93 protein-coding genes and 2 pseudogenes (1 of these 95 running past the window's edge) are annotated in these 115,343 nt (G+C 65.7%); 57 read left to right on the forward strand and 38 right to left on the reverse strand.

The genetic code is table 11. From position 1 onward, the window contains the following. From AB4Z37_RS16460 to alr, 5 genes are all read right to left on the reverse strand, one after another. A partial coding sequence (locus AB4Z37_RS16460) for a hypothetical protein (RefSeq protein WP_441517820.1) occupies positions 1-829 on the reverse strand: 829 nt, incomplete at its 3' end. Positions 830-1,029: 200 nt separating this feature from the next. Next, positions 1,030-1,959 (reverse strand): DMT family transporter, encoded by a 930-nt coding sequence (locus AB4Z37_RS16465; RefSeq protein WP_441517821.1) that lies wholly within the window; start codon positions 1,957-1,959, stop codon positions 1,030-1,032. A 257-nt stretch (positions 1,960-2,216) separates the two neighbouring features. Beyond that, positions 2,217-3,110, reverse strand: coding sequence for a 3'-5' exonuclease (locus AB4Z37_RS16470; protein WP_441517822.1), 894 nt, complete (start codon positions 3,108-3,110; stop codon positions 2,217-2,219). A gap of 78 nt (positions 3,111-3,188) precedes the next feature. Then, a complete protein-coding gene (locus AB4Z37_RS16475) occupies positions 3,189-4,445 on the reverse strand; it encodes a D-amino acid dehydrogenase (protein ID WP_441517823.1) in 1,257 nt (418 codons plus the stop codon). Further along, positions 4,442-5,593, reverse strand: coding sequence for an alanine racemase (gene alr, locus AB4Z37_RS16480; RefSeq protein WP_441517824.1), 1,152 nt, complete (start codon positions 5,591-5,593; stop codon positions 4,442-4,444). Before alr ends, AB4Z37_RS16475 begins: the two co-directional genes overlap by 4 nt. A gap of 124 nt (positions 5,594-5,717) precedes the next feature. On the opposite strand from alr, the gene AB4Z37_RS16485 reads away from it, so the two are divergent. Beyond that, positions 5,718-6,167: an Lrp/AsnC family transcriptional regulator gene (locus AB4Z37_RS16485; protein ID WP_441517825.1), complete on the forward strand. Its 450-nt coding sequence runs from the start codon at positions 5,718-5,720 to the stop codon at positions 6,165-6,167. Positions 6,168-6,192: 25 nt separating this feature from the next. On the opposite strand, the gene chrA is transcribed toward AB4Z37_RS16485, so the two are convergent. Beyond that, a complete protein-coding gene (gene chrA / locus AB4Z37_RS16490; protein WP_441517826.1) occupies positions 6,193-7,404 on the reverse strand; it encodes a chromate efflux transporter in 1,212 nt (403 codons plus the stop codon). A 459-nt stretch (positions 7,405-7,863) separates the two neighbouring features. Between chrA and AB4Z37_RS16495 the strand changes: the two genes are divergently transcribed. From AB4Z37_RS16495 to AB4Z37_RS16505, 3 genes are all read left to right on the forward strand, one after another. Next, positions 7,864-8,760, forward strand: a complete 897-nt coding sequence (locus tag AB4Z37_RS16495) for a cache domain-containing protein (protein ID WP_441517827.1) — start codon at positions 7,864-7,866, stop codon at positions 8,758-8,760. After that, positions 8,760-9,830, forward strand: coding sequence for a neurotransmitter-gated ion-channel ligand-binding protein (locus AB4Z37_RS16500; RefSeq protein WP_441517828.1), 1,071 nt, complete (start codon positions 8,760-8,762; stop codon positions 9,828-9,830). Before AB4Z37_RS16495 ends, AB4Z37_RS16500 begins: the two co-directional genes overlap by 1 nt. Positions 9,831-9,980: 150 nt before the next feature. Beyond that, on the forward strand, positions 9,981-10,442 hold the full coding sequence (locus AB4Z37_RS16505; protein ID WP_441517829.1) for a winged helix-turn-helix transcriptional regulator: 462 nt from the start codon (positions 9,981-9,983) through the stop codon (positions 10,440-10,442). Positions 10,443-10,481: 39 nt separating this feature from the next. On the opposite strand, the gene AB4Z37_RS16510 is transcribed toward AB4Z37_RS16505, so the two are convergent. The 5 genes from AB4Z37_RS16510 to AB4Z37_RS16530 form a co-directional block, all read right to left on the reverse strand. Continuing rightward, positions 10,482-10,934 carry a nuclear transport factor 2 family protein gene (locus tag AB4Z37_RS16510; protein WP_441517830.1) on the reverse strand — a complete coding sequence of 151 codons (453 nt, stop codon included), beginning with the start codon at positions 10,932-10,934 and terminating at the stop codon, positions 10,482-10,484. Positions 10,935-11,081: 147 nt separating this feature from the next. Next, positions 11,082-12,746, reverse strand: a complete 1,665-nt coding sequence (locus tag AB4Z37_RS16515) for an amidohydrolase (RefSeq protein WP_441517831.1) — start codon at positions 12,744-12,746, stop codon at positions 11,082-11,084. A 5-nt stretch (positions 12,747-12,751) separates the two neighbouring features. Next, entirely contained in the window at positions 12,752-13,618 is an 867-nt protein-coding gene (locus tag AB4Z37_RS16520; protein ID WP_441517832.1) for an ABC transporter permease, read from the reverse strand. Further along, complete coding sequence (locus tag AB4Z37_RS16525; RefSeq protein WP_441517833.1) at positions 13,615-14,394, reverse strand: ABC transporter ATP-binding protein; 780 nt, start codon at positions 14,392-14,394, stop codon at positions 13,615-13,617. The genes AB4Z37_RS16520 and AB4Z37_RS16525 overlap by 4 nt, the downstream gene beginning before the upstream one ends. Further along, positions 14,391-15,440, reverse strand: a complete 1,050-nt coding sequence (locus AB4Z37_RS16530; protein WP_211969143.1) for an ABC transporter substrate-binding protein — start codon at positions 15,438-15,440, stop codon at positions 14,391-14,393. The genes AB4Z37_RS16525 and AB4Z37_RS16530 overlap by 4 nt, the downstream gene beginning before the upstream one ends. Before the next feature lie 319 nt (positions 15,441-15,759). Here AB4Z37_RS16530 and AB4Z37_RS16535 point away from each other — a divergent pair, with 319 nt between their 5' ends. Both AB4Z37_RS16535 and AB4Z37_RS16540 read left to right on the forward strand, forming a co-directional pair. Continuing rightward, positions 15,760-16,260, forward strand: a complete 501-nt coding sequence (locus AB4Z37_RS16535) for a winged helix-turn-helix transcriptional regulator (RefSeq protein WP_441518025.1) — start codon at positions 15,760-15,762, stop codon at positions 16,258-16,260. Further along, the gene (locus AB4Z37_RS16540; protein WP_441517834.1) at positions 16,257-17,663 is read left to right on the forward strand and encodes an MATE family efflux transporter; all 1,407 of its coding nucleotides are present in this window, start codon (positions 16,257-16,259) and stop codon (positions 17,661-17,663) included. Before AB4Z37_RS16535 ends, AB4Z37_RS16540 begins: the two co-directional genes overlap by 4 nt. Before the next feature lie 59 nt (positions 17,664-17,722). Here the strand turns inward: AB4Z37_RS16540 and AB4Z37_RS16545 are convergent, their stop codons facing one another. From AB4Z37_RS16545 to aspT (AB4Z37_RS16560), 4 genes are all read right to left on the reverse strand, one after another. Further along, a complete protein-coding gene (locus AB4Z37_RS16545; RefSeq protein ID WP_441517835.1) occupies positions 17,723-18,832 on the reverse strand; it encodes an asparaginase in 1,110 nt (369 codons plus the stop codon). 93 nt (positions 18,833-18,925) lie between these two features. Then, entirely contained in the window at positions 18,926-20,518 is a 1,593-nt protein-coding gene (locus AB4Z37_RS16550; protein ID WP_441517836.1) for a bifunctional aspartate transaminase/aspartate 4-decarboxylase, read from the reverse strand. 38 nt (positions 20,519-20,556) lie between these two features. Next, a complete protein-coding gene (aspT, locus tag AB4Z37_RS16555; RefSeq protein WP_441517837.1) occupies positions 20,557-22,245 on the reverse strand; it encodes an aspartate-alanine antiporter in 1,689 nt (562 codons plus the stop codon). Positions 22,246-22,291: 46 nt separating this feature from the next. After that, the gene (gene aspT / locus AB4Z37_RS16560; RefSeq protein WP_441517838.1) at positions 22,292-23,974 is read right to left on the reverse strand and encodes an aspartate-alanine antiporter; all 1,683 of its coding nucleotides are present in this window, start codon (positions 23,972-23,974) and stop codon (positions 22,292-22,294) included. Between the two features lie 500 nt (positions 23,975-24,474). On the opposite strand from aspT (AB4Z37_RS16560), the gene AB4Z37_RS16565 reads away from it, so the two are divergent. Both AB4Z37_RS16565 and AB4Z37_RS16570 read left to right on the forward strand, forming a co-directional pair. Further along, the gene (locus AB4Z37_RS16565; RefSeq protein ID WP_441517839.1) at positions 24,475-25,629 is read left to right on the forward strand and encodes an OpgC domain-containing protein; all 1,155 of its coding nucleotides are present in this window, start codon (positions 24,475-24,477) and stop codon (positions 25,627-25,629) included. A gap of 57 nt (positions 25,630-25,686) precedes the next feature. Further along, the gene (locus AB4Z37_RS16570; protein ID WP_441517840.1) at positions 25,687-27,399 is read left to right on the forward strand and encodes a SulP family inorganic anion transporter; all 1,713 of its coding nucleotides are present in this window, start codon (positions 25,687-25,689) and stop codon (positions 27,397-27,399) included. A gap of 121 nt (positions 27,400-27,520) precedes the next feature. On the opposite strand, the pseudogene AB4Z37_RS16575 reads toward AB4Z37_RS16570, so the two are convergent. Next, positions 27,521-27,682, reverse strand: a pseudogene (locus AB4Z37_RS16575) (DUF302 domain-containing protein); the annotation flags it as partial. A gap of 319 nt (positions 27,683-28,001) precedes the next feature. Between AB4Z37_RS16575 and AB4Z37_RS16580 the strand changes: the two are divergent. Both AB4Z37_RS16580 and AB4Z37_RS16585 read left to right on the forward strand, forming a co-directional pair. Continuing rightward, positions 28,002-28,973, forward strand: coding sequence for an aliphatic sulfonate ABC transporter substrate-binding protein (locus tag AB4Z37_RS16580; protein ID WP_441517841.1), 972 nt, complete (start codon positions 28,002-28,004; stop codon positions 28,971-28,973). A gap of 222 nt (positions 28,974-29,195) precedes the next feature. Beyond that, a complete protein-coding gene (locus AB4Z37_RS16585; protein ID WP_441517842.1) occupies positions 29,196-29,492 on the forward strand; it encodes a zinc ribbon domain-containing protein YjdM in 297 nt (98 codons plus the stop codon). 26 nt (positions 29,493-29,518) lie between these two features. Here the strand turns inward: AB4Z37_RS16585 and AB4Z37_RS16590 are convergent, their stop codons facing one another. Then, the gene (locus AB4Z37_RS16590; protein WP_441517843.1) at positions 29,519-30,250 is read right to left on the reverse strand and encodes a haloacid dehalogenase type II; all 732 of its coding nucleotides are present in this window, start codon (positions 30,248-30,250) and stop codon (positions 29,519-29,521) included. Between the two features lie 671 nt (positions 30,251-30,921). Here AB4Z37_RS16590 and AB4Z37_RS16595 point away from each other — a divergent pair. Continuing rightward, positions 30,922-33,792 carry a caspase family protein gene (locus tag AB4Z37_RS16595; RefSeq protein ID WP_441517844.1) on the forward strand — a complete coding sequence of 957 codons (2,871 nt, stop codon included), beginning with the start codon at positions 30,922-30,924 and terminating at the stop codon, positions 33,790-33,792. 169 nt (positions 33,793-33,961) lie between these two features. Here the strand turns inward: AB4Z37_RS16595 and AB4Z37_RS16600 are convergent, their stop codons facing one another. Both AB4Z37_RS16600 and AB4Z37_RS16605 read right to left on the reverse strand, forming a co-directional pair. Beyond that, positions 33,962-34,123 carry a hypothetical protein gene (locus tag AB4Z37_RS16600; protein ID WP_441517845.1) on the reverse strand — a complete coding sequence of 54 codons (162 nt, stop codon included), beginning with the start codon at positions 34,121-34,123 and terminating at the stop codon, positions 33,962-33,964. Between the two features lie 50 nt (positions 34,124-34,173). After that, positions 34,174-35,181 (reverse strand): AraC family transcriptional regulator, encoded by a 1,008-nt coding sequence (locus tag AB4Z37_RS16605; RefSeq protein WP_441517846.1) that lies wholly within the window; start codon positions 35,179-35,181, stop codon positions 34,174-34,176. A 111-nt stretch (positions 35,182-35,292) separates the two neighbouring features. On the opposite strand from AB4Z37_RS16605, the gene AB4Z37_RS16610 reads away from it, so the two are divergent. From AB4Z37_RS16610 to AB4Z37_RS16625, 4 genes are all read left to right on the forward strand, one after another. Continuing rightward, positions 35,293-36,933 carry an AMP-binding protein gene (locus tag AB4Z37_RS16610; RefSeq protein ID WP_441517847.1) on the forward strand — a complete coding sequence of 547 codons (1,641 nt, stop codon included), beginning with the start codon at positions 35,293-35,295 and terminating at the stop codon, positions 36,931-36,933. Between the two features lie 38 nt (positions 36,934-36,971). After that, on the forward strand, positions 36,972-38,147 hold the full coding sequence (locus tag AB4Z37_RS16615) for an isovaleryl-CoA dehydrogenase (protein ID WP_441517848.1): 1,176 nt from the start codon (positions 36,972-36,974) through the stop codon (positions 38,145-38,147). 34 nt (positions 38,148-38,181) lie between these two features. Further along, a complete protein-coding gene (locus tag AB4Z37_RS16620) occupies positions 38,182-39,789 on the forward strand; it encodes a carboxyl transferase domain-containing protein (RefSeq protein WP_441517849.1) in 1,608 nt (535 codons plus the stop codon). Between the two features lie 99 nt (positions 39,790-39,888). Beyond that, positions 39,889-41,889, forward strand: a complete 2,001-nt coding sequence (locus AB4Z37_RS16625; RefSeq protein WP_441517850.1) for an acetyl/propionyl/methylcrotonyl-CoA carboxylase subunit alpha — start codon at positions 39,889-39,891, stop codon at positions 41,887-41,889. A gap of 69 nt (positions 41,890-41,958) precedes the next feature. Here the strand turns inward: AB4Z37_RS16625 and AB4Z37_RS16630 are convergent, their stop codons facing one another. After that, complete coding sequence (locus tag AB4Z37_RS16630) at positions 41,959-43,170, reverse strand: ABC transporter substrate-binding protein (RefSeq protein ID WP_441517851.1); 1,212 nt, start codon at positions 43,168-43,170, stop codon at positions 41,959-41,961. 446 nt (positions 43,171-43,616) lie between these two features. After that, positions 43,617-44,513 carry an IclR family transcriptional regulator gene (locus AB4Z37_RS16635; RefSeq protein ID WP_441517852.1) on the reverse strand — a complete coding sequence of 299 codons (897 nt, stop codon included), beginning with the start codon at positions 44,511-44,513 and terminating at the stop codon, positions 43,617-43,619. Between the two features lie 183 nt (positions 44,514-44,696). Here AB4Z37_RS16635 and AB4Z37_RS16640 point away from each other — a divergent pair, with 183 nt between their 5' ends. The 3 genes from AB4Z37_RS16640 (at position 44,697) to AB4Z37_RS16650 (ending at position 48,000) form a co-directional block, all read left to right on the forward strand. Next, complete coding sequence (locus tag AB4Z37_RS16640; RefSeq protein WP_441517853.1) at positions 44,697-46,331, forward strand: MFS transporter; 1,635 nt, start codon at positions 44,697-44,699, stop codon at positions 46,329-46,331. An 80-nt stretch (positions 46,332-46,411) separates the two neighbouring features. Then, on the forward strand, positions 46,412-47,374 hold the full coding sequence (locus AB4Z37_RS16645) for a carbon-nitrogen hydrolase family protein (protein WP_441517854.1): 963 nt from the start codon (positions 46,412-46,414) through the stop codon (positions 47,372-47,374). A gap of 8 nt (positions 47,375-47,382) precedes the next feature. Beyond that, positions 47,383-48,000 carry a flavin reductase family protein gene (locus AB4Z37_RS16650; protein ID WP_441517855.1) on the forward strand — a complete coding sequence of 206 codons (618 nt, stop codon included), beginning with the start codon at positions 47,383-47,385 and terminating at the stop codon, positions 47,998-48,000. A 59-nt stretch (positions 48,001-48,059) separates the two neighbouring features. On the opposite strand, the gene AB4Z37_RS16655 is transcribed toward AB4Z37_RS16650, so the two are convergent. From AB4Z37_RS16655 to AB4Z37_RS16675, 5 genes are all read right to left on the reverse strand, one after another. After that, complete coding sequence (locus AB4Z37_RS16655) at positions 48,060-49,532, reverse strand: exopolysaccharide biosynthesis polyprenyl glycosylphosphotransferase (protein WP_441517856.1); 1,473 nt, start codon at positions 49,530-49,532, stop codon at positions 48,060-48,062. A 76-nt stretch (positions 49,533-49,608) separates the two neighbouring features. Then, a complete protein-coding gene (locus AB4Z37_RS16660; RefSeq protein WP_441517857.1) occupies positions 49,609-50,601 on the reverse strand; it encodes an NAD-dependent epimerase/dehydratase family protein in 993 nt (330 codons plus the stop codon). A 189-nt stretch (positions 50,602-50,790) separates the two neighbouring features. Continuing rightward, positions 50,791-52,275, reverse strand: a complete 1,485-nt coding sequence (locus AB4Z37_RS16665; RefSeq protein WP_441518026.1) for a right-handed parallel beta-helix repeat-containing protein — start codon at positions 52,273-52,275, stop codon at positions 50,791-50,793. After that, the gene (locus tag AB4Z37_RS16670) at positions 52,209-53,600 is read right to left on the reverse strand and encodes an O-antigen ligase family protein (RefSeq protein WP_441517858.1); all 1,392 of its coding nucleotides are present in this window, start codon (positions 53,598-53,600) and stop codon (positions 52,209-52,211) included. The genes AB4Z37_RS16665 and AB4Z37_RS16670 overlap by 67 nt, the downstream gene beginning before the upstream one ends. Before the next feature lie 54 nt (positions 53,601-53,654). Beyond that, on the reverse strand, positions 53,655-55,007 hold the full coding sequence (locus AB4Z37_RS16675) for a polysaccharide biosynthesis/export family protein (protein WP_441517859.1): 1,353 nt from the start codon (positions 55,005-55,007) through the stop codon (positions 53,655-53,657). Between the two features lie 291 nt (positions 55,008-55,298). On the opposite strand from AB4Z37_RS16675, the gene AB4Z37_RS16680 reads away from it, so the two are divergent. The 7 genes from AB4Z37_RS16680 (at position 55,299) to AB4Z37_RS16710 (ending at position 65,428) form a co-directional block, all read left to right on the forward strand. Next, positions 55,299-56,279 carry a UDP-glucuronic acid decarboxylase family protein gene (locus AB4Z37_RS16680; RefSeq protein ID WP_441517860.1) on the forward strand — a complete coding sequence of 327 codons (981 nt, stop codon included), beginning with the start codon at positions 55,299-55,301 and terminating at the stop codon, positions 56,277-56,279. Next, complete coding sequence (locus AB4Z37_RS16685) at positions 56,276-57,094, forward strand: WecB/TagA/CpsF family glycosyltransferase (protein ID WP_441517861.1); 819 nt, start codon at positions 56,276-56,278, stop codon at positions 57,092-57,094. The genes AB4Z37_RS16680 and AB4Z37_RS16685 overlap by 4 nt, the downstream gene beginning before the upstream one ends. 12 nt (positions 57,095-57,106) lie before the next feature. Beyond that, complete coding sequence (locus tag AB4Z37_RS16690; RefSeq protein WP_441517862.1) at positions 57,107-59,425, forward strand: hypothetical protein; 2,319 nt, start codon at positions 57,107-57,109, stop codon at positions 59,423-59,425. After that, complete coding sequence (locus AB4Z37_RS16695; protein ID WP_441517863.1) at positions 59,422-60,216, forward strand: polysaccharide deacetylase family protein; 795 nt, start codon at positions 59,422-59,424, stop codon at positions 60,214-60,216. Before AB4Z37_RS16690 ends, AB4Z37_RS16695 begins: the two co-directional genes overlap by 4 nt. A 5-nt stretch (positions 60,217-60,221) precedes the next feature. After that, positions 60,222-61,427, forward strand: coding sequence for a glycosyltransferase family 4 protein (locus tag AB4Z37_RS16700; RefSeq protein WP_441518027.1), 1,206 nt, complete (start codon positions 60,222-60,224; stop codon positions 61,425-61,427). A 25-nt stretch (positions 61,428-61,452) separates the two neighbouring features. Further along, positions 61,453-64,365, forward strand: a complete 2,913-nt coding sequence (locus tag AB4Z37_RS16705) for an HAD family hydrolase (RefSeq protein ID WP_441517864.1) — start codon at positions 61,453-61,455, stop codon at positions 64,363-64,365. A gap of 91 nt (positions 64,366-64,456) precedes the next feature. After that, positions 64,457-65,428 carry a hypothetical protein gene (locus tag AB4Z37_RS16710; RefSeq protein ID WP_441517865.1) on the forward strand — a complete coding sequence of 324 codons (972 nt, stop codon included), beginning with the start codon at positions 64,457-64,459 and terminating at the stop codon, positions 65,426-65,428. Between the two features lie 88 nt (positions 65,429-65,516). Here AB4Z37_RS16710 and AB4Z37_RS16715 read toward each other — a convergent pair whose 3' ends face one another. Beyond that, positions 65,517-66,416: a LuxR C-terminal-related transcriptional regulator gene (locus tag AB4Z37_RS16715; protein WP_441517866.1), complete on the reverse strand. Its 900-nt coding sequence runs from the start codon at positions 66,414-66,416 to the stop codon at positions 65,517-65,519. A gap of 583 nt (positions 66,417-66,999) precedes the next feature. Between AB4Z37_RS16715 and AB4Z37_RS16720 the strand changes: the two genes are divergently transcribed. The 4 genes from AB4Z37_RS16720 to AB4Z37_RS16735 all read left to right on the forward strand — a co-directional run bounded on the left by AB4Z37_RS16720 (position 67,000) and on the right by AB4Z37_RS16735 (position 70,664). After that, entirely contained in the window at positions 67,000-67,233 is a 234-nt protein-coding gene (locus tag AB4Z37_RS16720; protein ID WP_441517867.1) for a helix-turn-helix domain-containing protein, read from the forward strand. 433 nt (positions 67,234-67,666) lie between these two features. Then, entirely contained in the window at positions 67,667-68,428 is a 762-nt protein-coding gene (locus AB4Z37_RS16725; RefSeq protein ID WP_441518028.1) for a lytic murein transglycosylase, read from the forward strand. A gap of 98 nt (positions 68,429-68,526) precedes the next feature. Further along, on the forward strand, positions 68,527-69,267 hold the full coding sequence (locus AB4Z37_RS16730) for a metallophosphoesterase family protein (RefSeq protein ID WP_441517868.1): 741 nt from the start codon (positions 68,527-68,529) through the stop codon (positions 69,265-69,267). A 2-nt stretch (positions 69,268-69,269) separates the two neighbouring features. Continuing rightward, positions 69,270-70,664 carry a protein kinase domain-containing protein gene (locus AB4Z37_RS16735; protein ID WP_441517869.1) on the forward strand — a complete coding sequence of 465 codons (1,395 nt, stop codon included), beginning with the start codon at positions 69,270-69,272 and terminating at the stop codon, positions 70,662-70,664. A 169-nt stretch (positions 70,665-70,833) separates the two neighbouring features. On the opposite strand, the gene AB4Z37_RS16740 is transcribed toward AB4Z37_RS16735, so the two are convergent. Together AB4Z37_RS16740 and AB4Z37_RS16745 are read right to left on the reverse strand one after the other, a co-directional pair. Further along, positions 70,834-72,351 (reverse strand): helicase HerA domain-containing protein, encoded by a 1,518-nt coding sequence (locus tag AB4Z37_RS16740; protein ID WP_441517870.1) that lies wholly within the window; start codon positions 72,349-72,351, stop codon positions 70,834-70,836. A 636-nt stretch (positions 72,352-72,987) separates the two neighbouring features. Then, complete coding sequence (locus AB4Z37_RS16745) at positions 72,988-73,416, reverse strand: hypothetical protein (RefSeq protein WP_441517871.1); 429 nt, start codon at positions 73,414-73,416, stop codon at positions 72,988-72,990. Positions 73,417-73,726: 310 nt separating this feature from the next. Here AB4Z37_RS16745 and AB4Z37_RS16750 point away from each other — a divergent pair, with 310 nt between their 5' ends. The 8 genes from AB4Z37_RS16750 (at position 73,727) to AB4Z37_RS16785 (ending at position 82,880) form a co-directional block, all read left to right on the forward strand. Continuing rightward, positions 73,727-75,610 (forward strand): ABC transporter permease subunit, encoded by a 1,884-nt coding sequence (locus AB4Z37_RS16750; protein WP_441517872.1) that lies wholly within the window; start codon positions 73,727-73,729, stop codon positions 75,608-75,610. Positions 75,611-75,612: 2 nt separating this feature from the next. Next, positions 75,613-76,413 (forward strand): ABC transporter ATP-binding protein, encoded by an 801-nt coding sequence (locus AB4Z37_RS16755; protein WP_441517873.1) that lies wholly within the window; start codon positions 75,613-75,615, stop codon positions 76,411-76,413. 269 nt (positions 76,414-76,682) lie between these two features. After that, on the forward strand, positions 76,683-77,651 hold the full coding sequence (locus AB4Z37_RS16760; protein ID WP_441517874.1) for an ABC transporter substrate-binding protein: 969 nt from the start codon (positions 76,683-76,685) through the stop codon (positions 77,649-77,651). Positions 77,652-77,663: 12 nt separating this feature from the next. Next, positions 77,664-78,557, forward strand: a complete 894-nt coding sequence (locus tag AB4Z37_RS16765; protein ID WP_441517875.1) for an ABC transporter permease — start codon at positions 77,664-77,666, stop codon at positions 78,555-78,557. Beyond that, a complete protein-coding gene (locus AB4Z37_RS16770) occupies positions 78,530-79,300 on the forward strand; it encodes an ABC transporter ATP-binding protein (protein WP_441517876.1) in 771 nt (256 codons plus the stop codon). The genes AB4Z37_RS16765 and AB4Z37_RS16770 overlap by 28 nt, the downstream gene beginning before the upstream one ends. Positions 79,301-79,312: 12 nt before the next feature. Then, on the forward strand, positions 79,313-80,920 hold the full coding sequence (locus tag AB4Z37_RS16775) for an FAD-dependent oxidoreductase (RefSeq protein ID WP_441517877.1): 1,608 nt from the start codon (positions 79,313-79,315) through the stop codon (positions 80,918-80,920). Further along, a complete protein-coding gene (locus tag AB4Z37_RS16780; RefSeq protein WP_441517878.1) occupies positions 80,917-81,279 on the forward strand; it encodes a 4Fe-4S binding protein in 363 nt (120 codons plus the stop codon). The genes AB4Z37_RS16775 and AB4Z37_RS16780 overlap by 4 nt, the downstream gene beginning before the upstream one ends. After that, entirely contained in the window at positions 81,276-82,880 is a 1,605-nt protein-coding gene (locus AB4Z37_RS16785) for an ABC transporter substrate-binding protein (RefSeq protein ID WP_441517879.1), read from the forward strand. The genes AB4Z37_RS16780 and AB4Z37_RS16785 overlap by 4 nt, the downstream gene beginning before the upstream one ends. A gap of 181 nt (positions 82,881-83,061) precedes the next feature. On the opposite strand, the gene AB4Z37_RS16790 is transcribed toward AB4Z37_RS16785, so the two are convergent. The 5 genes from AB4Z37_RS16790 to AB4Z37_RS16810 all read right to left on the reverse strand — a co-directional run bounded on the left by AB4Z37_RS16790 (position 83,062) and on the right by AB4Z37_RS16810 (position 90,197). Further along, entirely contained in the window at positions 83,062-84,174 is a 1,113-nt protein-coding gene (locus AB4Z37_RS16790; RefSeq protein WP_441517880.1) for a diguanylate cyclase, read from the reverse strand. Between the two features lie 465 nt (positions 84,175-84,639). Next, positions 84,640-86,250: a DHA2 family efflux MFS transporter permease subunit gene (locus AB4Z37_RS16795; RefSeq protein ID WP_441517881.1), complete on the reverse strand. Its 1,611-nt coding sequence runs from the start codon at positions 86,248-86,250 to the stop codon at positions 84,640-84,642. A 4-nt stretch (positions 86,251-86,254) separates the two neighbouring features. Beyond that, positions 86,255-87,472 (reverse strand): HlyD family secretion protein, encoded by a 1,218-nt coding sequence (locus AB4Z37_RS16800; RefSeq protein WP_441517882.1) that lies wholly within the window; start codon positions 87,470-87,472, stop codon positions 86,255-86,257. Between the two features lie 222 nt (positions 87,473-87,694). Then, complete coding sequence (locus tag AB4Z37_RS16805; protein ID WP_441517883.1) at positions 87,695-88,399, reverse strand: lytic transglycosylase domain-containing protein; 705 nt, start codon at positions 88,397-88,399, stop codon at positions 87,695-87,697. A 331-nt stretch (positions 88,400-88,730) separates the two neighbouring features. Next, positions 88,731-90,197: an AraC family transcriptional regulator gene (locus AB4Z37_RS16810; RefSeq protein ID WP_441517884.1), complete on the reverse strand. Its 1,467-nt coding sequence runs from the start codon at positions 90,195-90,197 to the stop codon at positions 88,731-88,733. On the opposite strand from AB4Z37_RS16810, the gene AB4Z37_RS16815 reads away from it, so the two are divergent. From AB4Z37_RS16815 to AB4Z37_RS16855, 9 genes are all read left to right on the forward strand, one after another. Then, positions 90,178-91,395, forward strand: a complete 1,218-nt coding sequence (locus tag AB4Z37_RS16815) for an acyl-CoA dehydrogenase family protein (RefSeq protein ID WP_441517885.1) — start codon at positions 90,178-90,180, stop codon at positions 91,393-91,395. The genes AB4Z37_RS16810 and AB4Z37_RS16815 overlap by 20 nt on opposite strands. Before the next feature lie 186 nt (positions 91,396-91,581). Further along, the gene (locus AB4Z37_RS16820) at positions 91,582-93,234 is read left to right on the forward strand and encodes a fatty acid--CoA ligase (RefSeq protein ID WP_441517886.1); all 1,653 of its coding nucleotides are present in this window, start codon (positions 91,582-91,584) and stop codon (positions 93,232-93,234) included. 46 nt (positions 93,235-93,280) lie between these two features. Then, the gene (locus tag AB4Z37_RS16825) at positions 93,281-93,745 is read left to right on the forward strand and encodes a MaoC family dehydratase (protein WP_441517887.1); all 465 of its coding nucleotides are present in this window, start codon (positions 93,281-93,283) and stop codon (positions 93,743-93,745) included. A 2-nt stretch (positions 93,746-93,747) separates the two neighbouring features. Further along, positions 93,748-95,451 (forward strand): alpha/beta fold hydrolase, encoded by a 1,704-nt coding sequence (locus AB4Z37_RS16830; RefSeq protein ID WP_441517888.1) that lies wholly within the window; start codon positions 93,748-93,750, stop codon positions 95,449-95,451. Next, positions 95,441-96,298, forward strand: a complete 858-nt coding sequence (gene phaZ, locus AB4Z37_RS16835; RefSeq protein ID WP_441517889.1) for a poly(3-hydroxyalkanoate) depolymerase — start codon at positions 95,441-95,443, stop codon at positions 96,296-96,298. Before AB4Z37_RS16830 ends, phaZ begins: the two co-directional genes overlap by 11 nt. Before the next feature lie 40 nt (positions 96,299-96,338). Further along, positions 96,339-96,764: a phasin family protein gene (locus AB4Z37_RS16840; RefSeq protein WP_441517890.1), complete on the forward strand. Its 426-nt coding sequence runs from the start codon at positions 96,339-96,341 to the stop codon at positions 96,762-96,764. A 144-nt stretch (positions 96,765-96,908) separates the two neighbouring features. Further along, positions 96,909-97,895: an HlyD family secretion protein gene (locus AB4Z37_RS16845; RefSeq protein ID WP_441517891.1), complete on the forward strand. Its 987-nt coding sequence runs from the start codon at positions 96,909-96,911 to the stop codon at positions 97,893-97,895. Position 97,896: 1 nt separating this feature from the next. Then, a complete protein-coding gene (locus AB4Z37_RS16850) occupies positions 97,897-99,114 on the forward strand; it encodes an ABC transporter permease (protein ID WP_288935972.1) in 1,218 nt (405 codons plus the stop codon). Next, positions 99,111-100,265: an ABC transporter permease gene (locus AB4Z37_RS16855; RefSeq protein WP_441517892.1), complete on the forward strand. Its 1,155-nt coding sequence runs from the start codon at positions 99,111-99,113 to the stop codon at positions 100,263-100,265. Before AB4Z37_RS16850 ends, AB4Z37_RS16855 begins: the two co-directional genes overlap by 4 nt. 58 nt (positions 100,266-100,323) lie before the next feature. Here AB4Z37_RS16855 and AB4Z37_RS16860 read toward each other — a convergent pair whose 3' ends face one another. Both AB4Z37_RS16860 and AB4Z37_RS16865 read right to left on the reverse strand, forming a co-directional pair. Beyond that, positions 100,324-100,962 carry a LysR substrate-binding domain-containing protein gene (locus AB4Z37_RS16860; RefSeq protein ID WP_288935975.1) on the reverse strand — a complete coding sequence of 213 codons (639 nt, stop codon included), beginning with the start codon at positions 100,960-100,962 and terminating at the stop codon, positions 100,324-100,326. Positions 100,963-101,052: 90 nt separating this feature from the next. Next, positions 101,053-101,175 (reverse strand): annotated as a pseudogene (locus tag AB4Z37_RS16865) (LysR family transcriptional regulator); the annotation flags it as partial. A gap of 102 nt (positions 101,176-101,277) precedes the next feature. Between AB4Z37_RS16865 and AB4Z37_RS16870 the strand changes: the two are divergent. The 5 genes from AB4Z37_RS16870 (at position 101,278) to AB4Z37_RS16890 (ending at position 105,758) form a co-directional block, all read left to right on the forward strand. Next, positions 101,278-102,063, forward strand: a complete 786-nt coding sequence (locus AB4Z37_RS16870) for an SDR family oxidoreductase (protein ID WP_441517893.1) — start codon at positions 101,278-101,280, stop codon at positions 102,061-102,063. Positions 102,064-102,080: 17 nt separating this feature from the next. Next, positions 102,081-102,797 (forward strand): ribonuclease activity regulator RraA, encoded by a 717-nt coding sequence (locus tag AB4Z37_RS16875; RefSeq protein WP_441517894.1) that lies wholly within the window; start codon positions 102,081-102,083, stop codon positions 102,795-102,797. Positions 102,798-102,919: 122 nt separating this feature from the next. After that, the gene (locus tag AB4Z37_RS16880) at positions 102,920-104,233 is read left to right on the forward strand and encodes an MFS transporter (RefSeq protein ID WP_441517895.1); all 1,314 of its coding nucleotides are present in this window, start codon (positions 102,920-102,922) and stop codon (positions 104,231-104,233) included. Next, positions 104,215-105,381: an enolase C-terminal domain-like protein gene (locus AB4Z37_RS16885; protein WP_441517896.1), complete on the forward strand. Its 1,167-nt coding sequence runs from the start codon at positions 104,215-104,217 to the stop codon at positions 105,379-105,381. Before AB4Z37_RS16880 ends, AB4Z37_RS16885 begins: the two co-directional genes overlap by 19 nt. Before the next feature lie 98 nt (positions 105,382-105,479). Continuing rightward, complete coding sequence (locus AB4Z37_RS16890; protein ID WP_441517897.1) at positions 105,480-105,758, forward strand: hypothetical protein; 279 nt, start codon at positions 105,480-105,482, stop codon at positions 105,756-105,758. A gap of 30 nt (positions 105,759-105,788) precedes the next feature. Here AB4Z37_RS16890 and AB4Z37_RS16895 read toward each other — a convergent pair whose 3' ends face one another. Further along, a complete protein-coding gene (locus tag AB4Z37_RS16895; protein WP_441517898.1) occupies positions 105,789-107,267 on the reverse strand; it encodes an MFS transporter in 1,479 nt (492 codons plus the stop codon). 211 nt (positions 107,268-107,478) lie between these two features. Here AB4Z37_RS16895 and AB4Z37_RS16900 point away from each other — a divergent pair, with 211 nt between their 5' ends. Then, a complete protein-coding gene (locus AB4Z37_RS16900) occupies positions 107,479-108,450 on the forward strand; it encodes a helix-turn-helix domain-containing protein (RefSeq protein WP_441517899.1) in 972 nt (323 codons plus the stop codon). Positions 108,451-108,556: 106 nt separating this feature from the next. On the opposite strand, the gene AB4Z37_RS16905 is transcribed toward AB4Z37_RS16900, so the two are convergent. Then, entirely contained in the window at positions 108,557-109,477 is a 921-nt protein-coding gene (locus tag AB4Z37_RS16905) for an MBL fold metallo-hydrolase (RefSeq protein ID WP_441517900.1), read from the reverse strand. 21 nt (positions 109,478-109,498) lie between these two features. On the opposite strand from AB4Z37_RS16905, the gene AB4Z37_RS16910 reads away from it, so the two are divergent. From AB4Z37_RS16910 to AB4Z37_RS16930, 5 genes are all read left to right on the forward strand, one after another. Next, positions 109,499-109,999, forward strand: a complete 501-nt coding sequence (locus AB4Z37_RS16910; RefSeq protein ID WP_441517901.1) for a hypothetical protein — start codon at positions 109,499-109,501, stop codon at positions 109,997-109,999. A 225-nt stretch (positions 110,000-110,224) separates the two neighbouring features. Further along, positions 110,225-110,860: a TonB family protein gene (locus AB4Z37_RS16915; protein WP_441517902.1), complete on the forward strand. Its 636-nt coding sequence runs from the start codon at positions 110,225-110,227 to the stop codon at positions 110,858-110,860. Then, positions 110,857-111,396: an RNA polymerase sigma factor gene (locus AB4Z37_RS16920; RefSeq protein WP_441517903.1), complete on the forward strand. Its 540-nt coding sequence runs from the start codon at positions 110,857-110,859 to the stop codon at positions 111,394-111,396. Before AB4Z37_RS16915 ends, AB4Z37_RS16920 begins: the two co-directional genes overlap by 4 nt. Beyond that, a complete protein-coding gene (locus tag AB4Z37_RS16925) occupies positions 111,393-112,397 on the forward strand; it encodes a FecR family protein (protein WP_441517904.1) in 1,005 nt (334 codons plus the stop codon). The genes AB4Z37_RS16920 and AB4Z37_RS16925 overlap by 4 nt, the downstream gene beginning before the upstream one ends. A gap of 259 nt (positions 112,398-112,656) precedes the next feature. Continuing rightward, positions 112,657-115,343 carry the 5' portion of a filamentous haemagglutinin family protein gene (locus AB4Z37_RS16930; RefSeq protein WP_441518029.1) on the forward strand. It continues 9,919 nt past the right edge of the window, so the window shows 2,687 of its 12,606 coding nt (coding positions 1-2,687); its start codon is at positions 112,657-112,659; its stop codon lies beyond the right edge, outside the window.

The following is a 115,343-nucleotide window of genomic DNA, read 5'->3' on the forward strand; positions in this document are numbered from 1 at the left end:
GCGCCAAGGGGCGCGGCGGCGCGGCCGCGACGGGCGGTGGCGGCAGCGGCGCCGGCTTGTGCGCGGGCGTTGCGGTTGTCGGCGCCGGGCGCGGCAGCGGGGTGGGCGGCTTGCGCTGGAGATTCTGCGCCGTGAGCTTGGCGAGCTCCCGCGTGAGCTGTTCCTGGCTCGCCTTCAACTGCTCCTGGCCGGCTTTGAGCAGCTCGATATCACGCGCCATGGCCGCGAGCGTCTGGCTAATCGACTGCAAATTCTGTGTCACGTCCGCTGAGGGCGCGGCCGCGGTGGTCGGCGCGACCGGTTGAGCGGAGGGCGCAACTGCCGGTATCGCAGGATTGGGGGCTGCTGCCCCGGTGGTCGCCGCGGACGGTTGCGCCGGTGCATTCGTGACAGGTGTCAGCAGCGGCGCGAGCTGCGGTGCCCAGTGCGCGAGCGCTCGCCGGCCGGCGTCGCCATAGGACTGCCAGGCGAGGGTGGCGACGCCGCCCAGCGCGATGGCGAACAGGAAGCGGCCGGCAGTCCGCAGCGGCCGTGGGCCGTCCGACAGCGGCACACCGACCGGAAGCTGATCGACGGCGACATCATCCGCCCGGCCGTCAACGGCGGCGGCCGCGCGGAAAGTCGTGTCCACCGCGGGCACCGGCCGTCCTGCGGCCGCTTCGGACGCCGGCCGTGCGGGAGTGTCGAGGGTGACGGGCGGCGCTTCAGGCGCGAGCGGCGGCGGCGAGCTGCCCGCCGAGGTCTTGTCACTGCTATCGATGAGAATGATGTCGTGAGGCTCGGTCCGCTTCGGCGGCTCGGATTCCGTCGGCTTCAATATAGAGAGCATCGGCGTGCTTTGTCCCCGCAGGCATGGCGATGGGGCGCACGCGCGACCTGCGCAGCGCCCATGATCTGCCCCCTTTAATTCCACACGCCGGTTTGACCAAAGCAAGGCCCTTCCGTGGAGAGTGTTGGGCCCGTGGCGATCGAAGGGAACACGCCGGCAGAGGGCTGCCGACTATTTTCCTCGATGGTTATGAACTGTGCTCACGGCTGCTCGGCCTGTGGCACCGGCTGCCCGAGCTGAGACGATGCAGGGGTGGATTGGAGCGCGCTCTGATACGGCTTGAACAGGCTGATCGCCATGCCGATGGTCACGATCAGGATGCCGAGCAGGGCGAGCGGGTGCGGCTGCTCGCCGAGCAGCAACGCCGCCTCGATTGTCGCTAGCACCGGCACCAGCGCCGCGAAGGTCGCGCCGACGGCGGGGCCGAGAATGGTCACGGCACGGCTGAAGAAATAGAGCCCCAAGATCGAGACCATGACGCCCTGATAGACGGCCTGCAGCACAATGGCGCCGAGCGGGGCGTGCAGCAGCCCGAGGCCGCGGGTCGCGAGATAGATCGGGCAGTAGATCACCGCCGAGCCGACCGAGACGATCGCGGTCGCGAGCAGGGCATCGATGGCCCATCGTCGCGCCGTGATGTTGTAGATCGCCCACAGCAGGCCGCCGAGCAGGAACAGTGCGACCGCAGCCCAGCCGCCGCTGCCGGACAGCGCGTTGCTGCCGGCCAGCGCCATCCCCAGCAGCACCGTCGCGATGCCGGTGATCTGCATGGGAGAGAGCCGCTCCTTCATGACGATGCGGCTCAGGATCGCGGTCAGTGCGATCATGCTGCCGGGCGTCAGGGCGAAGAAGCCGACCGCCGCAAGACTGAGACCTGCCGCGACCGCCAGGATGTAGGGGGCGCCGATGCCGACGATCAGCAGCACGATCGGAAGCGCTTTCAGGCCACCGAAGCCACGGTGCAGCAGCACCGGCAACAGCACTGTGCCGGAGACGGCGAAACGGATGAAGGTGACGTCGTAGGAATCGAGGGTGGAGTGCGCGACGCCGAGCCGCGTGACCACCGGGAAGCCACCCCAGATCAGTGCGGCGAGGAGGCCGAAGCCCGCACCGGTCCATCTGCTGCTCATGGTGTGCTGTCGTTCCTTGCGAACCGCGGGTGCGGCGTGGTCGTCGTCTCGGAGCGGGCGACGCGACGACATGTGGTTGATGTCAATAACCCGAGCCTGCCGGTGCCGGGAGAGCCGATTGGTCATGCCAGCCCCTCCGTCAGGGCTGGCCCGCTGGGAGCGCGTAGACCGATCGGCCATACGGTTGATTGTTCGGTGTGCTTCGAAGGGCACTTTGCGCGAGCACGGCGTCTCGGCCGCTTGTTGTACGAGGCGCGTCAGGCCCGGACGGAAAACCGGTCGAACGCGGTCAGGTTCTGGGTCGGGAGATCGACTTCGCGCTGATAGATCGTGGTCTGCAGGAAGTCGAGTTCCGCGGCGCGATCTGTGTCGTTGATATCGATGTACCAGGCCTTCGGCCGGCCGTCGGAACCGTCGCTCCAGCGATAGCCGCGCCGCTTCAGTTCGTCCTTGAGGTCGAAGGGTGCGTGCTGGGCCCAGATGCGGATGGTCTTGCGCCGCGCGCGCTCGAGCAGCACGCTCAGCACGCTCTTGTCGGTACCGGGCAGCTGGAACGCGAGGATTTCGAGCAGCGCCTGGCAGTCGTCCACCGCGCGATGCGCCTCATGGAAGAAGCCGGCCTTCATCAGCAGGTACGACAGGCGCGAGCCTTCGAAGCCATGGTCGCGCCAGGCGATCTCGCTGACCGAGCAGGCCCAGGCCTTCCGCGTGAACGTCTGGCAGTAGCGCTCCATGAACTTGCGGTCGAACGCCGCATTGTGGGCGATGACGATGACCGCGTCGGCGGCGAATGCCGCGATCCGATCTTCATCGAGCTTGTGGCCGCGGACCATGTCGTCGGTGATGCCGGTCAGCGCAGTCACTTCCGCTGGAATGGCGGCGGAGGGTTGGTTGAACGCGGAGAAGGTGTCGACAACCCGGATGATCTGTCCATCGGGCCGATAGGTGAACTTGACCATCCCCAGCTCGATGATCTCGTCGCGGGCGGTATCGAGGCCGGTCGTTTCCACATCGAGGAGGAGGCCGGTCCGCGTCGCCTCGCGATCGCCGGGATTGAAGTCTTTCCGAGCCACGAGACGGCGCAGGATCCGATAGTCCGGCGACCGCTCCAGCGTCGCCGCCAGCTCGGCCAGGTTCAGGTGTTCGGTCATGGCTGCGACTTATAGATGAGTCGCGACGTCGATGCGCCTTTTGCCTTGGGGGCTGTGATTCGTGGGGAACAGCGATCGTCAGGTTCCATACCGTGCGAGGCCGAGATCCGAGGCGTCGATCTCGGGCGGGCGGCCACTGATGAGGTCGGCAAGGACACGGGCGGAGCCGCAGGCCATGGTCCATCCGAGGGTGCCGTGGCCGCTGTTGATGAACAGGTTGGCGTAGCGGCTGCGGCCGATCACCGGCGTGCCGTCCGGCGTCATCGGGCGCAGGCCGGACCAGAAGCTGGCGGCACGAACGTCACCGCCGCCGGCGAACAGATCCGTCACCGAATGCTCCAGCGTGGCGCGGCGCGGCTGCGGCAGGTCGTTGGTGTAGCCGGAAATCTCCGCCATGCCGCCGACCCGGATGCGGTCGCCGAGGCGGGTGATCGCGATCTTGAAGGTCTCGTCCATGATCGTCGATTCCGGCGCGCGCGTTGCGTCGACGATCGGGATCGTCAGCGAGTAGCCCTTCACTGGATAGATCGGCAGCCGCAGGTCGATCATGCCGGCGAGCTGCGGTGAGAAGCTGCCGAGCGCCAGCACATAGGCGTCCGCGGTGACGAGGCCGGCGGAGGTCTCGATCCCAGTAATGCCGCCGCGTTCCTTGCGCAGGCCGTGGATCGCATGGCCATACCGGAAGGACACCCCGGCTGCGGCCGCGAGCTGGGCGAGCGCGGTGGTGAACTTGAAGCAGTCACCGGTTTCGTCGTTGGGCAGGCGCAGCCCGCCGACGATCTTGTCGCTGGCATGGGCGAGCGCGGGCTCGGCCGCGACGCAGCCCGCCGGATCGAGCAGCTCGAACGGCACGCCGTCGGTGCGCAGCACCTCGATATCCTTAGCGGTGCCGTCGAGCTGGGCCTGTGTGCGGAACAGCTGCAGCGTGCCCTGCGTGCGCCCGTCATAGGTGATGCCGGTGTCGTTGCGCAGCGCGATCAGGCAGTCGCGGCTGTATTCGGCGAGCCGCACCATGCGGCTCTTGTTCACCGCGTAGCGCGCCGAGGTGCAGTTGCGCAGCATGCTGAACAGCCAGCTCACCATGGCGAGGTCGAGGCGCGGCCGCAGGATCAGCGGCGCGTGCGTCATGAACAGCCACTTCATCGCCTTGACCGGAATGCCGGGCGCGGCCCAGGGCGAGGCGTAGCCCGGCGAGATCTGGCCGGCATTGGCGAAACTGGTTTCGAGGGCGGCGCCGTCCTGGCGATCGATCACCGTGACTTCGTGACCGGCACGCGCCAGATAATAGGCGGTGGTGACGCCGATAACGCCGCCCCCCAGCACTGCGACTCTCATGCGGACCTCGCGACACGGTTGGAGAGAGCGGTTTCATCCTCGGTATAGATCCGCGCGTAGCGCCGGCTCAGCGAGGTGAGAATTTCATAAGGGATGGTGCCGGCATCGCCGGCGACGTCGTCGAGCGTCTGGTTGGGGCCGATCAGCTCGACGAGGTCTCCCGCGCGCAGGGCGTCGTCGGGCAGCGAGCTGATGTCGAGCGTCATGCTGTCCATCGAGATTCGACCGGCGATGGGAGCGCGAACACCCCGCACATAGGCCGCGCCGCGTCCGCTCAGGCCACGCGGCCAGCCGTCGGCATACCCGACGCCGATGGTCGCAAGGCGCGTCGGAGCCGACGCCCGGAAGGTGAGGCCATAGCCGACACCGGTGTTGGCCGTGATGGTGCGGACCTGGATCACCCGCGCGTCGAGTTGCACCACCGGTCGTGGTCGCACGGCACCGGGCACCGGATCGGCGCCGTAGAGTGCGATGCCGGGGCGCACGAGGTCGCCGTGGTAGGTGGTGTCGAGAAATGCGCCGCCGGAGTTGGCGAATGAACGGCGGATCGCCGGAAACTGTGCGGCGAATTGCCGGAAGACGGCGAGCTGGTCGGCGTTGGCGGTGTGCGCCGGCTCGTCGGCGCAGGCGAGGTGGCTCATCAGGAGGACGAGATCGATGCCGTCGAGCATGGCGGGATGCCGCCGCAACTGCTCGACCTCGCCGGCCGACAGGCCAAGTCGTGACATGCCGGTGTCGACCTGCAGCGCCGCCGGCAGGCGGCGCCCCAGCTGCACGGCGGCCGCCGACCATGCCTCGACCTGCGCCAGGGAGTTGAGAACCGGGATGACGCCGAGCGCGATCGCCTCGGCCTCCGCGCCAGGCAACAGTCCGTTGAGGACGTAGAGCTGTGCCGCCGAGGGCAGGTGCGCCCGCAGGTCGCGGGTTTCGCACAGCTGCGCCACGAAGAAATGCCGGCAGCCCTCCTTCAGCAATGCGGAAGCGACCCGCGTTGCGCCGAGGCCATAGGCATCGGCCTTGACCACCGCGGCGGCCTCGGCCGGACGCACGCGATCACGGACCAGCCGATAGTTCGACCGCAGCGCCGACAGGTCGACGGTCAGAACCGCGCCGGCGGAAATGTCGTGGGGGGCGAAGGCAAGCGACATGAAGGGCACCGCAAATCAGTTGCACTGACGCTACAGGAGGATTGTTCGAATGTTGGTTGATTGAGCGAAATATTCCGCCTAATTTCAGGCTATATCGCAATAAAGAGCGAAGTTACGCAATAAAATGCAAGCTATCGATGCCATCGACCGGCAGATCCTGCGCCACCTCAAGGCGGATGGGCGCATCAGCAATGTCAAGCTCGCCACCGCCGTCGGGCTGTCGCCATCGGCCTGCTTGCGGCGCGTCCAGATTCTCGAGGAGCAGGGCACGATCCGCGGCTACACCGCGATCGTGGAAGGTCCCGACACCGGCGCCGGGATCGTCATCATTGTGCAGATCACGCTTGAGCGGCAGACCGAGCAGTTCCTGCACCGCTTCGAGGCGGCGGTGCGCAAGCATCCCGAGATCCGGGAATGCTACCTGATGACCGGCGGCTCGGATTATCTGCTTCATGTCGAGGCCGAGAGCGCAGCCGCCTATGAGACGGTCCACAAGGAGGTGCTGTCGCGCCTACCCGGCGTGGCGCGGATTCACTCCAGCTTCGCGATCCGCCGGGTACTGCCGGCGCGCTAACCGGTGAGTCGCAAGGCGCGCGCGGCTAGACGGCACCCGCCTGCCAGACGCCGAGCACGCCGCCTGCCGCTGCGCTCAGCACCACGATCAGCAGCGGCGGCGCCCGCCAGGCGGTCAGCAGGACAAAGCCGGTGAGGGCGATGCCGAAGTCGCCTTGCGTCTTGACGGTGGTCGACCACACCGGATTGTAGAGCGCAGCTCCCAGGATGCCGACGACAGCGGCATTGACGCCGCGCATGATCGCCTGGGCGAAGCTGCGCCGGCGGAACGTGTCCCAGTAGGGCAGCGCTGCGATCACGACCAGAAGGCCCGGCAGAAAGATGGCCGCGAGCGCCAGCGCCGCGCCGACGAGGCCGTGCGGCGCCGGCTGCATGATCGCGCCGAGATAGGCGGCAAAGGTGAAGAGTGGTCCCGGGACGGCCTGCGCCGCGCCATAGCCGGTGAGGAACGCATCGTCCGTCACCCATCCGGGCGTGACCACGGCTTCGCGCAGCAGCGGCAGCACGACATGGCCGCCGCCGAACACCAGCGCGCCGGACCGGTAGAAGGCGTCAACCAGGGCGACGCCGGCGTTGGGCCAGGCACTGCGCAGGATGGGCAAGCCGACGAGCAGCGCGAAGAAGGCCGCGAGCGCGGCCAGGGCGACGCTGCGGCTGACGCTGGCGCCGATGCGTCCGGGATCGTCAGGGACGGCGCCGCGGCAGAATCGCCAGCCCAGCACGCCGCCGATCAGGATGGCGCCGATCTGCGCGATCGAGGAGGTGCTGGCGAGGATGGTCAGCGCCGCAACCAGAGCAATGGAGGCGCGGGTCCGGTCAGGACAGAGGCTGCGCGCCATGCCCCAGACCGCCTGGGCGACGATGGCCACCGCGACCAGCTTGAGGCCGTGGACCACCCCGAGGCCGAGCGGGCTGTTCAGCGACGCCGCGCCATAGGCGAACAGCACGAGCAGGAGCGCCGAGGGCAGTGTGAAGCCGATCCAGGCGGCGGCGCCGCCGAGATAGCCGGCACGCATCAGGCCGATGGAAAATCCGACCTGGCTGCTGGCCGGACCGGGAAGAAACTGGCACAGCGCGACCAGATCGGCATAAGCCTGTTCTTCCAGCCAGCGGCGGCGGACGACGAACTCCTCACGGAAATAGCCGATATGGGCGATCGGGCCGCCGAACGACGTGATACCGAGGCGCAGGAAAGTCAGCAGGACTTCGCGTGCGGAGCCGGGAGGCGATGGCGTCATGGTCTGTGGTGGGCCTGATTTGATGGGCGGTTCGATCGGCGGCATTTTGACCACGTTATAACACACGCAATGCGGCCCGCTGGGCAATTGCGGGTTTCGAAGCTACGCCGGCTTTGCTTTCGTCTATGGCGCCATGCGTAAGCGCCTGCGGCGTTCCGCCAAGGGGTGAGGCCGGTGGCTCCGGCCGTCGGATCTGAGACGCTCGGACAAATCTGATTTGGCTCGACACTCGGGACATTGCCCCTGCGATGCTTGACTCCCGTCGTTTGGCTCGGGCAGGTGACGCGGAATGTCGCGTCTGCAGGTATGAACTGTCACGCCATGTCTTCTTCCACTGCCGCTCCAGACCTTTCCAGCCCTGCGACCGGGGCTGGTCGCGTCAGGCGCCTTGTCTTTCGCGGGGTGCCGGCCCGCGTCGCCCTGGCGGTGGCCTCAATCATCGCGATCACTCTGGCCGGCATGATCTGGCTGCTCCAGGCGTCGCTGAACGACTCCGACAGCCGCGACCGTGTGGCTCAGATGAAGCTGATCACCGGCATGCTGGACAGCGCCTTCGACCAGGCCGGCAAGTTCGCGCTGGCGCTGGCCGAGACGACGGCGCGGCGCGCCGACGTCGGCGCTGCGCTCGCAACCGGCGACCGCGCCGGTCTGCAGCAGATGTCGGCGAGCACGTACGACTACCTGAAGCGCCAGGCCGGCATCCAGATCTTCGGCTACCACAGCAGGGACATCCGTTACCTGCTGCGCATGCACAAGCTCGATACGTTCAACGACGATATCTCGGCGTTCCGCTCCATGGTGGTGGCCGCGAACCGGACGCGGCGGGCCCAGACCGGTGTCGAGATCGGCGTCGCCGGCATCGGTGTCCGTGGCATCGCCGTGGTCAATTCCGGCGATACGTTCGCCGGGACCATGGAGGTCGGCCTCGATATCCGGCCGATCCTCGATCTCGTGAAGGCGTCGACCAATGCCAACCTTGCGGTGGTGATCGTGCCGTCGCTGAGCGGGGTCGCGATCGATGAGAAAATGCCGCGGTTCGGCGACCTCGCGCTCGCGGTATCGACCGACGACGAGCTGTTCGCCAATCTGCTGAGGACCAGCCGGGTGCCGCCGACCCGTGATCTGCAGATCAGCCAGGCCCGGATCGACGGGCGCGCTTACAACATGGCGATCGAACCGCTGGTCGATTTCAGCGGTCGTCTGGTCGGGATGACCGTCGCGCTCAAGGACGATATGCGCGCTGGTGCGCGCACGCGCACCGAGCTGTGGGTGGTGGCCCTGTGCGGCGCGATCATCGCGTATGTGGTGTTTGCCGTCGTGTTTCAGAACATCATGGCCCGGCGCGGGGACGCGTGATGGCGCGCTTTGTGCTGCTGGTGGCGCTGCTTCTCGCCCTGGTATCGGAGGCATGGGCGGGCGACAAGGCCAGCCCGGATGCCACGATCCCGCTGCCGGACGGTGTCGAGCTGCCGATCCGGGTGAGGGTCGCGTTCCGCGTGCTCAATGTGCTGCGCATCGCCGAAGTCGCGGGACAGGGGCGCTTCTATGTGGAGGTCACCCAGCGCTGGAACGATCCGCGGCTGCGTTTCGACGCGGTAGAGCGCGGCACCGGGCGGATCGATCGCGTCGGTCAGGATGCCGATGGCTACCTGAAGACGATCTGGATTCCGGCGCTGAGCGTCGACAACCAGATCGGCGAGCGGGAGTCGCGCACCGCGGCGGTGTCGACCTATGCCAACGGCGATGTCGTGTTCATCGAGCGCTACGAAAGCAATTTCCGCTTTCGCATGAACATGGATGCGTTTCCGTTCGACACCCAGGACCTGACGCTGGAATTCTCGCTGCCGCGTTACGCCAAGCAGGATGCCATCCTGATCGCGACCGAAACCGACCGCCAGCTGTCCGGCATCGAGCAGGCGCTCGCGGTGGTCGACTGGAAGCCGCTGCGCCTGCGCTTTTCCAACGAGGAGGCGATGGGCTGGAACGCGCGCTCCTATTCAAGGCTCAACGCCACCATCACGCTGACCCGCCAGTCGGAGCGCTACCTGTTGCGCATCTTCATCCCGATCATGGCGGTGCTGGCGGCGTCGATCTTCGTGCTGTGGGCGCCCGGCTTGACCGAAAAGGACAAGGGCACCCAGATCTTTTCCTCGCTGCTGGCGCTGGCGGCGCTCAGCTTCACCTTCGAGGCGAGTTTTCCGGGTGCGATCTCGCTGAATACCCCGGTCGCGCAGATCATCTCGCTTGGCTATCTCTATCTCGTGGTCGTGCTGCTGTTCGATGCCATCATCTCGACGGGATGCCGGCGGCCGCATTCGCGCTATTTCACGCTGTGCATGGCGCTGCGCCATGAATTCCGCTGGGCGCTGCCGGCATTGATGGTGGTCGTGTCGGTCGGCGCCGCGGTGCGGGCGATCCCGGGGTAGGCGATCGGCCACGGCTGGCGTTGATCGGCATGAGGGCCAGCGCCCCCAAGCGACGGCTTGACGTTTCCGCCGGCCGGCCACAAAGTTTCACCTTGAAACTCAAAGAGCGGGGCCGCTCCTGGCATGCCCGGAAAGACCGATCTGTCCCGAATGAACTGTTCGCTGGCGCGCGCTCTCGGCGCCGTGGGCGACTGGTGGACGCTGCTGATCGTGCGCGATGCGATGTTTGGGGTGAAGCGCTTCAGCGACTTTCAGCAAAGCCTGGGGATCGCGCGCAACATCCTGTCTGCCCGGCTGGAGCGGCTGGTCGCGGCCGACATCCTGTCGCGGCAGGGCACCGCGGCGCGCCCGCTCTACGAATTGACAGCCAAGGGGCAGGCGCTGCTGCCGGCGCTGGTCGCCCTGATGCAATGGGGCGATGCCTGGGAGGTGAATGGAGCGCCGCCGGTGCTGGTGACCGATGCGGCCGGCCGCAAGGTCAAGCCGCTGGAGGTGCGGAGCCCGTCAGGAGCGGTGATCAACGGCGCTACCGTTCAGTTTTCACCAGGCCCTGGTGCCGACAGGCGAACGCGGGCTTTCTTCAAGGCGCTGCAGGCGGCCAAAGACGATTGATGCCGAGATTGATGGGGCGGCGGTCGAAAGGCGCCACGGCTAGCCGATGATCGGCGAGGCCGCGGCTTCAACGACACCCTGCGCGGCGAGAATTGAAAGGTTCTTCTCGATTTTCGCGGTGTCGCAGTAGACGTGGAATTCAGTGACCTTGCCCCAGCGGATGGTGATGAAGAACACACCCTCGTTCGGCAGCGGATTGCCTTTCTTGTCATGGAGCTCGTCGACCCACTCCACGGCGGCCAGGCTGTGCCATGGCGGGCCGCTCACGATCAGCTTGCGAACGTCGAATTTGAGGCCGGGAAACACCGCTGCCAGGCGGCGATACCACTCCTCCCTGCGGCCCGAAGTGATCCGGCGGCCGGACATCGCATGGGAGCCGGCGAACCAGTGTTCGGCGTCGGTGTGGAACTGGCTGGTAACGAAGCGATAGTCGCCGGCATTGAGGCGGGAGAAGACGTTCTGCAGTTTGCGCCGAAGGATGAAATGATACATCGGATCCCTGCACGGTTGGGTCCTGAGAGCGTGATGGTCGCAACGATGAAACTCTCAATGGTTGCAGAGTAGTACCATTTTGTTTGAGTTTCAATCTGGGACCAATTGGTGCGTGCGGGGCCAGTCTGCCGGCGCTGGGGCCAAGCTTTATGCTTCGTGAACGATCCGTCCGCCCACAACCGTCAAGAGGCATGACAGGTCCTTGAGCGCATCGACGGCGACCGCCGTTGGATCGTCCGACAGGACAGCAAGGTCGGCGGCAAACCCCGGTCGCAGCGCTCCCTTCCAGTCTTCGTCGAAGGTCAGCGCAGCGCCGGCGACGGTGAACAGCCGCAGCGCGGTCGCCGGATCGAGGCGCTGGTCTGCGCCGATGACCGTTGCCGTGGTGCGCTCCTGCCGTGCACAGGCGGCCCAGAGCGTGAAGAACGGATCATACGGAATGTTGTCCGTCGCGAGCGCCAGCGGAATGCCGGCGTCGAGCAGCCGGCGGTGCGGCACGATATGGCTGCCACCGTCGGCCTCGTCGAGATAACGCCGGCCGCCCTTCCACAGGTAGTAGGTCGGAATGGTGGTGACGAGCACGCCGAGCCGCGCCAGCGCGGTGATATCGGCGTCGCGGGCCCGGGCGATATGCTCGATCACCCAGCGGCGTTGTTTCAGGGGATAGCGTGCGTTGACCGCTTCGAGCAAGGGGACGATCTCGTGCAGCTGATCCCCGACAATGGTGTGCAGGCGCAGGTCGAACTCGGCGGCGAGAAAGCAGGCCTCGCGAAAGTCGGCCGGCGACACCGCCTGCTCGACGAAGCCAGACCAGCCGGTGTCGGGCAGGTGGGCCCGGGCGCAGCACGCCACGGTCGGGTCGCCGCCATAGGCGATGTGCAGGCCCGAGACCCGCAGCCAGCGGTCGCCGAGGCCGGCGCCGCGGGCGGTCGACAGCCAGTCGCGCATGATGCGGCGGGCCTCTGTGAGGTCGCTCCAGCTCGGGCTGACCACGAGGCCGGCGCGCACCGTCAGCTCGTTGCGCTCCCAGAGATGGCGATAGACGGAAATCGTCTCGGCGGCCGAGCCGTGGCCCTCATAGATGCTGGTCGTGCCCTTGGCATTGTAGAGTTGTTGCGACAGCCGCACGCCGTCGAGGCGCTCGGCAAAGCCGAACCGCGGCACCGCCGGCAGGATGTCGAATTCGACGGTCGGACGGTTGTTGCGCTCGATGATGATGCCGTTCAGACGGCCATCGGCGTCCTTCAGGATCTCGACGCCGGCGCAACGCGGCGCGGAGGTCTCGTCGAGCCCATTGAGTGCCAGCGCGCGCGAATTCAGCGCCGAGTGCCCCGGCGGCTTGCCCCAGTTGCCGAACACGCCCTGGATATAGACTGGATGGTTCGGCGCCGCGGCATCGAGCTCACTGCGGTTCGGCAGCCGCCCTTCGGCGAGGCTCTGCGGCCCGTCGAAGAAGAACGGTGGCGTGCCCACCGGCATGGTGACGATCCATGCGCCCGGCGGGGTACGAGCCGCCGCAGCGCGGATGCGGTCGAGGATGTCCGCGATGCTGCGCACGCCGGCGAGGGACGGGCGCTGCTGCTTCAGCCCCTCGCGCTCCATGTGAGCGTGGGTGTCGTTGAAACCGGGAATGACACAGGCGCCGTCGAGATCGATCACCCGGGCATTGGGCGCCGCCGCCAGCGCGGCATCGTCGTCGCCGACCGCGGTGATCACGCCGTCGCGGATAGCGAGCGCCGATGCCCGTGGCCGCGCGTCGTCGAGGGTGATGATGCCTGCATTGCGCAGCACCAGGTCTTGGGACGGGAGCATCGCGCCTACGAACCGCCTTCGTACCAGGGGAACAGTCGCCGCGCGAGCGCGACGAAGATGCGGTCGGCGAGGAAGCCGAAGGTGCCGAGCAGCACGAGGCCGATGAACATGATGTCGACCCGGAACAGCTGGTGTCCCTGCGACATCATGTAGGCGACGCCGGCGGACGCGCCCGACAACTCTGCGGCGACGAGGACGATCAGCGACACCGCGATCGCCTGGCGGATGCCGGACAGGATGAACGGCAGCGCCGCCGGCAGCACGATCAGCAGCAGCGTCGCGAGGCGGCCGGCGCCGAGGCAGGCGGCCGAGCGCAGGTAGACGACATGGACGTCGCGCACGCCGATGAAGGTCGTGATCCAGATCGGAAAGAACGCGCCCCAGGCCACCAGCGCGACTTTCGAGGGCTCGCCGATGCCGAACCACAGGATGCACAGCGGCACGAGCGCAATGGTCGGAATGGCGCGGAAGCCGTGCAGCAACGGCTCGGCGAGATACTGCAGCGTGCGGACGCGCGCCGTGGCGAGGCCAGCGGCAAGGCCGAGGACCAGCGCGACGGCAAATCCCGAGGCCGCACGCGCGAGACTGATGGCGATGTTGCGGGCGATCTCGCCGGACCACAGCATCGGGACGAAGGTCTGGATCACCTGGGAGGGCGGCGGAAACAGCACCTCGTTGATCCAGCTGGAATAGCGCGGGACCGCCTCCCAGACTGCGAGGAAGATCACGACACCGAGAATGTTCAGCCCCACACGCCGCAACACCGCGATCCGCTGCGACCGCAGGTGGGCGGCCTTGAAACTGTCCTCGAACGATAGAGCGCGGTCGCGCACGAGATCCGAGACAGGAGCTTCTGATGAAATCAGGGTCATGCCGCTCTCCGCTCGGTGTCGGCGAGGCGGCCGGAGATGGCGGCGTAGAGCGCGCCGAACTCCGACGAGCCGCGGTCGCGCGGGTAGGGCGCAGCGATCGTGAGATCGGCCTTGATGGTGCCGGGATGGGCGCCCATCACCACCACGCGCTGGGCGAGGAAGGCGGCCTCGTCGATGTTGTGGGTGACGAAGACGATGGACACGCCTGTCTCGCGCCACAGCCGCAGCAAATCCTCCTGCAGCGTCTGCCGGGTCATGGCGTCGACGGCGGCGAACGGCTCGTCCATCAGCAGCACTTCCGGCTCGACCACCAGCGCCCGCGCCACCGCAACGCGCTGACGCATGCCGCCGGACAGTTCGTGAGGATACTTGTCGGCGGCGTGCGCAAGGCCGACGCGCGTGAGCGCATCGAGTGCACGTTTGCGGCGCAGGGAGCGCGGCTGGCCGCGCATGCGCAGGCCGAACTCGACATTCTGCCGCGCCGTCATCCAGGCGAACAGCGCGTAGTCCTGGAACACGACGCCGCGCTCCGGGCCCGGCCCCTGGATCGGCCGGCCGTGGAACGTGACGGCGCCGCGCGTCGGCGGCAGGAAGCCGGCGATCAGCTGCAGCAGCGTGGTCTTGCCGCAACCGGACGGGTCGATCAGGCAGACGAACTCGCCCCTGGCGATCTGCAGCGACACGTCGCGCAGCGCCCAGGTCGGCGAGCCGTCGCGGCCGGCATAGATCTGCGAGACGGTGGCGATGTCGATCAGCGAGGACGATGCCGGGGTCATGCCAGCGTCACGCGGTCGGGCCGGGCGGCCTTTGTCGGCCCTTCGGCGACGAGGCCACGGAGCAGCGTGCGGAGATCGCCCTTGGGCGCCTTGCCGAGGCCAGCGGTGATGGCCCATTCCGCCTGCGCCACGAGATCGTCGATAAAACGGTCGTCGAAGCCGATCTTGAAGGTAAAGGTCGATGTCGATTCCGCGATGTCGGCGGCAGGCGTCTTGATCCGGTCGGCAATCAGCTGCGGCCACGCCTTGTCGGAGGCGATGCGCTGTTCCGCGGCGAACAGTGCCTGGATCGCAGCCTTCACGAGGTCCGGCTTGTCCTTGAGCACCTTCTCGGTGGTGAGCAGCAACTGGTGGCTCTGGAAGTACTTCTCGATGCCGTCGAAGCTCATCTCGGCAACCTTGCCGCCGGACTGGCGCTGCGCCACCGCCACGGTCTGGCTGCTCCAGGCAAAGCCATCGATGTCACCGCGCACCAGGGCCGTGGTCATGTTGGCTGGCGGCAGGTCGACGACGGTGATGTCGCCGCTCTTGAGGCCGGCGAGCTCGAGATATTTGGCGAGCAGATACTGTCCGGATGTGCCGACGCGGGTCGCGATCCGGCGCCCCCTGAGGCTTGCCGGCACCTTCGGATCGATGCCGCTGTCGCTGCGCACGGCGATCTTCATATCGCGCGAGTAGCGGCTGTAGTTGGCGACGGCCACCGGCCGCAGGCCGGTGAGCGCGGCGAATACCAGCGGGGTGTCGGTCGAGGCGGAGAAGTCGGCCGAACCGGACAGCAGCGCCTGCATCGCGTCGCGGCCGGATTCGAACGAGGACGTCGACAGTTCGACGTTCGCCTGCTTCCAGTAACCAGCCTCTTCGGCGACGTACGGCAGGGCCCAGGTGTAGCCGACGCTGCCATAGGCGAGCGAGCCTTTGAGCGCCTGCTGGGCGATAGCCGGAGACTTGATGAGGCCCGTGGCCGTGATGGCGCCGGCGGCGGCGATGAACTGGCGGCGCGACAGCGCCGGCGAGCGGCCCTCGCGTGCGGGGGAACGGAATGTCATGAACGTCGGAATCGCATGCTGGAGGTGAAGAGGGGTGAATGCCGGCCTTCTGCGAAGGACACTGGCGTTCCCTCTATTTGCTTGCATCCACGTGCACGTGGCAATTGCGGAGAATCCGCGTTTTCGAGCCGTGCATGCCAACGGGCGCGCGATCACGGAAAAATTCTTTCCCGCCCTGCATGCCAGATGGCGCGATGCGCGACCGATGGCCGCGACGGCCGCCATCAGGCCGTGGAGCAGCCATGCGAAAAGTGACTTGCATGATAATAGCTACCAAAGCATGATCGCCATCATTCATTCTCCACCATCGGACCTGTCCATGCGGCGAACGAGTTTCCGGTCGATGACCTGTCCGATTGCCCGCGGGCTCGATCGCGTCGGGGAATGGTGGAGCATCCTGATCCTGCGCGATGCCTTCAACGGGTTGACGCGGTTCGATCAGTTCGAGGACAGCCTTGGCATCGCCCCCAACATGCTGGCGCGTCGCCTCAAGGCGCTGGTCGCAGCCGGCCTGCTGGAGAAGCGCCGCTACAGCATCCATCCGCCCCGGTTCGAGTATGCGCTGACCGAACGCGGGCGCGACTTTCGCCCCGTGCTGGTGATGCTGCAGACATGGGGCAACACCCATTTCGCACCGGAGGGCAGAAGCGTGATCACCATCGACAGCCGTACAGGCCGCGAGGCCCGCCCGGTGGTGATCGATGCCGAGAGCGGCCTGCCGATCACCGATGCTGCCTTTCGTTCGGCCCCCGGGCCGGCCGCGAGCGAACGCACCCGGCGTCGCTATGCTCCGAGGGCTGTCAAGGAAACTGCAATATGACCGATCTGGCGGCCGAGGCCGACGACATTACTACTGCGGCTGTGCGGCCATCGCCGGCTCCCGTCATCGATGCGCGGACACGTCGACTGCTCGAGGCGCCGGTCGTGCCGTTGCTGCTGCGCATGGCCTGGCCGAATGTGCTGATCATGGTCGCGCAGGCCGCGACCGGTCTGATCGAGACGTGGTGGGTCGCCAAGCTCGGCACCGATGCGCTTGCCGGCATGGCCCTGGTGTTTCCGACCGTGATGCTGATGACCATGATCTCCGCCGGCGCCATGGGCGGCGGCATTTCCTCGGCGGTGGCGCGCGCGCTCGGCGCCGGGCGTCGGCCCGATGCCGACGCTCTGGTTCTGCATGCCGCCTTGATCAGCATCGCGCTCGGCCTGATCTTTTCGCTGGTGTTTCTGGTGTTCGGCGCGCCGATCTACCGCGCGCTCGGCGGCGATGGCGGGGAACTCGAAGCCGCACTGATCTATTCCGACACGGTGTTCGCCGGCAGCGTCTTTATCTGGCTGATGAACGGCTTCGCCAGCGTCATTCGCGGCACCGGCAACATGATATTTCCAGCGCTGGTGACATCCGTCGGTGTCGTGTTTCTGATTCCGGTTTCGCCGCTGCTGATCTTCGGCGCGGGCCCGATTCCGCCGCTCGGTGTCGCGGGGGGCGGCATCGCGATGGTGCTGTTCTATGCCGCCGGCACGATCGCGATGGCCTGGCATATCCTCGCGGGTCGCAACGCGGCGCGCTTCGTCTGGGTGAGGCCGCGTGCGGCTTTGTTCACAGGCATCCTGAGGGTCGGCGCGGTGTCGGCAATCGCCTCGATTCAGACCAATCTGACAGTTGCTGGCGCAACCGCACTGGTGGCGTCGGCCGCCGGCGTCAGCGCCATTGCCGGTTTCGGCACCGGCGCGAGGCTGGAATATCTTTTGGTGCCGCTGATCTTCGGCATTGGCGCGCCGCTGGTCGCGGTGGTCGGCACCAACATCGGCGCCGGCCAGCGCGAGCGAGCGCTCCGGATCGCCCTTGCCGGCGGTGCGCTTGCGTTCATCGCCACGGAAACCCTCGGGCTCGCTGCGGCCACCTGGCCCGAGCGCTGGCTGCTGCTGTTCAGCAGCGATCCCGAGATGCTGGCGGCGGGTAGTGCCTATCTGCGTATCGTAGGGCCGACCTATGGCTTCTTCGGGCTTGGTCTCGCCCTCTATTTCGCATCCCAGGGCGCAGGCCAGCTGATCTGGCCACTCGCCAGCGGCTTCCTGCGCCTTGCCATCGCTCTTGGGGGAGGCTGGCTGGCATTGCGCTGGTTTGGCGCGATCTCGGCGGTGTTCGCCGCACTCGCCGTCGCGTTGGTGGTCTATGGCACGACCATCCTGCTCGCGGTCCGGTCCGGCGTCTGGTTCCGGTAACGAGGCACGGACCTCTCGATGGCGGACCGGCCACGACCCTTCGGCGCCGGTGGCGAGCGTTACCAGGTGCCGGCGAACGCCTGCTGCACGGCCTTCGGATCGGATATGCCGTTGGCGAGCAGAAGCTGCAGCAGCAGGCGGGCTTTCTGCGGGTTGAGGTCGAGCGAGACGACGAGGCCGAGCTGGTCGTCGTTGACCTCGACATTGCGGTTGACGAATCCCGAGCCGACCCGGGTCGAGCGCACGACCACAACGCCTTGCTTCGCCGCGGCAGCAAGCGCATCGATGGCTGCCTTCGAGCTGTTGCCGTCGCCGACGCCCGCCAGCACGATGCCCTTGGCGCCGCGCTTGACGGCGTCCTCGATGGGCGCGGCATCCATGTTGGCATGGGAATAGACGATGTCGACCCGCGGCAGCGGCGGCGCTGCCGGCAGTTTCAGCCTGGATCCCCTGCCGGCCGTGCCGGGCTGGAGAAAGCGCACCGATCCGGTGTCGACATAGCCGACGGGGCCGGCATCCGGTGACCTGAACGTGTCGACACTGGTGGTATTGGTCTTCTGCGCCCAGCGCGCGCCGTGGATGGTGTCATTGAGCACCACGAGGACGCCGCGGCTGCGGGCCTCGGGCGTCGCGGCGACTCTCACGGCCTCATAGAGATTGGCCGGGCCATCGGCCCCGATGGCGGTCGACGGACGCATCGAGCCGACCAGCACGACGGGAATGTCGGTATCGAGCACCGTCTGGAGGAAGAAGGCGGTCTCCTCCATGGTATCGGTGCCGTGGGTGATGACGATACCGTCGGCTTCCCTGGTCTCGATGGCCGACTTGATGCGGCCGGCAAGGTCGAACCAGACCTTGTCGTTCATGTCCTGGGAGCCGATCGCGGAAATCTGCTCGGCGGAAATCCGCGCGAGCTTGTCCATGCCGGGGACGGCAGCGATGAGATCGGCCGCGCTGACCTTGCCGGAGTCATAAGCGTTGCCGGCGCGTGCGCTGGCCTGTCCGGCGATGGTGCCGCCAGTGCCGAGCACCAGCACGCGCGGCAGCGGCGTATCCGTTGCTGTCTGCGCGGCGGCTGGCGGCAGCGATAACCCCGCCAGCAGCACGGCGGTTGGGGCCATGGTACCGAGCGCTGCGCGGCACAGCCGAGCAAGGGGGAGCAACATCATCTCGTATCCTTCACCGACGATGGAACGTATCGAGGATGTGATGCGTCAGGCGACGCCCGGCGCGCTCCCGGGAGGAGCGCGCCGGATCGCCGATCACTTCTTGGCCTTCTCGTACTCGGCATGATATTCGGCGGCGAGCTTGCGCAGCGCCGTGCCGATCGCGGCGTACTGGTATTCGTTGAGATTGGCCAGCGACGCCCGGCCGGAGGGATGCTGGACACCGAAGCCGCTGCCGGGCAGCAGCACCACCCCGGTCTCGTCGGCGATGCGGAACAGGATGTCGGTCGGATTTTGTGTCTTCAGCACCCATTCCGCGAAAGCGTCGCCGTACAGCTTGCGGGAGACGTCCTCGAGGCTGACCAGGGTATAGTAGTCGACGCTGTTGTCGTCGCTCCGCAGCGGCAGGCCGAGCTTGCCATAGAGTGTCGCGTCCCGGCGGCGGATCAGGGCTTTGACAGCCTGCTTGTAGGCTTGTGGCGCATCCATCAGGTTGAACAGCGAGAACAGCACCATCTGCACCTGCTGCGGTGTCGACAGGCCTGCGGTATGGTTGAGGGCGACGGCGCGGCTGTCGGCGACCAGGCGATCGATGAACTTGACCTTGCGCGGCTCGGTGGTCAGTGACGCATAGCGTGCGTCGAGCTCCTTCTTCGCCGCCTCCGGCAGATCGGCGATGGTCTTGTCGATGACGTTGTCGCGCGCCATCGCGATGACGCCGAGCCGCCAGCCGGTGGCGCCGAAGTATTTTGAGAACGAGTAGACCAGGATCGTGTTCTGCGGACAGATCGCGAACAGTGACTGGAAGTCGTCGGCGAAGGTGCCGTAGACGTCGTCGGTGAGGATGATCAGGTCGGGCCGTTTCCTGACCACCTCGGCGATCGCGGCGAGGCCGGCCTCGTCGATCTTGACCGAAGGCGGATTGCTCGGGTTGACCAGGAAGAAAGCCTTGACCGCCGGGTCTTCGAGCTTCTTGATCTCGGAGGCCGGATATTGCCAGGCGGCTTTCGGATCAGCCTGGATCAGCACTTCCTTGAGCTGGTAGTCGTTGAGCTCGGGGATTTCGAGGTAGGGCGTGAATACCGGCGCGCCGATGGCGATCTTGTCACCGGGGGCGATCAGCTTGTTCTCGCGCATCGAGTTGAAGATGTAGGCCATTGCCGCGGTGCCGCCCTCGACAGCGAACAGGTCGACGTCGTCGGACAACGCGCCGTGCGCGCCCATTTCGCGAACGATGTACTCGCGCACGATCCGCTCGCTGACGCGGAGCATGCGGTCCGGTTCCGGATAGTTGGCCCCGAGAATGCCGGCGACCATCTCCAGCAGGAATTCGTCCGCGTTGAGGCCGAGCTGGTCGCGGACATAGGACAGCGCCTTGCCGAGAAACACCACGCCGGGCTTGTCACGGTTGCCGGCGACGAAGGCATCGAACCGGGCGGCGAGGCCCTCGCCGCGCGCGAGGCCGCCGACGCCCTCCGACATGTACGAAAACGACAGTTCCGCCTCGGCGACGGCAAACAGGCCGAGCTGGAAAAACGCGCGTCGCGGAATGGTCGCGAGGAAGTTGGGGTTGCCGCGGCCGGCATTGAGCATCAGCCGGTCGCTATGGCTCGACGCCAGCTGAATCAGGTTGTCCTTGAGCTCGAACGGGCTCAGCTTGGAGTATTTCGAATAGTCCGTCTTGGCCATCTGAGGTCTCCTCTTCGATACTGTCGCGGGCCGTCGGATCAGGCGAAGGCCACAATCAATGGGCCGAGCAAGGTCAGGAAGACGTTGGCGAGCGCGTAGGTGATCGCGAACGGAACGGTCGGGATCGAATTGCCGGCCTTGTCGAGCACGCCGCCGAACGCCGGATTGGCGCTGCGCGAGCCCGCGAGGGCGCCGGCGAAAATGGCGGCGTTGTCGTAGCGCAGCACATAGCGGCCGAACAGCATGGCCAGCAGCAGCGGCACCAGCGTCACCACCACGCCGATCATGAACAGCGTCAGGCCGCTGCTGGCGATGGTGTGGAAGGCTTGTGAGCCGGACTGCAGGCCGACCGCGGCGACGAAGCCGGCGAGGCCGAGGTCCTTGAGCAACTGGGACGCCTGGCTCGGCAGGTTGCCCATGGTCTGATGCCGGCTGCGCAGCCAGCCGAACAGCAGGCCCGACAGCAGCGCGCCGCCTCCGGCTCCGAGTGTCAGCGGGATCGTACCGGCGCGGATGACGATCAGGCCGATGAGCAGGCCGACGACCAGGCCGGCGCCATGGAACACGAAGTCGGTCTTGATGTCGGCGGACAGCGGCGCACCGGCTTCCGCTACGACGCGCTTGATGTCCTGTTCAGTGCCGTAGACGGTGATGACGTCGCCGGTCTTGACGACGGCATCGTCGCTCGGCACCACCGGCTCGTCGGCGCGGGTGATGCCCAGGATGTAGACGCCGTGGCGCAGCGTCGGTGACGTCGAACGCTTGATCTCGCCCAGCGATTTGCCGGCATAGGCCGGGTTGCGCAGGACCACGTCCTGCGTCTCCATGATCACGTCCATGCCGGGTTCGCTCTGCAGCTCCGCGCCGAGGCCGTCGGCCATGGTGACGACGCCCGACCGGCGACCGACCACGAGGACGATGTCGCCCGCGCGCAGCGAGACGTCGGGGCCGATGGCGATCAGCTGGCCGTTGCGCTTGATGCGTTCGACGGTGATGGTCGAGGCGCCTGCCGCCTGCTCGACCGCGGCGACGGTCTTGCCGGCGCCGGCACTGATTTGATAGAGCCGGCCGACGATTTCCGGGATGGCCGGCTCCTGGCCGGGCGCGAACACCAGCGCCCCCTTCAGTCGTTCAGCTTCCGCCTTGATGGCATCGTCGCGAATGTCGCGGCCCATCAGCCGTGGCAGCACGTTGACGCAGATGATGATCGCGCCGAGCGATCCGAAGATGTAGGACACCGCGTAGCCGATCGCGACATTGGCCTGCAGCGTCTGCACCTCGGCAGCCGGCAGGCCGAGGCGGGAGAGGGCGTCGCCGGCGGTGCCGATGATGGCCGACTGGGTCATGCCCCCGGCGGCAAGGCCCGCGGCCATGCCCTTGTCGAGCGCGAAAATCTTGGCCATGACGATGACGGTGACGAGGCCCGCGACTGCAGTGAAGACAGCCAGCAGGATCTCACGCAGCGACTGCGGGCCGAGCGATTTGAAGAATTGCGGGCCGCTTTCGAAGCCGACGGCGTAGATGAACAGCGCGAACAGCAGCGATTTCACGCCGTTGTCGACGGAGACGCCGACCAGGCTGAGCACGACTGCCGCGAGCAGCGAGCCGGCGACGCCGCCGAGCTGGAATTTGCCGTAATGAATGCGCCCGATCCAGAAGCCGATCGCCAGCGACAGGAACAGCATAATTTCGGGCGAATGCTTCAGGGTCTGCTGGATCCATTCCATCGGCAACTCCTCTCGAAACAGGGGCAGGGTTGAGCGTCAACGCACCTCAGAGCAGCGATGCCGCGAGCCCCACCACGACGGGGCCCATCAGCGGGAGGAGCACATTGGAGATCGCATAGGTGACGGTGTAGCCGACCACCGGCATGGTGCTCTCGGATTGTGAAACGAGTGCGGTGATGGTTGGCGTGCTGCAGTGCTGGCCGGCGATCGCGCCCAGCAGGATCGGAGCCTCGATCCTGAGCAGCCGGGCGCCGACCAGCAGCGAGACTGCCGCGGGGATCACGGAGACGAGCAAGCCGAGGATCGGCAGGACGATGCCGTATTGCGCGATGAGCGTGATGGCGTCCGGCCCGGCCGAAAGCCCGACGGCGGCGATGAAGGTGGCGAGGCCGAAGTCCTTCAGGAACTCGGCGGCGGCTGTCGGCAGGGCGCCATGACGCGGTGCATGCATATGCAGCCAGCCGAACGCCAGCCCCGCGATCAGCGCGCCACCACCCGTGCCCAGAGTGAGGTCGAGGGCGCCGACCTTGAGGCTCAATCCGCCCAGGAAAATGCCGACGACGATTCCGGCTCCGAGGAAAATGAAATCGGTCTTGTCAGTGGGTGGCAACGGGTGGCCGAGCTCCTTGATCGCCCGTTCGATCGCGGCCTCGGTGCCGTAGAGCGTCAGGATGTCGCCTTGTTCCAGCCGGGTGCCCGGCAGCACCGGAACGGAACGGTCGAGCCGCCGGATCGCCGAGATGAATACGCCGCGGTTACGCTCGATGCCGGCGGCCCTGTGCAATTCACGGATGCTCAATCCGAAGACATCCCTGCGGACGAGCACGATATCGCGTGACGTGATCGGCACATTGGTGCCGGCCGGGACCGGGACTTCATCGCCCAGCCTGTCCTGCACTGCGATCATGCTGTTGCGCCGGCCGATCAGGAACAGGATATCGTCCGGCGCGATCATCATGCCGACGGTGGTGTCCAGGATGTCCTTGCCGCGCTTGATGCGCTCGATGGTGACCGCGTTGTGCCGGCTGCGTTCGAAGTCACCCACCGTGGTTCCGGCGACGGGACCGGCGCGGAAGGCGCGGCCGACGATGTTCGGCAACCCCGGCTCGTAATCGTCGTTGTCGTCGGCGCCCAGTTCATGGGCGAGTTTGTGCGCCGCGGCCTTGAGGTCGATGCCGAGGAGCAGCGGAGCGATCTGGGTGGTGAACACGACGATACCGACCAGGCCGAACAGGTAGGTCACGCCATAGGACGTGGCGAGGTTGGCCTGCATCCGCACGATCTCGTGGGGCGGCAGCGCCAGTCGCGACAGGGCCTCGGCGGCGGTGCCGAGCACGGCGGATTCCGTCGCCGAGCCGGCGAACAGGCCGGCGGTCGTGCCCGGGTCGAAGCGCAGCACGACGACAGCCGCCGCCAGCAGCAGCAGCACGGTGGCAACCTCGATCACCGAGAAGATGCCGTAGCGCCAGCCGGAGCGGATGTTGGCGAAGAACTGCGGTCCGGCGGTGAAGCCGAGCGCGAAGATGAACAGCGCGAAGGCAGTGTCCTTGAGATCGTTTGCGATGGTGACGCCGAGCTGTCCCAGCGCGAGCGCCACGAACAGCGTGCCGCAGACGCCACCGAGCTGGATCGGGCCGGCGCGCAGCAGGCCGAGGCCATGACCGAGAGAGACGGAAACGAACAGCGCCACGACCGGCTGAGTCAGAAACGAAACGACGCTGCTCGCCACCACACCATCAGTCCTTTGCACGTCATCGACACGATCGGACGTCGTAGATTGACAGACCAGGACGCTTCCCGGCCTGAAAGACTACGGACGGAACACACGGATCCGCACAGATGCGCGGGCAATGCGTGGGACCAGACGAAATGGAGCGATTGGCGGGCGCATGAAGCGCGAGCCTGCGCAGTCAGATAGACGCAGCGGCATCTAATTACTCCCCGGAGCTTTGCCTTGAAAGCAATTCAAACTGTACCGGTTGGCTCGTGCGTTATGGCCGATCCTGCACGGCGCCGGAGCGCATGTCCAGTGACACCGCCGCGTGACAGTGAGCCGATACGTTTTCGCAATGGCGTGAGGGGTGCATATGCAATCGCCGCCGCTCGCGTGGGTGAAGCCGGTCGCGGGCTATTGAAACCTGCCGCGGTAGACAGGTAGCCTTGGCAGGCGAACGATCAGGGGGCCCGGGAGACCAATTCGCGGGCATGGCAATGGGGGGAGCGAACGTCATGGCCATCCGGGCTGTCCTGCCGCCGAAGGAGCGCGACTACCGGCTCGACCTGCTGCGCGGTTTCGCCAACTGGGCGATCTATCTCGATCACATCCCCAACAATGCGGTGAACTGGATCACCCAGCGCAATTTCGGCTTCAGTGACGCGGCGGACTTGTTCGTCTTCATCTCGGGTTACACCGCGTCGTTCGTCTATGCGCGGATCATGATCGAGCGCGGCTTCGTGATCGGGGGCACGCGCCTCGTCAAGCGCGCCTGGCAGATCTATGTCGCGCACATCGTGTTGTTCGTGATCTACATCGCCGAGATCGGCTATCTCGCCGCGCGCTATCACGATCCCAATCTGGAAAACGAGTTCAATGTCGCCGGCTTCATGCGTGATCCGGCCGAAACGCTCTATCAAGGTCTCATCCTGGCCTTCAAGCCGGTCAACATGGATGTGCTGCCGCTCTATATCCTCCTGATGCTGTGCTATCCTGCGGTGTTGTGGGTGATGCTGCGGCGGCCGAACCTGACTCTCGCCGCCTCGTTTCTGCTCTACCTCGCCGCGCGCCATTTCAACTGGAATCTGGCCGCGTATCCCGTCGGATCCTGGTACTTCAATCCGTTCTGCTGGCAGTTCCTGTTCGTGTTCGGCGGCTGGTTCGCGCTCGGCGGCGCCGTCCAGTCCAAAGCCCTGATCCAGTCCCGTGCGCTGCTGGTGCTTGGCGGCGCCTATCTCCTGTTCGCGCTGGTGATGACGATGGCCGGGCGTTTCCCGGAACTCGGCCAGATGATGCCGGCATGGCTCGTCGAGGCGTTCAATCCCAACGACAAGACTAACCTTGCGCCTTACCGCGTCGTACACTTCATCATTCTCGCCTTCCTGATCACGCGTTTTCTGCCGCGCGACTGGGCCGGCCTGCAGTCGCCGATCTTCGCGCCGATGATCAAATGCGGCCAGCAATCCCTCGAGGTGTTTTGCTGTGGCGTCTTCCTGGCGGTGGTGGCTCACATCGTCCTGGTCGAGGTCTCGAACAGCCTGTGGATGCAGATCCTGGTGAGTGTCGTCGGGATCGCGCTGCTGACCCTGCTGGCCTACTACCGCTCCTGGTCCAAGCGTGTGGACAAGCGCCCGCCGAAGCCGGTTGCGGGCGCCGCGCCGCTGCCGTAGGCGTAGGCCATGCTCCCGGCCATGGGGGCATGGCTGAGTCGGAGCAGGGAAGGAGCGATGCGTTTCAAGCTGTTGGCGGGCGTGCTGCCACTCGACCGCGCAGGCGCGCTGCGCGATGCGCTCGCCGGCGCCACGCTGGCCGCGATGAACATTCCGCAGGTGCTGGGCTATGCCCGTATCGCCGGCATGCCGACGGTGACGGGCCTCTACACCGTGCTGTGGCCGACCGTGGCGTTCGCGCTGTTCGGGGCATCGCGCCATCTGGTCGTCGCCGCCGATTCGGCGACCGCCACGATCCTGTCCAGCAAGCTGCCGGCCCTGGCGGCGCCGGGGAGCGCCGAATATGTCACGCTCGCCTGCATGGTGGCGCTGCTCACCGCCGGCCTGTTGCTTCTGGCGCGGATATTCAGGCTCGGCTTCCTCGCCGATTTCCTCTCCCGTACCGTTCTGGTCGGCTTTCTCGCCGGTGTCGGTGTACAGGTCGGCGTCGCCATGCTCGGCGACATGCTGGGCATCGCGGTGCATTCGCCGCGCACGATCGTGCAGTTGGCGATGCTGGTGCAGGAACTGCCTCGCGTCCACATTCAGACGCTGCTGATCTCGGCAGCGGTCGTGATCACGATTCTCGGGTTTCGGTTTTACCGGCCGCGGTGGCCGGTGCCGTTTGTCATCGTGCTGACGGGGATCGTGGCCAGCTACCATCTCGGTTTCGCCAGTCGCGGCATTGCGGTCATTGGACCTGTGGCAGGTGGAATGCCGGTGCCGCGGTGGCCACAGGTCGGTTGGCAGACCACGCTGGATCTGCTGCCGGTGGCGGCGGCCTGCTTTGCGATGATCGTGGCGCAGAGCGCAGCCGCGAGCCGCGCCTTCGCGGAGCACTTCCGCGAGCGTGTCGACAACGATGCCGATATTCTGGGGCTGGCGGCCGCGAACGCCGCCGCCGCCGTGACCGGCGCTTTCGTGGTCAATGGCAGCCCGACGCAGACCGCGACGGCGGTGCTGGCGGGCGCACGCAGCCAGTTCGCCCAGCTGGTGTTCGCCGCGATCGTCGTGGCGGTGCTGATGTTTCTGAGCGGATGGTTCGAATATCTTCCGCACTGCGTGCTCGCGGCGGTGGTCTTCACCATCGCGGTCGGGCTGATCGACGTCAGGTCCCTGCACGCTATTTTGCGCGAGAGCCCCGGAGAGTTCGGGCTCGCCTTCGTCACTGCTGCAGCGGTGGTGATGATCGGGGTCGAGCAGGGGATTCTGCTCGCGGTCGCGCTGTCGCTGCTGCGCCACGTCCGGCACAGCTACCGGCCGCACACCATGATGCTGATGCCCGGCCCGGACGGGCGATGGCGTCCCGCGCCGGTGGCGTTCGGCGCCGAGACGGCGCCGGGGGTGATTGTCTACCGGTTCGGTGCCGATCTGTTCTATGCCAATGACCACCTTTTTGTCAGGCAGGTGCGCAAGCTCATCCGCAACGCGCCGCATCCGGTGCGGCAGTTCGTGATCGATGCCGGTGCGATTGCCGCCGTCGACTATTCGGCCGCCCGCTCGATCGGCGATCTTTGTCGCGGCCTGATCGAGAATGGTGTCGAGATCATTTTTGCCCGGGTCAGTCCCTATCTGCGGGCCGACATGGAGCGGCATCACGTGGCCGACGTGCTCGGCGAGGCGCGTATTTTTGCAACGCTGCACGAAGCGCTGGCTTCGATCGGCATGGAGGCCGCGACCGAACCGAGCGGGCCCGACATGGTGGACAGCGCGACCGGCAGGCGGAGTTGATCCAGGGCGATGTGACGGTCGCGGCGATCGCCGCAAGCGCGGCGGCGAGCGGGGCTGCCGCCGCCCTGGCTTGTGCGTTTCCGCCATGGCGGTCCACCAGCCAGGCCGCATCGTTGTAGGAGAGGTGGGTGTTGCCCACCTCGTCCTGCCATGCCAGCGCCTTGAGCGGCAGGTCGATGCCGATGGTTTGCCCCTGCTGCATCAGCGGGGTTCCACCCCTGGCCTGGCCAAAGATCAGCAGGTCGGTCGGGCGCAGGGCCATGCCGACCCCGTCGGCGCCGGCGGCGTGGTCGACATCTCGCGCCTGCCTTTTTCGGCGCTTCCGCGTGGTGGTGCGGGCCGCGTCGTTGTCTTCGAAGCGTCATGGTCTCCGAAGCGTCATGGTCTCCGAAATTCGATGTGGCGACAAACCCGGCGGCGGCCGTGGCGGGACGTCCGATGAGGCTGACGAGCTCGCACACGGTTGGCAGATGAAGCCTTTCGTGTCATGCGCGCGCCTTGCAACAAAGCAGGTGCGGACGCCCGAACTATAAAACAACAATCTCGATGTCATCGCATAACGTCGTTCATACCTTTCGATCCGCAACCTCGGAGTTCAGGTCATGTCGACACGCCGCCGTTTATTGAGCCTGGCCGGGAGCGTCGCCGCCGCGCTGGCCGTGATGACCATGGGAGCGCCGGTCCCGGCGCAAGCGCAGCAACCGCTGAAGGAAGTGCGCATCGGCTTCCAGAAGGCCGGCATCTTTCCGGCGGTCAAGCAGCGCCGTACGCTCGAGGACGCGCTCAAGCCGCGCGGTATCGAGGTCAAGTGGGTGGAGTTCGCGTTCGGGCCGCCGCTGCTCGAGGCGCTCAACACCGCAAATATCGATTTCGGCTTTACCGGCGATGCGCCGCCGATCTTCGCCCAGGCTGCAACCGCCAATCTGCTGTATGTCGCCGCGCTGTCGTCGACCGGCACCAACGAGGCGATCATCGTGCCGGACAGTTCGTCGATCCGGACGGTGGCCGATCTCAAGGGCAAGCGCGTCGGTTTCGCCAAGGGATCGAGTGCCCACAACACCACGGTCGCGGCCCTGGAGAAGGCAGGGCTGTCCTATCAGGATATCACGCCGGTGTATCTGGCGCCGGCCGATGCCACCGCGGCGTTCGCCGGCGGCAGCATCGACGCCTGGACGATCTGGGATCCCTATCTCGCGCTGGCTGAAAAGGGCAAAGTCAGGGTGATTTCCTTCGCCCGCGATTCCCACGAGACGAACGCCTTCTTCCTGGCCAATCGCGCCTTCACGGCCGCACATCCGGATCTTGTCACGCTGCTGAACCAGACGTTTGCGAACGAATCCAGCTGGGCCGAGGCGCACAAGGCGGAGATCATCCGGAGCCTGCACGAGGCGACCGGCGTCGACCAGGAGGCGCTGGCGCGTGCGGTCAACCGCTCGATCTTCCAGGTGACGCCGGTGACGGATGCCATCGTCGCCAGCCAGCAGGCGACCGCCGACCGCTTCTTCAAGCTCGGCCTGATTCCGAAGGCAATCACGGTCAAGGACATCGTGTGGCTGTGGACGCCCAATTCCTGACATCCGATCGGACCGGGCGATCGACGAGCGGTCGCCCGGTCCGGGACCAGGATGGCGTTCAATCACGGGGAACACGGACCGCGGGCAGGGCCGGGCAGCGGCATTGCGCCTGCTGCGACAACCTCATATAGCGACGGCCTGGTTGGTCTGTCGTTGTCGATCTGGTTCCCATATTGAAGTCCCAGGGCGGCAGACCTCTTGGCGGTTCTGAAGAGGTCCCTGATGGCTGACGACGACTATGTCTATGACGAGGTGACCGGCGAATGGCGCCCGGCGTCGGAAATGGCGGCCGCGTCCGCCGCCGCTCTGGTGGTTCGCGACGCATCGGGAAATGCCCTCGCCGACGGCGACTCGGTCACCCTGATCAAGGATCTCAAGGTCAAAGGGGCCAACCAGACCCTGAAACAGGGCACCGTCATCAAGTCGATCCGTCTGACCGACAATGTCGAGGAGATCGATTGCCGCTTTGACGGCATCAAGGGACTCGTGCTGCGCACCGAGTTCGTCCGCAAGCGCTGAACGGGACGGGCGGGCTGCCGCCGGTGTCAGCCCTGCAGCAGCACGTCGGCAAGGCCGGTGAAGCTGTCGGTGTGCAGATCGAACCAGGGCTCAGGTGCGACGTCGGGCTTGGCGGCGGGGCCGAATTCGAGCGGGCGGGCGACAAACGCCGTGCGCATGCCGAAGCTCCGCGCGGCCTTCAGATCGTATTTGTGGCAGGCGACCATCAGGATCTGATGGGCGGGAAAGCCGAGATAGTCGACGGCGAGCTGATAGACGGCGGGGGACGGCTTGTAGCTGTGTGCGAGCTCCGCGGTCAGGATCGCATCGAACGGAAGTCGGGCATGCTTCACCACCGAGACGACCGCGGCCATGCCGGCATTCGAAAGCGTTGATGTCACGAAGCGGCCGCGCAGGCGGGACAGGCCCTCGACGCTGTCAGGCCACGCGTCCAGTCTGCTCCAGACGGTGTTCAGCTCGTCGCGTTCGTTCGTGTTGAAGACCTGCGACAGGCCGCGGCGCTCGAGCAGGACGTCCAGCGCCTCGCGATAGATGTGGTCGACCCGGATCCAGGGACGCTTGCCGGCGATGACGTCGTCGAGCGCAGTGCGATAGAGATCGCGCCATGCGCCCGACAGCGCCGCCCAGTCGAGAGCGAGGCCCTTGGCCCTGTTGATCGCTTCGCCCGTGCGCAGGATCGGCTGGTAGAAGTCGACGCAGGTGCCCTGGACGTCGAACGCGATCGCCCGGATGTCGTTCAGCCACGTTGCCGCATTCATCGATCGGGTCCCCGCCATTGCCGCCAAGATCGCCAGCCCGCCTGCGCCGATGACGCCTCGTCGCGTCAGATCAAGCACCGCGGCACGTCCTACATCGGCGAGAGGTCGTCATCCACCCGCTTTTCGCGGATGACAGATGGGATGTGCGCACGGTGTTTCCTCGGCGGCGGGTTATCGGTCCGCTGTTGTCGGGCAGGAGACGGCGCCGGTGCGACGGATGCAAGGGCGTGGCGATTATATAAATTTTTGAAATAATACCGAGGCGGGCTGGCCGCGGGGCAGGCGGAAAGCGCGGCCGGCGCGACCTTGCGGTCATCCTTCCGACCATATTGTTGTCGACCGTCGGGCGAGATGCGGCGGATGGTGCAGCAATGTTGGTGTCGGGAGTGATTCCAGGGCGCGTCCGCGCGGCCTGTTCCGGATCGGATTGCGGGCTCTTGCGATCGTGGCCGGGGCCGTCGCGATGGGCGCGCCGGCATGATAGAACGCGATGGACCATGTGCGACTCACGGTTGAGCGGCCTGCAGGGGCTGCAGAAGCAACAGGGGGGCTTGTGAAGCAAGTCTTTTCGTTGTGATCGGGGCGTGCATGATTCGGCTGGAATCATTCAGCTTCCATTCAGCGTCACGGGCGCCTGCTGGCGTGTCGCGAAGGGGGAGGACGTCTTTCTGATGAAAAAGCTCTTTTGGGTTGCCGTGGCGCTTGTTGCGCTGGTGGTCAATGCGGAAGCGGCGGAGCGCCGTATCGCTCTTGTCGTTGGCAATGCCAATTACCAGACCGGCTCGCTGCCGACCCCGGCGAACGACGCCGGTCTCGTCGCGCAGACCTTGCAGGCGGCCGGCTTCGACGTGACCGGCGCGCGTGACCTCGACCAGGAATCGCTGCGCCGGACGTTCCGGGATTTTCTCGACAAGGCGTCGTCGTCCGGTCCTGACACCGTCGCTTATGTCTATCTGTCCGGCTACGGCGTGCAGCTGGAGGGTGAGAATTACTTCGTGCCGATCGATGCCCGCATCTCCAGCGATGCCAGCGTCTCGGCCGAGGCGCTTCGGCTGTCCGACTATCTCAGGCCGCTGACCGCGCTTCGTTTGAAATCCAGCGTGGTCGTGCTCGATCTCGCCCGCGCCAATCCGTTCGCCAAGACCGGCAATCCGTTGACGGGCGGCCTTGCCCTGGTCGATCCCGATCCGGGCGTCCTGATCGCCTTCAATGCTGCTCCGGGCACGATCGCCCCGGATGAGGCCGGTCCGTATTCGGCCTATGCCCAGGCCCTGGCCGAGATCACGCGCGAAGGCGGGGTCTCGCTCGACGATGCGTTCGTGCGGGTGCGCCTGCGCGTCAACCAGCTCACCAATGGCGCCCAGGTGCCCTGGCACGTCTCCAAGCTGGCGGCGCCGCTGTACCTGTTCGAGCGCGCGCCGGACGCGCCGCCCCCGCAGGTGACGGCGGACCAGACCGCTGTGATTCGCCGGCGGCCGATCCGTGATTTCGATGCGCGCGAGGCTTATCTCGCCGCGCTCGACCGCGACACCCTTGATGGCTACCAGGACTTTCTAGCGGTTTATCCGCGCGACCCGATGGCCGCGCGGGTGCGCGCCATTATTGCAGCCCGTCGGGAAGCCATCGTCTGGCGGGAGACACGCAATGTCGACACGCCGCCGGCCTACTGGTCGTACCTGAGGCGCTATCCGCGCGGCGCCCACTCCTATGACGCGCGCCGGCGTCTGGCCTACCTGTCCGCAGCCTTCGAGCCGCCGCCGCGGTTCGCCGAGATCAGCTACGAAGTGCCGCCTCCGCCGCCGGAGGAGATCGTGTACGTCGAGCGTCCGGTGCTGGTGTTCGACGATCCGGATTTCGGCTTTGCGCCGCCGCCACCGCCGCCGCCGATTTTCCTGCCGCCGCCGCCGGTCTATTTCGCCGACCTGCCGCCGCCGCCGCCGCCGGTGTTGGCCTTCGTGCTGCCGATGCCGGAATACCGGCCGATGCCGGTCTGGGTTGCGCCGCCGCCACAGATCGCACCGCCGCCGAGCAACATCATCTACAACAACATCCACAACACGGTGGTGATCAACAACACCACCAACATGGTGACCATCACCAATCCGCAGGGCCAGGCGCAGACGGTGACGCCGGCCGTGGCTGCCGCGCCGCCGACGGCTCCTGCGGGTCCCGGGATGCCGCCTCCGAGCGTTGCGCCGTCGCCAGCCGCGAAGGCCGGCCTCGTCGCGGCCGGGGTCGGCGCAGCCGCTGCTGCTGCTGTCGTGCTTGCGCCGTCGCTGCCGTCGTCGGTCGCTGCGAAAGCCGCAACGACACCGCTGCCGCAGGCGGCTCCACCGGCGCCACCGCTGGCGCCCGGCAAAGTGTTGCGCACGCAGCTGACGGCGCCTTCTGCGCAGCCGGCAACTCCCGGCACGGCGCCGGCGGCCGGTGGACCGGCCACCGGAGCCCAGCCCGGCAGTGCAACGCCAGGTCAGGCCGCAACGCCTGCGACGCCCGGCACGTCAACCTCGCCGACGGGTACCAAGACCGGCGCTCCGGCGAGCCCGGCGGGGCAGCCTTTGCCAGGCACAGCGGGAGGGCAACAGCTGCCGCCGAAGCAGCCTGCAACTGGAACGCCTCCAGTCGGTGGCCCGCCGCCGGCCGGATCGGCCGCGACGCCCGGCACGCCTCCGCCGGCAGGCACAAAGACGGGTGCGCCGGCAGCTCCGGCCGGGCAGGCCTTGCCGGGCGCGGCCGGTGGCCAACCGCTGCCGCCGAAGCAGCCATCGACCGGAGCGCCGCCTGCCGGAGGGACGCCGCCGGCCGGATCGGCCGCGACGCCCGGCACGCCTCCGCCGGCAGGCACAAAGACGGGTGCGCCGGCAGCTCCGGCCGGGCAGGCCTTGCCGGGCGCGGCCGGTGGACAGCCGCTGCCACCCAAGCAGCCATCGGCGGGAACGCCGCCGGCTGCCGCAACGCCGCCGGCTCCATCGACTGCGCCGTTGCCCGGCACCAAGACCGGTGCTCCGCCCGTTCCGTCGGCACCGCCGCCCGCAGCCAAGCCGGCGCCGTCGCAGCCGTCCACGCTGCCGGCTCCGCAGGTGCCGCCGCCATCGGCGGCCAAGCCATCGGCACCGCCTCCGCCACCGCCACCGCCACCGCCACCGTCAGCACCGAAGGCTGCGCCGTCCGCGCCGCCGCCTGTGGTGCACACGCCGCCACCGCCGCCGGCGCCGAAGCCGGCTCCACCGCCTCCGCCGCCAGCGGCGCATGCGCCGCCGCCTGCAGTGCATGCACCGCCACCGCCGCCGCCGAAGCCGGCTCCGCCGCCTCCGCCGCCGGTGGTGCGCGCGCCGCCGCCGCCACCACCCGTGGTGCATGCTCCGCCGCCACCCCCGCCGCCGCCGAGGCCGGCTCCGCCGCCACCGCCACCCGTGGTGCATGCGCCGCCGCCACCGCCGCCGCCGGCTCCCAAGCCGGCTCCGCCGCCGCCGCCTGCGGCCGCAAAGCCAGCGCCACATGGATGCGTGCTGCCGAACGGTCAGCCCTGTCCGCCTAAGTAGGCTGGGCTTGCGATTTCCGGGCGAACAGGAGAGACCTCCTGTCGCCCGGAGGCGCGCACCAATATACGCGCTCCGTGTCGCCGTTCTGGTGCCGGTCGTGCGTGAGTTCGACGGCGGCGATATCGTCACCGCCTCACTGTCGTGTGGCTGCTCTGCGAGAAGTGCCCCGTCAGCTCGCTGTCAGCAGGTCCCTGACGATCCCCTCGAACCAGGCCGGATCCTCGATTAGACGCTCGAAGATCGGATCATGGTGTTCGAGCCCGTTCGGCCCGTCGGCGAACAGCACGATCGTCCGGTCGCCCCGGCCGGCCTCGCGAATGCGAAACCACACGGTGTCCGTTTCGACATAGCGAACACCGGGCCGTGAGGCGTTTGGGAATGTCAGGTCGTGATGCGAGGCGCCGTGCGGTATTCGCTCGGCGACTGCCCGGTCCAGCCGCGGAACGCGCGGGTAAAACTTTTCTCGCTGCGGAAGCCGACGGCTTGCGCGACCTGCTTGACCGGCTTTTCGGTGCGGCTGAGCAGTTCGATGGCGCGCTCGCGGCGCACCTCGTCCTTGAGGATTTGCAGCGACGTTCCCTCATCACGCAGGACGCGGTGAACCGTCCGTACCGAGAGGTGCAGCGCGTCGGCGAGCGACGTGGCGGACAATGCACCGCGTCGCAGGTGCTCGCGGACGCGTTGGGTCAGCAGGCGGTCGCGGCGGTACTTCAGAACGGTCAGGGGCAGGGCGCGCTGCAGCATGGTGCGCAGGGCCCGTTCGTCGCGCCGCATCGGCAGGGTCAGATAGCGGGCATCGAAGCGATAACCGGTCCAGCCGGCGTCGAAGTGGACCGGCCCGGGCGCGAACAGCAGGGGATAGACGTCGGCATGCGGCGGCGGCGTGAACGCAAATGCGGTTTCGAGCAGTGGAATGCGTGAGTCGATTGCCCAGCAGGCGTAGCCCAGCACGAAGCGCAGGCTGGTGACGAGGCAGAACTCCCGCATCGACCCGAGGTCGCGCGCCTCAACCAGGGCGAGTTCGGCGACCTCGTCCCGCACCGTCAGCGTGTGGGTGATGTCGTCGGTCAGCAGGCGGTGGTGGCGGCACCAGCGCTTGAGGGCGACGCCGAGCGTGGGCGAGCTCAACGAGGCGCGGCACAGCATGCCATAGCTGCCCCAGGGCAGCCGCCGGCTGAACCATCCGAGCGCCTCGTCGTCCAGCTCCTGCATCGCGATCCCGGAGATGGTCTCCATCTGGGCGGCGGTGATCCGGCCATCCGGCCGGCGCAAAAGGGCTGGCGTGATTTGTGCTCGCCGCAGGGCCGGGCGAGGGTCGCGACCGTACTTTTCATAGGCCAGAACCATAGCATGGACAAAGGCGATGGGGGTGGCGGCAACCTGGCTCATGTCCCTACTATGGCATGATTTGCAACCCAATTGGCAGCAAAAGCGCCGTCGACAGGCCTAGGCTGAAGGCCATCAAGCGGCCGCAGAGCCGTCACCGGAGGGAGACGCGACATGGCCATCACCACAGCATTGTCCCATGTGCAGGGCGCCGCCGACGCGGTGCTCAGCGACCAGACCATTCCCGCTCTGCTGGCGGACACCGCCGCGCGGTTTCCTGATCGGCTGGCCGTCGTGTTTCGGGAGCAGAACCTGCGCTGGACCTGGCGCGCATTCGAGACCGAGGTCGCGCATTTCGCGGCCGGACTGCAGACGCTCGGGCTGCAGCGTGGCGACCGGGTCGGAATCTGGTCGCCGAACCGGTCCGAATGGCTGGTGACACAGTTTGCCACGGCCCGTCTCGGCCTGATCCTGGTCAACATCAACCCTGCCTATCGGCTGTCCGAGCTGGAATATGCGCTGCGCGTGTCCGGATGCCGCGCCGTGGTGTCGGCCGAACAGCTGAAGAGCTCGAAATACCTCGAGATGCTCGATGCGGTACGGTCGCAGCTGCCGGCGCTGCGGTGGATCATCCGGCTGGGCGAAGGGGCGACGCCCGGCATGCTGCGCTACGCCGACGTGATGGCGCGCGGCCGGGAGGCCGCGATCGCGGAGCCGCAGCTCGACTGCCACGATCCGATCAACATCCAGTTCACCAGCGGCACCACCGGCAACCCCAAGGGCGCGACGCTGACCCACCACAACGTCGTCAACAACGCCCGCTTCATCGCCAAGGCGATGAACTTCACCGAAGCGGACCGGCTGTGCATTCCGGTGCCGCTCTACCATTGCTTCGGCATGGTGCTGTCGGTGCTCGCCTGCGTCAGCACCGGTGCGACGATGGTCTTCCCCGGCGAGGCGTTCGATCCCCGCGCGGCGCTGGCGGCGGTGGCGGAGGAGCGTTGCACCGCCCTGCACGGCGTGCCCACCATGTTCATCGCCGAGCTCGCCCATCCCGATTTCAGGACCTTCGACCTGTCGTCGTTGCGCACCGGTATCATGGCCGGCTCGCCGTGTCCGATCGAGACCATGAAGCAGGTGGTGGCACAGATGCACATGACCGAGGTGACCATCGCCTACGGCATGACCGAGACATCACCGGTCTCGTTCCAGAGCGCCACCACCGACCCGCTGGAGCGCCGCGTCACCACGGTCGGCCGCATTCTGCCACGGCTGGAGGCCAAGGTCGTCGACGCCGAAGGCCAGATCGTGCCGCGCGGCACCACCGGGGAGCTGTGCGTGCGTGGCTATTCGGTGATGCAGGGCTACTGGGAGGATCCGGCACGCACCGCCGAAGTCGTCCATGACGGCTGGATGCACACCGGCGATCTCGCGATCATCGACGACGACGGCTACTGCAACATTGTCGGCCGCGCCAAGGACATGCTGATCCGCGGCGGCGAGAACGTCTATCCCCGCGAGATCGAGGAATTTCTGTTCAGATTCCCGAAGGTGCAGTCGGTGCAGGTGTTCGGCGTGCCCGACGCTAAGTATGGCGAGGAGATCTGCGCCTGGATCGTGCTCAAGCCCGGCCACACCTGCACGGCCGAAGAGGTGCGCGAGTTCTGTCGCGACCAGATCGCCCACTACAAGATTCCGCGTTATATCCGCTTCGTCGACGAGATGCCGATGACGGTGACCGGCAAGTTCCAGAAATTCGTGATGCGCGACCGCATGGTCGACGAACTCAATCTCGGAGTGAGCAAGACCGCCTGACGGGTCTTGCCGCGCCAACATCGCTGGAGGATTTTCAAATGACCCAATCTGCTGCCCTGAGCTTTCCGCTCGGTGAGACCATCGAGATGCTGCGCGATACCGTCGCCAGATTTGCCGCGGACGAGATTGCGCCGCGCGCGGCCGCGATCGATGCGGAGAACCAGTTTCCCCGTGACCTGTGGAAGAAGCTCGGCGATCTCGGCCTGCATGGCCTGACCGTGGGCGAGGAATTCGGCGGCAGCGGGCTCGGCTATCTCGCCCATATCGTGGCGATGGAGGAAATCTCCCGCGCCTCGGCCGCCGTCGGGCTGTCCTACGGCGCGCATTCGAACCTCTGCGTCAACCAGCTCAACCGCAACGGCAATGCGGCGCAGAAGGCAAAATACCTGCCCAAGCTGGTGTCCGGCGACCATATCGGCGCCCTCGCGATGAGCGAGCCCAATGCCGGCTCCGACGTCGTCAGCATGAAGCTGCGCGCCGACCGCCGCGGCGACCGCTATGTTCTCAACGGCTCCAAGATGTGGATCACCAATGGCGGTGATGCCGACACCCTGGTGGTCTACGCCAAGACCGAGCCGGACGCCGGCACGAAGGGCATGACCGCCTTCATCATCGAGAAGGGCTTCAAGGGGCTGAGTTTCGGCACCAAGCTCGACAAGCTCGGCATGCGCGGTTCCAACACCTATCCGATCTTCTTCGAGAACTGCGAGGTGCCCGCCGAGAACGTGCTCGGCGCGGAAGGCGGCGGCGTCCAGGTCCTCATGAGCGGGCTCGACTACGAGCGGGCAGTGTTGTCCGGTGGTCCGCTCGGCATCATGGCGGCCTGCATGGACGTGGTGCTGCCTTACGTCCACGATCGCAAGCAGTTCGGTCGCAGCATCGGCGAATTCCAGCTGATGCAGGGCAAGCTCGCCGACATGTACACCACCTGGCAGGCCTGCCGGGCCTATGTCTATGCGGTGGGCCAGGCCTGCGACAGCGCGGACCATGCGCGCTCGCTGCGTAAGGACGCCGCCGGCGCCATCCTCTACGCCGCCGAGCGTGCGACCTGGATGGCCGGCGAGGCGATCCAGGTGCTGGGCGGCAACGGCTACATCAACGAGTATCCGACTGGCCGGCTGTGGCGCGACGCCAAGCTGTACGAGATCGGCGCCGGCACCAGCGAGATCCGCCGCATGCTGATCGGACGGGAGCTGTACGCCGAGACGATGTGACGGGCGACCTCGGTCGTCAAGCGGAGCCAATCCCATGCAAGCCCTGAAAACCCAGATCAATCCCCAGTCGGACGAATTCCGCGGCAACGCTGCAGCGATGCGTGCGGTGGTCGACGACCTGCGCGTCAAGGCGGCGGAGACCGCCCTCGGCGGCGACGAGGCGTCGCGCGCCAAGCACACGGCGCGCGGCAAGCTGCTGCCGCGCGATCGCGTCGCGCAGTTGCTCGATCCCGGCACGCCGTTCCTGGAGATCGGGCAGCTTGCGGCGCTCGGCATGTATGACGGCGACGCGCCGGCGGCCGGCCTGATCGCCGGCATCGGCTGCGTCCAGGGCCAGCACTGCATGGTGGTGGCGAACGATGCCACCGTGAAGGGCGGCACCTACTACCCGATGACGGTCAAGAAGCACCTGCGGGCGCAGGAGATCGCCGAGCAGAACCATCTGCCATGCGTCTATCTCGTCGATTCCGGCGGCGCCTTCCTGCCGCGCCAGGACGAAGTGTTTCCCGACCGCGAGCACTTCGGCCGCATCTTCTTCAACCAGGCCAATATGTCCGCCAAGGGCATCCCGCAGATCGCGGTGGTGATGGGCTCGTGCACGGCTGGCGGCGCCTATGTGCCGGCGATGAGCGACGAGACCGTCATCGTGCGCAATCAAGGCACCATCTTCCTCGGCGGTCCGCCGCTGGTGAAGGCCGCGACCGGCGAGGTCGTCACCGCCGAGGATCTCGGCGGCGGCGATGTCCACACCCGTATCTCCGGTGTCGCCGATCATCTCGCCGAGAATGATGCCCACGCGCTGACCATCGCGCGCCGTATCGTCGCCAACCTCAATCGCGTCAAGGCGATGCCGGTGGCGATGGCCACGAGCGAGGAGCCGCTGTATGACCCCAGCGAGATCTACGGGGTGATCCCGCAGGACACCCGCAAGCCCTACGACGTGCGGGAGATCATCGCCCGCGTGGTCGACGGCTCGCGCTTCGACGAATTCAAGGCGCGCTACGGCGCGACGCTGGTGACCGGGTTCGCGCATCTCTATGGCATGCCGGTCGGCATCGTCGCCAACAACGGCATCCTGTTCTCGGAATCGGCACAGAAGGGCGCGCACTTTATCGAGCTGTGCGCGCAGCGTGGCGTGCCGCTGCTGTTCCTGCAGAACATCACCGGCTTCATGGTCGGCCGCAAATACGAGAACGGCGGTATCGCCAAGGACGGCGCCAAGATGGTGACCGCGGTCGCCACCGCCCAGGTGCCCAAGATCACCATGCTGATCGGCGGCAGTTTCGGCGCCGGCAATTACGGCATGTGTGGCCGCGCCTATTCGCCGCGCTTCCTGTGGATGTGGCCGAACGCGCGTATCAGCGTCATGGGCGGCGAGCAGGCCGCCGCCGTGCTGGCGACGGTCAAGCGCGACGGCCTCGCGCGCAATGGCGGGGCGTGGAGTGCCGAGGACGAGGAGCGCTTCAAGGCGCCGATCCGTGCCCAGTACGAGGAGCAGGGCCATCCCTATTACGCCACTGCGCGGCTGTGGGACGACGGCGTCGTCGATCCCGCCCAGACCCGCCGGGTGCTCGGCCTGTCATTCGCCGCGACGCTCAACGCACCGATCCCGTCGACGAAGTTCGGCGTGTTCCGGATGTGAGGATGATCATGCCCGATTGCTCTCAGCCACACCTCAGCCGCTCGCTGCGCGATGCGCCCGCAACCAGGCCGGACGTCAAGCCAGACGTGGAGACTGCGCATGTTTAGCAAGATCCTGATCGCCAATCGCGGCGAGATCGCCTGCCGCGTCATCAAGACGGCGCAGCGTCTCGGCATCGCCACCGTCGCTGTGTATTCCGAGGCCGACGCCAATGCCCGCCATGTGCGGATGGCCGACGAGGCCGTGCTGATCGGCCCGCCGGCGGCGCGCCAGTCCTATCTGCGGGGCGACGTCATTCTCGACGCCGCGCGGCGCACCGGCGCCGAGGCCATTCACCCGGGCTATGGCTTTCTGTCCGAGAACGAGGACTTTGCCGAGGCCTGCGAGAAGGCCGGCATCGTCTTCATCGGGCCGCCGGCGTCCGCGATCCGCGCCATGGGCTCGAAGTCCGCCGCCAAGGCGCTGATGGAGAAGGCCAACGTGCCGTTGACGCCGGGGTATCACGGCGACAACCAGGACGCAGCCTTCCTGGCGCAGCAGGCCGAGCGCATCGGCTATCCCGTGCTGATCAAGGCGAGCGCCGGCGGCGGCGGCAAGGGCATGCGCCGCGTCGACGCGCCTGCGGATTTTGCCGCCGCGCTGGCGTCCTGCCAGCGCGAGGCCGCCAACGCCTTCGGCAGCGACCATGTGCTGGTCGAGAAGTATGTGCTGAAGCCGCGCCACATCGAGATCCAGGTGTTCGGCGACAGCCTTGGCAACTGCGTCTACCTGTTCGAGCGCGACTGCTCGGTGCAGCGGCGCCACCAGAAGCTGCTCGAGGAAGCGCCGGCGCCCGGCATGACGGCGGAGCGCCGCGCGGCGATGGGGCAGGCGGCGGTGAATGCGGCCAAGGCTGTCGGCTATGTCGGCGCCGGCACCGTGGAGTTCATCGCCAACCAGGACGGCAGCTTCTACTTCATGGAGATGAACACCCGCCTGCAGGTCGAGCATCCGGTGACGGAGATGATCACCGGCCTCGACCTCGTCGAGTGGCAGCTGCGGGTCGCGAGCGGCGAGCGGCTGCCGCTGCGACAGGAGCAACTGGCGATCGAGGGCCATGCCATCGAAGCGCGCATCTATGCCGAAGACCCCGACAGGGGCTTCCTGCCCTCGACCGGGCGCCTCGTGCATCTCGCGCCGCCGCCGGACAGCGACCATGTCCGCGTCGACACCGGCGTCGAGCAGGGCGACGAGATCACGCCATATTACGACCCGATGATCGCCAAGCTGATCGTGTGGGGCGTCGATCGCCGCGAGGCGCTGGCACGCCTGCGCCAGGCGCTGGCGCAGTACCGCGTGGTCGGGGTGTCGAACAATGTCGATTTCCTGGCCAGGCTGGTCGCGAATCCGTCCTTTGCCAACGCCCAGCTCGATACCGGACTGATCGAGCGGGAGCAGGCGCTGCTGTTCCCGCCCGGGGACCATGTGCCCGATGACGTCTGGCTGATCGCCGCGCTGGCTGAGCTGCTGCGCGAGCGGCGGGTGGCCGCAGCACAGTCGTCGGCGGCCGCCGATCCGCAGTCACCCTGGCGACGGCTCGACGGCTGGCGTCTCAACGGCGTCGCCGAACGCAGGCTCAGCCTGCGCGTGCGCGACACGCTCCAGGAGGTGGGGGTGTCGGTTGCCGCTGGGAGCTATCGGCTTACGGTGGGCGGCCGCAGCGTTCTCGCCAACGGAACTGCCAGCGAGGGCAGCAAGCTCCACGCCCAGTTCGGCGACCGTCGCCTTCATGCGGTGGTGGTGATTGCGGGCGAGCGCCGTCAGGTGTTCTTCGAGGGGCATTCCTGGCCGGTGACCCTGATCGACACGTTGCATGTCGGCGGCGAGGGCGATGACGTCGAGGGCGGCTTGCGCGCGCCGATGCCGGGCAAGGTCGTCACCCTGGTCGCGCCGGTCGGCGCGACGGTGGAAAAGGGCGCACCGCTGCTGGTGCTGGAGGCGATGAAGATGGAGCACACCATCACCGCGCCGCGGAAGGGGATCGTCAAGGCGTTTCACGTTGCCGCGGGCGATCAGGTGTCGGACGGCGCCGATCTCGTCGACTTCGAAGCGGCCGAATAGCGGGCGGGCGCACGAGGCGGCCATTCGCGCGGCAATGGCAGGCATTGCCGCGCGGACGGTTCTGTCAGCTCACTTGACCAGTGGGCACTCGCCGTCCTTCAACGGACGGAATGCCTGATCCGCGGGGATGACGGAAACGATCTTGTAGTAGTCGTAGGGCTTTTTCGACTCGTCGGGGGTCTTGACCTCGACCAACAGCATGTCGTGCACCGCCCGGCCATCGATCCGCACCGTCGTCTTGCCGAACAGCGGATCGTCGATCGGGCCCATATCACGGATGGATTTGACGACGGCGGCGCCATCCTGAGTGCTGCCGGTCTTCTTTACGGCGGCGAGATAGGCCAGCGTCGCCGAGTAGGCCCCCGCTTGGGTCATCGAGGGATAGCGTCCCTTGTTGCGCTTGGCAAAGCGCTCGCCGAAGGCTCGCGTCTTGTCGTTCAGATCCCAGTAGAACGCCGTCGTCAGCATCAACCCTTGCGCCGTCTTGAGGCCGAGGGTGTGAATGTCGGAAATGAACAGCAGCATGCCGGCAAGCTTTTGCCCGCCTTGCAGCAGGCCGAATTCAGAGGCGGCTTTGATCGAGTTGATGGTGTCGCCGCCGCCATTGGCAAGCCCGATGATCTGGGCTTTGGAGGCCTGCGCCTGCAGAATGAAGGAGGAGAAGTCCTTGGTGTCCAGCGGATGGCGCACCGACCCCAGGACGGTGCCGCCGTTCTGTTTGACGACATCGGCCGTGTCGCGCTCCATCGCATGCCCGAAGGCATAGTCCGCGGTCATGAAGAACCAGCTCTTGCCGCCGCTTTTGGTGATGGCAGCCCCGGTTCCATGCGACAGCGCCCAGGTGTCGTAGGTCCAGTGAATGGTATTCGGTGTGCAGGCCTTGCCGGTCAGATCCGAACTCGCCGACGCGGTAAACAGCGCCACCTTGTTCTTGTCACGGGTGACGGTGGCCACCGCCAGCGATGTTGCGCTGGTCGGAACGTCGACCAGAACATCGACATTCTCCGTATCGAACCATCGCCGCGCGATCGCGGCAGCGATATCGGGCTTGTTCTGGACATCGGCGGACACGATATCGATCTTCAGCGTCTTGTCGGTTGCTGCGAAATCCTCCACGGCCATTTGTACGGCTTCCACCGCGCCCTGACCGCCGATGTCCGAATAGAGGCCCGACATGTCGGCGAGCACACCGATCTTTACGGCGGTCTGTGCTGACGCGCTTGCGGCAATAGCCATACTCAGCGCGGCAAGCGATATTGCCGCGCGCCCAGTTCCCAGCATTTCCAGTCTCCCTTGTGACGGCCGTCAGTTAGCCGTTCAATTAAAATCACTAGGGTGGAATGCCGATATCCGTCAAGCGATCGGCACTGGTCTTCGAACCGGTGAGATCAATTGTCTCGGCTGGAATTCCGACGCGGGAAATTTGCGTGGAATGGAGCTGGCGTGAAGCCCACGTTCATCGTCGGGGTCCGTCGTCGCGGGCATGGCGAACTGCACAGGGAGAGCAAAATTCCGCGACCGCGACGCGTTGATGCCAGGTCATTCGGTCGGATGTCGTCGCTCACCGCACCCGAGCGTTTGCGATCGAGGTGACACTGGTCCGCATGAAGAAAAACGCGTCAGAACAAAATGAGAGCGCATTCGCGCTTTCATCCAAAGTGAATGCGCTCTGGGGTGCCACCGCTCACGGCGGCGCTGTGCTCGTCCGGCCGTCGGCAAATGTGCCATTAACCGGGGCAGCCTTCCGTTCCCTCGGGCTGCCAGCCGGCCGTCGCCGAGATGGCGCGGGCGTGGGCGAGCAGCGTGGTCGGCGTCGGGCCCGTGAGGTCGTCGTCGAGAATGCCGATGGGGCCCATCATGGTGATGGCCGCGATCATGAAGCCGGTCTGGTCGAAGATCGGCGCCGAGAACGAGGTGAAGTTCGGCAACAGGGCGTCGCGGCAGCGGCTGATGCCGTCGCGCCGTATCGTCGCCACCATGTCCTCGACCTCGGCCTTGGTCGCCGGCACGTCATCGATGCGTGCGTGCCGGGAATGCTCTTCCTTCAGCTCCTGCTCCAGCATCTGCCCGGTGACGGAGCGCGGCAGATGGGCGAGGAAGTTGCGGCCGAGCGCCGAGCGCAGCAGGCTCAGCACGCTGCCGACGCGCAGCTCGATAATCGGCCGGCTGGCGCCGCCCTCGACGCGATAGATGATGGTCGGCCCGCGATTGCCCCACACTCCGAGGAAGACCGTATGCCCGACGGTCGTCGCCAGCTCGGTCATCGCGGGCCGGGCCGCCGTGAACACGTCGAACTGCTCGATCGCGGCCATGCCGAGCTTGAGCGCGTAGGGGCCAAGGGCATAGCAGCCGGTGTCGGCCTCCTGCCGGACGATGCCGACGGCCTGAAAGCTCACCAGGTAGTAGTGGACATTGGCCGCGGACATCCCGGTGTTCGCCGCGATCATCTTGAGCGGCACGGGGCGCAGCTCGGTGCGCAGATAATCGAGGATGCGAAAGCCGATCTCGATCGACTGGATGCCGCGCCGGCCGCTGCGCTCCGGTTTGACGACTTTGCCGGACCTGGATGTCGCGGCCGCTGCCGACGACGGCCCCGGTGCTTGGCTGCTGCGCGGCTTCTTCACTGAAAGTCCTTAATAATCATAGCGTTATTCGATTCTATCCAGCGCCGCATTATTGGGCGTGGTCCGCCGGACATTCAAGCTTGCGTAATTTGATAATATCATATCTATCTGACTAAATAAGAATGAGGGTTTCGAGGCGGCCGTCAGGCGGGGGCTCGGAGGCCACGGATCAGGGGAATGGCGATGGACGCGACAACGGTGACGGCTTCGGCCGGTCACGATCTCACCCGCAGCGAGGAACGGCAGGTCGTGCTGGCCTCGACACTCGGCACGGTGTTCGAGTGGTATGACTTCTTCATCTACGGCTCGCTGGCCGTGTTCATGAGCTCGGTGCTGTTTCCGCCGGATAACCCGACGGCGGCCGTGCTGGCCTCGCTCGGCGCGCTGGCCGCCGGCTTTGTCATCCGCCCGATCGGCGCGGTGGCGTTCGGGCGCATCGGCGATCTCGTCGGGCGCAAATACACCTTCCTGATCACCATCGTGATGATGGGCGGCAGCACCGCGTTGATCGGCTTCCTGCCGACCTATGCGGCAGTGGGCCATGCGGCATGGATTGCGCTGGTGGTGCTGCGCCTGATCCAGGGGCTTGCGGTCGGCGGCGAATACGGCGGCGCGGTCATTTATGTGGCCGAGCACTCGCAGCCGACCCGGCGCGGCATGCTGACCGGCTGGATCCAGATCACCTCGTCGGTCGGGCTTGCGCTCTCGATCGCGGTCATCATCGGCACGCAGAGTCTGATGAGCGAAGCTGATTTCAAGGCCTGGGGCTGGCGCATTCCCTTCATCATCTCGCTGGTGATGCTGGCGTTCTCGATCTACGTCCGGGCCAAGCTGCATGAATCGCCGGTGTTCGCGCGCCTCAAGGCGGAGCGGCGGCTGTCCAAGAATCCGGTCCGCGACACCTTCGGCCGCTGGTCGAGCCTGCGCCTTGTGCTGATGGCGTTGTTCGGCGCGACGGCCGGCATGGGCGCGACCTACTTCACCGGCCAGTTCTATGTGATGATCTTCATGCAGCAGGTGGCGAAGATCGACCTGCAGACATCCTACGTCCTGATGGCCGTCGGTCTGGTCATCGGCGCGCCGGCCTTCATCTTCTTCGGCTGGCTGTCCGACCGGATCGGTCGCAAGTGGCTGATGATGGCGGGGCTGCTGCTGTCAGCGCTGTGCTATCGGCCGATGTTCGCCGCATTGCTGGATGCGGCCAATCCGCAGCTCGTCGCGGCCACCCATGGCGCGCCCGTTACCGTACATGCCGACAGCGCCAGCGAAGCCTGCCGGTTCGGTCTCGCCGCCGCGCTGCTCAGCACCCATGGCGATCACAGCAAGCCCTGCGTGCAGGCCAAGAAGCTGCTGATCGCCGGCGGCATCAACTTCAGTTATGCGCCGCCGGTCGACGGCCAGGCCGTGGCGATGACGGTGAAGGGAACGACGATCCCGGGCTACGATCCGGCGGCCTACCGCAAGGCGCTGGCTGACGCCGGCTATCCGGCCAAGGCCGACCCCGCCAAGGTGTCGTCCGGCACGATCATTGTTCTGCTGGTGGTCATGACCATCATCGTGGCGATGATCTACGGGCCGGTGGCCTCGTTCCTGGTCGAGGTGTTTCCCGCCAACATCCGCTACACGGCGCTGTCGTTCCCGTATCACATTGGCGCAGGCATCTTCGGTGGCTTCCTGCCGTTCTTCGCCACCTACCTGTCACTGGCGGTCGGCGATGTGTTCGCGGGGCTTTGGTACCCGGTCGTGATTACGGCGGTCACCCTCGTGATCGGCACCATCGTGCTGCCGAACCGGCCGAAGCTCGAGACCGACGGTTAGCAGCCGAGCTGCGCAAAACCACGGGCTGCCGGATCGGCGGCCCGTGGTCCTTCATCTCCTCGCATCTTCAGGCCGGTGCAATGACTTCCCGACACATCCGCAGCTACAAGGCTGCTGTCATTCAAGCAGCGTCAAACCCGAACGATACCCTCGCGGCAGCGCGCAAGGCGGCAGACCTGATCGGGCAGGCCGCCCAGGCTGGAGCCCGGCTGGCGGTCTTTCCCGAGGCTTTTCTCGGCGGCTATCCCAAGGGCAACTCGTTCGGCGCCCCGGTCGGCCAGCGCAAGCCGCAAGGGCGCGAAGCCTTCCGCACTTACTGGGAGCAGGCGATTGATCTCGATGGCCCGGAGGTCGAGGCCATCGCCGCGGCGACGGCTTCGACCGGCATCTTCGCGGTCATCGGTTGCATCGAGCGCGAGCAGGGCACTCTGTATTGCACCGTGCTGTTCTTCGATGGTGCGAACGGTCTCATCGGCAAGCACCGCAAGCTGATGCCGACCGCCGGCGAGCGGCTGATCTGGGGCTTCGGCGACGGTTCGACCATGCCGGTGTTCAAGACTTCGCTCGGGACCATCGGCGCGGTGATCTGCTGGGAAAACTATATGCCGATGCTGCGCATGCACATGTACAGCCAGGGCATCAGCATCTATTGCGCGCCCACGGCGGACGATCGCGACACCTGGCTGCCGACCATGCAGCACATCGCGCTGGAGGGACGCTGCTTCGTGCTTACGGCCTGCCAGTATCTCAAGCGCGGCGCGTTCCCGGACGATTACGAATGTTCGCTCGGCAACGATCCCGAAACCGTGCTGATGCGCGGCGGCAGCGCCATCGTCAATCCGCTCGGCAACGTGCTGGCGGGACCGGATTTCGACGGCGAGACGATTCTGTATGCCGACATCGATCTCGACGAGGTGGCGCGCGGCAAATTCGACTTCGACGCGACTGGACATTATGCGCGACCCGACGTGTTCCAGCTTGTCGTCGACGACCGGCCGAAGGCCGCGGTGTCCACGCTTGCCGGCGCGCCGGCCAGGATCTGAGAGGGCGCATGCTGTTTGATTTTGCCGAGCTCGCGGCGGACATCCGCTACAAGATCCTCACGGCGACAGTTACGCCGCGTCCCATCGCATGGGTGACGACGCGCTCGCGCGACGGCGTCGCCAACGCGGCGCCGTTCAGCTTCTTCACCGTGCTGGGACATGAACCGCCGACCGTTGCGCTCGGCCTGCTGCGCCATCCGGACAGGGGGCTCAAGGATACGGCCGCGAACATCCTTGCGAGCGGTGAGTTTGTCGTCCACCTCGTGCCGCGGCCGATGGCCGAGGCCATGAACGCGACCTGTGTCGACGCGCCGCCCGACGTCGACGAACTCGCACTCGCCGGCCTGCGCACCACGCCGTCGCAGTTGGTCTCACCGCCACGCATTGCCGACTGTCCGGTGGCCTTCGAGTGCCGCAGCATCCTGAACCAGGAGACCGGACCACGCCAGATCGCCGTGATCGGCGAGATCCTGTGTGCCCATGTCGCCGATAGGTTCGTCCTCGACGCCGGCAAGGGCTATATCGATACGCCGGCGCTCGATCTCATCGCGCGCATGCACGGCAGTGGCTGGTATGCGCGTCCGGCGGATCTGTTCCAGCTGGAGCGACCGCGCCGCATCGGCTGAAACGGCTGCCGCAGACCCGTCGCGGTGGCCGGGGGCGGGCCGACGCGGCTGACAGGCTCTCAGCGCGCTCCTTTGGCGCGGAGGACGGCCGGTATCGTCTGCAGCAGGATATAGAGGTCGAGCCAGAACGACCAGTTGCGGATATAGAACAGATCCAGCTCGCGCAGGGCCTGCAGGTCGCCATCGCTGCGGGCGGACACCTGCCATAATCCGGTGATGCCCGGCAGCACGCTGGACCGCAGCGACTGGAAATCCTGGTCGAACTGTTCGGCATGGTAGGGCGGAAGGGGGCGTGGCCCGATCAGGCTCATGTCGCCGCGGATGACATTCCAGAGTTGCGGCAGTTCGTCGGCGCTGGAGCGGCGCAGGAGGTTGCCGATGACGGGCAGAATGCGCGGATCGTTCCGGAGCTTGAAGAATTTCTGCCACTCGGCGCGTGCCAGCGGGTCGCGACCGAGGTGCTCCTCGAGAAGTCGTTCGCTGCTCACATGCATGGTCCGCAGTTTGTAAACCGCGACCATCGTCCCCTGGTGGCCGATGCGTCTCTGGACGTAGAACGCCGGCCCCGGGTCGATCAGCTTGACCAGAGCGGCGGCGACGGCCACGACCGGAAGTGCCAGCAGCGCGATGGGGATGGCGAGCAGAAGGTCGAACATCCTCTTGAGCAACTGGTTCTGCCGGGATCCGAGATTGCGGCGGATCTCGACGCCGATCATCGTCTCCAGTGCGCGGGTGTGGACCCAGGGGCCCTGGATGTTGTGGATGTCCTCGATCAGCATGAAGCGGCAGGACGGCGCGAAAGCGCGGCAACCGCGCGGGATCGCCGCCAGATCGCCGGCGGTCGCGAAGATGGCGATTTCGATGTCGGCGGGCGGTCTGAAGTGGCTGAAATCGGCGGTCGTTCCGATCACGGGCAATGGGAACGAGCTGCCTTTCAACGTGCGGTCCCTGGCCGGGCGGATCAGTCCGACGGGCTTGAGGCCGAGTTCGGATTTGCGCACCAGCAGCTCCGCGAGCTCGCGGCACTGGCTGGCCTTGCCGACCAGCACGGTTGTCGCTCCCCACAGGTCGGCATGGGTCAAGAGCGATCTCACGACCGCTTCCATGTAATGCCCGATCACCAGCAGGACCGTCGCATTGGTGAGCTGGAGTGCGACGAGATCGATGACATTCTGCCGTGGCTGCTCCACGACCGCCCAGACCGCGACGACCCCCGCAATGCCGAGGGTTCGCTGGCGGAAGCGCTCGTAAGGCCCGGGGCCAGACCCGGAGTAGAGGCCGGCGATGGCAAATGCCAGGATGACGAGCAGGGCGGCGGCGGGATGGGTTGCCGGCAAGGGCAGTCCAGCCGCGCGCGCCAGCATGTAAGTGATGACGCCCGCGGCCAGGATGGCCGCGAGATCGCCACAGATCAGCGCCGCCACCACCGTGGCCTTGCGGTGCCGGTGGGCAAGCGCGAAGTCAAGCGCGGGCTTGTGCGCGCCGAGGCGTGCAGGGGCGGCATCATGCAGGTTCAGACCCTGGTCCACCATACTGGCAACGTCCTTCCCTCGAAGCCCATGCATGATCCCCCCGCCGGACGGCAAGGGGATCGCGGCTTGCCGCCTGCTATTCGGCTGCAATTCCGGAGAAATGCCGCTCGTTCTTTACCCGCTCCGCGATCCACCGGTAGGTGGGAATGAGCCCCTGCCGCAAAGGCGTCTTGGGCTCCCAGCCGAGAACCGTTCTCAGCCGCGAATTGTCGCTGTTGCGCCCGCGTACCCCCTGGGGCTTCGAGGTGTCGTGGCGCTTGATCACCAATTTCCCGGCGATGGTGGCGATGATGTCGACAAGCTCGTCGACAGTGACCAGTTCGTCCGTCCCGAGATTCAGCGGGCTGGCATGGTCGGAGCGCATGATGCGGTGAATGCCCTCGACGCAATCGTCGATGTACATGAAGGACCGGGTCTGCTTGCCGTCGCCCCAGATCGGCAGCTCGTCGCCGCTGTTGAGGGCCGCAATCTTGCGCGAGATTGCTGCCGGGGCCTTCTCCCGGCCGCCATCATAGGTGCCGAGCGGTCCATAGACATTGTGGAAGCGGACGACGCGCGTCGGGAATTGCCAATCCTCGGTGAAGTACTGGCAGAGCTTTTCGGTGTACAGCTTCTCGAGGCCGTAGCCTTCTTCCGGATCGGCGGGGAAGGCGTCCTCCTCGCGCAGTGGAACGACATCGGGAGCGCGCTGCAGGTGCTGTGGATAGACACAGGCCGACGAGGAGAACAGGAAGCGCTTGATCCCATTGCTGCGGGCTGCCTGCAGCGTATGCGCGTTGATCAGCGTGTTGTTGATGGTGATTTCCGCATGGAAGGCGCTGATATAGCCGATGCCGCCCATGTCGGCCGCGAGATGGTAGACCTCGTCGATCTTCTTGGTGACACGCAGGCACTGCTTGTAGTCACGCAGGTCGGCGATCATGAATTCGTCGGCGGATGTATCCTCGTATTCGGGATTCTTGAGATCGACGCCACGAACGACGTAGCCATGCTCGACCAGATACTTGACCAGGTGATGTCCGATGAAGCCGCCAGCGCCGGTCACCAGCGCTACCTTCCCGTTGCGCATCTTGTGCCTCCATTAGGTCGCCCTCGCGTGCCGATGTCATTCTTCGCGCAAGGGTTGTTCGCTCCGACCCTGTGATCTTATCTGGCGACCTCCAAACTCCCGATTGCAACGAGGTGGTAGTCCGAAATCGCCGATCGGGGCGGAATATTCGCTGATGGGCCGTGCGGCATGCCCGGGCGAATATCCTCCTCAGTAGAGGACAAGATTGCCGTTGGGCTCGATCCCGGCGCGGTGCAGTTGATCCCAGTCGAAGACGGCATGTCCCCACGCAAACCGCAGTGCGGCGCCGTCGCGGGGGATACGATAGACGTTGTGGTCGAACAGGTTGTTGCCGGTTTCGATGACGAACGCGTTGGCGTCGTAGGGACCGACGTCGGAAGCGGCGCCCGCGCAGGCGGAGCCCTCGAAGGTCGTTTCGTTGTCGTGAACGCGATTGTTGCGGGTCTTGTAGGTCCCGCCCGATTTCCGGGAACGGCCCTGGTCTGCCAGGATGATTCCGCACTTGCCGGCGTCGGCGGTCAGCGTATTGCCATAGACCTCGACATCCTGTGACGCGGCGACCAGGATATTGTTGCTCCAGAACCAGATCCGTTCGCCCCTGCCGTTATAACGAAGCGTATTGTTGCGGATCACGGCCGCGTACGAGATTTCGTGAAAGATGCCGGCATCGCTGTTGCGCTCGACGATATTGTCCTCATAGAGGACGTCGCGGCATTCGATGTCGCACCACAGGCCGGGGCCGCGATTGTTACGCACGAGATTGCCGCGCATGACCACCCGTTCGCTGACTGCCAGTTTGACGCCTCCGGCCTCCCAGGTGATCTGGAAGTTTCGAATGTTGTTGTCGTCGATGGTGTTGTGCTCGATCACGATGTCGTGCCCGACACCGGTAATGCCGATCTGGCCGTTGTGATGGATGTCGCAATCGCGGACGCGGGTGCCAGATCCGGCAGCCATGCCCGCCGCACTGTTGAGCCGCAGCTCACAGTTCTCGACGGTCCAGCCCTTGGCGTCCTGGGCCTGGATCGCGCCCTTCTGCGCCACGCTGGCATATTTCTCGATCGTGATGTTCCTGATCAGGACGCCTGGCGCCGCGCTCTCGAATGCGAAAGAAGCCGCGGTGGCTTCGACCTTGCGGCCTATGGGATTGTCCGCGAAATAGATCTTTGCTGCGGCATGGTCGAAATAGAAGCGCCCGGGAGCGACGTCTGCCTTGGCCAGCACCGGTACGAGAGGGCGGTCGTCGATGAACAGGCCTTCCGGCAGATTGCACGCCGGTGCCGATGCCGCGCAGCTTCCGACCCGCCGGCCCTGCTGTCGCTGCTCGTCGATAACCCAATAGCTGTCCTCGCGGTTGAACTGCACCAGCCCGTCGCTGCCGTTCAGGATGGTGTGGCCTTCGCCATAGAAGCGCTGATTGGCGAGTGGGCGGACGGACTGAACGCGATGAATGCCGTTCTTCAGGCACAGCGTGGCGCCCGGGCCTGCGCGATCCACAATCGCCTGTATCGATGCGCCGGGCTCGACGGGGATTGAGCCGGCGGGACAGCGTGCGTCGATGACGCCCGGCCAGGCTGGCGCGATGGCCAATGTCCAGAGCGCCGCGGTCAGGCAGGTGATGATGGTCGATGCGTGCCGGCCCGCACGAACTGGCGCGCTGTTGGTGGCCGCCATAGGTCGTTGCCCTGCATGTAGCGATAGATCATCGTCGTGCCAATGCCGAAGCCGATCAGGCACCAGAACCACACGCCCTGCATCGGCGCCTCGAGCGCGACATCGAACGAAGCGTTGATCAGGCAGGATAGAGTATAGCAGGCGATGAACAGCAGAAAGCCGATCCATTCCCGGGGCCCGCGACGGAACGCAAGCGCGATGGCGCGAAGCAGCATGCCAAACCAGGAGGTCAGAAAAACGCCCCATAGCACCAACCCCGGTACGCCTGCGCGTGCCAGGATCGTCATGTTGCCATTGTGCGGGCTGCGCAACGGCCGCTCACTATGGGCGCTTGCAAATCCGTCTTCGACGCCAAGGTTGACGCCAAATCCGCGACCGGTCCAGAAATAGGGGCCATGCACCGTGTTGGCGATGATGATCCGCCACCATTTTTCGCGCCATTCCTTGGTATCCTCGGTCTGAGCGCCTCCCTGGCCGACAATGCTTGCGACATTCTCGATGACCTGCGCCGAGCTGACCCGCCGCTCGGTGGACACGCGCGCTTCCTGCTGGCTGGAGAGGCTTGTTTCGAGGAGCAGCGAGATGGCGAGCAGGGCCAGCCCGGCAGCGCTGAGAGCGATGAGCTTGCGCGCCTTGCCGAGCATGATCGCAGCGCAAACGACCGGAACCAGATAGGCGAGCAGCGCGGCGCGACTGACGGCGCTCACCATGATGACCGCGCAAAGCAGGCAGATCATCCAGATGGCGGTGGGCTTGCGTAATCCCGCCAGCGTAAACACCGTCGCGCCGGCAAGATGAACAGCGACCTCGCCGGCGCCGACCCAGATGATACTGACGGTCGTGCCAGGGATGTTCGGCAGGAGGTCCTGAAAATAGAAGCTGAGGGGAAAGATGACTGGAGCCGCGGGGACATAGATGCCGATAAAAACACGATAGTAACGAATGATCGCATTGATGCGGCGATAATCGTCGATCAGGAGCGCGGCAACGACAAAAGCAAAGCCACCGTAGACGATAATCACACTGTCGCGCAATGCATCGATGCCATAAGTGCCGAGGTATGGCAGCGTGCACGACAGCGTCCAGCCGATCAGGATGGACAGCAGGAGGCAGGGCGGGGAGGCTAACAGCGCGACAAGGCAGCCAGATCGCGCGAGATAGAGGAGCCCCGCGGTGAAGGTGAGTTCACCGACAAAGATCGGTCGATAGCCAAAGTAGGCAAAACCTTTTCCGAGCAGGGCATAGCCGAACAGAACGCAGCACAGCGCGACGAGGTAGTGGTCGCCGGGGCGTACGGAACGTGGACGGGAGGAGACGCTGGCCATGAAATGCCCCGGCGATTGTCTTGACGTTCGGTTCCGACGATTGCGTCCAATCCGCTATCTGGAGATCAAGGTGACTGTCTTGTGGCCATGTGCCTGGTCCGTCGTCGGCAAGCGGGACTCCGAGGCGGGGCTCGCGGCTTCGTCAAACGACAGCAGGCGTGGCATCTCGCTCTTGACGTCAATGACGTCGCCGGGCTCGACCGCCGTCGTTTCGTCGGCATCCAGAACGGCGGCGCGGCCGCCTCGCATGCGCGTGATGGTGATCACGTGCCTGACGCCTTGGGCGGTGGCGCCGCCGGCGTAGCGAAGCTTGATGTCTCGCGTTCTGACGGCCGCGGGCAAGGTAATTTCAAGCTCATTGAGGTGGTCGCGGGTTTGCTGCAGCTCGAGCGCGATCTGCCGTTTGAATGCAGCGTCGACTTCCTTGATCTTCAGGTCGAGGTTTCCCGCTTCGACGCGAAGGCGCGAGACGTCTGACAGCAGTCGCCAGACGGCGGCCTCCTGGTTGGCTTCGAGGACGCGATAGTTGAAATCGTTGTTCTGGGTTCCCAATCCCTGCTTCAGCAAGGCGCCGTAGCGATCAATCTGCTGCCGGATCATGTCGAGCTGCTTCTTGCCGGCATTACCCTGCTCGCTGTTGGCGTCGATCTGTTCCTTGAGAAGGGGCTTTTGCGATCGCAGCAGATCGATCTGACCGCGCTGGATGGCGGCCTGGGTGCGGAAGCTGTCCTGCTCGTTGGCGATGATCTCCAGCATCTCCTTTTGATTGGCCGCGCCACCGAGGTCGGGGGGCGAGAACGTGTCGAGCCCGTCACGCTGCGCCTCGAGACGGGCCTTGCGCACCAGCATGATGCGGTTCTGCAGCGTCAGCTGCCGGACCCGCTCCTCGGCAAGCAGATATTCGGAAACCGCCGTGAGACGCAGGATCTCGCCGGGCCCGAAGCCGCCTGCGAGAGCAACAGCGCTTTGTGCCGTGCTGCCGTAGCGGAAGGGGTAGGCGCCCGGCAGGCGCACGTCGCCGAGCACATAGAGCGGACGCAGTTCGGCGATGCGCACGCCGACTGACGGACTGCGCAGCAGCCCGTCCGCGAGAAGCTTTTCCCCGATCCGCTTCTGGCATTCGGACAGGGTGAGGTCCTTGACGTCGACGGCGGTGGCCAGTGGAATACTGACAAAGCCGGCGTCGTCGATGAGCAGGTCGCCCGACAGCTCCGGTTGACCGAAGACGATCACCGTGATGCGGTCGCCGGGGGCCAGCCGGTAGGTATGGCTTTCCAGATCATCGGCGCGTGGCGCGCCCGGAGACAGCAGCAACGGCAGGCAGAAGACCAATGGAAGGAGCTGGCGCCGTGCCAGCCGCCGAACGTCGCCGAATATCGTCCATTCCCGGTATCGGTTCACTGGCATTCCCTGCGTTTGCCGCTCGCTGCGTTGTCGTGTGTCGTATCGGCCGAAATGTTGTCGGAGCGCTCGTCCGGTTGTCCCAAGACTAGTGGTTGCGTCGGCCGTGCTCCTGAAAAACAGGGACTATCGGCGCGCTCCTCGGAGGTACTCCTCTGGGGGTAGCTTTGTTCGCGCCGGATAGTTCTTAAGCCCCTCGTTGCAATCCATGAGGGCGGTTGTTGACGATTGCGGGCTTCCGCCAAGATGACATGCCGGTATCCGACCGGCGGATCATCGATGAACGGGAGTTGTATCGTGAAAAAGCGCGTTCTGGTGACGGGCGGAGCAGGGTTCCTCGGTTCACATCTGTGCGCCCGGCTGCTCAATCAGGAATGCGAGGTGTTGTGCGTCGACAACTTCTTCACTGGTATGCGCCGCAATATCGAGGGATTGCTCGATGAGCCGGCATTCGAGGTGATGCGGCACGACGTCACGTTCCCGCTCCATGTCGAGGTCGACGAAATCTACAATCTGGCCTGCCCGGCATCGCCGATCCACTATCAGCGTGACCCGATCCAGACCACGAAGACAAGCGTGCTCGGGGCGATCAATATGCTCGGGCTCGCCAAGCGGTTGCATGCCCGTATTCTGCAGGCGTCCACCAGTGAGGTTTATGGCGACCCCGAGGTCCATCCGCAGACCGAAGATTATTGCGGTATCGTCAACATGGCCGGCCCGCGCGCCTGCTATGACGAAGGCAAGCGATGCACGGAGACGCTGTTCTACGACTACAAGCGGCAGCATCGGCTGAGCATCCGCGTCGCGCGGATTTTCAACACCTATGGCCCCAACATGCATCCCCAGGACGGCCGGGTGGTGTCCACCTTCATTGTGCAGGCGCTCAAGGGCGAGCCGATCACGATATTCGGTGCGGGGACGCAGACGAGATCGTTCTGCTATGTCGATGATCTCATCGATGGCTTGACGCGACTGATGAACGTGTCGCCGGAGGTCGACGGTCCGGTCAATCTCGGAAACCCGACCGAGATGACGATGCTGGAGCTCGCCGAGCTCATCATCGCGATGACCGGGGCACGCTCGAAAATCGAGTTCCGGCCGCTGCCGCAGGACGATCCGCGCCAACGCCGGCCTGACATCACGCGCGCGCGCGAACTGCTGCACTGGACGCCACATATCGGCGTGGAAGAGGGGCTCGGCAAAACCATCGCCTACTTCGACAGGTTGCTGGCGAATCCCCGTGAAGCCGACAAGCTCGTCTGGAGGCTCCCGCAATGAATCCGGCGAGCGCTGAAGACATGGAGCGGGGCAATGTCCTCGGTGTCGATGTCAGTGCCATCGCCATGGCGGATGCAATCGCGACGCTGGAGCGCTGGATCGCCGAGGGCCGCCGCGAGTATGTCTGCGTCACCGGGGTGCACGGCATCATGGAATGCCGTCGTGATGCGGCGTTGCGTCAGATTCACAACGCGGCGGGCATGGTGACGCCGGATGGTGTTCCGCTGGTGTACTTTCTCCGCCTCACCGGCAAGAAGCACACCCAGCGCGTCTACGGACCCGATCTGATGCGGGAGATGACCGCGCTGTCCGGCGAGCGCGGCTACCGGCATTTCTATTACGGCGGCGATGTCGGTGTTGCCGAGAAGCTGAAGGAGGTGCTGGTGCGCTCGGTCCCCGGCTTGCGAGTGGTGGGGACGCTCTGCCCGCCATTTCGCGCCCTGACGGTCGAGGAGGATCGCGCCGTCGTCGATGTCATCAATGCCGCGCGACCGGACATCGTCTGGGTCGGGCTGAGCACCCCGAAGCAGGAGCGCTGGATGGCGGCGCATCTCGGGCGCATCGAAGCGCCCGTCATGATTGGCGTCGGCGCCGCATTTGATTTCCTGGCAGGAACGAAGCGCCAGGCGCCGAGGTGGATGCAGCGCCATGCACTCGAGTGGCTGTTCCGGCTGTGCTCCGAGCCGCGACGGCTGTGGCGACGCTATGCCTATATCGTGCCGGGATTCGCATTTCTCGCCGCGGGCGAGTTGTTGCGCCGCGCAGTGCATCGATCGAGCTCTGCTCCCGATGCGCTGTCGCGTGACTACAGGTGACCGAAGGTTGGCATGCAGGACAGTGGAGCGACCAGCCGACCGTTCCAGAGCGATGCGGGGCGCGATGCGATGCCGCGACTGAAGCTGCATGCAGTGGAGAACCGTGCCTGGTATGGCCTCCGATGGGTGCAAGGTACGCGTTCCGGGAAGGCCTGGGCCGCGATCACGGCCGTCGTGTTCGGAACGCATTTCCTGGCGTTGGCGGACCAGGCGGTGGTGAGCGGCGCCAGCCTGTTGTCGATGGTACTGGTCGGGCGCTTTACGGTCCCCAGTCAGCTCGGCATCTACACGATCGGGGTCTCGATCCTGGGATCGGTGCTTGCGGTCCAGGATGCTCTCATCCTGCTGCCCTACATGATCCAACGGCATCGTCCGTCTCGCAGCCCGGAGGACCATGCCGGCATCGCGCTGCTTCATAGCACCTGGCTTGCCGCCGCGGCCACGGCCCTGCTGGCGATCGCCGCACTCGGGATGACAGCAGTTTGGGCCGAGGCGGATCTGACCTGGTTGGTCTGCACGCTGGTGCTCACCGTCCCGTTTGCAATGCAGCGGGAATTCAACCGAACCTATGCCTTCGCCCATTTGAACATGGCCAACGCCTTCCTGCTCGATGCCAGTGCGGCGCTGCTGCAGCTCTCCGTGCTCGGCTGGATGGGTTGGACCGGCAGGATGTCCGCGGTCGGTGCCTGCGCGGCGCTGGGCGGCGCCTGCGGCGTGACAAGCGTCATCTGGCTTTACCATGCGCGGTCGAAGTTCTCGCTGAGGAGGGAGCATGTGCGGCGCGCGACCGCTGAGAGCTGGCATTTGGGAAAATGGCTGTGTGCCGGACAGGTCACCGTCACCGTCCAGGGCTATGTGAGCTACTGGATGCTGCCGCTGCTGATCAGCATGGCGGAGACTGGTGTCTACGCCGCCTGTAACAGTATCGCGTCCCTGGCCAATCCATTGCTGACGGCTTTTCGCAACACCTTGACGCCGCGGGCGGTCCTCGCCTTCAAGGAGGGCGGTGGTGCACAGCTGCGCCGCCAGGCGTCGCGCGATGCGCTGCTGCTCGTCGGCGTGATGGCGCTGTTCTGTCTCGTCATCGTCATCGGCGGCGATAGCCTCATGCGGGTCGTCTATCACAGCCCCGAATATGTCGGGCAGGGCCATGTGGTCACTGTTCTGGCGCTGGCCGTGATGGCCGGCGCCGCGGGGGCACCAGCGTCCAACGCGCTGGCGAGCATGGAGCGGCCACGGGCGATCGTGCTCGCGACCTCGGTCGGCACCGTTGTCTCGATTGCGGTGATCTGGACCCTGTCGCTCAAGTGGGGGCTGCTCGGCGCGGCCTACGGCATGTTGGCCGGAAATGCGGCCGGATCGCTCTCCCGCTGGACGGCATTCCTGATCGTTCTTGATCGGCCCCATCCGATCGATTGCAGCCGCGAATCGGTTGCGCGGATCCTGCAGCAATTTTCTTACATGCCTGCCGGTGCCGACTGGGTCATCAATCCGATCGGCGAGGGCTTTCAGGGCAGGATCTGCGGCGTTGCCGCGCGTCGCAGCGATGCTCTCAGGCAAGACCATCGCGATCTGGTGGTCAAGCTCTATCCGGCCGGTGCGGCGGGCGCCCAGACGGCGCGACGACAGTTCAACGCGCAAATGCAGTTGCATGCCGCGCTCGATGGCAAGGCTGCTCACGGCTGGACGTTCCATGCGCCGTTGCCGCTTCATGTGTCGATGTCACCGCCGGCGCTGGTGATGACCATGGCCGCGGGGACTGATCTCAATCAATCACTGGTTGCGGACCGCGTTCCGCCGTCACCGCGTGCATTGCAGAGCATGGCGCAGGCGCTGGTCGCGGTGATGCGGCCGTACTGGGCCGCCGGATACCCGCACGGAGATCTTTGCCTGCAGAACATCTTGTGGAATCCCCTGGACCATGTCCTCACGCTGATCGATGCCGACGTGCCTGCGCGCAGCGGCAACAGCTGTCCGAGCGAGTGGTATCCGGCGTCCCGCGACCTCGCCGGCATCCTCTGCGATGTGGCGACGGACATTCGAACCTTCAACTGCCGCGTTGTCTCGCGCAAGCACCTGTTCGCCGAAAGCGTTCTGGCGACTTTCGTCGCGACGCTGGACGCGCCCGAGGACCGACGGCGGTTGATCGAGGAGGTTCGGGCTTTCGCCGGCGTCGAGCTTGCCGCGCTCGATGTGCCGTGGTCGCTGCAGGGATTTTATCATCTGCTCCAGCGCAAGGTCGCGGCACCTCGCATCGACCGGCTGCTGGCACGGGTGCTGGCAAGGCCTCGGCCGTCGTCCGGACCGGTGGTCCCGGGAGGCGAACGATGACGTCGCCGGTCTATATGACGACCAGCTGGGACGATGGCCATCCCGCGGACCTGCGTGTGGCGGCCCTGCTGACCAAGTACGGGATCGCCGGCACTTTCTATGTGCCTGAAGCGACCGATCGGGACACACTGTCTGCGGTGCAGCTGCGCGAACTCGCCTCAGCGTTCGAGATCGGCGCGCACACGCTGCATCACGTCGATCTGACCCGCGTGGCGAACGATATCGCATGGCAGGAGATCGTCGGCTCGAAGTCGTGGGTCGAGGATCACACCGGCGTTCCCTGCGTATGCTTCTGTCCGCCGATCGGCCACTATGCGGGCGTGCATATCCAGATGGTCCGGAGAGCGGGTTACCTCGGCCTGCGCACGACGGAATTCCTTTCGCTCGACGTGCCGCGGCCTCAAGCCGGCCTTCTGCTGATGCCGACGACCGTTCAGGCCTTCCCGCACGGTCTTGTCAGTTTCACGAGAAATGCAGTCAAGCGGTTCGCCCTGGCTCAGCTCTGGCGTTATGTCGTCCATGGCTGTCCGGCTGAATGGCCCACGCTTGCCGAATTGCTGCTGCACGACGCCGTCGTGCACGGCGGGGTCTTCCATCTCTGGGGGCATTCCTGGGAAATTCAGGACCTCAGGCAATGGCAGCGTCTGGACGACGTCCTGCGCTTCATGGGCAGCCTGGCGTATCGGATCCCTGCTGTCACCAATGGGCAGCTCTGCCGTCTGTTCGCGCCGTTGATGGCGGCTTCGGATCAACCGGCGCACGCGACGCGTGCGGCCAGCGCACGAGGATGACGGCCATGAACATCCTGGTGGCGCACAATTTCTACAAGCTCGCGGGAGGTGAGGACCTCTGTGTCGCCTCGGAGATCGCATTGCTGCGGGCGCACGGACATCAGGTGGAATCCTATTGTCTGTCCAACGATAGCGTTGACGGCATGAGGCGCCTGCAACTCGCCGGCCGCACGATCTGGAGCCTCCAGGCTGCCGCCGAGATACGGCGTGTCATCCGCGCCCATCGTGCGGAGATCGTCCATTTCCACAATACGTTTCCGCTGATCTCTCCGGCGGCCTATTACGCCGCGCATGCCGAGGCCGTACCGGTGGTGCAGACGTTGCACAACTTCCGGCTCGTCTGCGTCAATGCGGTGCTGCTTCGCGATGGTCGGCCTTGTGAGGATTGTCTTGGCAAGGCAATTCCCTGGCGTGGGGTCGTGCACAGCTGTTACCGCGGCAGTCGCGCCGCCAGCGCCACCGTCGCGGGAATGTTGATGGCGCATCGGTTGCTGGGAACGTGGCGGCACGCTGTCGACGTCTATGTCGCTCCGAGCGAATTCGGTCGGCGCAAGTTGATCGAGGGGGGGCTTCCCGCCGCCAGGATCGCGGTCAAGCCGAACTTTGCCTACCCCGCGCCCGGCGTGGGCGAGGGAGAGGGCGGGTATGCGCTCTATGTCGGCCGGCTGTCCGAAGAGAAGGGGGTTCATACCCTTCTCGCGGCGTGGGAGGGTCTTCGCAATGTCGTGCCGCTGAAGATTGCCGGCGATGGGCCGCTTGCCGGCGCGGTTCGGGAGGCCGTGGCGCGCAACCCTGCGATCGAGTGGCTGCATGGTGTTCCGCATGCCGAGGTCTATGGGCTCATGGGCCAAGCGGCGCTGCTGGTGCTGCCGTCGCAATGTTACGAGGGAGCGCTGCCGCGCGTCGTCATCGAGGCGTTCGCCAAGGGCACGCCGGTTGTCGCGCCCAGGCATGGCGCGATGGCGGACATCATCGATGGCGGCAACGGCCTGTGCTTTGCCGCCGGCGATGCGCGAGATCTCGCGGCGAAGGTGCAACGCCTGTGTGCGGACGCCTCGCTGCTGATGCGAATGCGCCGTGCGGCGCGCCGCACTTTCGACCGGAATTTCACGGCGGACGCCAACCACGATGCGCTGATGGAAATCTATCGACGGGCGGCTGAGGTGCATGCTCGGGGCGATCTGAAGACGGGAGCCGAAGTCGTGGCGTAGAGCCGATTGTGACAGGACGCGTGCGATGCTGAACCGAATCCAATCCGTGGTGATCGACCAGCGCCTGAGATGTGACCCGTTGCCAGCCGAGACGGATTTCTTTTCCGCCTACGACTGGAGCCTGGATCCGCATCTGACGGTCAGCGAGGCCATTGGGCGCCTCAGCGCTGAGATCGGTTGGCTGGGACGTATTGAGGACGGTTGGCAATCGAGTGAGGTGGCCACGAACATCTACCTTCTGTCCTGCTCCCTGCTGAATGGCGCCGATGAATACCTGCGCGGGCACACGTTGCGGCTGCCAGCCCAACTGGCGCGCACCGCTCCCGGGCGTCTTGCTCTCCGGGCCGCGGACAAGGTCACCGATCTCCTGCCGCGGCGGGACTGGAGGCAGGTTAGCCGCTGGAAGGACGCGTGGCAGGATGGGCTGGATGCATTCTTTGCCCGGCTGGCGCGATGTGAGACCGAGCCGGCGTCGCTGATGGAGGCCGCGGAAGGTCTGTCCGGATTGTTGCAGTGGCGGCTTCCCGCGAGCCTGCTCGGTTTGCGTATCGGGGTGCCGTCTGCATTCAGCCGGCTTGATCTGACCCATGCCGATGTCATCGCGCTCGGGCGGCAGTTCATGCTGCAACATGTCGACACCTCGCATCCGGTTCTCCTGCTCGGATTGCGTACGGCCGGGACCTATTTTTCCGCGTTGCTACGCTCCTTCTTCAAAGCCGAAGGCTATCGCTGCGTTGCGTCTCTGACGGTGCAGCCCAAAAAGGGTGCCAGCCGGAGCGAGTGGCGGGAGCTGGCAGGATATGCCAGGCGCGGTTTTACCGTCGCCATCGTGGATGATCCGCCGAACTCGGGTGGAACGATCTCGCTCGGCATCGATATCGCACGCCGGGCAGGCTTTGATCTTTCCCGGATCAAGGTTCTGGTCCCGACACACCCGGCCGCGCGCGGTTGGGTCGCTGGCGTGCCGGAAGACATGGTGATTACGCTCGCGCCGGAGCGCTGGCGCAAGCAGCAGCTACTCGAGCCCGGACATGTCGAGACCCGGCTGTGCGAGTACTTCGCATCGCAGGGATTTGGTGACGTTCGGGTGGTCGACAGCCGACGGGCGGTGGAGCTCAATGACGAGCTCCAGCACAGTGCGAACGGCAGGCGCGGCGTGACGCTCAAACGCATTTTCGAGGTCCAACTGCGGACGGAGCAGGGCGACGACGAGACGCGCTACGTCCTGGCGAAAAGCGTCGGTTTGGGATACCTCGGCTATCCGGCATTCCTGAGTGCGCAGCGGCTCAGCGAATTCGTGCCGCCGTTGCTCGGCCTGCGCGACGGAATTCTTTACGCTGAATGGCTGCCAAACCGGTGCTGCGAGGCAGAGGCTGCACCAGACCGTGCCTCGTGGATCGGCGCGACAGCCGCTTATGTGGCTGCGCGGGCCCGTCTTCTGGCGCTGCCAAAGGATCGGGCGCCCGGCAAGGCCGTTCATGAAAACGGCTGGGCTCTGCTGGCGGAGGCGCTTGGCCGCGCCTACGGGCGGTTCGTGTTCGACATCCCGATGCGCTCCTGGATCCAGCAGCGGCTCTATCGCCTGCGTTGCCCGTTACCAACTCTGATCGACGGCAATATGGGCGGTCCTCACTGGATCTGGAGCCGGTTGGGCCCGCTGAAGACCGGCTTTCATGGCCATGGCCTCGGCAAAACCCAGTTGAACGCGGTCGATCCCGCCTACGATCTCGCCGAGGCCATGCTCAGTCTTGAACTCTCCGCCGAGGAGGAAGAGCGATTGGTTCGCGAATATGCCGAGCTGTCCGGCGACGCTGCGATCGGCGAGCGGCTGCTGATCAATAAGCTGCTTGCCGGTCTCTGGACCATGGAGACGGCGCAGGAACAACTGTTCTCGGTGAGACAGTCCGGCCGGCAACAGCAGGAGCTGCATCGCCGGTTTTTGCGCGCCTGGGATTTCCTCACGATCCAGACCGCACGGTTCTGTGGCGCTCGTTGTCGTTCGCCGAGGCCCCCGTCCTGGCATTCCCCGCTCGTCATGCTCGATATCGATGGCGTGATCGACCGGCGCATCTTCGGCTACCCCTGCACGACGGCTGCGGGCATGGAGGCGTTATCGCTGTTGGCAGCGCATGGCCATTCGGTCGCGCTCAATACGGCGCGCTCAGTCTATGAAGTCAGGGACTATTGCGAGGCGTATGGCCTCGCGGGCGGTGTCGCGGAGTATGGCGCGTACCTGTGGGACGCGATTGCGCAGCGCGGCCAGCCGCTTCTGGATCAGGAGACGATGGCCCAGCTCGCTGAACTCAGGCGGGAGCTGCAACAGCTTCCCGGTGTCTTTCTCGACGAGCGCCATCGATACTCCATTCGGGCGTATATGATCGAAAAGAAGCCGCGCAGCCTTTTGTTGCGGATGCGTCCATTCAACGTCGGGCAGGGCGCGCCAATTCCTCTGCCGACGCTCGTGGTGAACGACCTCGTGACACGATTGCAGCTCGACCGGCTGTCCTTTCATCAAACCACCATCGATACGGCCGTCGTGGCCAGGGGAGTCGATAAGGGGACCGGTTTGATCGCGCTGCGTGACCGGATCCTCGAGCCTGCCGCAGAGACGATCGCGATCGGAGATTCGGAGGCGGACCTGCCGATGTTCCGCGCGGCGACGCGCAGCTTCGCGCCGGGTCAGATTTCATGCCGCAGGCAGGCGCGCTTGCTGGGGTGCACGGTGTCGCGCCAGCGCTACCAACGCGGCCTGCTCGACATCGTCAAGATGATTGTCGGCGATCGCGAGCGCGGCGATGACGACAAGATGGAAACTGCGAACGAATCCGACGGCGATGGCCTGTTTCTGGAATTGCTGCGGAGTGCTGACCATTTTCAGGCCCGTGCGCTGCTCCGCGCCCTTTCCGATCGGACCACCTTCAGGATCTTCGTACGCTGACGCGGTGACGGTGAGGAGCACGAGCAGGCCGGTGATCTGACGCAAGCGGGAGCGGTAACTGTCGAGCGGTGCCTGTCCAGGAGAAGAGCACATGGCCATCAAAGCCAGCGGGATCAATGCCCCGCGTATCCATTATGAACGTGTCGTGTATGACACGCTGCTGGTGTTGTGGAGGCAACGGCAGCTTGTGGCCAAGGTTTTCGGCATCGCGCTGGTGGCGCTGCTGGTTGCGCTCCTGTTCGTGGCACCGCGGTATTCCGGCGAAGCAATGATCAAGCTCGACTTCGTTCGCAACGAGAATATCGCCGGAGAGAGAGTGCAGTCGACTGCGGCCGTCGATGCCGCCGCGGTTGTCGATAGCGCTGCGCGCATCGTTCGTTCGCGCGGAACTGCTGGTGCTGTCGTGTCGGCTTTGCGGCTTGATACGGAAGCGGACTATACGCATCTGTCCTTCCGCGAGCGGCTGTTGTCGCTGATCGGGCTGGCTTTTGGGCGGGCCTCGCCGACGCCGTACGACATCGCCGTCGCGCGGCTCATGAAGCAGATCACGGTCACCAATGATCCCCGGTCCTACTTGATCACCATTGCGGTCACCAGCTCCAATCCGGAGCGCGCCGCCCGCCTGGCGAACTGGGTCGGGTCCGAATATCTGCGCGGCCGGCTGCGTGAGCAGGTGACGGAGGCCTATGCCGCCGCGGAGCGCGAAATGACCGCGCTGTCCGCCGTGGTCGGTCCGCGACACCCGACCTATCTGAACGGGCTGACCAAGCTTGGTCGCCTGAAGGACGAGATGGATGCCGCACGGCGCGGGATCGTGGCGAGAGAGCGCAAGGCCGTGGTGGCATCGGACATGGTCAGGTTCGCGGGCGGGCAAACGCTGCTGCCGGCGGACGTGGTGATGGTGCCATCCGGTCCCAACGTCACGCTGCTGTTCGCCTTGACGACTTTTCTCGCGCTGGTCGTCGGCAGCCTGCTGGCGCTGCTGGCCGAGCGGGGCATGCTTCGGTGGCCGGTGTCGCTTCCTTCCGCTCTTCGAGGCTGGTCTCCGATGCCCCGAAGCTGAGTGCTTTGCCGCGGAGTGACCCTGCCGTGCCGCTGCACGGCAGCCGGCGTCTTCCGATCAGCCGCACGGGCGAGGTGATTGCCGCGGATTACTTCCGTAGCCGGATCGCACCGTTCAGGCCGATCCCCTTGTGGGGCTGGCTGCCTGTGTTCGGCAGGTCGAGGTGGTTTGTGTGATGGTTGTTGGTGTTCACGGGGGCAGTGCCAGCGATGAGCTTGATGTCGCTCAGGTCCGGCAGGTCGTTGGGCGGACCATCTTGAACGTCTGAGCCCGGCAACCTGTTGCCCGCCGGCCGCGACAGCGAGCGATTGTTAATTCCCCAGATCGCGGCCTGGGTCCTGTTCTGAACCCGGATCTTGCGGAGAATGGCCTTGATGTGGACCTTGACCGTGGCTTCGGCGATATCGATTTTCCGTGCGATGCATTTGTTGGAGTCGCCCTCGATCAGGCAGCGCAGAATGGATTTTTCGCGTGGAGAGAGCTGCTGGATGAGGCGATCGTCCGGCGCCTCGGTTGCGGAGGGGCTGTCATCGACCGGCTCGGCCTTGCTCAGGAGATCTTCCTTGGCGTCGAGCGCGAACGAAAGAAAGGCGGGCGGCAGTACGGTTTCACCCAGCATCAGCAGCTCGATGGACTTGATGAACACGTCGCAGCTCATGACGTCGACGAAATAGCCGCTGGCCCCGGCGCGGAATGCGGAGATCAGCTCGTTCGGCTGAAAATGGTCGGCGACAACAGCAATTCGTCCGTCAGGATGGCGATCCCTGAACCGTTCGATCTGCTCGATCGCGCCATCGAAGTCGTCACCGTTGTGAACGATGAGGAACAGCAGCCGGTATGGTTGAACTTTGCGCGATAGCAGATCGTCGGCACACGCAACCGATGCGAGAATGCGAAAGTTGGCCGAACGCAGGATTTTGGCGAGGCCCTCGCTGCGCAGACTGTTTCTCCCAACGAGCACGGTTGCAAATGAATATCGCCGTCTCATGGTACCCTCTCAGCCCTGTCGTGGACGGCTGCCGTTGTCTCCGATGTTCGGTTGTGCGGCAGTGCGTCCGAGTTGTGTCGTGTCCCCTTGGTTGTCTCTCCGCTTGTCCGGCACTTGCGATGGCAAGATCGGGCGTTGGCGCTGCGCCTCGTCTTTTATGAAGATTTTATGGAGTACAGGCTCGAATTCGCAATATCCTGATATACCCTTTGGTATAATCAAATTGGCGTATGCCGACATACTTCCATAGATATCATTCATAATATCAGCGGCATGGGCATTATGCCGGCAGGATGCGGGCGCACTCATCAGGAGTTTTTGTTTTTCCCAGCCACATGCTCTGAGTGAGGAATGGGCGAGGGGCTATCTCGTCGTGCAGGTGCCCACGCGTTGGGCGTGCCGGGCTGGCAACTGACAACCCTGCGGGAGCGGCGAGCGCTTTCGGCGTGGCGGTGGAAGACCGGGGCCACCTGGGGCGTAGCAAGACGTACGGCATGCCGCAGCGTGGAGTTCTGACCTTCGTGCTGTTTCTGAACAGGCCAGCCGTCGGGGAGAGACGACAATGATCGAGAGAGGCCCGGCGGTGCTGACGGAGCGCGAACGCCAGATCATGGGGCTGGTGTCCGAAGGGCTGTCGAACAAGGAGATCGGGCGTCGGTTGAATGTGACAGACGGCACGATCAAGGTTCACCTCCACCACATCTTTCAGAAGCTCGATATCAGCAACCGGACATCGCTTGCGGCGCTCGCCGTTTCGCAACAGGACCTGATCGATGAGTCCGATGTCGATCGGGTTCTCGCCAACGGCAAGCGGTGAAGGTCGGCAGCCCGGCCTTTCGGCGGGCGATCGTCCTGTGGCAGTGCTGTGTGTACGGCGCGGCGTGAAATCTGCGCGTTGCCGATGACGTGGCTCGTACCGTGCGGCGGCGTCGCTCGTCTGCGTCACGCTGTCTTCATGCCGGCTGGCCGCGTCACTTCCTTGCTGCCGACGGTGTCGCGCGGCGCGTGAGACGGCCGGTCACGGCCCGCATCGCAATCACGCCGTGGTTGCCGACTATTGTTGTCGCAATCGGATTGATCCATACTTGCAACAAGTCGTGCCGACAGGCGTCTTGAGGATTCCTCAACGGCGTCCAAGGCCATCTGCAGCGGCAGTTGCAGCAACGAAGTTCAGAAATGCGTCAAGGAGGTTCTTGATGACCGGCGGGGGCGGGTGGAAGGCAGCCACGTTCGTGGTCCTGGCTCTGGTGATGGGGACGGGTGAGAAAGCGGCCGCGGCACCATGCGGCAGCTCGTCGGCCGGCTTCGAGGCGTGGAAGCAGGACTTCGCCGGGGAGGCGAGGGCGAAGGGAGTTGGAGCGTCGGCCGTCGCCGCCCTGATGCAGACGAGCTACGCAAGCGCGACCATCGCGGCCGATCGCAGCCAGAGAAGTTTCAGTCTGTCGCTCGACCAGTTTCTCGCCAAACGCGGGGCATCGACGATCGTCGCCCGCGGTCGCTCGCTCAAGCAGTCCCAGGGGGCGCTGTTCGCATCGATCGAGCAGCGCTACGGTGTGCCGCCGGGGCCGTTGATTGCCATCTGGGGCATGGAAACGGGCTTCGGAAGCCAGCGCGGCAACCAGAACATGCTGTCGTCCATCGCCACCCTCGCATACGACTGTCGTCGTCCGGAATTTTTCACCGAACAGCTCTATGCCGCGCTGAAGCTCATCGATCAGGGAGCGTTGTCGGCAGCCACGCGCGGCTCCATGCATGGCGAGGTCGGCCAGACACAGTTCATGCCGAAGAACATTCTCGCTTATGGCAGCGGCAATCTCGATGTTGCCGCCAATGCCCTGAATTCGACGGCCAACTTCCTGCGCGCCCATGGCTGGCGGGCCGGGGCGGGCTATCAGCCCGGCGAGGCCAATTTTGCGGCTATTCAGGCCTGGAATGCCGCGCCGGTCTATCAGAAGGCCATCGCGCTGTTGGGGCGGCAGATCGACGGGGAGGCGGGCTCCGCGGCGCGGTAGGATCTCCTGTCGGGGCTCGACGTTTTGATGTTGTCGAAGTCCAGCCTCTTGGCCAGGGTCGGTGTTTCGACGATCGATTGATGGCGGTGAGAGGTGTCGTGCGGATTGCGCTCCTTGCGGATATCCATGCCAACCGGCAGGCGTTCAGCGCCTGCCTCGCGCATGCGCGCGACAATGGCGCGGAGCAATTCGCTCTGCTCGGCGATTATGTCGGCTATGGTGCCGACCCGGACTGGACCGTGACTGAGGTCATGGATTTGGTCTCCCGTGGCGCCGCCGCGGTCCTCGGCAACCATGACTGCGCCGTCGGCGATTCCAGTGTCGAACTCAATCTCGCAGCCCGCATCGTCATCGAGTGGACGCGCGGCGAGCTCGGACACGAGCAGCGTCGTTTTCTCGCAGCCTTGCCGCTGACGCTGGAGCGGCAGGGCCGTCTCTTCGTCCATGCGGAGGCCAGCCGGCCGGCCAGTTGGACTTATGTGACCGGCGCCGACGATGCGAAGCGCAGCATGCGTGCGACGTCCGCTGATGTCACGTTCTGTGGCCATGTGCACAGGCCGGCCCTGTACACTCTCTCGCCAGCCGGACGCATGACGGCGTTCACGCCCACGGCCGGCGTCAGCGTACAGTTGTTGCCGGGGCGACAATGGCTTGCGGTGCTGGGCTCGGTGGGACAGCCCCGCGACCATTCGGCGGCGGCATCCTATGCGATGCTGGACGCCGCCGCGGCGACGCTCACCTACCATCGGGTGCCGTATGATGTCGAACAGGCCGCCGCGCGGATCCGGCAACAGGGCCTGCCGGCCTGGTTGGCGGATCGCCTCTATCTCGGGAGGTGAGCGTGGTCAAACCCATCATCGCTCCCGGCCTCGTCATTGACGGCTTCACGATCGAGGAACGGCTGCATCGCGGCGGCATGGCGACGCTCTGGCGGGTGTCCCGCGCCGATGCGCGCATGCCGATGCTCATGAAGGTTCCGAAATACGGCGAAGGCGATGATCCGGCTGCGATCGTCAGCTTCGAGATGGAGCAGATGATCCTGCCGCGGCTGTCGGGATTGCATGTTCCGGCGTTCGTCTCAGCCGGCGATATGAGTGTGCAGCCCTACATCGTCATGGAGCATATCGCGGGCAAGACCCTGCTTGCGCGGCTTGCCGAGCTTCCTCTGCCCTATGCGGAGGCGGCCACGATCGGCCAGGGGATCGCCGCCGCGCTCGATGACCTGCACCGCCAGCATGTCATCCACCACGACATCAAGCCGAGCAACATCATGTTCCGCCAGTCCGGCGAAGCGGTGCTGCTGGATTATGGTCTCGCCCGTCATGACCAGCTTCCGGATCTGCTGCAGGAGGAGTTTCGATTGCCGTTCGGGACGGCCCCTTACATGGCGCCGGAGCGGCTGCTGCGAAGCCGGAGCGATCCGAGAAGCGATCTGTTCAGCCTCGGCGTGCTGCTCTATTTCTTCACCACCGGGGTTCGCCCGTATGGCGAGAGCGAGACGCTGCGCGGCATGCGCAGGCGGTTGTGGCGCGATCCGGTGCCGCCGCGCCGGCTTCGGGCCGACTATCCACCCTGGCTTCAGGAGATCGTGTTGCGCTGTCTCGAGATCGAGCCGGCATGGCGTCATCCCACAGCCGCGCAACTCGCATTCGATCTCGGCCATCCGGATCAGGTCAAGCTGACGGCGCGATCGGATCGCCTGAAGCAGGATCCGCTGTCCACCGTGTGGCGCCGGCGCTTCAATCGCGACCTCACGCGGCCGACGGCGGTGTCAAGCGTCGCCGGCCAGCTTGCGTCCGCTCCGATCGTCGCTGTCGCCGTCGATGTCACGGAAGGATCGGCATCGGTCAACGACGAGCTGCGGGCGATGGCCGGCCGCATTCTCACGACGTTGCCGTCGGCCCGCCTCGCATGCATCAATGTCCTGAAGCTCGGCAGGATCACGCTCGACACGACACTGGACGAACTGGGGCACAACAAGCACATCGACCGTCTTGCGGCGCTCAGGCACTGGGCTGAACCGCTGAAACTCGCGGAGAGCAGGCTCACGGTGCATGTGCTCGAGGCCATCGATCCGGCTTCGGCGATCCTGGAGTTCGCCAGGTCGAACCATGTCAGCCACATCCTGATGGGTGCGCGTCAGAATTCACTGTTGCGCTCGCTGCTCGGCAGCGTGTCGGCAAAGGTGGCGGCGGAAGCACCGTCCAGTGTGACGATTGTTCGCCCGTCGACCTAGCGCGTTTTCGAGCGAAGTGGGTACCGGTTCGCGTGAAGAAAACGCGTCACGACAAAAATCTAGAACGCATACGCGATTCCATCAGAAGCGAACGCGCTCTCGAACGCGTACGCTTTGGTGCTCATTTCGCTTGCCAACGCCCCGGGCTCCGGCGCGCCGATCCGAGACGTCAGGGGGGCGAGCTGCTGCAGCTGTCTTCCGTGGCGAGGTCCTCGGCATTGGGGTCCCCCGGCGCCGTCGCCCAGGCGAGTTCGACAAGGGTCACGATCCGCCGTCCGGCACCGTCGAGCTGGCAGACGATGAGGCCCTGTTCCTCGATATAGCTCAGCAGCCGCCGCGCGCGGCGCAGCGAGTGCGTGCCATAGGCGCGGGCGATCGCGGCGTCGCCGGGGCACGGCCAGCCTTCCTTGGCAGCGCGGGCGATCATCATGAACACCCCCTGCATGTCGTCGGGCAGGATCGAGGCGCGGACGGGGATATCCTGCCAGGCGTCGTCAGCGGCGATGTCGGTGCCGAGCCCGGCGCGGGCGTGGGTCAGCATGCGGCGGAAGTCGTTGAGATCCGGCACGGCCGAACCGAGCCCCTCGATGCGGCAGCGGACCACGAACTCCTGATAGAGGACGCCGATGGCGCGGAAGCCCGCATCGGGCTCCGCCAGGATGGCGCGCAGGATGCGGTCCAGCCGCTCGCGCCGCTCCGCCAGTTCCTCGGCGCTGAGCGGCTGCTCCACCGCCTCGGGGCGGCTTTCCAATGCCGCGGACTTCGCCGCCATGAGCTGGCCGAGGAGGTCGGGTGACGGCGGCGGCCGGCGCTGGGGGCGGGCGGCTTCGGGCGGCGGTGCTGCGAGGATGATGGCGCGGGCGTCCTCCAGCGTCGCTTCCGGCAGCGGCATCAGCCGCGGGGTGGCGTTGCGCGGATGGGTCTCCGTCGAACCGATGCGCAAGCCCAGGGGACGGCGGGACAGGGCGGGGCCGAGCGCCATGAATTGCCCGCGCTCGAGATCGCGGAACGCTTCTGCCTGGCGCCGCTCCATGCCCAGCAGGTCGGCGGCGCGCGCCATGTCGATATCCAGGAAGGTTCGGCCCATGAGGAAATTGGACGCCTCGGCCGCGACATTCTTGGCGAGCTTGGCCAGGCGCTGGGTCGCGATCACCCCCGCCAACCCGCGCTTGCGGCCGCGGCACATCAGGTTGGTCATGGCCCCGAGCGACAGCTTGCGCGCCTCGTCCGACACCTCGCCGGCAACGGCCGGCGCGAACAGCTGGGCCTCGTCCACCACCACCAGCATCGGGTACCAGTGGTCGCGGCCGATGTCGAACAGGCCGCCAAGAAAGGCGGCGGCGCGGCGCATCTGGTTCTCGGCATCGAGCCCTTCGAGATTGAGCACCGTGGAGACGCGATGGATGCGCGCGCGCTCGCCGGCGGCCTGCAGGCCCCGCTCGGTATGGTCCTCCGCATCGATCACGAGATGGCCGAACCGGTCGGCCAGCGTCACGAAGTCGCCTTCGGGGTCGATGATGGTCTGCTGCACCCAGGGGGCACTCTGTTCCAGCAGCCGGCGCAGCAGATGGGATTTGCCGGAGCCCGAATTGCCCTGCACCAGCAGGCGGGTGGCCAGCAGTTCCTCGAGGTCCAGGGTAGCCGCGGCGCCGGCCGTCGTGTGTCCCATCTCGATCGCAACGGTCATGCCTCGACTCAACGTTTTCCCAGCGGAGAGAGGGGCTTATCAACCTGATTCCGGCCCGTCGAGCGCTGGATGACCGGCCATCCCCGTTGCACACGGCTTGGTGCGTCTGCCTCCGCGTTCGGCGGAACGGCCGCGCTCGGGCGCGCCAGAAGGCACAAATGGGCACACGTTCGCCCGGTTCGGTGCCAGCGCCCTCGTTTCTGATTTAAGGCTTTGAAATTATTGAATTATGATCGCTCGTGCCGATGGCGGACGGCAGCGGCAGTCGCGGCTAGGCCGTGCCCGCGGCAGTTGTCGCGCGCCGTTACAGTGTGGCCAGCCTGGCTGAGCGCGAGCGCTCGGCGAAGGCTGTGCTGAACCTGGTATCCCAGAACCTGGCGACGTCGACATGCGTGTCGAGCACGTCGAGCTATGCGCAGGCGCGCTGGATCCGCAGCAGGAGATCGGTCAGGGCGAGGACAGACTGAGCGCAGTCATCGTCAAGGTCGAGCAGGGCGTGCATTGCTGTCGCGAGCGCGGCCCCGCCAGTTCGCTGATCCATGTCCTGCTGTTCCAACGTGGTGATGTGTTTCACGGCGTTGAGCGGGCGAGGGCGTGTCGCGACATCGTGCTTCGCCCGGGTGGGACGAAGCCCTCTTACTCTGCGAGCGGGATCTTGCGGCGCACCGCTTCCAGCCCTGTTTCGGTGACGCGATATCTCCGCGCGGCTGGCTCCTCCAGGATGATCCATCCCTTCTTGGCCATGCCGATGATCGTGGCCGGCCCGACGCCCGGAGGAAGCGGGCGGCTGTTTCGGATAGCGTCGATCGCCGCCCTTTCAGGATAGGTCGGAATATGCGCCGGACGTGTTCGCCGGATCTGCATTGGAAGAACAATCGACAAGACTTCGGCGCGCTTGCGCACGGCGGATGCGCTGCGGTTCACCTCGGGGCCGATGTCCCAGGCATTCTTGCCAGCCGTGGCGAGCTCCCTGAGCTTGTCGTCCTCATCGGCTGTCCAGCGCCGTACAGTCCTCATCCCCCTCTCCAGACACGCTCGATTACGGACCGATAGATACGCGGACAAGGCACATTTGCTATATGACTTTGGGCACTACTGGCGGGCATGACCGCGTTCGAATCAAAGAAACTTTGCGGTCAGGCGGCGGCGCGGCAGGCAGGCGGTCATCGTGTCGCTCCTCGATCCCCCGATTGCGGCCCGGACATCGCGCTGCAGCCGTTGCCTGCGCTCTCGAACGGTGTCCCCGGCGGCTCGTGCGCTGGTGCGGACAAAGATGCTCTCCGGCGTCGCGTGGAGGAAATTTGTTCGGCGTATCGGGATGCAAATTGAAATCGTCATCTTATTTTTCGGGCCGCATTGACTTGATATCCGAGCGATGACGATCTCTGGCCGATCAACGCTGGAAGTCCGCAACTCGCGTGACCGGATTCGAGGTAACATGACGTCCTCTCGCTATCGAAAGCCGAACCGGCGGGATCTGCTGGCCTTGGGCGTCGGGGCAGGCGCCGCGGCCTTCGCGACGGGCCGCAGCCGCGCGCAGACCTCGGCGCGGCCGGACGTCGTCCGCGTCGGCTATCTGACCGCCGCGCGGGCCTGGGTGGTCGGCAAGACCGACGGCAGCTTCGACAAGGCGCTGGGAGCAAAGGTCGAATGGGTGCCGTTTCCAGCTGGCGGCCCGGCGCTCGCGCTACTGGCGGCCAGGCAGATCGACTTCGCCATCTTCGGCAATACGCCGATCGTCGCCGGCCTCTCGCGTAACCTGCCGATCCAGCTGCTCGGCTCGCCGGAAATCGTTGCGACCAGCGAACGCCTCATCGTCAAGCCGGGCATCGCGACGGTGAAGGATCTGGAAGGCAAGCGGATCGCGGTGGCGCCGTCGTCGACAATGGCTTTCGCGCTCGAGGCGGTGATCCGGATCAACAAGCTCGACGGCGGCAAGATCAGGCGCCTGCCCCTGGCACAACCCGAGACCATTGCCGCCTGGAAGCGCGGCGATATCGATGCGACCTATATCAATGGTCCGTTCTGGGGCGAGCTGCTGGCGGACGGCGGGCGGCAGTTGCTCGTCTCCGAGCAGCTCCAGCCCGCCGGCGTCTTCGTCTGGAACAGCGCGGTGGTGCGAACGGAGTTCGCGGAACGTCATCCGGACACCGTCGTGGTTGCAGACGGTGCAGGCTCAGTTCGAGCGCTACAAGGCCGATCCCGACGGCGTCTCCCGGATCCTGGCGAAGGATTTTGGCGCGCCGTTCGAAGCCGTCCGCGACACCCTGGCGGGCCTGCGCTATCCCTCGTTCCAGGAACAGCTCGGCCCCGGATACTGGGGCGATGGACCGGCCGCCGCCAAGGATGCGCCGCTGATCAAAGCTCTGGCCGATGCCGCGGCGTTTCTGGCGGAGGCCGGCGAAATCAAGCGCGAGGGCATCCCGGCGTCGTTCGTTCCGGCGGTCAACTACGCGCTGCTGCGCCGCGCGTTCCCGGCTTGAGCGAACAGGCCTCCGTTCGGCGCCTCCTGATCGGCGCTGCGGCCGTTGTCTGCGTGACGCTGCTGTGGGAGTTTGCGGGGCGGGGCGGGCTGGTCGATCCGCTGCTGTTGCCGCCGCCGTCCGAGATACTGGCGACCGCGCTCGACCTGCTGCGCAACGGCTATCGCCAGACGCCGCTCTGGGCGCACCTCGCGCTCAGCCTGGCGCGCGCGCTCGGCGCTTTTGCTGCCGCGACCGTGATCGGCGTGCCGCTCGGCATCGCCATGGGCATGGCGCCCAATTTCGGCGCCGCGATCGATCCGTTCGTCCAGTTCCTGCGGCCGCTGCCCAAGCTCGCGCTCATTCCGCTGGTCATCCTGTGGTTCGGGATCGGGGAGACGTCGAAGGTGCTGCTGATCTTCGTGTCCGCCCTGCTCAGCATCGTCGTCGGTGCGGCGGCGGCGGTGGGGACTGTCCAGCGGCAGCGGATCCGCGCCGGGCAGGCGCTCGGCGCCCATGGGCTGGCGTTGTTTCGCTACGTGATCCTGCCCCATATCGTGCCGGAACTGTTCGTCACGCTGCGGCTGTCCTTTGGCATCGGCTGGACGACCCTGATTGCGGCCGAGATGATCGCGTCCGACGCGGGGATCGGCTGGATGGTGGTCAACGCCGGCGCATATTTGCGCACCGATATCGTCATGCTCGGCATCGTTCTGCTTGGCGGCACCGGCTACGCGCTGGATCTCGTGCTGGTCGGGCTGCAGCGTTGGGCCGCGCCCTGGGCGGGGCGTGCCTGATCGTGGTGTCTTCACCCTTCATCGAACTGGCAGATGTCGAGAAGCGCTTCGATGACCGTCGCACGCGCCGGACGACGCTGGCGCTCGCGGGTTTGTCGCTGACGGTCGCGGAAGGCGAGTTCGTCTGCCTGCTCGGGCCGAGCGGGTGTGGCAAGTCCACGGTCCTCGACCTGCTTGCCGGCTTCGAGCGCCCGACGCGGGGGCGCGTGACGATCGGTGGCAAGCCGGTGGGGCGGCCGGATCCCGATCGCGGCATGGTGTTTCAGGAAGCCACGCTATTCCCGTGGCTGTCGGTGCTCGACAACATCACATTCGCGCCGCGTCTGGCGGGGCGGCCCGCGACGGACTACCGGGAGCGAGCGCAGTCACTGATCGATGTCATGGGGCTGCGCGGCTTCGAGCGGCATGCGGTCTATGAGCTGTCGGGCGGCATGCGCCAGCGCGTCGCCATTGCCCGGGCCTGGATCTCGCAGCCATTGTTGCTGTTGATGGACGAGCCGTTCGGCGCCCTCGATGCGCAGACGCGCCTCGACATGCAGGAGCTGCTGCTCGCGGCGCGCGAACGCAACCGTTCGACGGTGCTGTTCGTGACCCACGACATCGAGGAGGCGCTGTTCCTCGCCGATCGTGTCGCCATCATGAGCCATCGGCCCGGCCGGATCGTGAAGGATATTGTCGTTCCCTATCCCCGGCCGCGCACCTACGAGGCCATGATCGCCACGCCCGCATTCGGCGAACTCAAACGTTCGATCGTTGCCATGCTGCGCAGGGATGCGGCAGTGGGGGCGCCGGTGGCCGGGTGATGAGTCCCTTGCGCCGGGTGAAAAACGTTCTGAGCTGACGTGGGGTGACAAAGCTTTTGTTCTGTATCGGAATGAGCGTCTCGTTCGCGGCGCGCACGTGAAACAATGATCTCCATTGCGCCGGCAAAAGAGTGTCGCCGTTGCATTGACGGGGGGGCGCCGGCCTCAGACGATGCGGGCGGAGCGCGAAAGGCGGCTGTGCATCTCGCGCGAATGAACGAGGGTCTCGACCGCGCGAGGCCGCTCTGCGAACTGGCGAATTCCTGACCATGCCTCACTTGCTTTCCCGACGTCTGTTTCTGGCCGGCACCGGCCTCGGCATTGCCGCCGGCACGTTCCCGGCGTTTGCTGCGGCCGATCTGTCCGGCGTCACCTTGAGGGTCGGCGATCAGGTCGGCCAGCAGCAGAGCAAGCTGCGTGCGGCCGGCTTGCTGGACGATGTTCCCTACAAGATCGAGTGGTCGGTCTATCCTGCGGCGGTCAATCTGCACGAGGCGCTGAAGGCCGACGCCGTCGACATCGGCGCTGCGAACGATTCTCCGACGGTGACCGCCATCGCCAACGGTTCGAAGGTCCAGATTGCAGCCGCCTGGGACAATGGTGGGCTCGGGACATCGCTGCTGGTGCCGCGCAACAGCACGGCCCGGACCGTCGCGGATCTGCGTGGCAAGACGATCTCGCCGACGACGCGCGGCAGCGTTGCGCACTACCTCGTCGTCGGCGCCCTGCGCCAGGCGGGTCTCGGCCTCGACGACGTGAAGCTGGCATTCATGAATCCCGTCGACGCGGGCGCCGCCTTCCAGAGCGGGGCGATCGACGCCTGGGCCACCTGGGGCCTTTATGTGGCGCGGGCGCGGGGCCAGCTTGGCGCTCGCATCCTGTTCGACGGGATCGGCGTCAACAGCGGCCTGTTCATTTTCTCGGCTACGCCGTCGGCGCTCGCCGATCCGCTCAAGCGCCTCGCCATGGCCGACTTCTTCAACCGCACCGAGCGTGGTTACGCATGGTCGCGGAGCGAGAAAGCCAAGCACATTGCGTGGGCCAAGGCCTTCACCCGGCAGGACGACGCGGTCGCCGAGGCGCTCTATGTCGAAGATGCCAGCTATCGGCGCATTGCGATCGATGACGCCTTCGCGGGCCGTCTGCGCAAGGCGTTTACGACCTGGACGTCGATTGGCGTGCTGCAGGGCGACATCGACTTCGGTGCGCGCATTGTTCGTGATTTTCCGATCGGTTGAACGGGGCATTGGATGACCGTTCTCGATCCCGCCACCATCGCATCCCTGCGGCGGGAAGAGCCCGCGCGGCTTTCCCGCCATCGCATTCCGCGTACCGGCGCCGCGCAACGTATCCGCATCACACCGAAGCAGCTCGCCGGCGGGATGCTGCCGCGACCGCTGCGCCGTGCGATCGGCCCTGTTGCGGTGGTGCTGCTTTGGCATGGCGCATCTGTGGCGGGCGTGCTACCGCCGGAGGTGCTCGCCGGGCCGATAGCGGTGATGGCCAGCGCGGGCAGGCTGCTGGCGAGCGGTGAGTTGCAGCAGGCGATCCTGACGTCACTCGGCCGGACCGCTGCTGGACTTGCGATCGGAGGGGGCGTCGCTGTCGTGCTGGCGATCCTCGCAGGCCTGTTCCGCCTTGGCGAGGATCTAATCGATTCCACCGTGCAGATGTTGCGCACGCTTCCGATCGTCGCGCTGATCCCGCTGCTGATCATCTGGTTCGGTATCGGCGAGCCGCCGAAGATCGCTCTGATCGCACTCGCCACCGCCTTTCCGCTCTATCTCAATGTCTATGCGGGTATCCGCAATGTCGATCAGAAGCTGATCGAGGTCGCCCAGACGCTCGGGCTCAGCCGTGCCGGCCTGGTGTGGAATGTGGTGTTGCCGGGAGCGCTTCCCAATGCGCTGGTCGGGCTGCGCCATGCGCTCGGCGTCGCTTGGCTCGCGCTGATCTTCGGCGAGCAGATCAATGCCAATGCCGGCATCGGCTATCTGATGAATACAGCACGTGAGTTGTTTCAAACCGACATCATCGTGGTCTGCCTCGTGGTCTATGCGCTGCTCGGCCTGATCGTCGATGCGGTCGTGCGTCTTCTTGAAAGGGTGCTGTTGTCATGGCGGCCGTCCTTCACCGGAGCCTGAGCGGTGATGCCGCTGCAGCGGCATCTTCGTCTGTCGTCAGTGTGCGCGGCTTGACGCGCCGCTTTGGCGATCGTGCCGTGATCGACAATCTGGACCTGGAGATCGCGTCCGGCGAGTTCGTCGCCCTGATCGGCGCCAGCGGATGCGGCAAGTCGACACTGCTGCGCGTGCTGGCCGATCTCGATGCCGATATCGAAGGCGAGGTCGTCGTGCCCATCCGGCGCGCGGTGTCGTTTCAGGAGCCGCGGCTGATCCCGTGGAAATCGGTGTGGAGGAATGTCGTGCTTGGTTTGCCGGGTTCGGCCGACCGGGCGCGGGCGGATGCCGCGCTCGACGAGGTTGGCCTTCGCCACCGGGCCGACGTGTGGCCGAGGGTGCTGTCCGGCGGGGAGGCCCAGCGCGCATCGCTCGCACGGGCGCTGGTGCGCAATCCCGACCTGCTGCTGCTCGACGAGCCGTTCGGTGCGCTCGACGCGCTGACCCGCATCAACGCCCAGGCGCTCGTCGCCGAGCTGTGGCGCCGGCACGGTTATGCAGTGCTGCTCGTGACACACGACGTCGAGGAGGCGCTGCTGCTCGCCGACCGCGTGCTGATGATGCGGGCCGGAGTCATCGCCCATCAGTTGAATGTCGATCTGCCGCGCCCACGCGATGTCGGTGCTCCAGCCTTCGTCGCCCTGCGTCACCGGCTTCTCGCCTGGCTCGGCGTCGAGGTGCGAGAGTCGGCCGGCGTGCCAGCCTGAGGCATAAGGTTCATGGTTTCATTCACTCCCGAGCCTGTTTCGCTGGAAGCCGACGTCCTGATCGTCGGCGGCGGCATGGCGGGAGCCTGGGCGGCGACGGCGGCTGCGAAGGCGGGGGCCGTCGTTATTCTCGTGGACAAGGGCTATTGCGGGACCAGCGGGGTGACCGCCGCGGCGGGGCCGGGGCACTGGTGGGTGCCGCCCGACCCCCCCGAAGCGCGGGATGCGGTCGTCCGCGGTCGCGTTGCCGCGGGCCTCGGGCTTGGCGAAGCGGAGTGGATGCACCGCATTCTCGATGAGACCTGGCGGACGCTGCCGACGTTGGCGCCGCACTATCGTTTCGGCGTCGACGACAACGGGCGCACCAACTATCGCGCGGTGCGCGGGCCAGAGTACATGCGGGCCTTGCGCCAGTTGGCGCTGGCACACGGGGTGACCATCCTCGATCATTCGCCTGTGCTCGAGCTGCTCGCCCGGGACGATGGATCGATCGGCGGTGTGCGGGGACTGCGCCGTCAGGATGGCGGCAGGGCGTATCAGATCGATGCCGGCGCTGTCGTGCTGGCGGCCGGCGGGACGAGCTTTCTGTCCCACCTGCTGGGATCCTGGACCAACACAGGTGACGGTTACCTGTTGGCGGCCGAGGCCGGGGCGGAGATGTCCGGCATGGAGTTCACTGCCGCCTATACGATCGCGCCGGCCCATTCCACCATGACGCGGAGCATGGCCTATTCCTTCGCGACCTATTACGACGCCGACGGGCGTGAACTGGACCTGCCTTTCGCGCCGGATCAGACTCTGCGTCTCGCCCGCGCGCTGCAGCGGGGACCGGTCTACTGCTCGCTGCACCGCCTGCCGGACGACGTGAAGGCGCGCCTTCATACGATTTCGCCCAATGTGCCGCTGGTGTTCGACCGCTGGCGCATCGATCCTTATCGCGATCGTTTCGAGGTGACGCTGCACAACGACGGCACCATTCGCGGCATCGGCGGGGTTCGCGTGATCGGCACGGACTGCGCAACGTCGGTGCCCGGTCTCTTCGTGGCAGGCGACAATGCGTCTCGTGAGAAGGTCGCGGGCGCCATTTCCGGGGGCGGCAACGTCAATTCGGCCTGGGCGTTGTCATCGGGCATTTTTGCGGGCGAGGCGGCGGCCCGCCTTGCGCGGCGGACACATGGCCGCAAGTCCCGCCTGCGGCCGCTCGGTGAGGCCGGTCTGCGGCCGCGTGGGCAGGAGAAGAGCGTCGATCTTGCTGATATCCGCACGGCCGTCCGTGCCGAAATGCATCCCTTTGACAAGGGGCTGTTCCGCACGGCAGCCCGGCTGAACGCTTCGCGCCACGCGCTCGACGAATTGTGGCGCGAGCTGACCGACCATGCCGCGGCCGGCAACGCGGCCCTGCGCGAAGCCGCTGCATTGGTCGCGACTGCCCGCTGGTCGGTGGCCACGGCGATCCACCGCGCCGAGAGCCGGGGAATGCATCGCCGCGAGGATCATCCGGACCAGGATCGGGATCTCGCCGTTCGTCTTCTCGCACGCGGCTTCGATCGTATCCAGGTGGCCATCGACGGCCCAGCCACGGCAGCCGGCCTTGGCCGCACAGTGGAAACCGCATCATGATCGAACTCATCGTTGCCGACCGCTGCACCAATTGCGGCGCGTGCGTCGAGGTATGCCCGACCAACGTGCTCGACCCGGCGCCAGCCGGGCCTCCGCTCCTGGCGCGTGTCGACGACTGCCAGACCTGCTTCATGTGTGAGCTCTATTGTACGGCGGACGCGATCTATGTCGCACCCGACTGCGATCGCCGTGTCACTGTCACGTCCGCGGAGGTCGTCGCTTCGGGACACCTCGGCCAGTATCGCCAGCACTCCGGCTGGGACGAGTGGGGCGATCGGTTTCCCAACAATCAATGGCTGATGGAGGTCGTGTTCCGCCGCGCCGGCGAGGCTGCATTGGCAAAGGAGACTGCACGATGACGACGACGCCCGGCAGGATCGGTCATTTCTTTGAGCGGCGGCAGATTCTGAAAGCTGGTGCCGGATTGGCCCTGCTGCCGTTTGCGGGAGCCGCTGTGGCGGGTGAGGGAAGGCGTGGTGGCACGCTGACCATCGCTAATCTGGGCGAGCCGCGGACGCTGGTGCCGTTGCTCGACACCAACACCCAGACGCGCAATATCAGCACCAAGGTCGTGGAAGGCCTGCTGACCTACGACGCACAGTTCACGCCCCGGCCGCTGCTGGCGACGGCGTGGAAGGTCAGCCCGGATGGCCTCGAGTACGCTTTCACGCTGCGGTCCGGGGTGAAATGGCATGACGGCGCCGACTTCACCGCCGCGGACGTGGCGTTCTCGCTTCGCGCCCTGCAGAAGGTCGGGCCGCGGGGGCGGATCAGCTTCGCCAACATCGAGCGGATCGAGACGCCGGACGCGCTGACCGTCGTGGTGCGGCTGTCCAGGCCGACGCCCTATTTCCTGAAGGCGCTGTCGGCGGCGGAATCGCCCATCGTCGCCCGCCACACCTATCCAACCGGCGACCTCGATAGCAGTCCGAACAACAATGCGCCCATCGGGACGGGGCCCTTCGTCTTCGAGGAGTGGAAGCGCGGCAGCCACATCAGCCTGCGGCGCAACCCGAGCTATTGGCGGCCGGATCGTCCCTATCTCGATCGGGTGGTGGTCAAGTTCATCGCCGACCCGGCGTCGGCCTCCGTGGCCCTCGAGACGGGTGAGGCTGATGTCAGCGGCAGCATCTCGCTGCCGGACCTCGCGAGGTTGACGCAGAACGGCAAGCTGCGCCTTCTGTCGCAGCGTGATGCCTATCTCAACAACGCCGAAGTTCTGGAATTCAACCTGGACAATCCCTATCTCGCCAATCGCGCCGTGCGCCATGCGATCGCGCATGCCATCGATCGCGACTTCATTCGCAAGTGGATCTACTACGGCGAGGCCGATCCCATTCGCTCCCCGATCCCGCAGGTGCTGCCCGACTATGTCGAGCCGTCGGCCTTCGACTTCCCTTTCAACATCGATCAGGCCAACCGCCTGCTCGACGAAGCGGGCATCAGGCGCGGCAGCGGCGGCATCCGCTTCGCCGTCAAGTTGACCTTCATTCCAGGCGCCGCGTTCAAGGCCACGGCCGATTACCTGCGGTCCGCACTTGCGCGCATCGCAATCCGGGTCGATGTCGTGGAGGGGGATCTCGGTCTCTTTATCAAGCGAGTCTATTACGACCACGATTTCGATCTGAACATCAATGGTCTCGGCCTGCTGTTCGATCCGACTGTGGGCGTCCAGCGCATCTACTGGTCCGACGGCATCAAGAATCCGCTGCCCTATGTCAATGCGGCGCACTACAACAATCCGCAGGTCGATGACCTGTTTCGCCAGGCCGGTATTGAAAGCGACGAAGGACGCCGGGCGAAGCAGTTCCGGGATATCCAGAAGATCGTTAGCGAGGATCTGCCGGCGCTGCCGCTGGTGGCGCTGCGGACGACGGTGGTCAGCAACGCGCGTGTGCACGACCTCTACAACAGCGTCGACCTGACCGCCGGCGACTTTTCCGATGTCTGGCTGGAGTGATCAGGCTCGGCGGTGAATCACGATCGGTGAGGCGACGGAAGCTGCGTCCTGCAGCGCGATACGCTCGAATTGCCGGGACGCCGCCGCGGGAGCCGCGAGGAAGCCGCTGATGGTTCGGAACAGGGCGTGATTTCGTCGGGCCAGGCCCCGGCGACAACGGCGGCGGCCTCTTCTATTCCGCTCAGCCTCGTCGTCGTGCCAGAGGCCGCGGACGAATATCATCCTCCGGCGGCAGGTCGGCCTGCCGCTGGATGCGCATTTTCAGGCTGGCATCGACCGACGCCAACTGGCAGCGCGAGCCGCCGGCCGATTTGGCGACATAGAGCGCGGCATCCGCCGCCGCCAGCAGATCTTCCGCTTCGCCGCCGCGTTCCGGAGCCATGGCGATGCCGATGCTGACGCCGATGTTGATCAGCGTGCCGAGGCCGATTTCATACTTCGCGCCGATGGCATCGATCAGCCTTTGCGCGAGCGCCGCCGCTTCGTCCGCAGTCAAGACCGTGGACATCGCGACGAACTCGTCACCGCCGAAGCGCGCCGGAAGATCTCCTTCCCGCAGGACGTGCCGTATGCGCTCGGCGACCGTTTCGAGCAGCCGGTCTCCAGCCGCATGTCCATGCGTGTCGTTGACCGTCTTGAAGCCGTCGAGATCAAGATACAGGACGGCAAAGGTGTCGTCGTGGCTATCGGGCTTCGCCAGGCGTTTCCTGAGGGCGCTGACCAGTTCGGCGCGATTGGCAAGACCGGTCAGCGGATCGTGGCGCGCGTGATAGTCCTTCTCACGCTCGGCACGCATTGTCGCGATCAGCATCTTGTTGAGCCTGAAGCACGCCATGGTCATGGCGGTGAGGTGCAGCGGGATCTGCAGCGCCACGATGAACATCAGCGGTTCGCCGGCGATCAGGGCGCCGATCAGTGCCGGGCCCATGCTGAACACGATCATCGTGGCAGAGAGGCGGGGGGCGCTGAAGTTGCGGAAGCAGATGCCGCCGACCATGGAGCCGGCGGAGAGGCAGGCCAGCGTCGCGACCACCCAGTCGCCCGACGCGAGGCTGGCGACGACGCCGTAGCCGACGCCGCCACTCCAGGCAACGGAGAGCACGATGTTCAGATCGGTCGGTGTCTGCCGGTGCATCAGCGCCCTGCGGCGCGCGATGAGCAATACGATGAGCCGTGCCGTGCAGATCGTGACCTCGAGGATGAGCCAGGTGATCAGCGGCACTGTCGGGGCGTGAATTGCGATCACCGTCGCGACGGCCAGCGTGTTGAGCACGCCCCCGGCGAAGACCGACAACGAACCGTACAGATTGCCGATCAGATCGATCCGGATGCCCTCCGGAACGTCATGTCCGCATTCTGCGAGCCATCGCGTGATGCGCCAGCGTGGCAGGCTGTAATTTCGCGTTTCAGGTCCCATGTGGCTTCTCCTATCGGAGCAAGCTATTTCAACAATTAATGACCGCAGGAAAGCGCGAGGTCGCCGCATGCACGGTTAACAAAAGCCTCAAGACGCAGCAGATGAGCGCCGGCCGGCGCGGTCAGCCGGTCGGGGCGGGGCTGGAGGCGCGTGGTGGTGGTGTCGGACAGCGTTTGGCGATGGCAGTCCTGAAATTGACTGCATTGCGTTAGCCGAATGTTTCCCATGTCGGCTCGGTGCGAGGACTTTCTTTCAGAAAGATCGCCGGCTCGCTGCACGCGCGGATGAATGGGGCCGGGAGAGGGCTGCGGCAAGCAGGGCGCCAGCCGCAGCCGATGGCGATCAGTGGCCGCCGCCCGTCGAGGTGATGTTGGGCTTGCCGGTCAGCACGACGGCGACCGCGGCCAGCAGCAGGACGAAAGCGATGACCGCGAAGGTATCGCTGAAGCCAAGCACCAGGGCCTGGCGTTTCACGGCATTCCCCAGGGCAATGATCGCCTGGTGGTGCGCCGCATCCAGGTCGGTGACGCCATGCGCACGGAAGTAGTCGGTCAGTTGCCCGATCCGGGTGCGCACCTCCTCGCGATTGAGGTTGACCGACTGGCCGATGATATTGGAGTGGAACTGCTCCCGCTTGGTGACGATGGTGGCGAGCACGGCGGTGCCGATGGCGCCGCCGAGGTTCCGCATCATGTTGGAGATGCCGGAGGCGGCGGCGGCGTCCTGCGGCGCGACGCTGCCGAGCGTCAGGGCGCTGAGCGGCGCGAGCAGCAATGCCTGCCCGACCGCCCGGATGATGTTGGGCAGCCACAGCTGGTCGCCGGCATAGTCGATGGACATCGCGGTGTTGGCGAACGCGCTGTAGGCGAACAGCAGCGTTCCGACGAGGGCGATATGACGGGCATCGAACCGCTGCATCAGCTTCGGCACGAACGGGATCAGGATCAGCTGCGGCAAGCCGGTCCACGCGAGGACCGTGCCGATCTGCTCGGCATTGTAGTGCTGGACCTGGCCGAGGTAGGCGGGCAGGAGATAAACCGAGCCGAACAGCGCGAAGCCGACGAACACCGCTGCGAGGGTGCCCATCCCGAAGCTGCGCCGGGTCAGCAGGCGCAGCTTCAGCAGCGGCTTGTCGATGCGCAGCTCGACCGCGACGAACAGCGTCAGGCTGACCACGGCGATCACCGCAAGCTTGACGATGAATGGAGAGCCGAACCAGTCGTCCTTGTTGCCCTCCTCGAGCACGGCCTGGAGCGCGGACAGGCCGATTGCCATGGTCAGGATACCCAGCCAGTCGCCCTCGCGCAGCAGGCCGAGGCGCATCGGTTCGCGCTCGAGCGTGGCATAGAGGGTCGCGACCATGATCGCGGTGGGGATGACGTTGACGAAGAAGATGGTCTGCCAGCCATAATTTTCGGTGAGGTAGCCGCCGATCGTCGGGCCGATCGCCGGTGCGAACGTCACGGCAAGGGAGAACATCGCGAGCCCGATCGGTTGCTGCGGCTTGGGCAGCCTGGTGAAGACCAGCGTGAAGGCCATCGGGATCAGGACGCCGCCGAAGAAGCCCTGCAGGCCGCGCAGTGCGATCATGGAGGGAAGGTCGGTCGCGAACGCGCAGGCCACCGAGAACACCGCGAACAGGGTGGCGTGGGCGAGAATGATGTTGCGGAACGAGAACACCCGGCTCAGATAGTCGGTGAGCGGGATGACGACGATCTCGCCGATCAGGTAGGACGTCGAGATCCACGAGCCGTTGTCGACGCCGGTGCCGATGCCGCCCTCGATGTCGAGAAGCGAGGCATTGGTGATCTGGATGTTGAGGATCGCCATGAATGCGCCGATCATCGCGGCCATCACGGAAATCCACACGGCGGCGGGCGCGCGACTGGCGGGCGAGGCGGTGGCATGAGCCCCGGACGGCGACGCGACGCTGGAAACAGTCACGTCCGACATGACATCACCTCTTCGAATCGAGCGATGCGTCGCTGGAGCGGATGGTGTCCGCGAGCGCAATTCTGGCCTGGGGCAGGGTATCGATGGTCGGGATCACCGACATGCCCGGCCGCAGTGCGATCGATGCGCCGCGATCGAGCGTGATCTTCACGGGGATGCGCTGCACCACCTTGGTGAAATTGCCGGTGGCGTTGTCGGGCGGCAGCAGCGCGAACTCCTGGCCGCTCGCGGGCGCGAGGCTGTCGACGTGGCCATGCACGCGCTGCCCCGGGAACATGTCGATGGCGATGTCGACACGCTGGCCGGCGTGCACGTTGGTCAGCTGCGTCTCCTTGAAGTTGGCGACGACATAGGCCGAAGCCGTTGGCACCAGCGACATCAACTGCGTGCCGGCCTGCACGAACTGGCCGGGGCGAAGGGTCCGGTTTCCGACCACGCCATCGATCGGCGCAACGATCACAGTATAGCCGAGGTTGAGTTCGGCTTGGCGTTCGATCGCGGCCGCGCGCGTCGCGCTCGCTTCGGCTTGGGCGATTTCCGCTTTCGACAGCTCGAGCTGGCGTTGCGCCGAAGCCAGGTTGGCGGTGTCCCGGGCGATGACGGCGGAGGCGCCGGCGGCACGCGACTGCGCCTGCTGAGCGTTCTGGACGCTGCCGAAGCCGGTTTTGGCGAGATCGCTGTAGCGCTTGTTCTCCTGACTGGCGAAGACCTCGCTCGCCATGTCGACATCGAGCGTCGCTTTCGCCGCGGCGATGACCGCCTGCTGGACGTCGAGCTGGGCACGTTTACTCGTCACGGCCGCCGCCGCGGCAACCACGTCGGCCCTGGCCTGATCGAGGGCCACCTTGAAGTCGCGATCGTCGATGCGTGCAAGCACCTGGCCGGCGGTAATGGGCTGGTTGTCACCGACCAGCACCTCGCTGATGTATCCGGAGACCTTCGGGGCGACCGTGGTGTTGTCGGCCTTCACATAGGCGTCGTCGGTCGAAACCAGAAAGCGGCCGGTCGTCCAGTAGTCCAAACCGTACCAGGCGCCGCCGGCCAACAGCGTCGCGGCCGCGGTTGCCATCAACAGGGGGCGCAACCGCGCCCGGCGCCCGGTCGGGGCGGCGGCCACCGGTCCTGGCTGCGGCGCCGCGGTGCGGTCGAGTGTGGGGCGCAATTCCCTGACATTGCCGGCGACCGGCGTTTCGGCTTGAAGGGCTTCCAGTGGTTGGGTCATGGCGGCCTCCGTATGAGCGAACTCTTTGGCGTTTCTGCCGTTTTCGCCGCCGCCTGATGACGGCGGGCTATTTAGGAAACTCGATATTTTCCAAAATAAGCCTGTTCCTGCCGCAGTCAATGGAATGATAGTCATCATTTAAACGCATGGCTCGCCGGACGCGCGAAGCGGGAGGTGCCGCGAGCCGTGGTGCCGCCTTGCCGCGGGCCTGTTGCTGGGGGCCTAGTCGCCCCGATCGCCCGCCGCCAGCTTCCCAAACAGCCGTTTCATAGCGTTGACCTTGGTGAGGTAGGCCGTGACGAGATGATCGCCGCAGCGCTCGCCGGTTGCCGGCTGGAAGCCGCGACGCATGAAAGCTCGGGCCGGCCCGGCGCCGCACAGATGGATGAGGGCGGCGAGATCCTGTTTCTGCTGCGGACTTGCCGATCTGTTGGGCGTGGAGGTGAGAACGCCGCTGACGTTGCGGTCCAGGTACACCGCCGCGAGCTCGGTGGCATGACCTGGCAGCGTGCGGATATAGAGGCGGTTGAACCAGCAGTCGGCGGCTACGACGGTGTGCCGGCGGATGCAGTAGTGGCTCGCCTCGGCGAAAGCCGGGTCGGTCATCTGATACAGGCCGACGGCGCTCGAGGCGGGCTTGTATATGGCGAAAGGATTCCAGGTCAGGCGCCAGCGCCAATAAGTGTGCGCCACCGGGCTGCCGGTGCTCTCGGTTTGCGCCAGTGCAGCCAGCAGTTCGGGAGTGATGGTATCGGTGGAATAGGCGCGAAAGTGCGCTCCATACAGCCGCCAGGTTTCAGCCGGCTCCTTGTCGAGTGCGGTGCCGACGAAGACAAGCAACTCGCTCGGCTTGCGGGCCACCTGGTACAGGAGGTTGGCCAGCGGGACGAATGCGAGGATGGCCGCCGCGATGACGGCGATCCGCACCGCTGTCGGCGCCGTGGCTCGTGTTTGCCGGATCCAGCGCAGGCCTGGCCAGCCGCGGACGGAACGAAGGCCCGTGAACCTGTGCCGCCGGATGCGCCTTTTGCGGGGGATGGGCTTTGCGGCGGGGACCGGGGACACGAGATGGTAAGCCTGCTGAAGGGGGGCATGCGGCCGGACGCTGCTGCGGCTCGGATGGGCCGGGAGCACGTCCCCTGGACGGCGGTTCCCTTCCGCGACCGTGGGACTGTGAACGCGGACGATCCTAGGGTCTAAAGATTGCCAGTATCCTGACGGGCTCCGAAATGAACGGAATAGAAGTCAGGGCCGGTTTCTAGCGAGGGCGAGGGGGCCTGAATTCACCGGGGCTCTTGCCGGTCCATCTGCGGAACGCGTGCCTGAAATTGGTGACGTCCGAAAATCCCAGCGAAAATGCAATGTCCTCGTTGGTCATCGCCGTTTCGCGCAGGTACTTCATGGCGACCTGGGATCTCATGTCGTCGAGCAACTCGCGAAACGACGTGTCCTGCCGTTGCAGTTGCCGGCGCAGGGTCCGCGTCGTGGTGCCGAGCGTCTCGGCGATCGCCTCGAGGGTGGGGGGATGGGCGATGTTCTGCAGCAGCAGCGTTCTGACCTTTCCGGCGACGCCGATCCGGAGCGACAGGTCGCTGATCAGGTCGTTGCAGAGGGCCTCGACGGCGGCATAGGTCGTGCGGTTGCCGAACTGCGGCCTGGCGTCCAGCCAGCTGCGGTCGAACGACATGCCATTTGCAGGGCCGCCAAAACGGACAGGGCAGCCGACGAGGTCTTCGGTGATCGAGAAGTCGTCGGGTTTTCGGTAGGCGAGCCTGATCTCCGATGGCGTGAACGACGAGCCCATGACATCGCGGTGAAGCGAGATGAAGATGCCGATCTGCAGCTCGACAAGAAAGCGGTACAGCCGCGCATCGGTGGCCTCGTGCACGATCGGATCGAAAGTCCAGCCGGCATCGCTGTCCGTTTCCGAGAACGTTATTCTGCCGAGCGGCGCGGCGAGGGCGTGATAGCCGGACGCAAATTGCATCGTCCGGCGGAAGTCGGTGCTGCAGAGGATGGCATAGCCGTACATGCCATAGGTCGAGACATGAATGCTCGATCCGATGACATACGGCAGATGTGGATCCTTCGAGAGGCGGAGGGCGGTCCGGCAGGCTTGCAGCAGCTGGGTGATGGAGACGAGGGTGCCTGGGGCGTGCAGCGCTTCGATGGAGACGCCGATGTCCCGCAACGCCTCGCGATGTAAAATTCCCTGACCGGCCAGCACATCGACGATCGCCGACAGCTTTGTCGCGTCATAGAGCCTATCGGTGGGACCGGGGCTGTTCATCGTGCTATCGGAGCAGCCGAGCCGTCGTCCGACAGCGGTGCCGAACATTGTCTGGAGCGCGGGCCGCAAGGGGCTGTGGCCAGTCATGTCCGCAGTGGAATGCCATCTCGTCGCCTCACGATGCGCAATGGTCGGCGCAGGAGGGGAACTCAATTCGAAAGCCTTGTAAAGCGGCAAGCACGCGGGCGTCGGCTTGCCCGTCGCGGGCATACGCGCGTGCGGAGATTTTTTGTCACAGCAAGGAAGCTCCCGGTGCTGCGATGCGGTAGGCAGAAACGGACCAACAGATGCGAGCGGCTGCGGATTTCGCTTGAACTCTTGAGCCGACGTTGATGATAATTGCGTTCCCACTTTCGATGGTTTGAGCGAACGAGTCTTCTTCCGGGTAAGGCGTCCAAAGCGTCGGGAGATCTCAATGACCAGTGCGTCAACCACTCCGAGGGATCCGAGCCCATATATGCCGCCAGCCGTCAATGGTGATTTCTACGGAATCGCCAATGTCCTGACAGCAGACGAGCGCGCGATCCTGATACGCGTCCGCAACTTCGCCGAACGGGTTGTTGCGCCGATCATCGAGGAATACTGGGCTCGCGACAAATTTCCGTTTGAGATCGTTCCTCACCTTGCCGAGCTTGGAATCGGCGGCGTGGGATATCAGGGCTACGGTTGTGCGGGCGGCAGCATGCTGCTGAACGGCTTCATCTGCATGGAGCTGGCGCGCATCGATTCATCGATCGCGACATTCTATGGCGTTCACACCGGGCTTTCGGCGGGCTCGATCTATCTGTGCGGCGACGAGGCGCAGAAGCAGCGCTGGCTGCCTGCCATGATGCGGTTCGAGGCGATCGGGTCGTTCGGACTGACCGAGCCTGATGTAGGCTCGGCGACGTCCGGCGGCATGATGACGACCTGCCGGCGCGACGGGGACAGCTGGATCCTCAACGGCCAGAAGAAATGGATCGGGAATTCGACCTTTGCCGACCTCAACGTCATCTGGGCGCGGGACGAGGCGTCGGGCCAGGTCAAGGGCTTCGTTGTCGAGAAGGGAAATCCCGGCTTCTCGGTCAAGAAGATCGAGAACAAGATGGCGTTGCGGGTGGTGCAGAACGGCCTGATCACGTTGTCGGATTGTCGCGTCCCCGAGCGTGATCGCTTGCAGCTCGCCAATACGTTCAAGGATACCGCCAAGGTGCTGAAGATGACGCGCACCGGCGTCGCCTGGTTCGCTGTCGGCTGTCAGATGGGGGCCTATGAGCATGCCCTGCGCTATGCCCAGCGGCGCCGCCAATTCGGCCGTCCGATCGGCGGATTTCAGCTGGTGCAGGACCTGCTGGTGCGGATGCTGGGCAATGTCACCGCAACCCAGAGCATGATGCTGCGCCTCGCGCAGCTGCAGGACCAGGGCTTGATGAACGATGAGCACGCCTCTCTGGCCAAGGCGTACTGCACGGTCAAGTGCCGCGAAACGGTTGGATACGCCAGGGAATTGTTAGGCGGAAACGGCATCCTGCTCGACGAGCATATCGGCCGCTTCGTCGCCGACGCCGAGGCGATCTACTCCTACGAGGGGACGCGGGAAATGAATACGTTGATCGTCGGCAAGGCGATCACGGGACTGAGCGCATTTGTGTAGGGCTTCGCAGCGACAATGCTGCGGATGTCCGGATTGAACCCACTTTGTGTCCGCTTTGTACCTTCACAAAGGGAGCGACGGGCGCGAGGCTCGAAACAGGAAATGACTCGATGCATTGACCTTCGACGCTTTGACCTGCGTCGGCGATAGAACAGCGCGCGAGGCGCGATGATGGGGGAGGACGCCATGGCTGCAAGACACGCCGAGGTTGCCAAGTCCGCTTACCAATACCCGCTCCTGCTCAAGCAGATCTGGCACACGCCGCTGCTGCAGGTCCCTGACCAGGAAATCGTCTACCGCGACCAGCGGCGCTATACCTATCGTGACCTCAGGGATCGCATCGGACGGCTCGCGTCGGCCCTCGCCAGGCTTGGTGTGCAGGCGGGCGATGTCGTCGGCGTTCTGGATTGGGACAGTCACCGCTTTCTGGAGGCCTTCTTCGCCGTTCCGATGATGGGCGCCGTCCTGCAGACGGTGAATGTGAGGCTTTCTCCCGAGCAGATCACCTACACCATCAATCACGCCGGTGCGACGGTGCTGCTCGTGAACGACGAGTTCGTGCCGCTGCTCGAAGGCATCAAGGCGCAGCTGCCGAAGGTGCGGACCATGGTGGTGATGTCGGATCGGCCCGCACCCGCGACCGGCTCCCTGGCATTTGCCGGCGAGTACGAGGATGTGGTGCGGGCGGCTGCCCCCGACTACGCCTTCCCGGATTTCGACGAGAACAGTCTGGCCACGACCTTCTATACCACCGGCACGACCGGCAATCCGAAGGGGGTCTACTTCAGCCACCGCCAACTGGTGCTTCACTGCCTGGCGGAGCTTGCTTTTTTCGGGATCGCCGGCAAGCAGGGCCGCTTCAGCCGCGACGACGTGTATATGCCGATCACGCCGATGTTCCACGTCCACGCGTGGGGCTTCCCGTGGACGGCGACATTGGCCGGCGTCAAGCAGGTCTATCCCGGGCGGTATGAGCCGAAGTTGCTGGTCAAGCTGATCAAGAGCGAGGGGGTCACCTTCACCCATGGCGTGCCGACGATCCTTCAGATGCTGCTGGCGGCGGCCGAGGCGGCGAAGGTCGATCTCGCCGGGCTGAAGATGGTGATCGGCGGCTCGGCCTTGCCCAAGGCGCTGGCCAAACAGGCGCTGGCCGCGGGCATCGATATCTATGCCGGCTACGGGATGTCGGAAACAGGACCCTTGTTGTGCGCCGGCCAGGTCAGGTCCAAGGACCTGAGCGGCGATCACGAGCATGAGAGTGAGATCCGGACCAAGGCGGGGCTGGCGTGTCCGCTGGTCGACCTGCGCATTGTCGATGCCAACATGCGGGACGTCCCCCATGACGGCAAGACCTCGGGTGAGATCGTCGTGCGCGCGCCGTGGTTGACCCAAGGGTATCTCAACAATCCCGATGCGTCGGAGCATTTGTGGGCAGGCGGCTATCTGCACACCAGCGATATCGGGGTCATGACGCCGGGCGGCTACATCCAGATCACTGACCGGATCAAGGACGTCATCAAGACCGGTGGTGAGTGGGTGTCGTCGCTGCAGATCGAGGATCTGATCTCGCAGCACGAGGCCATCGCCGAGGCCGCTGTCATCGGCGTCAAGGACGACCGATGGGGCGAGCGGCCTTTGGCCGTGGTGGTGAAGGAGGTCGGCGTCGCAGCGTCCGTGACCGACGCCGACATCAAGACGCATCTCAAGACGTTCGCGGATCGTGGCGTCATCTCGCGATATGGAATTCCGGAGAAGATCCTGTTTGTCGAGGGCTTGCCCAAAACCAGCGTCGGCAAGATCGACAAGAAGGTGCTGCGGGAGATGTATGGCGACATGTAGCCGCCGGCATGGATCGACGCGGCGCTGATGACAGCGGGAGGAGCACATGACGGAGCTGACCCTTGCCGGCCTTGGTGAGCATATCGGACAGGAGCTCGGCGTGTCCGATTGGGTGACGATCGATCAGGCCCGGATCGACAGTTTTGCGGCATGCACCGGTGACAACCAGTGGATCCATGTCGATGTGGAGCGGGCCAAGCGCGAGAGCCCGTTCCGCGGGCCGATTGCCCATGGCTACCTCACGCTTGCGATGGTCGCGCCGCTCGCCATGCAGATCGGAATCATTCCCAGGGATGCCGCTGCCGGCTTGAACTACGGCATCGACAAGGTCCGGTTCCTGACGCCGGTGCCGGCCGGCGCGCGGGTGCGGCTGCGCACTGTGCTGGTCGCCGTGGAGCCGAAGGACGGAGGGCAGGTGATCATGAAAACGCAGAACATTCTCGAGGTCGAGGGCGCCGAGAAGCCCGCCCTCGTCGCCGACACGCTCGCCCTCCTGATCCCGGGGAGATGACCATGAGCACCGCCGATCGTTCCCGTGGGGATACCGGGGAAGCCATCTTCGAGCAAGCGTCGCGACACACCCTCGCGCTCAATCCGCTGGTGAGCCTGCGCAGCGAGGATCTGCTGCAAAGCGCAGGGATCCTGCTCAAGGCGATGGTCAATGAGCCGAAGGTCGCTTCGGAACAATGGATGTCGTTCCTCGGCGAGCTCGGCGAGGTGATGGGCGGCAGGTCGGAGCGCCAGCCGGAAGCCGGCGACAAGCGTTTCGCGGATCCGACCTGGGCCAACAGCGGCGTCCACAGCCGGCTGCTCAAGGCCTACCTGGCCTGGGGCCATGCGCTCGACACGTTCGTCGACCGGACCAGCCTCGGCGATGTCGACAAACAACGCGCCCATCTCATCACGACGATCTGGATCGATGCGCTTGCGCCGACCAACAGCCTGCTGGCCAATCCGACGGCCGTGCGCAAGCTGCTCGATACCGGCGGGCAGAGTGTGTGGCAGGGATTCCAGCACTTTCTCGAAGACGTCACCAAGCACGGCGGTTTGCCGTCGCAAGTCGATCGCTCCGCATTCAAGGTCGGCGTCGACCTCGCAGCGACGCCGGGCGCGGTGGTCTTCCGGAACGAGATTCTCGAGCTCGTCCAGTATACGCCGACCACCGCGAAGGTCTGGCGGCGGCCGCTGGTAATCACGCCGCCGCAGATCAACAAGTACTACGCGGTCGATCTTTCCCCGGACAAGAGCATGGTTCGCTTTCTGCTCGACAGCGGCATCCAGACATTCTGCATCAGCTGGCGCAATCCCGACGTGAGCCATCGCGACTGGGGGCTGGATAGCTACGTGGCGGCGATCGACGAGGCCGTCGACGCGGTGCGCGACATCACCGGCTGCGACGATATTTCCATGATGGGGTCGTGCTCCGGCGGAATCACGTCATCGTCCTATTTCGCGACCCTCGGCGCGGCACAGCACAAGATCAGGAACATGATCCTGGCGGTGTGCATTCTTGACTTCGGCACGTTCGGCGAAAGCTCGTTCGGATCGCTGATCACGCCTGAGACCATGGCGGCGGCCAAGGCATCCTCGAACCTGCGAGGCGTTCTCGATGGCGACGATCTTGCCCGCATGTTCGCCTGGATGCGTCCGAACGACCTGATCTGGAATTACTGGGTCAACAACTACCTGCTCGGCAATCCGCCGCCGGCCTTCGACATTCTCTTCTGGAATGCGGACACCACACGGCTGCCGGCGCGCCTCCACGGCGACTATATCGATCTGTATTCCAGCAATCCGTTCGTGAAGCCCGGGACGCTGAAACTGAACGATACCGCCGTCGATCTGCGTGCGGTCAAGGCCGACAGCTACGTCATTGCCGGCGTGACCGATCACATCACGCCGTGGAAGTCGGTCTACCAGACCGCGCTGCTGATGGGACACGACACGACATTCGTGCTCGCCAACAGCGGCCATTTGCAGAGCCTGATCAATCCGCCCACCAACAAGAAGGCGTCCTACATGATCGGAGCGGTCGATCCTGCGGGGCCGGACGCGTTTCTGAACCGCGCGGAAAAGCGCCAGGGCAGCTGGTGGCTCGACTGGCGCGAGTGGCTGCACCAGCGCTCGGACGGCGAGGTCGACGCGCCCCCCGTCCTTGGGAGCACGCGCCACCCGAGACTGATGGATGCACCGGGGAGTTATGTCTTTGAGCAGTGAGGGGGCGGCGCTCAGGTCGGGCGGCAGCGCCTCGGGCAGCAGCATGTCGCAGATCGATGTCCGGATGATCACCGTGGAGGGACAGCGTCTCAACGTGGCGATCAGGCAGACGGCAAGTGCTCGGCCGCCATTGCTGCTGTTCAACGGGATCGGCGCGAACTGGGAGCTGGCGCGGTCGTTTCTCGAGGCCCTGACGGACACCACCGCGATCATCTTCGATGTCCCGGGTGTCGGTCGCTCGCCGCTGCCGACGTGGCCCTACCGGCCGGCGGCGATCGCCCGTCTCGGGCGCGGCGTGCTCGAGCAACTGGGACACCACGAGGCGGATGCCGCGGGTGTGTCATGGGGCGGGGGCATGGCGCAGCAGTTCGCGCACCAGTACCCGCAGGTGTGCCGGCGGCTGGTGCTGGCGGCGACCTCTCCGGGGGCGATCATGGTTCCCGGAAGTCCGCGGGTTCTGATGCACATGGTCACGCCGCGCCGTTATATCGACAAGGGCTACATGAGCAGGGTCGCCGCTGAAATCTATGGCGGCGCGTTCCGTGACGATCCGCTGCTGATCCAGCGCTATTCCGGCGCGATGGCGGGGACGGGGCGCCTCGGCTATCTCTACCAGCTCATGGCGATGGCCGGCTGGAGCAGTCTGCCATGGCTGCATGCGCTGCGGCAGCCGACGCTGGTCCTGATGGGGCGGGATGATCCGCTCGTGCCGCTGGTCAACGGCCGCATTCTGGCGCGCCTCATTCCGCATGCGCAGTTGCAGATCATCGAGGATGGCCACCTGTTTCTTGTGACCCGCGCCGCGGAGGCCGCGGATCGGATCGAGACCTTCTTGAGGCGTGAGTAACGAGGTCGACCGACGACCTCATTTTCGTGGAGGAGACTGCATGACCCAGGACACCGATACCTATATCAACATGTTTCGCAAGTTCGGCACCGATCTCGGCCTGCCGAAACTCGATCTCGACAAGATCATCGAGGGCCATCGCAAGAACCTGGACGCGTTGACCCAGAGTGCCAAGGTTGCGGCCGAAGGCGCGCGGACCGTCGCGGACAAGCAGCGCGAAGTGTTCGAGGCGGGCCTGCGCGAAGCATCGACGCTGGCGCAGGAGTTCAAGGCGCTGGGCAATCCGCAGGACTATCTCGGCAAGCAGGCCGAGTTCGCCAGGAAGGTGTTCGATATCGCCGTCCAGGGCGCGAAGGAAACGGCGGAGACCAGCCGGCAATCGACCTCGGATGCACTGAAGATCATTCAGGATCGCATGAAGGAAAACTGGGAAGAGTTTCGCACGAGCTTCACGCGGAAAGCTTAAACTGGTCCGACTCGCGAGCGATGCGGGGGCGCTTCCGCCGCCGCATCGCCACGAGGGACGCGCCGCTCGCGGCGTCGGGCATTTGTCTAGAATTCGGACGCGTGCAGCAACGTTACCGCGGCGGCGTCTTGCAAGGGATCAGAAATGGCGGGCGGTCAAGTTATTCCGAAGGTCATCGGCGTTGTTGCACTCGTGGCGATCGGAGGCGTGCTGTGGTTCGCGACGCGGCCGCCGCCCCTGACCGTTCAGGGCGAGGTGACCGCCGACCGGGTCGATATCAGCCCGCGCGTTGCCGGACGGGTGATGGAGCTGAAGGCGGATGTGGGGGATACGGTCGAACGCGGCGCGGTGCTGGCTGTTCTCGACAGTCCGCAACTGGTCGCGGCGCAGCTCGCGGCCGGAGCGGCGCTTGCGGTCGCGAAGGCTGATCTTGACCGCGTCAACAGCACCCGCCCGGAGACCATTGCGGCGCGCAAGGCAGAGGTCGATGCCGCCGATGCCGATGTCACGCTGGCCAAGGAGACCTATGACCGCCAGGCCGAGCTGTCGCGCAGCGGAAACACGCCGCAGGCGCGGGTCGATGAGGCGACGCGCAATCTCAATGCCGCGATCCGCAAGCGCGAGGCCGCGGAAGCGACGCTTCAACTGGCGACGACCGGTGCCAGCAAAGAGGAGCGGGCCCTGGCGGCGGCGCAGGTCAAGCAGGCGGAAGCTTCCGTGCAGCAGCGCAACGTCGATGTCGGCGAGTTCGTCATCCGGGCGCCGATCGCGGGACAGGTGACCAGCCGGATCGCGTCGCTGGGGGAGAACTTCAGTCCGGGCGCCCCGCTGTTCGCGCTGATCGACATGAACAACATCTGGTTCACCTTCAACATCCGCGAGGATCTGCTGGGCGGACTGAAGATCGGCGACACGTTCGATGTCATGGTGCCGGCCCTCGCATCGAAGGTCGTGCCGGTGCATGTCACCATGATCAATGTGCAGGGCCAATACGCCACGTGGCGAGCGACGCGCGCCACCGGAGATTTCGATCTGCGAACCTTCGAGGTGCGCGCACGGCCGGCGGGGCCGATCGAAGGTTTGCGGCCCGGGATGAGCGCGATTGTCGCCTGGGCGAGCCGGGGACGCTGACATGCGCGCGCGCAGCGATATCCGGCCGGGGTTCTGGCTGGTGTTCTGGCGTGAGATCGGCTGGTTGCGCCGGCGACCGTTCCTGCTGATGCTTACCACGGTCGCGCCTCTGAGCGTGCTCGCGCTGTTGATCGTGGTCTTCAGCGCCGGCTTGGCGACACGATTGCCGATCGCGGTGCTCGATCTCGACGGATCCGAGCTGTCGCGGACGGTGGTTCGCATGGTCGACGCCACGCCCGACACGGCGGTCGCGGTGCGGGTCGGCGACCTTGCGGAAGGGCGCGGCCTGATCCTGTCCGGAAAGGTGAGGGGCCTCCTCATGATCCCGCGCAATCTCGAGCGGGATGTCTTCGCCGGGCGCCGGCCGGAGGTGGTCTTCTTCTACAACACCCAGACCATGACGACGGGCAATCTCGTCGCGCGCGGGGTCAACGCCGCCATCCCGTCGGCCGCCGCCGGCATCCGGATTGCGCTGCGCACGGCGCAGGGGCAGCCGGTCGATATCGCCGAGGCGGACCTGCAGCCGATTCCGGTCCAGACCAACCCGTTGTTCAATCCGACACTGAACTACGTCTTTTTCCTTCTGACCGCGTTGATCCCGAGCGTTCTGCAGGTCGTGATCGTCACCACCTCGGCCTATTCGGTCGGGCTCGACGCCGAGGTGGCCGGCCGTTTCCGTGTGCTCCGCCGGCTGGGCGGCGGGCTCTGGCCGGCCATGGCAGGCAAGGTCCTGCCGTACACGCTGCTCTTCCTGATCGTGCTGTGGCTGCCGGGGGCGGTGCTGTTCGGCGTATTGGGGCTGCCGCTGCGCGGCGATCCCGGGCTTCTCGTGCTGGCCGACGTGCTGTTCATCCTGGCCTGCCAGATGATCGGCGTCCTGCTCGCGCTGGTCCTGCGCCCGATGGTGAGTGCGGTCAGTATCGGCACCTTGCTGACCGCGCCGGCGTTCGGCTTCATGGGGATCGGTTTTCCGCGCCTCGGCATGAATGCGCTTGCGCAAGGCTATGGCGCCCTGCTGCCGTGCACTTGGTATCTGATCGCGCGGGTCGACCAGACCGTCCGCGGCACGCCGCTCGCCCTGTCATCGAAGCCGGTGCTGGTTCTCCTCGCGTTCGTGCTCGCCCTGTCACTGCTTGTCGCGCTGCGGCTCGAAGCCATGCGGGCGTCCCGTGCCGTCGCTCCCGCGATGCCGGTTGCGCCCGGGGAGGTGATCTCGTGAGGGCCATCCTTCAGGCATGCCGACGTGAGCTGCACCGCATCTTCGCGTTCCGGCCGGTGTTCTCGGTGCTGATTCTCGGCGCCGCGGTCTACGCCGTCCTTTATCCGCAGCCCTATCTCAACGAGGCAGTACGCGACGTTCCGATCGCGGTGGTCGATCTCGATGGAACGCAGACCAGCCGCGATTTCGCCCGTCGCGTGGACGCCACATCGGATGTCGCCGTCGCGCAGGTGCTGCCCGATCACGCGAGCGCCGAGCGCGAGGTGTTCGCCCGCCGCATCGACGGCATTCTGCTGATCCCCAAGCATTTCGAGCGCGATCTGCTGCACGGGCGCCCATCGCCCGTCGCGCTCTATGCGGACGCCAGCTACTTCCTCATCTATCAGCGGATCGCCGGGGCGGTCACCGCGGTAGCCCGCACCATAGGCGCCGAAGTCGAGGCATCGCGGCTGGTGGGCCTCGGTGTCGATCCCGTCGTCGCCGTCGCCGCGACCGATCCGATGCCATTGACGGCGGTCCCGCTGTTCAATCCCGAGGGAGGGTATGCGACCTACGTTCTGCCGGCCGCGTTCGTGCTCATTCTGCAGCAGACATTGCTGATCGCCGTCGGGCTGCTCGGCACGCTTCCTGGTGCGGATCACGGCACCGACCCTGGCGAACGACGCTCGCTCGTCGCCATCACCCTCGGCAAGCTGCTCGCTTATCTCGGGGTGGAGGCGGTCATCCTGCCCGCCTATCTGATCGCGCTGCCCTATCTCTATGGGCTGCCTCGGCTCGGCGGGCTGCTGCCGGTGCTGTTTTTCGCCATCCCGTTCGTGCTTGCGGTCGCGGGGCTCGGCATGGTCGTCGCGGCCGTCATCCGCTCGGCGCTGGGGGTGCAGCTGGCGTTGGCCGCGCTCGGGCTGCCGCTCTTCATGATGGCGGGCTTCTCCTGGCCCGCGGAAGCGTTTCCGCCACTCGTCAGGTTGCTGTCGTTTCTTGTGCCGAGCACGGCGGCGATCGATGGCTTCGTCAAATTGTCCCAGCTCGGCGCGCCATTGGCCGCGGTGCGGCCGCAACTGATGGTGTTGTGGGGGTTGGCGATCTTCTACAATCTCATCGCCATTGCGCTGGTGTCGTGGAGGGCTGTGCGCACGCCAGCGCATGCCTGAGCTCGCACTGAATATCAGGAGGTGCGTTACAAACGCGCCCGTGCGGCGGCATCCGGTGTCACAATCCCAACAGGGCCCGGACGTGCGGCGCGCGTTTGGACGCGCGCAGCCACACCGCGCCGGTTCGCCGCAGCAGCTTTGAATCCTTGAGGCGGTATTTGCGCAGCTTCAATCCGGCTGGCCAGGGCGGTGCCCAGTCCGGCACCAGCGAAACGCCGATTCCCCGGTCGACCAGGACGGCGATGGCGTCGAACGAGTCGAGCTCGAGCCGCTCGTGCACGCGAATGCCGGTCTGCCGCAGATAGGCATCGACGAAGCGTCCACCCCATTGCGACTGATTGTAGCGGATGAACGGATAGCTCCGCAGCACCGCGTGCGGATCCGCTCCTTTCGTGCCGCCCGGTGCGATGACGATGAGCGGCTCCTCGCGTAGCACCTGCCATTCGAACATCTTGGGCAGCGCGAATTCCGGCTGCATGATGACGGCAGCATCGAGTTCGCCATGGGCGATACGTGTGTAGAGGTCGCGTGAGGTGCCGGGCTCGACATGAATGTCGATGTCGGGGAAGGCGGAGCTGCAGCGCTTCAACAGTTCCGGCAGGATGCCGGTCATCGCCGTCTCGATCGCCCCGATTCGCAGATCGCCGACCGGCTTGCCCTCGACTGCGAGCGCGCGGAGGGCGCGGATGTCCCGCACGATGGCTCGCGCGTGCTCGACCACCGCAAGTCCGGCATGGGTCGGCTTCAGGGCGCGGCCGGAGCGCACCAGCAACGGCGCCCCGATATCGGCCTCCAGCGCCTGCATGCGCTGGGCGATCGCAGCGGGTGTCACGTTCAGGGCGCGCGCCGCATCCGCGACCGAGCCCTTGTCGACCACCGCAATCAGGCTTTCCAGGAAGCGTGTTTCCATAGAGTAGAATATCTATTGTTTGATGACAGGAAAAGCCAGCTTTTCTTTCCTGTCGATCTGCTCGAGACTGCGGCGATCGAACAATTGCGAAAGGCGAATGACGTGGATCTCGGACTGAAGGGCCGCACTGCTGTGGTGCTCGGGGCGGGCGGCGGCCTGGGCGGCGCGATCGCGCAGGCGCTGGCGCGTGAGGGCGCCGCCGTGGCGCTCGCCGATGTCGATGAGGCGGCCGCCGCGCGGGTGGCCGATACCGTTACGGCGGATGGCGGTGTTGCGAAGGCCTGGGGGTGGGACATCGCCGACACCGGCGCGATCGCCGACCGGCTCGCTGCAATCAGGTCTGCGCTCGGCGAGGTCGATATCCTCATCAACAACACCGGCGGACCGCCGCCGACGCCGGCGGCGGCTCAGGATCCGGCGCTGTGGTCAAAGTCGTTCCAGTTGATGGTGCTGTCGGTCATCGCGATCACCGACGCGGTGCTGCCGGCGATGACGGCGCGGCGCTTTGGACGCATCATCACCTCGACGTCGTCGGGCGTCGTGGCGCCGATCCCCAATCTCGGCATCTCCAATGCGCTGCGGCTGTCGCTGGTCGGCTGGTCGAAGACCCTGGCCCGCGAAGTCGCGGGCTTCGGCATCACCAGCAACATCATCCTGCCCGGGCGCATCGCCACGTCCCGCATCCGCTTTCTTGATGAAGCCAAGGCCAAACGAGAAGGCCGGACGATCGAAGAGGCGGTTTCCGAAAGCACTGCGGCAATCCCGGCCGGCCGCTATGGCACGCCGGAAGAATATGCCGATACGGTTGCCTTCCTCGCCAGCACGCGCGCCGCCTATATCACCGGCTCGGTCATCCGGGTCGATGGCGGCTATATTCCCAGCATCTAACCAAGCCAGAAAAAGCCATGACCGAAGTTCTGCCGCTCCCTGAAGCGACCCGCGCCGCGCTTGCCGGCATCACCACCGCGAGCCTCACCACCATCCTGCTGAAGAAGGGCCTGCGCAACGTCTGGATGCGCGGCACCGTCCCGATCCGGTCAGGGCAGGGCCGCAAGGTCGGTCGCGCCTTCACCCTTCGCTTCGTTCCGGCACGCGAAGACCTCGCAACGCCCGAGAGCTGGTCCTCGCCGATCTCCACCCGCGGCGCCATCGAGGCGATGCCGGACGGCGTCATTGCGGTCGCGGATGCCATGGGCGTGACCGACGCCGGCATCTTCGGCGACATTCTGTGCGCGCGCATGGTCAAGAGGCAGGTGGCCGGGCTCGTCACCGATGGGGTGATGCGCGATATGGCCGGGGTGCTCGGCACCGGGTTGCCGGTGTGGTGTCGCGGCGCCGCGGCGCCGCCCTCCGTCGCCGGGCTGACCTTCGTCAACTGGCAGCAGCCGATCGGCTGCGGCGGCGTGGCCGTCTTCCCGAACGATGTCGTGGTCGTCGACGATGACGGCGCGGTGGTGATCCCGCAGGCACTGCTCGACGAGGTCGTCGTCGCCGGCGTCGAGCAGGAGCGGCTGGAAGGCTGGATCATGCGCGAGGTCGAGCGCGGCGTTGCGTTGCCGGGCCTCTATCCGCCGAATGCGGAAGCCAAGGCGCGCTATGAAGCCGCGCGGCGCGCGGAGTGAGGCGAGGCGGTGACGCCGCCAACCGACGCAAGATCGGCTGAACATCACGGGATGAAACTTCAAGCGGGCTCGAGAGGGCGACGATGTCGCGCATGACTACACCGACGCTGGAAACGCGAACGATGAGGAAGGTGGCATGGCGCCTCCTTCCGCTCGCGATCCTTGGCTATGTCGTGGCCTATGTCGACCGGTCGAACATCGCGTTCGCCGCGCTGACCATGAACCATGATCTCGGTTTCACGGCCTATATCTATGGGCTCGGCGCCGGCATCTTCTTTGTCGGCTACCTGCTGTTTGAAATCCCCAGCAACCTCGTTCTGGAACGTGTCGGCGCGCGGCGGTGGATCGCCCGGATCATGGTGACCTGGGGAATCGCCTCGGCGTGCACCGCGCTGGTCAGCGGTCCCGTCAGCTTCTATGTCGTGCGCTTTCTGGTCGGGGCCGCCGAAGCCGGCTTCCTGCCGGGGATGGTGCTCTATCTCACCTACTGGTTTCCCGCGTCCTATCGCGGGCGCGTCTTCGCGGGCCTGTATTTTGCCCAGCCGGTGGCCAATGCCGTGGCGGCGATCGCCTCCGGCGCGATCCTCAAGCTCGATGGAGTGCTCGGGCTGAAGGGCTGGCAATGGGTCTTCGTGCTCGAAGCCATCCCGGCCGCCGTGCTGGCGGTTGCGATCCTCAAATGGATGACAGACCGCCCCGCGGAAGCGGACTGGTTGAAAGCCGAGGAGCGGCAATGGCTGACGCAGACGCTGGCCGCCGAGCGCGCGACCAATGTCACGGCGGTTCCTGCCAACTGGCGTAGCGTTTTCCTCGATCCGCGGGTGATCGCGCTGTCGGTGATCTGGCTCGGCACGGTGACCGCGAACTACGGCGTGGTGTTCTTCATGCCGCAGCTCCTGAAGGGCCTCGGCCTGTCGACGCTGATGACCGGGGTGGTCTCGGCCCTGCCGTATCTCGTCGGCATCATCGGGCTCGCGGTCTGGGGCTGGACCTCCGATCGCACCGGCGAGCGGCGCTGGCACCTGATCGTCGCGAGCGTGCTCGGCGCCATCGGGCTCGCCGGGGCCGGCTGGCTCGGCGCCAGCTACGGCGCGGTCGCCGCCATGTCGGTCGCGATGATCGGCCTGTTCGGCACACGTGCAGTGTTCTGGGCGATGCCGTCGGCGTTCCTGAGCGGCGCTGCGGCCGCCGCCGCGTTCGCGTTCATCAACTCGCTGTCGCAGATCGGCGGCTATGCCGGGCCGTTCATCGTCGGCTGGATCAAGACCGAGACCGACAGCTTCCAGATGGCACTCTACTTCCTCGGGGCCTGCTCGCTGGTTTCGGCGCTGGTCGCCCTGTTGGCGAAAGAGGCCGCGAGTGGCCGGAAGACAGCTGCTCCGGCTGATGCAAAAGCTACCCGCGAGACACTGTTGCAATGCGCATCAAGGCAGTAATCGAACGCACGGTGAAGGTCGACAGCAATGTGCGCAATGCACGCGTCGACCTCAGCCAGATGACCGTGACGGTGATTGCCGTCATCACCGACCAGTACGTATCGGGACGGCCGCTCGCGGGCTTCGCCTTCAATTCCTTCGGTCGCTATGCGTGCGGCGGACCGCTGCGTGAGCGGTTCATTCCGCGGCTTCTGGCGGCTGAGCCGAAATCGCTGCTGGACGACAGCGGTGATCTCGATCCGCCGCGCATCCTCGCTGCACTGCTCGCGCGCGAGAAATCCGGCGGGCACGCCGAGCGCTCGATGGCGCTCGGCACGCTGGAACTCGCGCTCTGGGACATTGTCGCCAAGCGCGCGGGCAGGCCGCTCTATGAGCTGCTGGCGGAGCGTGACGGCGTGCCGCTGCCGGGCACGGGCACAATTCCGACTTACGCGGCAGGCGGCTTCTATGGTGCGTCGGATGATGTTGCTCCGTTGCAGGACGAGGTGGCGCGCTGGCGAGATGCCGGGTTCATCGACGCCAAGATCAAGGCGGGCAGCGCCGACATGACGCTCGACCGTCGCCGCATCGAGGCTGCGTTGCGGACGCTGAAGTCTGGAGCGCGCCTCGCCGTCGATCTCAGCTGCGCTTTCGATGGCGTGGGGGCGGTACGTTTTGCGGAGACGTTCAAGCCTTACGGATTGTGGTGGTTGGAAGAACCATGCGACCCCCTCGATTATGAGGGCTTTGCCATGGCGCGGGCCGCCGGCACGCCGGTCGCGGCCGGCGAAAACCTGTTTGCTCCGCGCGAGTTCGACAATTTCCTGCGCTTTGCGCGGCCCGGAAGCGACGTCGTGCTCCAGCCGGATCCGCCCTTGGCCTATGGCGTGTCCGGCCTGCGCGACATCGTGGCGATCGCCGGCGCGCACAATCTCACACCGCAATCGATTTTTCCTCATGGCGGCAATATGATGTCGCTGCATGTCGCGGCTGGTCTTGGCCTTGCGGGGGTCGAAGCCTACCCCGGCCAGTTCGGCATCTTCGGCGGCTTCAGCGACGAGGTCGAGATCGGCGACGGGCGGGCGAGCCTGCCGAAAGCCCCGGGATTGGGCTTTGAGGAGCAGCCCGCGTTGTTTCGCCTGTTCAGCGAACTCGCTGTAAGCGGCTAGGCCCACCGGAGGTCAAGGGACTGGCGGATCAGACCGCGAGTGCCACCAAGGATATCTCAGGCCAAGTCGGCGAAATCCGGTCGACGGCTTCAGCCGCCGTGGCCGCGATCAAGGATATCATGTCGACGATCAGCAGCATGTCGGACATTACGGGGGCCATCGCGGTAGCCGCGGCAGAGCAGGGCAATGCGACACGGGAAATCTCCCGGAACGTCCTGCAGGCTGCGGTCGGTGCAACACAGGTTTCCTCCGGCATCGTGGAAGTCGAAGCCGGGGCTACCGAAACGGGAACGGCGTCGGCGCAGATGTTGTCCGCCGATGGACAGCGGCTGAAGCTGGAGGTCGATACCTTGCTGGCAAGGGTGCGGGCCGCCTGAGTTGCATACGGCGCCCCGCGCTCCGGCGCGCTACGGTCGGATGAGAGAGAGGCACAGCGCGCTCAGGGCGGTGGCGCACAGGTTGAAACAGGTCGCGGTCCCCAGCGCGTGGCCGTAGAGGCTGCTCCTGGCCAGCATCAACGCCTGCGGGTCTGATAGTTCAGCGAAGAAGATTACCCCGACAATGGCCACGCCGAAGGCTGCTCCCAGCGTCTGCATGGTGCCGACCATGCCGGATGCCATGCCGGCCTGAGCCTCGGAAACGGTGGAGAGGTTGGCGTTGAGCGTGAGCGGAATGGTGAGGCCCTGGCCGAAGCCGTTGAAAATGAGCGAGGTCACCAGCAGCAGGATGCTGGTCGGTGCGAGGAAAGCGACCAGCACGGACAGCGCGAGGCCGATGAAGAAGGTGCCGATGCCGAGCAGCAGCGACCGGCGACCCACCCGGCGCAYGATGGCGGGACTGAGGCGCGCGGCGGTGATGAACGCGAGCGCGGTCGGCGTGAAGATCAGCCCCGCGGCCAGCGGGGTGTAGCCGAGACCGGCCTGCAGCAGCAGCGTCAATGATAAAAAGAACGAACTGATGGAGGCGAAGAACAGGAACACGCCGATCACGCCGGCAAGCAGCCGGCGGTTGGACAGCAGGGTGATGTCGAAGATCGGAACCTCGCCCCGGCGCACCAGTGCCGCTTCGAAACGCGCGAAGCCGTAGAACATCGTGACCGAGCCGAGCGGGAGCACGATCGACCACCATGGCCAGCCATGATCCTGGCCTTCGAGGAATGGCACGAACAGCACCAGCAGCGCGGCGGCGAGGATGATCGCGCCCTTGACGTCCAGCCGCGCCGAGACCGGTGCGCGGGTCTCGATGATCCACAAAGAGCCCAGCAGGATCATGATGATGCCGATCGGCACATTGATCAGGAACACGACGCGCCAGCCGAGGCCGTAGAGGTTGTAGGTGACCAGCAGGCCACCGCCGATCTGGGCGATCGGTGACGCCAGGCCCTGCACGACGCCCATGATGCTGAAGGCCTTTGGCCGCGCCTCGCCTTCGAACAGCACGCGGATGCTCGCCAGAATTTGCGGCATCAGCAGTGCCGCGCCAATGCCTTGGAGGGCTCTCGCGGCGATGAGACATGCCGCCGACGGCGCGAGGCCGCACATGGCGGATGCGAGGGTGAAGACGCCGGTTCCGATCACGAACAATCGCTTGCGCCCGTACAGGTCGCCGAGACGCGCGCAATTCATCAGGAAGACGCCGTAGGCCGCGCTGTAGGCCACCATCACCAGCTGGAGATCGGCCGGGCTGGCATGCAGATCCTGCCGGATGCGCTCGAGAGCGATGTTGACGATGAACAGGTCGAGGGTGGTCATGAAGATCCCGGACACCAGCACGGCCAGCGAGTACCAGCGGCCGTGCGCCGGCGGCCCGCTCGACGCGTGGAGCGACGCGACGCCGGCGAGCAGTTCCTGCGCCGTGTTCCGGTCTGCCGACGACGAGAGCGTCATGGTGGTCCCCAGCGGTTTCGGTCCGGTCCGGATGGCGTGCTCGAAAGCTGCGATAAGTGTGCGGCGCGCAGGGTGATGGCCCTTGCTGCAGCGTGCGTTCGAAGGCCTGCCGGGAATTCTTCGATGATCCTGGCGCGGGGCCGCGGGTTTGACCACTGGCACAAATGCCCTTTATCATGAATATCATGTCAATCCGCGGCGGTGACCCGGCATGAACTCCCCGAAGATCGCCATCCTGACCTATGACGGGGTCAACACCTTCGAGCTGGGAATGGCCATGGAGGTGTTCGGCCTGCCCAATATGGGGCCTGGCTGGTACGAGGTGGTGGTCTGCGGCGACCGCAGGCGCGGCGCGACGTCGAGCGCATGCGGCATTCAGATCACAGCGAGCAGGGGGCTGGACGCCCTCGACGAGGCGTCGACCGTGATCGTGCCGGGATGGCAGGACATCGATGCGCTGCCGCCGCGGATCATTCTCCAGCGCCTGCGTGCGGCGCATGCGCGCGGAGCGCGGATCGCGACCATCTGTGCCGGCGTGTTCGTGCTGGCGGCGACAGGCTTGTTGTCGGGACGGCGTGCCGCGGTGCATTGGGCCCAGGCCGAGGCGCTCGCCCGGAAATATCCGGACATTCGGGTCGACGCGAGCGTCCTCTACGTCGACGACAAGGACATCCTGAGCTCTGCGGGACGCGCCGCCGGGCTCGACCTGTGTCTGCATATCGTGCAGCGCGATTTCGGAGCGCGCGTTGCCAATGATGTCGCGCGGCGTCTGGTCATTCCGGCGCATCGCGAGGGTGGCCAGGCGCAATACATTCCACGGCGCCTGCAGCCGGTGCGCAATGCCATGGGAGACCTGCAGGCCTGGATCAGGCAGAATCTCGAGGAAGACCTGGCGATCGAGAAGCTCGCGCAGCGCATGCGCATGTCACGCCGAACGTTCATTCGACGATTTGTCGAGGCGGCAGGGATCATGCCGGGGGAGTGGATCACCCAGGAGCGCATCACCCATGCGAGGATGCTGCTGGAAGATACCCGGACCTCCATCGAGCAGGTCGCGGCGTTGTCGGGGTTCGGTTCGGTCGATACGCTACGCCACCATTTCCGCTCGCATCTGGCGACCAGCCCGACGCGTTACCGGGCCTGTTTCCAGAAGGCCGTTCCCGACAGGCGGCGCGGCCGTTGATGCGGACCAGGCACCTCGATCACGTCTCTCGGGTGTGCAGTGACGGTTGGAATGCGAACTCGGATATGCGGCCGGCGGCCGACGTTGCATCGTGTCGGGGCTGCCGTCAGGCCGGATGGGTGTGACGCGCGGCGGTGGCACCGCTGAATTCCAGGAGCTGTCCATCGTCGGGAATGAGAAGCTGCGTTGGGGAGATGCCGCGCGCCAGCGCATGATTGCGCAGATCGGCCCGGCTGACGGTCGCGTGATCCAGTGAATCGAGATGGGTGGCCACGACACTGGCCTGCGGTGCGGCGTTGCACACCGCCACGGCCTGCTCCGCGTCCATGGCGATCGGCTCGCCCTCCCATAGCGCGCCGCAGGGGTGGATGACGATGATGTCGGGACGGCTGCTGCGGATCGTCTCCTCCACCGCAGGATAGAGCACCGTGTCGCCCGACCAGTAGAGGCTCGGTTCGTCAGGCGCTTCGATGGTGAAGCCGATCACGGGTCCCATTTTCTCGACGACGGCGCCGAAGCCGTGGCGGCCGTCACGCCGCGTCAGCTTGATGCCGTGCCAGTCGATGCTGTCGACGAGCGGCGTCACGTCCCCGAAACCGAAGGAGCGGATCTTGTCGTCATTGCCTGGCTGGCTGATCAGCGGCAGGTGTTTGGGCACGAGAGATTGTGCGACCGGGTCGAAATGATCGGCATGCAGATGTGAGACAATGACAAGATCGACGCCATCGAGAATTTCGTCGGTGCCGGCGGGAAGATCCACGAGCGGATTGCGCGAACGGCCGGCGAACGGCGGTCTGCTGTGCTTCGGCGCGAAGAACGGATCGATCAGGATGGTTCGGCCTGCTACATCCAGCTTCAGCGTGGCGTTGCGTATCAGCCTCAGTCTCATCGATGTGCTCCTGTTGAAATCGATCCCGGTGGCCTTGCCCAGGCCGCGCCGCCGATGGACGACGATGGATCGGGTTCGAGGCCTGAGAAGCGGGACAGCTGATCGGTGCCACCGGAGGACGATCGTGAGCGCACGCACCGTCGTTGGCCAGTGGCGCGGATGACAGACATCGTGAACATCATGCCAAAGCTCGGACGTGTCACTCATGTGCAATCGGTCGCGTCGATCATGCAGGATTGGCACGTGTGCCGCTGGCGCTGTCCGACGCCAATCCCTGCTGTTGGGACGCTATGGCTTGGAAAGCGTGGTCGATGTCGCGGCGGCGGTTGGGTTGTGCGATGCGATCTGGTCGCCTCGTTCGAGGCAATTGAAGGAATCGATCGGGGCCATGAAGCGCTGGCCTTCCTCAAGGCACTGGCCGGTCTGAATTTCGTGCTGTTCGACATCAACAACATGACGCCGAGCTATGATGTCGGTGACTATACCGCACCGCTTGGTGTGGACATGCGCGGACATTTCGGGCCGCTTGGCCGGCGCGTGACGGCTGCGTCGTGCGATGATGCAGCAGCGCGCGGCCGCTCGTCGGCAGGTGGGGTAGGCTGGTCGTCGTGTCTGCCGGACGCGTGGGATTGTCGCAAAATTGTAATATCGCCTGACTAACGTCCGCGCGCCGCCGGGTGCCCGGCGTGTCTCGACTGGCGGCAGGCTGGCCGTGTGGTGTTGTGACGTCGGTGATGCTGCCCTGATCCGCACGGGCGGACAGTGATCATGTTTCAGTTGGTTCGTATTGCACTTCCGCGAAATCGTGTCAGATGGTGCAGTCGTGCGACGCGTATCCGGCGTGTGAGATTTTGGTGCGCTGTGCTGGGCTGTGTCAGTGTGATCATGAGCGGCCCGGCACAGGCGCAAGCCGATTCGAATATTCCGCCGCTCGAATTCAACATTCCCTCGCAGCCGCTCGAAGCGGCGCTCGGTCGCTATGGTGATGCGACGGGACGCGAGGCGCTTTACGATACCAGCATAGCGATCGGCCGGATGTCCGGCGAGGTTCGTGGTGTGTTGACGCCGAATGAGGCCCTGGCAAGGCTGTTGTCGGGCACGGGTCTGTCGCCGCGTTTTGTCGCGGACAACTCTTTTGTCCTGCTGCCGACCCCGGGCATAGCCGCGACGGATGCCCGATCTTCGCCGCCGTCTCATCGACGGTACTATGGGATCATTCAGCAAGATCTTCTGAGCGCTCTGTGCCGGAGTGGAGCCCGGCCGGGACATTACCGTGTTGCTGCAGTGTTCTGGATTGACCCGGCCGGAAAGGTGGAGAAAGCGCAGTTGATCGGCCCTGCCGGCTCTGCCGGCGTCGATCAGCAGATCGAGGCGACCTTGCGCGCCATCACATTCCGTGCGCCGCCGCCGGCCGGATTCGCGCAGCCGGTGCTGGTGTTGATCGTGCCGCAGATCGTCGGCGTGACGCCTGGCTGCGGCCAGACGGCGTCTGATCTGCCGCCGATCGGGGGCGGGCGATGACCGAGCATGCGCTGACTGGCATCCGGCGATTGTTTGTCGATCGCTATGACGATCTGAAGAAGCGGTTGACGAAGCGTCTCGGATCCGCCGATCTCGCAGGGGACGCGATGCAGGACGCATGGCTGCGTTTGGCGCGTGTGGATTCGATCGGTTTCGTTCAAAGCCCCGGGAGCTATTTGTTTCGCATTGCGCTGAACGCGGCGGCGGACCAGCGCAAGCTTGACCGGCGCCATGCGCCGGCGGTCGACCTGGAAAACGTGCTTGAGCAGCCCGACGAAGCGCCAACACCGGAAGAAGCCGTGCTGGCGCGCTCGGATCTCGATGCGTTCAAGGTGATTGTGGCCGAACTACCGGCGCGGCGGCGGGCGATTTTCCTCGCCGCGCGGGTCGGCAACATCCCGCGCCAGGAGATCGCCGATCGCCTTGGTATTTCCCGACGCCTCGTTGCGAAGGAGCTTCTGTTGGCGCACGAGCACTGCGTCGCTCGCTACAGGGAGTTGACGGAAGGAGATATCACGGGGAAGGGGCCGGCATGAGCATCAACCATCAGGGCCGTGATCTGACCCCGGTTCAGCAGGAGGCGGTTGCCTGGGTTCAGAAGCTTGCATCCGGAGAGGCGACGTCGAGCGACATCGAGGCACTAAAGGTTTGGCGCGCGCAGGACCCGCGGCACTTGGCTGCGTTTGCCGAAGCGCAGGGCGTGTGGACCAAGGTCGGCACGGCTGGCCGTATGCTGCACGATCCCGCAGCGGACCTCCGGGCGGAGCTCGATGCGCTCGGCGCCCAGCGCAGGGCCGTGAGCCGGCGCGCGATGTTGGGCGGTGGCGCTGCTGCGCTTGCCGCGGTCGCGGCCTATGGCGCGATCATGCCGCCGCTGGGGCTGTGGCCGTCGCTGTCCGAGCTCAACGCGGATTATCGCACCGCAACCGGCGAACAGCGTGCCGTCACGGTTGCGGGCGATGTTGCGGTCAGCCTGAACACCCAGACCAGTCTTGCTGTCCGGCCGTCTCAGGGAGCGGAGGACCGCATCGAGCTGATCGCGGGGGAGGCGTCGTTCACGAGGTCGGCTGTCGCGCGGCCGCTGACGGTGATCGCCGCGAACGGCAAGACGATGACCGAGGCCGGGCGGTTCGACATTCGCCATCTCTCGCACAGCGAGCGGTCTGCGGTCAGCGTGACCTGTTTTGAGGGGACCGTGCGCGTCGCGCACACGGCCGGTGGCGCGGCCTTGGGGCCCGGGCAACGCGTGCGTTACGATCTGGTCGGGCTGGGGCAGATTGTCGCAGTCGATCCTGACGCTGCATCGGATTGGCGGCGCGGCATCGTCGAGTTTCGCGGCACTCCACTCAATGAAGCCGTCGCGGAAATCAATCGTTACCGGCCTGGTCGCATTGTTCTGATGAATGCGGATCTGGGGCGCAAGCAGCTCAGCGGCCGTTTTCGCATCGATCAGATGGATAAGGTCCTGCTGCAACTCGAGCAGGTGTTCAGTGCGCGTCTTCAAAGGCTGCCAGGCGGAATCGTGCTGTTGAGCTGAGGCGAGGCCGAGCGAGCCGCAGCTTGTCCAGAAAATCCTTCGCGCAAGTGTGCTCAACCGGCATTTGAAATCTGTCTTTCCGGTGAGACCCCTTTCAATCCCCGAGAGCTGCGGCATCCGGCTGCAGCGCTGGGGGATGCGATCGTTTTGAAGGATCTGCCCGATGTTTCGCCGCGCCGTCGTATGTCCTCCGGTGTCAGGGTCTCGCGCTGCCCAACGGTCGGTACTGCTGGCCGGGGCGAGCCTGTTGACCTTGCTGATGGTCGGCAGTGGCGGGGCGCTCGCGGCGCAGCTGGGGGGTGGTGCGGGAATTCCGGCGACAAGCTACACGATGGACGCCGCGGCGCTCGCCGCGCAGCAGGCAGCGGCCGCGGCCCAGCAGGGCCAGAGCGCGATGCGGCGCTCGATCGAGGCCATCCAGGCGATGCAGGGCGCGCAGGCTGCCGCACGCGCCGCGGCGGCGGCCGCGCAGCGCTCGGTGACAATGCCGCAGGTGGTGGTGCCCAATGGTCTTGGCGCAGGCGGCCTGCAGGTTGCGCCCAACGCCGCGTGGAGCGGCGCCAACGCGCCGGTGCAGAGCGCGAACGGCAACGGCACGACCGTGACCATCAACCAGACCGCGCCGCAGGCGATCCTGAACTGGCAGACCTTCAATGTCGGGGCCCAGACCACGGTCAACTTCAACCAGCAGGCTGCGACCTGGACGGCGCTGAACCGCGTCATCGGCAATGTCGGCCCGAGCCAGATTCTCGGTCAGATCAACGCACCGGGACAGGTGCTGGTCATCAACCACAACGGCATCATCTTCGGCGGTGCCAGCCAGATCAATGTCGGTTCGCTGATCGCGTCCACCGCCGGCATCACGGATCAGCAGTTCCTCACCAAGGGAATTTACTCGGCGCAAAGCGGAACCAGCTATCTGCCGAGCTTCAGCCGAGCGGGCGGCAAAATCGTCGTCGAGAACGGCGCGCTGATCACGACCAATGCGCCGACGTCGGTTACGTCCAGTGGCGGGTTTGTCGCGCTGCTCGGCACTGAGGTGCGCAATGCCGGTACGGTCATCACGCCCAAAGGCCAAGCGCTGCTCGCCGCCGGCGACGACTTCATCCTGCGTGCAGGTTACAGCACCAACGTCCACCAGTTCTCCACCACCAACGGCAGCGAAGTCGCGCCGGTCATTTATGCCGCAAGCACCGGCGGCACCGTCGGCAACACCGGCCTGATCCTGTCGCAGCAGGGCGACATCACGCTTGCCGGACGCGCGCTGACCCAGGGTGGTGTGCTCGTCGCCACCACCTCGGTGAACCAGCGCGGCACCATCCATCTGCTCAACTCCGCCTCGGATGGCGCCGGCAGCGTCACGCTGACCGGCGGCAGCACCACACTGGTCATGCCGGAGCTGTCCGCGCGCGACACCGCGTTGAACTCCCGGCGCGATGCGCTGATCGCGGCGTCGGGACCGAACCCTCTGGCGATCGGTCAGTTTGACAATCTCAGCAGGTTGGCGGACAGCCAGGACCGGTCCCGCGTCGAGATCGTCACCGGGGGTGTCGCCTCTTTCCTGGGCGGCTCGCAGACCATGGCGCAGGGCGGCCAGATTGCGGTGTCGGCCGGCAAGCGGGTGTTCACCGAACGCGGCGCCACGCTCGATGTCTCCGGCGTGCAGGGCGTGCTGCGGCCGATGGATGCGAACCTGATCAAGGTCAACATCCAGGGCAACGAGCTGCGCGACTCGCCGCAGAACCGCGACAGCGGCACGCTGTTCAACCAGAATGTCTGGATCGATGCCCGCAATCTGACGCTGGTGCCGGCCGGCACCGGCGGCTATGCGACCGATCGCTACTATACCGCAGGCGGCCTGCTGGAGGTCTCCGGCTATGTCGGCAACACGGCGCACACCATCGGCGAATGGGCTGCCGTCGGCGGCACCGTCACGCTGGCGGCGCCGGAGGTGGTGGCGCAGCGCGGCTCGTCGTTCAATCTCTCCGGCGGCTCGGTCGTCTACCAGGGCGGCTTCCTGCCGCAGACCTATGTGCTCGGCAGCGACGGCCGGGTCTACACCATGGCAAGCGCGCCGGCCAACCTGACGTATACGGCGGTGATGAACGGCTTCGTGGTTCAGCACAAGCAGGGCGGCAAGGTCGATCCGAAGCTCACCGAGATCTACGCCAGTCCCCTGGGCTTCGGCGGCAGCGTCTGGCAGGACGGCTACACGGTCGGACGCGACGCCGGCAAGCTGATCCTGTCGGCACCGACGGCGGTGTTCGAGGGCGACATCGTGGCCGGGGTGATCAATGGCTTGCGCCAGACCGATGCGACAGCCGTGTCGGTGACAGACGGCTACAAGAAGACCCAGACCTCCGTCGCTAGCGCCGCAACGCTGGCGGTCGGCCGCTATGACGCCACTGGCCGGATCGGCGGCTACGCCTCGGACATCAGGGTGGGCGCCATCGCCGACGTCACCGAACACATGGGAGCCGTCGACGGCCTGACCGTCCTGGGCCGCGCCGCCGGCACCGTCTGGCTCGATGCCGGGCGCCTTGCCAAACAGAATCTCGGCGGCCTCGCTGCCATCACCACCAACACCATTTCCATTGATGCGCCGCTGGCCCTGGCCAATGGCGGCAACCTCGAACTCGTCGCCCCCATCGTCGACATCAACGCCACCATCATGGCGCGCAGCGGCTCCGTCACCGCCACCAACATCCTCAAGCCCGATAGCGCGCAACTCGGCACTGTCGCGCTGCTGAAGAACGGCGCTTCGGCCATCACGGTGGGAAGCGGCGTCACGCTCGATCTGCGCGGGGTCTGGGTCAACGCCTTGGCCAACGGTGCCGATTCCAGCAAGCTCGGCTGGATCAACGGCGGCAGCGCCACCCTGGCCTCGACCCACAACATCATCCTGTCGAAAGGCAGTCTGATCGACGTCTCGTCGGGCGCCGCGCT

It is taken from the genome of Bradyrhizobium sp. 2TAF24 (assembly GCF_052115025.1).
GTDB lineage: Bacteria > Pseudomonadota > Alphaproteobacteria > Rhizobiales > Xanthobacteraceae > Bradyrhizobium_A.

Excerpts from the sequence above, each read along its gene's own strand:
- AB4Z37_RS16585 (WP_441517842.1), top strand. The coding sequence starts at position 29,196 with ATGGCTGACGACGACTATGTCTATGACGAGGTGACCGGCGAATGGCGC.
- AB4Z37_RS16540 (WP_441517834.1), top strand. The coding sequence starts at position 16,257 with ATGACCGATCTGGCGGCCGAGGCCGACGACATTACTACTGCGGCTGTG.
- AB4Z37_RS16845 (WP_441517891.1), top strand. The coding sequence starts at position 96,909 with ATGGCGGGCGGTCAAGTTATTCCGAAGGTCATCGGCGTTGTTGCACTC.
- AB4Z37_RS16850 (WP_288935972.1), top strand. The coding sequence starts at position 97,897 with ATGCGCGCGCGCAGCGATATCCGGCCGGGGTTCTGGCTGGTGTTCTGG.
- AB4Z37_RS16700 (WP_441518027.1), top strand. The coding sequence starts at position 60,222 with ATGAACATCCTGGTGGCGCACAATTTCTACAAGCTCGCGGGAGGTGAG.
- AB4Z37_RS16655 (WP_441517856.1), bottom strand. The coding sequence starts at position 49,532 with ATGGTGGACCAGGGTCTGAACCTGCATGATGCCGCCCCTGCACGCCTC.
- AB4Z37_RS16515 (WP_441517831.1), bottom strand. The coding sequence starts at position 12,746 with ATGCTCCCGTCCCAAGACCTGGTGCTGCGCAATGCAGGCATCATCACC.
- AB4Z37_RS16465 (WP_441517821.1), bottom strand. The coding sequence starts at position 1,959 with ATGAGCAGCAGATGGACCGGTGCGGGCTTCGGCCTCCTCGCCGCACTG.
- AB4Z37_RS16800 (WP_441517882.1), bottom strand. The coding sequence starts at position 87,472 with ATGACCCAACCACTGGAAGCCCTTCAAGCCGAAACGCCGGTCGCCGGC.
- AB4Z37_RS16900 (WP_441517899.1), top strand. The coding sequence starts at position 107,479 with ATGAACTCCCCGAAGATCGCCATCCTGACCTATGACGGGGTCAACACC.
- AB4Z37_RS16610 (WP_441517847.1), top strand. The coding sequence starts at position 35,293 with ATGGCCATCACCACAGCATTGTCCCATGTGCAGGGCGCCGCCGACGCG.
- AB4Z37_RS16750 (WP_441517872.1), top strand. The coding sequence starts at position 73,727 with ATGACGATCTCTGGCCGATCAACGCTGGAAGTCCGCAACTCGCGTGAC.
- chrA (WP_441517826.1), bottom strand. The coding sequence starts at position 7,404 with ATGACGCCATCGCCTCCCGGCTCCGCACGCGAAGTCCTGCTGACTTTC.
- AB4Z37_RS16605 (WP_441517846.1), bottom strand. The coding sequence starts at position 35,181 with ATGAGCCAGGTTGCCGCCACCCCCATCGCCTTTGTCCATGCTATGGTT.
- AB4Z37_RS16500 (WP_441517828.1), top strand. The coding sequence starts at position 8,760 with ATGGCGCGCTTTGTGCTGCTGGTGGCGCTGCTTCTCGCCCTGGTATCG.
- AB4Z37_RS16630 (WP_441517851.1), bottom strand. The coding sequence starts at position 43,170 with ATGCTGGGAACTGGGCGCGCGGCAATATCGCTTGCCGCGCTGAGTATG.
- AB4Z37_RS16775 (WP_441517877.1), top strand. The coding sequence starts at position 79,313 with ATGGTTTCATTCACTCCCGAGCCTGTTTCGCTGGAAGCCGACGTCCTG.
- AB4Z37_RS16645 (WP_441517854.1), top strand. The coding sequence starts at position 46,412 with ATGACTTCCCGACACATCCGCAGCTACAAGGCTGCTGTCATTCAAGCA.
- AB4Z37_RS16880 (WP_441517895.1), top strand. The coding sequence starts at position 102,920 with ATGAGGAAGGTGGCATGGCGCCTCCTTCCGCTCGCGATCCTTGGCTAT.
- AB4Z37_RS16475 (WP_441517823.1), bottom strand. The coding sequence starts at position 4,445 with ATGAGAGTCGCAGTGCTGGGGGGCGGCGTTATCGGCGTCACCACCGCC.
- AB4Z37_RS16915 (WP_441517902.1), top strand. The coding sequence starts at position 110,225 with ATGAGCGGCCCGGCACAGGCGCAAGCCGATTCGAATATTCCGCCGCTC.
- AB4Z37_RS16520 (WP_441517832.1), bottom strand. The coding sequence starts at position 13,618 with ATGACCCTGATTTCATCAGAAGCTCCTGTCTCGGATCTCGTGCGCGAC.
- AB4Z37_RS16470 (WP_441517822.1), bottom strand. The coding sequence starts at position 3,110 with ATGACCGAACACCTGAACCTGGCCGAGCTGGCGGCGACGCTGGAGCGG.
- AB4Z37_RS16640 (WP_441517853.1), top strand. The coding sequence starts at position 44,697 with ATGGACGCGACAACGGTGACGGCTTCGGCCGGTCACGATCTCACCCGC.
- AB4Z37_RS16765 (WP_441517875.1), top strand. The coding sequence starts at position 77,664 with ATGACCGTTCTCGATCCCGCCACCATCGCATCCCTGCGGCGGGAAGAG.
- AB4Z37_RS16660 (WP_441517857.1), bottom strand. The coding sequence starts at position 50,601 with ATGCGCAACGGGAAGGTAGCGCTGGTGACCGGCGCTGGCGGCTTCATC.
- AB4Z37_RS16920 (WP_441517903.1), top strand. The coding sequence starts at position 110,857 with ATGACCGAGCATGCGCTGACTGGCATCCGGCGATTGTTTGTCGATCGC.
- AB4Z37_RS16530 (WP_211969143.1), bottom strand. The coding sequence starts at position 15,440 with ATGACATTCCGTTCCCCCGCACGCGAGGGCCGCTCGCCGGCGCTGTCG.
- AB4Z37_RS16925 (WP_441517904.1), top strand. The coding sequence starts at position 111,393 with ATGAGCATCAACCATCAGGGCCGTGATCTGACCCCGGTTCAGCAGGAG.
- AB4Z37_RS16580 (WP_441517841.1), top strand. The coding sequence starts at position 28,002 with ATGTCGACACGCCGCCGTTTATTGAGCCTGGCCGGGAGCGTCGCCGCC.
- AB4Z37_RS16675 (WP_441517859.1), bottom strand. The coding sequence starts at position 55,007 with ATGCCAGTGAACCGATACCGGGAATGGACGATATTCGGCGACGTTCGG.
- AB4Z37_RS16715 (WP_441517866.1), bottom strand. The coding sequence starts at position 66,416 with ATGAGACGGCGATATTCATTTGCAACCGTGCTCGTTGGGAGAAACAGT.
- AB4Z37_RS16825 (WP_441517887.1), top strand. The coding sequence starts at position 93,281 with ATGACGGAGCTGACCCTTGCCGGCCTTGGTGAGCATATCGGACAGGAG.
- AB4Z37_RS16510 (WP_441517830.1), bottom strand. The coding sequence starts at position 10,934 with ATGTATCATTTCATCCTTCGGCGCAAACTGCAGAACGTCTTCTCCCGC.
- AB4Z37_RS16615 (WP_441517848.1), top strand. The coding sequence starts at position 36,972 with ATGACCCAATCTGCTGCCCTGAGCTTTCCGCTCGGTGAGACCATCGAG.
- AB4Z37_RS16485 (WP_441517825.1), top strand. The coding sequence starts at position 5,718 with ATGCAAGCTATCGATGCCATCGACCGGCAGATCCTGCGCCACCTCAAG.
- AB4Z37_RS16725 (WP_441518028.1), top strand. The coding sequence starts at position 67,667 with ATGGGGACGGGTGAGAAAGCGGCCGCGGCACCATGCGGCAGCTCGTCG.
- AB4Z37_RS16780 (WP_441517878.1), top strand. The coding sequence starts at position 80,917 with ATGATCGAACTCATCGTTGCCGACCGCTGCACCAATTGCGGCGCGTGC.
- AB4Z37_RS16565 (WP_441517839.1), top strand. The coding sequence starts at position 24,475 with ATGGCCATCCGGGCTGTCCTGCCGCCGAAGGAGCGCGACTACCGGCTC.
- AB4Z37_RS16820 (WP_441517886.1), top strand. The coding sequence starts at position 91,582 with ATGGCTGCAAGACACGCCGAGGTTGCCAAGTCCGCTTACCAATACCCG.
- AB4Z37_RS16815 (WP_441517885.1), top strand. The coding sequence starts at position 90,178 with ATGACCAGTGCGTCAACCACTCCGAGGGATCCGAGCCCATATATGCCG.
- AB4Z37_RS16665 (WP_441518026.1), bottom strand. The coding sequence starts at position 52,275 with ATGGCGGCCACCAACAGCGCGCCAGTTCGTGCGGGCCGGCACGCATCG.
- AB4Z37_RS16505 (WP_441517829.1), top strand. The coding sequence starts at position 9,981 with ATGAACTGTTCGCTGGCGCGCGCTCTCGGCGCCGTGGGCGACTGGTGG.
- AB4Z37_RS16545 (WP_441517835.1), bottom strand. The coding sequence starts at position 18,832 with ATGATGTTGCTCCCCCTTGCTCGGCTGTGCCGCGCAGCGCTCGGTACC.
- alr (WP_441517824.1), bottom strand. The coding sequence starts at position 5,593 with ATGTCGCTTGCCTTCGCCCCCCACGACATTTCCGCCGGCGCGGTTCTG.
- AB4Z37_RS16495 (WP_441517827.1), top strand. The coding sequence starts at position 7,864 with ATGATCTGGCTGCTCCAGGCGTCGCTGAACGACTCCGACAGCCGCGAC.
- AB4Z37_RS16740 (WP_441517870.1), bottom strand. The coding sequence starts at position 72,351 with ATGACCGTTGCGATCGAGATGGGACACACGACGGCCGGCGCCGCGGCT.
- AB4Z37_RS16595 (WP_441517844.1), top strand. The coding sequence starts at position 30,922 with ATGAAAAAGCTCTTTTGGGTTGCCGTGGCGCTTGTTGCGCTGGTGGTC.
- AB4Z37_RS16535 (WP_441518025.1), top strand. The coding sequence starts at position 15,760 with ATGCGGCGAACGAGTTTCCGGTCGATGACCTGTCCGATTGCCCGCGGG.
- AB4Z37_RS16785 (WP_441517879.1), top strand. The coding sequence starts at position 81,276 with ATGACGACGACGCCCGGCAGGATCGGTCATTTCTTTGAGCGGCGGCAG.
- AB4Z37_RS16705 (WP_441517864.1), top strand. The coding sequence starts at position 61,453 with ATGCTGAACCGAATCCAATCCGTGGTGATCGACCAGCGCCTGAGATGT.
- AB4Z37_RS16620 (WP_441517849.1), top strand. The coding sequence starts at position 38,182 with ATGCAAGCCCTGAAAACCCAGATCAATCCCCAGTCGGACGAATTCCGC.
- AB4Z37_RS16550 (WP_441517836.1), bottom strand. The coding sequence starts at position 20,518 with ATGGCCAAGACGGACTATTCGAAATACTCCAAGCTGAGCCCGTTCGAG.
- AB4Z37_RS16650 (WP_441517855.1), top strand. The coding sequence starts at position 47,383 with ATGCTGTTTGATTTTGCCGAGCTCGCGGCGGACATCCGCTACAAGATC.
- AB4Z37_RS16690 (WP_441517862.1), top strand. The coding sequence starts at position 57,107 with ATGCAGGACAGTGGAGCGACCAGCCGACCGTTCCAGAGCGATGCGGGG.
- AB4Z37_RS16840 (WP_441517890.1), top strand. The coding sequence starts at position 96,339 with ATGACCCAGGACACCGATACCTATATCAACATGTTTCGCAAGTTCGGC.
- AB4Z37_RS16875 (WP_441517894.1), top strand. The coding sequence starts at position 102,081 with ATGACCGAAGTTCTGCCGCTCCCTGAAGCGACCCGCGCCGCGCTTGCC.
- aspT (WP_441517837.1), bottom strand. The coding sequence starts at position 22,245 with ATGGAATGGATCCAGCAGACCCTGAAGCATTCGCCCGAAATTATGCTG.
- AB4Z37_RS16710 (WP_441517865.1), top strand. The coding sequence starts at position 64,457 with ATGGCCATCAAAGCCAGCGGGATCAATGCCCCGCGTATCCATTATGAA.
- AB4Z37_RS16590 (WP_441517843.1), bottom strand. The coding sequence starts at position 30,250 with ATGAATGCGGCAACGTGGCTGAACGACATCCGGGCGATCGCGTTCGAC.
- AB4Z37_RS16685 (WP_441517861.1), top strand. The coding sequence starts at position 56,276 with ATGAATCCGGCGAGCGCTGAAGACATGGAGCGGGGCAATGTCCTCGGT.
- AB4Z37_RS16625 (WP_441517850.1), top strand. The coding sequence starts at position 39,889 with ATGTTTAGCAAGATCCTGATCGCCAATCGCGGCGAGATCGCCTGCCGC.
- AB4Z37_RS16770 (WP_441517876.1), top strand. The coding sequence starts at position 78,530 with ATGGCGGCCGTCCTTCACCGGAGCCTGAGCGGTGATGCCGCTGCAGCG.
- AB4Z37_RS16670 (WP_441517858.1), bottom strand. The coding sequence starts at position 53,600 with ATGGCCAGCGTCTCCTCCCGTCCACGTTCCGTACGCCCCGGCGACCAC.
- AB4Z37_RS16695 (WP_441517863.1), top strand. The coding sequence starts at position 59,422 with ATGACGTCGCCGGTCTATATGACGACCAGCTGGGACGATGGCCATCCC.
- AB4Z37_RS16570 (WP_441517840.1), top strand. The coding sequence starts at position 25,687 with ATGCGTTTCAAGCTGTTGGCGGGCGTGCTGCCACTCGACCGCGCAGGC.
- AB4Z37_RS16830 (WP_441517888.1), top strand. The coding sequence starts at position 93,748 with ATGAGCACCGCCGATCGTTCCCGTGGGGATACCGGGGAAGCCATCTTC.
- AB4Z37_RS16795 (WP_441517881.1), bottom strand. The coding sequence starts at position 86,250 with ATGTCGGACGTGACTGTTTCCAGCGTCGCGTCGCCGTCCGGGGCTCAT.
- AB4Z37_RS16760 (WP_441517874.1), top strand. The coding sequence starts at position 76,683 with ATGCCTCACTTGCTTTCCCGACGTCTGTTTCTGGCCGGCACCGGCCTC.
- AB4Z37_RS16525 (WP_441517833.1), bottom strand. The coding sequence starts at position 14,394 with ATGACCCCGGCATCGTCCTCGCTGATCGACATCGCCACCGTCTCGCAG.
- AB4Z37_RS16910 (WP_441517901.1), top strand. The coding sequence starts at position 109,499 with ATGACAGACATCGTGAACATCATGCCAAAGCTCGGACGTGTCACTCAT.
- AB4Z37_RS16885 (WP_441517896.1), top strand. The coding sequence starts at position 104,215 with ATGCGCATCAAGGCAGTAATCGAACGCACGGTGAAGGTCGACAGCAAT.